Source organism: Achromobacter agilis, from assembly GCF_900496965.1.
GTDB lineage: Bacteria > Pseudomonadota > Gammaproteobacteria > Burkholderiales > Burkholderiaceae_B > Achromobacter > Achromobacter agilis.
Window position 1 is genome coordinate 225615 of the sequence record NZ_UFQB01000001.1, and the last position, 111194, is coordinate 336808.

At 66.7% G+C, this 111194-nt stretch carries 112 protein-coding genes and 1 riboswitch (2 of these 113 cut by a window edge); of the genes, 46 read left to right on the forward strand and 66 right to left on the reverse strand.

Going from position 1 to position 111194, the window contains the following annotated elements; genetic code table 11:
• Positions 1–394, forward strand: partial view of a class I SAM-dependent methyltransferase gene (locus tag AGI3411_RS01095; RefSeq protein WP_129525600.1) — the end only. The gene continues 794 nt to the left of window position 1, outside the view; the window shows 394 of its 1188 coding nt (coding positions 795–1188); the start codon falls outside the window, past its left edge; the stop codon is at positions 392–394.
• Here AGI3411_RS01095 and AGI3411_RS01100 read toward each other — a convergent pair.
• Positions 389–1507 (reverse strand): tRNA nucleotidyltransferase/poly(A) polymerase-related protein, encoded by a 1119-nt coding sequence (locus AGI3411_RS01100; RefSeq protein ID WP_129525601.1) that lies wholly within the window; start codon positions 1505–1507, stop codon positions 389–391. The two genes, AGI3411_RS01095 and AGI3411_RS01100, sit on opposite strands and share 6 nt — an antisense overlap.
• Positions 1504–3564, reverse strand: coding sequence for a lytic transglycosylase domain-containing protein (locus tag AGI3411_RS01105; RefSeq protein WP_425265307.1), 2061 nt, complete (start codon positions 3562–3564; stop codon positions 1504–1506). Before AGI3411_RS01105 ends, AGI3411_RS01100 begins: the two co-directional genes overlap by 4 nt.
• Positions 3565–3740: 176 nt before the next feature.
• Between AGI3411_RS01105 and AGI3411_RS01110 the strand changes: the two genes are divergently transcribed.
• The 11 genes from AGI3411_RS01110 to AGI3411_RS01160 all read left to right on the forward strand — a co-directional run bounded on the left by AGI3411_RS01110 (position 3741) and on the right by AGI3411_RS01160 (position 14762).
• Positions 3741–4415: a 5-formyltetrahydrofolate cyclo-ligase gene (locus AGI3411_RS01110; protein ID WP_129525603.1), complete on the forward strand. Its 675-nt coding sequence runs from the start codon at positions 3741–3743 to the stop codon at positions 4413–4415.
• 440 nt (positions 4416–4855) lie between these two features.
• Entirely contained in the window at positions 4856–6289 is a 1434-nt protein-coding gene (locus tag AGI3411_RS01115) for a circularly permuted type 2 ATP-grasp protein (protein WP_129525604.1), read from the forward strand.
• A gap of 2 nt (positions 6290–6291) precedes the next feature.
• Entirely contained in the window at positions 6292–7263 is a 972-nt protein-coding gene (locus tag AGI3411_RS01120) for an alpha-E domain-containing protein (protein WP_129525605.1), read from the forward strand.
• A 10-nt stretch (positions 7264–7273) separates the two neighbouring features.
• On the forward strand, positions 7274–8077 hold the full coding sequence (locus tag AGI3411_RS01125; protein ID WP_129525606.1) for a transglutaminase family protein: 804 nt from the start codon (positions 7274–7276) through the stop codon (positions 8075–8077).
• A gap of 52 nt (positions 8078–8129) precedes the next feature.
• On the forward strand, positions 8130–8993 hold the full coding sequence (locus AGI3411_RS01130) for a proteasome-type protease (RefSeq protein ID WP_129525607.1): 864 nt from the start codon (positions 8130–8132) through the stop codon (positions 8991–8993).
• Positions 8994–9174: 181 nt separating this feature from the next.
• Entirely contained in the window at positions 9175–10173 is a 999-nt protein-coding gene (locus AGI3411_RS01135) for a tripartite tricarboxylate transporter substrate-binding protein (RefSeq protein ID WP_129525608.1), read from the forward strand.
• A 56-nt stretch (positions 10174–10229) separates the two neighbouring features.
• The gene (locus AGI3411_RS01140) at positions 10230–10997 is read left to right on the forward strand and encodes an IclR family transcriptional regulator (protein WP_165359028.1); all 768 of its coding nucleotides are present in this window, start codon (positions 10230–10232) and stop codon (positions 10995–10997) included.
• A gap of 286 nt (positions 10998–11283) precedes the next feature.
• Positions 11284–11736, forward strand: coding sequence for a MaoC family dehydratase (locus tag AGI3411_RS01145; protein ID WP_129525610.1), 453 nt, complete (start codon positions 11284–11286; stop codon positions 11734–11736).
• A gap of 10 nt (positions 11737–11746) precedes the next feature.
• Positions 11747–12601 carry an HpcH/HpaI aldolase/citrate lyase family protein gene (locus tag AGI3411_RS01150; protein ID WP_129525611.1) on the forward strand — a complete coding sequence of 285 codons (855 nt, stop codon included), beginning with the start codon at positions 11747–11749 and terminating at the stop codon, positions 12599–12601.
• Between the two features lie 2 nt (positions 12602–12603).
• Positions 12604–13761, forward strand: coding sequence for a CaiB/BaiF CoA transferase family protein (locus AGI3411_RS01155; RefSeq protein WP_129525612.1), 1158 nt, complete (start codon positions 12604–12606; stop codon positions 13759–13761).
• A gap of 29 nt (positions 13762–13790) precedes the next feature.
• Positions 13791–14762: a Bug family tripartite tricarboxylate transporter substrate binding protein gene (locus tag AGI3411_RS01160; protein ID WP_129525613.1), complete on the forward strand. Its 972-nt coding sequence runs from the start codon at positions 13791–13793 to the stop codon at positions 14760–14762.
• Between the two features lie 98 nt (positions 14763–14860).
• On the opposite strand, the gene metF is transcribed toward AGI3411_RS01160, so the two are convergent.
• The 9 genes from metF to AGI3411_RS01205 all read right to left on the reverse strand — a co-directional run bounded on the left by metF (position 14861) and on the right by AGI3411_RS01205 (position 23419).
• Positions 14861–15709 (reverse strand): methylenetetrahydrofolate reductase [NAD(P)H], encoded by an 849-nt coding sequence (metF, locus tag AGI3411_RS01165; protein ID WP_129525614.1) that lies wholly within the window; start codon positions 15707–15709, stop codon positions 14861–14863.
• Positions 15709–16044 (reverse strand): phage holin family protein, encoded by a 336-nt coding sequence (locus AGI3411_RS01170; protein ID WP_006389784.1) that lies wholly within the window; start codon positions 16042–16044, stop codon positions 15709–15711. Before AGI3411_RS01170 ends, metF begins: the two co-directional genes overlap by 1 nt.
• A 121-nt stretch (positions 16045–16165) precedes the next feature.
• Entirely contained in the window at positions 16166–17584 is a 1419-nt protein-coding gene (gene ahcY, locus AGI3411_RS01175) for an adenosylhomocysteinase (RefSeq protein WP_129525615.1), read from the reverse strand.
• Positions 17585–17684: 100 nt separating this feature from the next.
• Positions 17685–17820: riboswitch (S-adenosyl-L-homocysteine riboswitch) on the reverse strand.
• A gap of 50 nt (positions 17821–17870) precedes the next feature.
• On the reverse strand, positions 17871–18965 hold the full coding sequence (locus AGI3411_RS01180; protein ID WP_244240220.1) for a glycosyltransferase family 4 protein: 1095 nt from the start codon (positions 18963–18965) through the stop codon (positions 17871–17873).
• Between the two features lie 109 nt (positions 18966–19074).
• Positions 19075–19311 (reverse strand): DUF1289 domain-containing protein, encoded by a 237-nt coding sequence (locus AGI3411_RS01185; RefSeq protein WP_129525616.1) that lies wholly within the window; start codon positions 19309–19311, stop codon positions 19075–19077.
• An 87-nt stretch (positions 19312–19398) separates the two neighbouring features.
• On the reverse strand, positions 19399–20301 hold the full coding sequence (locus tag AGI3411_RS01190; protein ID WP_129525617.1) for an alpha/beta fold hydrolase: 903 nt from the start codon (positions 20299–20301) through the stop codon (positions 19399–19401).
• 47 nt (positions 20302–20348) lie between these two features.
• Positions 20349–20999: a 3-isopropylmalate dehydratase small subunit gene (gene leuD, locus AGI3411_RS01195; protein ID WP_129525618.1), complete on the reverse strand. Its 651-nt coding sequence runs from the start codon at positions 20997–20999 to the stop codon at positions 20349–20351.
• A complete protein-coding gene (gene leuC, locus AGI3411_RS01200; protein ID WP_129525619.1) occupies positions 20996–22417 on the reverse strand; it encodes a 3-isopropylmalate dehydratase large subunit in 1422 nt (473 codons plus the stop codon). Before leuC ends, leuD begins: the two co-directional genes overlap by 4 nt.
• Positions 22418–22435: 18 nt before the next feature.
• Positions 22436–23419, reverse strand: coding sequence for a tripartite tricarboxylate transporter substrate binding protein (locus tag AGI3411_RS01205; RefSeq protein ID WP_129525620.1), 984 nt, complete (start codon positions 23417–23419; stop codon positions 22436–22438).
• Between the two features lie 126 nt (positions 23420–23545).
• On the opposite strand from AGI3411_RS01205, the gene AGI3411_RS01210 reads away from it, so the two are divergent.
• Positions 23546–24469, forward strand: coding sequence for a LysR family transcriptional regulator (locus AGI3411_RS01210; RefSeq protein ID WP_129525621.1), 924 nt, complete (start codon positions 23546–23548; stop codon positions 24467–24469).
• 13 nt (positions 24470–24482) lie between these two features.
• On the opposite strand, the gene AGI3411_RS01215 is transcribed toward AGI3411_RS01210, so the two are convergent.
• Positions 24483–25487: an Lrp/AsnC family transcriptional regulator gene (locus tag AGI3411_RS01215; RefSeq protein ID WP_129525622.1), complete on the reverse strand. Its 1005-nt coding sequence runs from the start codon at positions 25485–25487 to the stop codon at positions 24483–24485.
• An 81-nt stretch (positions 25488–25568) separates the two neighbouring features.
• Here AGI3411_RS01215 and AGI3411_RS01220 point away from each other — a divergent pair, with 81 nt between their 5' ends.
• On the forward strand, positions 25569–26885 hold the full coding sequence (locus AGI3411_RS01220; RefSeq protein WP_129525623.1) for an MFS transporter: 1317 nt from the start codon (positions 25569–25571) through the stop codon (positions 26883–26885).
• Positions 26886–26887: 2 nt separating this feature from the next.
• On the forward strand, positions 26888–28315 hold the full coding sequence (locus tag AGI3411_RS01225) for an amidase (protein WP_129525624.1): 1428 nt from the start codon (positions 26888–26890) through the stop codon (positions 28313–28315).
• Positions 28316–28388: 73 nt separating this feature from the next.
• Here AGI3411_RS01225 and metK read toward each other — a convergent pair whose 3' ends face one another.
• Positions 28389–29552 carry a methionine adenosyltransferase gene (gene metK, locus AGI3411_RS01230; protein ID WP_129525625.1) on the reverse strand — a complete coding sequence of 388 codons (1164 nt, stop codon included), beginning with the start codon at positions 29550–29552 and terminating at the stop codon, positions 28389–28391.
• A 281-nt stretch (positions 29553–29833) separates the two neighbouring features.
• On the opposite strand from metK, the gene AGI3411_RS01235 reads away from it, so the two are divergent.
• Genes AGI3411_RS01235 through xerC form a run of 5 tightly spaced genes read left to right on the forward strand, consistent with a single transcriptional unit; the run spans position 29834 to position 34245 of the window.
• A complete protein-coding gene (locus tag AGI3411_RS01235; protein ID WP_129525626.1) occupies positions 29834–30700 on the forward strand; it encodes a lysophospholipid acyltransferase family protein in 867 nt (288 codons plus the stop codon).
• Between the two features lie 25 nt (positions 30701–30725).
• Positions 30726–31616: a lysophospholipid acyltransferase family protein gene (locus tag AGI3411_RS01240; protein ID WP_129525627.1), complete on the forward strand. Its 891-nt coding sequence runs from the start codon at positions 30726–30728 to the stop codon at positions 31614–31616.
• Positions 31617–31637: 21 nt separating this feature from the next.
• Entirely contained in the window at positions 31638–32549 is a 912-nt protein-coding gene (dapF, locus tag AGI3411_RS01245) for a diaminopimelate epimerase (protein ID WP_129525628.1), read from the forward strand.
• 3 nt (positions 32550–32552) lie between these two features.
• The gene (locus AGI3411_RS01250) at positions 32553–33230 is read left to right on the forward strand and encodes a DUF484 family protein (RefSeq protein WP_129525629.1); all 678 of its coding nucleotides are present in this window, start codon (positions 32553–32555) and stop codon (positions 33228–33230) included.
• A gap of 25 nt (positions 33231–33255) precedes the next feature.
• Positions 33256–34245, forward strand: coding sequence for a tyrosine recombinase XerC (gene xerC, locus AGI3411_RS01255; RefSeq protein WP_129525630.1), 990 nt, complete (start codon positions 33256–33258; stop codon positions 34243–34245).
• Positions 34246–34259: 14 nt separating this feature from the next.
• On the opposite strand, the gene AGI3411_RS01260 is transcribed toward xerC, so the two are convergent.
• From AGI3411_RS01260 to AGI3411_RS01280, 5 genes are read right to left on the reverse strand one after another with little or no spacing between them, the layout of a single operon-like run.
• On the reverse strand, positions 34260–35279 hold the full coding sequence (locus tag AGI3411_RS01260) for a nickel/cobalt transporter (RefSeq protein ID WP_129525631.1): 1020 nt from the start codon (positions 35277–35279) through the stop codon (positions 34260–34262).
• Positions 35270–35953, reverse strand: a complete 684-nt coding sequence (locus AGI3411_RS01265) for a DUF1007 family protein (protein ID WP_129525632.1) — start codon at positions 35951–35953, stop codon at positions 35270–35272. Before AGI3411_RS01265 ends, AGI3411_RS01260 begins: the two co-directional genes overlap by 10 nt.
• Entirely contained in the window at positions 35914–36906 is a 993-nt protein-coding gene (locus AGI3411_RS01270; protein WP_129525633.1) for a metal ABC transporter substrate-binding protein, read from the reverse strand. The genes AGI3411_RS01265 and AGI3411_RS01270 overlap by 40 nt, the downstream gene beginning before the upstream one ends.
• 18 nt (positions 36907–36924) lie before the next feature.
• Positions 36925–37791 carry a metal ABC transporter permease gene (locus AGI3411_RS01275; RefSeq protein WP_129525634.1) on the reverse strand — a complete coding sequence of 289 codons (867 nt, stop codon included), beginning with the start codon at positions 37789–37791 and terminating at the stop codon, positions 36925–36927.
• A complete protein-coding gene (locus tag AGI3411_RS01280; RefSeq protein WP_129525635.1) occupies positions 37788–38507 on the reverse strand; it encodes a metal ABC transporter ATP-binding protein in 720 nt (239 codons plus the stop codon). Before AGI3411_RS01280 ends, AGI3411_RS01275 begins: the two co-directional genes overlap by 4 nt.
• Before the next feature lie 319 nt (positions 38508–38826).
• Between AGI3411_RS01280 and AGI3411_RS01285 the strand changes: the two genes are divergently transcribed.
• The 5 genes from AGI3411_RS01285 to hslU all read left to right on the forward strand — a co-directional run bounded on the left by AGI3411_RS01285 (position 38827) and on the right by hslU (position 43590).
• Positions 38827–39339 carry a Fur family transcriptional regulator gene (locus tag AGI3411_RS01285; RefSeq protein WP_129525636.1) on the forward strand — a complete coding sequence of 171 codons (513 nt, stop codon included), beginning with the start codon at positions 38827–38829 and terminating at the stop codon, positions 39337–39339.
• A 388-nt stretch (positions 39340–39727) separates the two neighbouring features.
• Entirely contained in the window at positions 39728–40846 is a 1119-nt protein-coding gene (locus AGI3411_RS01290; RefSeq protein ID WP_129525637.1) for a CobW family GTP-binding protein, read from the forward strand.
• Between the two features lie 126 nt (positions 40847–40972).
• Complete coding sequence (gene dksA, locus AGI3411_RS01295) at positions 40973–41437, forward strand: RNA polymerase-binding protein DksA (RefSeq protein ID WP_043544572.1); 465 nt, start codon at positions 40973–40975, stop codon at positions 41435–41437.
• Positions 41438–41645: 208 nt separating this feature from the next.
• On the forward strand, positions 41646–42185 hold the full coding sequence (gene hslV / locus AGI3411_RS01300; RefSeq protein WP_129525638.1) for an ATP-dependent protease subunit HslV: 540 nt from the start codon (positions 41646–41648) through the stop codon (positions 42183–42185).
• 70 nt (positions 42186–42255) lie between these two features.
• Positions 42256–43590 (forward strand): ATP-dependent protease ATPase subunit HslU, encoded by a 1335-nt coding sequence (gene hslU / locus AGI3411_RS01305; protein ID WP_129525639.1) that lies wholly within the window; start codon positions 42256–42258, stop codon positions 43588–43590.
• A gap of 99 nt (positions 43591–43689) precedes the next feature.
• On the opposite strand, the gene AGI3411_RS01310 is transcribed toward hslU, so the two are convergent.
• The gene (locus AGI3411_RS01310; protein ID WP_129525640.1) at positions 43690–43995 is read right to left on the reverse strand and encodes a copper-binding protein; all 306 of its coding nucleotides are present in this window, start codon (positions 43993–43995) and stop codon (positions 43690–43692) included.
• A 209-nt stretch (positions 43996–44204) separates the two neighbouring features.
• Between AGI3411_RS01310 and AGI3411_RS01315 the strand changes: the two genes are divergently transcribed.
• From AGI3411_RS01315 to rfbC, 5 genes are read left to right on the forward strand one after another with little or no spacing between them, the layout of a single operon-like run.
• Entirely contained in the window at positions 44205–44759 is a 555-nt protein-coding gene (locus AGI3411_RS01315) for a cob(I)yrinic acid a,c-diamide adenosyltransferase (RefSeq protein WP_129525641.1), read from the forward strand.
• A gap of 49 nt (positions 44760–44808) precedes the next feature.
• Positions 44809–45870: a dTDP-glucose 4,6-dehydratase gene (gene rfbB, locus AGI3411_RS01320; protein ID WP_129525642.1), complete on the forward strand. Its 1062-nt coding sequence runs from the start codon at positions 44809–44811 to the stop codon at positions 45868–45870.
• A gap of 10 nt (positions 45871–45880) precedes the next feature.
• Positions 45881–46792 carry a dTDP-4-dehydrorhamnose reductase gene (gene rfbD, locus AGI3411_RS01325; RefSeq protein ID WP_129525643.1) on the forward strand — a complete coding sequence of 304 codons (912 nt, stop codon included), beginning with the start codon at positions 45881–45883 and terminating at the stop codon, positions 46790–46792.
• On the forward strand, positions 46774–47655 hold the full coding sequence (gene rfbA, locus AGI3411_RS01330; protein WP_129525644.1) for a glucose-1-phosphate thymidylyltransferase RfbA: 882 nt from the start codon (positions 46774–46776) through the stop codon (positions 47653–47655). Before rfbD ends, rfbA begins: the two co-directional genes overlap by 19 nt.
• Positions 47655–48197, forward strand: a complete 543-nt coding sequence (rfbC, locus tag AGI3411_RS01335) for a dTDP-4-dehydrorhamnose 3,5-epimerase (protein ID WP_129525645.1) — start codon at positions 47655–47657, stop codon at positions 48195–48197. The genes rfbA and rfbC overlap by 1 nt, the downstream gene beginning before the upstream one ends.
• 1 nt (position 48198) lies before the next feature.
• On the opposite strand, the gene lipA is transcribed toward rfbC, so the two are convergent.
• Positions 48199–49203: a lipoyl synthase gene (gene lipA, locus AGI3411_RS01340; RefSeq protein ID WP_129525646.1), complete on the reverse strand. Its 1005-nt coding sequence runs from the start codon at positions 49201–49203 to the stop codon at positions 48199–48201.
• 170 nt (positions 49204–49373) lie between these two features.
• Between lipA and AGI3411_RS01345 the strand changes: the two genes are divergently transcribed.
• Positions 49374–50186, forward strand: coding sequence for a LacI family DNA-binding transcriptional regulator (locus tag AGI3411_RS01345; protein ID WP_129525647.1), 813 nt, complete (start codon positions 49374–49376; stop codon positions 50184–50186).
• 19 nt (positions 50187–50205) lie between these two features.
• Here the strand turns inward: AGI3411_RS01345 and AGI3411_RS01350 are convergent, their stop codons facing one another.
• The 10 genes from AGI3411_RS01350 to AGI3411_RS01395 all read right to left on the reverse strand — a co-directional run bounded on the left by AGI3411_RS01350 (position 50206) and on the right by AGI3411_RS01395 (position 58771).
• Positions 50206–50943, reverse strand: a complete 738-nt coding sequence (locus AGI3411_RS01350) for a tetratricopeptide repeat protein (protein ID WP_129525648.1) — start codon at positions 50941–50943, stop codon at positions 50206–50208.
• Positions 50940–51578: a lipoyl(octanoyl) transferase LipB gene (lipB, locus tag AGI3411_RS01355; protein WP_129525649.1), complete on the reverse strand. Its 639-nt coding sequence runs from the start codon at positions 51576–51578 to the stop codon at positions 50940–50942. Before lipB ends, AGI3411_RS01350 begins: the two co-directional genes overlap by 4 nt.
• Before the next feature lie 12 nt (positions 51579–51590).
• Entirely contained in the window at positions 51591–51863 is a 273-nt protein-coding gene (locus AGI3411_RS01360) for a YbeD family protein (protein WP_043544559.1), read from the reverse strand.
• 163 nt (positions 51864–52026) lie between these two features.
• Positions 52027–52893, reverse strand: a complete 867-nt coding sequence (locus AGI3411_RS01365; protein ID WP_129525650.1) for a D-amino acid aminotransferase — start codon at positions 52891–52893, stop codon at positions 52027–52029.
• Between the two features lie 143 nt (positions 52894–53036).
• Complete coding sequence (locus tag AGI3411_RS01370) at positions 53037–54299, reverse strand: D-alanyl-D-alanine carboxypeptidase family protein (protein WP_129525651.1); 1263 nt, start codon at positions 54297–54299, stop codon at positions 53037–53039.
• Between the two features lie 273 nt (positions 54300–54572).
• Positions 54573–55226 (reverse strand): alpha/beta hydrolase, encoded by a 654-nt coding sequence (locus AGI3411_RS01375; RefSeq protein WP_129525652.1) that lies wholly within the window; start codon positions 55224–55226, stop codon positions 54573–54575.
• Between the two features lie 33 nt (positions 55227–55259).
• Positions 55260–55862, reverse strand: a complete 603-nt coding sequence (locus tag AGI3411_RS01380; protein ID WP_129525653.1) for an ABC-type transport auxiliary lipoprotein family protein — start codon at positions 55860–55862, stop codon at positions 55260–55262.
• Between the two features lie 5 nt (positions 55863–55867).
• A complete protein-coding gene (locus AGI3411_RS01385) occupies positions 55868–56815 on the reverse strand; it encodes an MlaD family protein (RefSeq protein ID WP_208747994.1) in 948 nt (315 codons plus the stop codon).
• Complete coding sequence (locus AGI3411_RS01390; protein WP_129525654.1) at positions 56802–57641, reverse strand: ABC transporter ATP-binding protein; 840 nt, start codon at positions 57639–57641, stop codon at positions 56802–56804. Before AGI3411_RS01390 ends, AGI3411_RS01385 begins: the two co-directional genes overlap by 14 nt.
• The gene (locus tag AGI3411_RS01395; protein ID WP_129525655.1) at positions 57641–58771 is read right to left on the reverse strand and encodes an MlaE family ABC transporter permease; all 1131 of its coding nucleotides are present in this window, start codon (positions 58769–58771) and stop codon (positions 57641–57643) included. Before AGI3411_RS01395 ends, AGI3411_RS01390 begins: the two co-directional genes overlap by 1 nt.
• Before the next feature lie 109 nt (positions 58772–58880).
• Here AGI3411_RS01395 and AGI3411_RS01400 point away from each other — a divergent pair, with 109 nt between their 5' ends.
• Genes AGI3411_RS01400 through AGI3411_RS30050 form a run of 3 tightly spaced genes read left to right on the forward strand, consistent with a single transcriptional unit; the run spans position 58881 to position 60709 of the window.
• Entirely contained in the window at positions 58881–59729 is an 849-nt protein-coding gene (locus tag AGI3411_RS01400; protein ID WP_129525656.1) for a biotin--[acetyl-CoA-carboxylase] ligase, read from the forward strand.
• Entirely contained in the window at positions 59726–60532 is an 807-nt protein-coding gene (locus tag AGI3411_RS01405) for a type III pantothenate kinase (protein WP_129525657.1), read from the forward strand. The genes AGI3411_RS01400 and AGI3411_RS01405 overlap by 4 nt, the downstream gene beginning before the upstream one ends.
• Before the next feature lie 12 nt (positions 60533–60544).
• Positions 60545–60709, forward strand: coding sequence for a hypothetical protein (locus AGI3411_RS30050; RefSeq protein ID WP_165359029.1), 165 nt, complete (start codon positions 60545–60547; stop codon positions 60707–60709).
• Here the strand turns inward: AGI3411_RS30050 and AGI3411_RS01410 are convergent.
• The 10 genes from AGI3411_RS01410 to AGI3411_RS01455 all read right to left on the reverse strand — a co-directional run bounded on the left by AGI3411_RS01410 (position 60706) and on the right by AGI3411_RS01455 (position 71924).
• Complete coding sequence (locus AGI3411_RS01410; protein ID WP_129525658.1) at positions 60706–62007, reverse strand: 3-deoxy-D-manno-octulosonic acid transferase; 1302 nt, start codon at positions 62005–62007, stop codon at positions 60706–60708. The two genes, AGI3411_RS30050 and AGI3411_RS01410, sit on opposite strands and share 4 nt — an antisense overlap.
• A 1-nt stretch (position 62008) precedes the next feature.
• Positions 62009–63037: a lipopolysaccharide heptosyltransferase I gene (gene waaC, locus AGI3411_RS01415; RefSeq protein WP_129525659.1), complete on the reverse strand. Its 1029-nt coding sequence runs from the start codon at positions 63035–63037 to the stop codon at positions 62009–62011.
• Between the two features lie 116 nt (positions 63038–63153).
• Entirely contained in the window at positions 63154–64989 is a 1836-nt protein-coding gene (locus tag AGI3411_RS01420) for a polysaccharide biosynthesis protein (protein WP_129525660.1), read from the reverse strand.
• A 15-nt stretch (positions 64990–65004) separates the two neighbouring features.
• Entirely contained in the window at positions 65005–65589 is a 585-nt protein-coding gene (locus tag AGI3411_RS01425) for a NeuD/PglB/VioB family sugar acetyltransferase (protein WP_129525661.1), read from the reverse strand.
• A gap of 63 nt (positions 65590–65652) precedes the next feature.
• Positions 65653–66330, reverse strand: a complete 678-nt coding sequence (locus AGI3411_RS01430; protein WP_244240221.1) for an MraY family glycosyltransferase — start codon at positions 66328–66330, stop codon at positions 65653–65655.
• A 402-nt stretch (positions 66331–66732) separates the two neighbouring features.
• Entirely contained in the window at positions 66733–67578 is an 846-nt protein-coding gene (locus AGI3411_RS01435; RefSeq protein WP_208747995.1) for an NAD-dependent epimerase/dehydratase family protein, read from the reverse strand.
• Between the two features lie 82 nt (positions 67579–67660).
• Positions 67661–68788: a non-hydrolyzing UDP-N-acetylglucosamine 2-epimerase gene (wecB, locus tag AGI3411_RS01440; protein ID WP_129525663.1), complete on the reverse strand. Its 1128-nt coding sequence runs from the start codon at positions 68786–68788 to the stop codon at positions 67661–67663.
• Positions 68781–69791: a polysaccharide biosynthesis protein gene (locus AGI3411_RS01445; RefSeq protein WP_129525664.1), complete on the reverse strand. Its 1011-nt coding sequence runs from the start codon at positions 69789–69791 to the stop codon at positions 68781–68783. The genes wecB and AGI3411_RS01445 overlap by 8 nt, the downstream gene beginning before the upstream one ends.
• A 21-nt stretch (positions 69792–69812) precedes the next feature.
• A complete protein-coding gene (locus tag AGI3411_RS01450) occupies positions 69813–70673 on the reverse strand; it encodes a dTDP-4-dehydrorhamnose reductase family protein (protein ID WP_129525665.1) in 861 nt (286 codons plus the stop codon).
• Between the two features lie 3 nt (positions 70674–70676).
• Positions 70677–71924 carry a glycosyltransferase family 4 protein gene (locus tag AGI3411_RS01455; protein ID WP_129525666.1) on the reverse strand — a complete coding sequence of 416 codons (1248 nt, stop codon included), beginning with the start codon at positions 71922–71924 and terminating at the stop codon, positions 70677–70679.
• A 444-nt stretch (positions 71925–72368) separates the two neighbouring features.
• On the opposite strand from AGI3411_RS01455, the gene AGI3411_RS01460 reads away from it, so the two are divergent.
• The 3 genes from AGI3411_RS01460 to AGI3411_RS01470 are packed head-to-tail and all read left to right on the forward strand — an operon-like array spanning position 72369 to position 75279.
• Positions 72369–72938, forward strand: coding sequence for an SRPBCC family protein (locus AGI3411_RS01460; RefSeq protein ID WP_129525667.1), 570 nt, complete (start codon positions 72369–72371; stop codon positions 72936–72938).
• A gap of 33 nt (positions 72939–72971) precedes the next feature.
• Positions 72972–74390 carry an MFS transporter gene (locus AGI3411_RS01465; protein WP_425265303.1) on the forward strand — a complete coding sequence of 473 codons (1419 nt, stop codon included), beginning with the start codon at positions 72972–72974 and terminating at the stop codon, positions 74388–74390.
• A gap of 19 nt (positions 74391–74409) precedes the next feature.
• A complete protein-coding gene (locus tag AGI3411_RS01470; RefSeq protein ID WP_129525669.1) occupies positions 74410–75279 on the forward strand; it encodes a DMT family transporter in 870 nt (289 codons plus the stop codon).
• Positions 75280–75292: 13 nt separating this feature from the next.
• Here AGI3411_RS01470 and clsB read toward each other — a convergent pair whose 3' ends face one another.
• The 12 genes from clsB to AGI3411_RS01530 form a co-directional block, all read right to left on the reverse strand.
• Positions 75293–76504, reverse strand: a complete 1212-nt coding sequence (gene clsB / locus AGI3411_RS01475) for a cardiolipin synthase ClsB (protein ID WP_129525670.1) — start codon at positions 76502–76504, stop codon at positions 75293–75295.
• Positions 76501–77367, reverse strand: a complete 867-nt coding sequence (locus AGI3411_RS01480; RefSeq protein ID WP_129525671.1) for an endonuclease/exonuclease/phosphatase family protein — start codon at positions 77365–77367, stop codon at positions 76501–76503. The genes clsB and AGI3411_RS01480 overlap by 4 nt, the downstream gene beginning before the upstream one ends.
• 264 nt (positions 77368–77631) lie before the next feature.
• Complete coding sequence (gene aspS / locus AGI3411_RS01485) at positions 77632–79419, reverse strand: aspartate--tRNA ligase (RefSeq protein ID WP_129525672.1); 1788 nt, start codon at positions 79417–79419, stop codon at positions 77632–77634.
• A gap of 41 nt (positions 79420–79460) precedes the next feature.
• Complete coding sequence (locus AGI3411_RS01490; protein WP_165359039.1) at positions 79461–80126, reverse strand: DUF502 domain-containing protein; 666 nt, start codon at positions 80124–80126, stop codon at positions 79461–79463.
• A gap of 16 nt (positions 80127–80142) precedes the next feature.
• Positions 80143–80439: an FmdB family zinc ribbon protein gene (locus AGI3411_RS01495; RefSeq protein ID WP_129525674.1), complete on the reverse strand. Its 297-nt coding sequence runs from the start codon at positions 80437–80439 to the stop codon at positions 80143–80145.
• Positions 80440–80660: 221 nt separating this feature from the next.
• Positions 80661–81944: a putative Na+/H+ antiporter gene (locus AGI3411_RS01500; RefSeq protein ID WP_129525675.1), complete on the reverse strand. Its 1284-nt coding sequence runs from the start codon at positions 81942–81944 to the stop codon at positions 80661–80663.
• Positions 81945–82111: 167 nt separating this feature from the next.
• Positions 82112–83008 carry a DUF6999 family protein gene (locus tag AGI3411_RS01505; protein WP_129525676.1) on the reverse strand — a complete coding sequence of 299 codons (897 nt, stop codon included), beginning with the start codon at positions 83006–83008 and terminating at the stop codon, positions 82112–82114.
• Positions 83005–84930 carry an iron-containing redox enzyme family protein gene (locus AGI3411_RS01510; RefSeq protein WP_129525677.1) on the reverse strand — a complete coding sequence of 642 codons (1926 nt, stop codon included), beginning with the start codon at positions 84928–84930 and terminating at the stop codon, positions 83005–83007. Before AGI3411_RS01510 ends, AGI3411_RS01505 begins: the two co-directional genes overlap by 4 nt.
• 34 nt (positions 84931–84964) lie before the next feature.
• Positions 84965–85897, reverse strand: coding sequence for a fatty acid desaturase (locus AGI3411_RS01515; RefSeq protein ID WP_244240222.1), 933 nt, complete (start codon positions 85895–85897; stop codon positions 84965–84967).
• A complete protein-coding gene (locus AGI3411_RS01520; protein WP_129525679.1) occupies positions 85857–86633 on the reverse strand; it encodes a sterol desaturase family protein in 777 nt (258 codons plus the stop codon). Before AGI3411_RS01520 ends, AGI3411_RS01515 begins: the two co-directional genes overlap by 41 nt.
• Positions 86634–86757: 124 nt before the next feature.
• Entirely contained in the window at positions 86758–87651 is an 894-nt protein-coding gene (dapA, locus tag AGI3411_RS01525) for a 4-hydroxy-tetrahydrodipicolinate synthase (protein WP_129525680.1), read from the reverse strand.
• Between the two features lie 500 nt (positions 87652–88151).
• Positions 88152–88637, reverse strand: a complete 486-nt coding sequence (locus AGI3411_RS01530; RefSeq protein ID WP_129525681.1) for a GAF domain-containing protein — start codon at positions 88635–88637, stop codon at positions 88152–88154.
• A 178-nt stretch (positions 88638–88815) separates the two neighbouring features.
• Between AGI3411_RS01530 and AGI3411_RS01535 the strand changes: the two genes are divergently transcribed.
• From AGI3411_RS01535 to AGI3411_RS01555, 5 genes are all read left to right on the forward strand, one after another.
• Positions 88816–90015 carry an aminotransferase-like domain-containing protein gene (locus AGI3411_RS01535; protein WP_129525682.1) on the forward strand — a complete coding sequence of 400 codons (1200 nt, stop codon included), beginning with the start codon at positions 88816–88818 and terminating at the stop codon, positions 90013–90015.
• Between the two features lie 335 nt (positions 90016–90350).
• Complete coding sequence (ubiA, locus tag AGI3411_RS01540; protein WP_129525683.1) at positions 90351–91277, forward strand: 4-hydroxybenzoate octaprenyltransferase; 927 nt, start codon at positions 90351–90353, stop codon at positions 91275–91277.
• Positions 91278–91379: 102 nt separating this feature from the next.
• A complete protein-coding gene (locus AGI3411_RS01545) occupies positions 91380–91784 on the forward strand; it encodes a DUF1090 domain-containing protein (RefSeq protein WP_129525684.1) in 405 nt (134 codons plus the stop codon).
• Between the two features lie 310 nt (positions 91785–92094).
• Positions 92095–92487 (forward strand): DUF4148 domain-containing protein, encoded by a 393-nt coding sequence (locus tag AGI3411_RS01550; RefSeq protein ID WP_129525685.1) that lies wholly within the window; start codon positions 92095–92097, stop codon positions 92485–92487.
• Between the two features lie 207 nt (positions 92488–92694).
• Complete coding sequence (locus AGI3411_RS01555; RefSeq protein WP_129525686.1) at positions 92695–93816, forward strand: saccharopine dehydrogenase family protein; 1122 nt, start codon at positions 92695–92697, stop codon at positions 93814–93816.
• Positions 93817–93837: 21 nt separating this feature from the next.
• Here AGI3411_RS01555 and glcC read toward each other — a convergent pair whose 3' ends face one another.
• Positions 93838–94602, reverse strand: coding sequence for a transcriptional regulator GlcC (gene glcC, locus AGI3411_RS01560; RefSeq protein WP_129525687.1), 765 nt, complete (start codon positions 94600–94602; stop codon positions 93838–93840).
• A gap of 238 nt (positions 94603–94840) precedes the next feature.
• Between glcC and AGI3411_RS01565 the strand changes: the two genes are divergently transcribed.
• The 3 genes from AGI3411_RS01565 to AGI3411_RS01575 all read left to right on the forward strand — a co-directional run bounded on the left by AGI3411_RS01565 (position 94841) and on the right by AGI3411_RS01575 (position 98859).
• On the forward strand, positions 94841–97015 hold the full coding sequence (locus AGI3411_RS01565) for a malate synthase G (RefSeq protein ID WP_129525688.1): 2175 nt from the start codon (positions 94841–94843) through the stop codon (positions 97013–97015).
• Positions 97016–97122: 107 nt separating this feature from the next.
• Complete coding sequence (locus tag AGI3411_RS01570; RefSeq protein WP_129525689.1) at positions 97123–97740, forward strand: TetR/AcrR family transcriptional regulator; 618 nt, start codon at positions 97123–97125, stop codon at positions 97738–97740.
• Positions 97741–97998: 258 nt separating this feature from the next.
• Positions 97999–98859 carry a cysteine hydrolase family protein gene (locus AGI3411_RS01575; protein ID WP_129525690.1) on the forward strand — a complete coding sequence of 287 codons (861 nt, stop codon included), beginning with the start codon at positions 97999–98001 and terminating at the stop codon, positions 98857–98859.
• A gap of 80 nt (positions 98860–98939) precedes the next feature.
• On the opposite strand, the gene AGI3411_RS01580 is transcribed toward AGI3411_RS01575, so the two are convergent.
• The 13 genes from AGI3411_RS01580 to AGI3411_RS01635 all read right to left on the reverse strand — a co-directional run bounded on the left by AGI3411_RS01580 (position 98940) and on the right by AGI3411_RS01635 (position 110285).
• Positions 98940–99536, reverse strand: a complete 597-nt coding sequence (locus AGI3411_RS01580) for a TetR/AcrR family transcriptional regulator (RefSeq protein WP_129525691.1) — start codon at positions 99534–99536, stop codon at positions 98940–98942.
• Between the two features lie 129 nt (positions 99537–99665).
• The gene (locus AGI3411_RS01585) at positions 99666–99971 is read right to left on the reverse strand and encodes a DUF4148 domain-containing protein (RefSeq protein WP_129525692.1); all 306 of its coding nucleotides are present in this window, start codon (positions 99969–99971) and stop codon (positions 99666–99668) included.
• A gap of 86 nt (positions 99972–100057) precedes the next feature.
• Positions 100058–100363, reverse strand: a complete 306-nt coding sequence (locus AGI3411_RS01590) for a DUF4148 domain-containing protein (protein WP_129525693.1) — start codon at positions 100361–100363, stop codon at positions 100058–100060.
• 232 nt (positions 100364–100595) lie between these two features.
• On the reverse strand, positions 100596–100736 hold the full coding sequence (locus AGI3411_RS30230; protein ID WP_208747996.1) for a hypothetical protein: 141 nt from the start codon (positions 100734–100736) through the stop codon (positions 100596–100598).
• A gap of 12 nt (positions 100737–100748) precedes the next feature.
• Positions 100749–100937 carry a hypothetical protein gene (locus AGI3411_RS30235; RefSeq protein WP_208747997.1) on the reverse strand — a complete coding sequence of 63 codons (189 nt, stop codon included), beginning with the start codon at positions 100935–100937 and terminating at the stop codon, positions 100749–100751.
• A complete protein-coding gene (locus AGI3411_RS30240; protein ID WP_208748000.1) occupies positions 100930–101331 on the reverse strand; it encodes a hypothetical protein in 402 nt (133 codons plus the stop codon). The genes AGI3411_RS30235 and AGI3411_RS30240 overlap by 8 nt, the downstream gene beginning before the upstream one ends.
• A gap of 269 nt (positions 101332–101600) precedes the next feature.
• Positions 101601–102665: a glycosyltransferase gene (locus tag AGI3411_RS01605; RefSeq protein WP_129525694.1), complete on the reverse strand. Its 1065-nt coding sequence runs from the start codon at positions 102663–102665 to the stop codon at positions 101601–101603.
• A 53-nt stretch (positions 102666–102718) separates the two neighbouring features.
• Positions 102719–103930, reverse strand: coding sequence for a glycosyltransferase family 2 protein (locus AGI3411_RS01610; RefSeq protein ID WP_129525695.1), 1212 nt, complete (start codon positions 103928–103930; stop codon positions 102719–102721).
• Between the two features lie 11 nt (positions 103931–103941).
• On the reverse strand, positions 103942–105135 hold the full coding sequence (locus AGI3411_RS01615) for an O-antigen ligase family protein (protein ID WP_165359031.1): 1194 nt from the start codon (positions 105133–105135) through the stop codon (positions 103942–103944).
• Positions 105132–106577, reverse strand: coding sequence for a flippase (locus AGI3411_RS01620; protein WP_129525697.1), 1446 nt, complete (start codon positions 106575–106577; stop codon positions 105132–105134). The genes AGI3411_RS01615 and AGI3411_RS01620 overlap by 4 nt, the downstream gene beginning before the upstream one ends.
• 287 nt (positions 106578–106864) lie before the next feature.
• The gene (locus AGI3411_RS01625) at positions 106865–107776 is read right to left on the reverse strand and encodes a Wzz/FepE/Etk N-terminal domain-containing protein (protein ID WP_129525698.1); all 912 of its coding nucleotides are present in this window, start codon (positions 107774–107776) and stop codon (positions 106865–106867) included.
• A 509-nt stretch (positions 107777–108285) separates the two neighbouring features.
• Positions 108286–108801, reverse strand: a complete 516-nt coding sequence (ssb, locus tag AGI3411_RS01630; protein ID WP_129525699.1) for a single-stranded DNA-binding protein — start codon at positions 108799–108801, stop codon at positions 108286–108288.
• Positions 108802–109100: 299 nt separating this feature from the next.
• Positions 109101–110285, reverse strand: a complete 1185-nt coding sequence (locus AGI3411_RS01635; RefSeq protein ID WP_129525700.1) for an MFS transporter — start codon at positions 110283–110285, stop codon at positions 109101–109103.
• A gap of 179 nt (positions 110286–110464) precedes the next feature.
• Here AGI3411_RS01635 and uvrA point away from each other — a divergent pair, with 179 nt between their 5' ends.
• Positions 110465–111194 carry the beginning of an excinuclease ABC subunit UvrA gene (uvrA, locus tag AGI3411_RS01640; protein WP_129525701.1) on the forward strand. The gene runs 2156 nt beyond the window's last position, so 730 of the gene's 2886 nt are visible here — the first part of the coding sequence; it begins with the start codon at positions 110465–110467; its stop codon lies off the right edge, out of view.

Here is a 111194-nt window from a genome sequence, read left to right on the forward strand (position 1 = left end):
CCGCAGCGAGTACTACCATCCCCAACGCGCGGGCGGCACGCTCATGTGCCACCTTCGCCATCACGCGCACGGTGATCCGTTCACCGCGCCGGGCCTGCAGGACATCACCGCGCACGTCGATTTCACCGCGATGGCGGATGCCGCGCAGGCGGCCGGCCTGCAGGTTCTGGGCTACACCTCGCAGGCCCGCTTCCTGATGAATGCCGGGCTGATGGAGCTGCTGGCGCAGCTGAATCCGGCCGATGTGCAGAACTACGCGAAGACCGTCGCGCCCGTGCAGAAACTGCTGTCCGAGGCGGAAATGGGCGAGCTGTTCAAGGTGCTGGCGATCGGCCGCGGCATTACCGAGCCGCTGGCCGGTTTCTCGCGCGGCGACCGGCTGGGCAAGCTATAGCGGCGCGGCCCCGGCATCCGCCCGCAAGCGCTCCAACCGGGCTTCCCGCAAGCGCTCCTTGATGCGCGCCGGATCCCCGGCGCAAGCTTTCGCGATCGCCCCGGCATCTACCCCGCGCACTGCCGCCACGCGTTCGCACCACCCCAGGCGGTCCACCGGACTCAGCACTGCCGCGGCCTCCAGCAGATCGGCAAAGCGTTCCGGCTTGCGCAAGGCGTCGGCGCGTTCCATCAGGGCCAGCTGCGCGCCGACGGCGTCGGCATCCTGCTGCGAACGGCCCAGGCCGGCCAGCACATCGGGCAGCAGGCGCGCGTAATCGTTGCATTCCGTGGGCACGCGCAACCGGCGGCCCAGCGCCTCGCGTTCGGGCGTCAGGCGGCACAGCAAGGCGTAGCGGCCCGGCAAGGACAAGCCCAGGCTGGCGGCGCGATCCACGTCCGCGCTCACCTCGTCCACACCCTGCAGCTCCGGCATCACCCGGGCCAGCGCGCCGCAAGCCTGCAAGACGCCCAGCATGCGCGACGGCATGGCCGCCATCAGGCCGCGCGACAATTCCTTCCAGACCCGCTCGGCCACCAGCGCGTCGGCCTCGCCGGCCTCGACCATGCGCCGGCACAATTCCAGCGTCGCGGGCGCGATGGTGAAATCGCCGAAGCGCGCCGCAAAACGGCCCAGCCGCAGGATGCGTACGGGATCTTCCTCGAAAGCCTCGCCCACATGGCGCAAGACCCGGGCCCGCACGTCGGCCTCGCCGCCCAGCGGATCGACCAGCCCGCCCTCCGGCGTGCGGGCAATGGCGTTGACCGTCAGGTCGCGGCGGCGCAGGTCTTCCTCGAGCGTGACGTCGGCCCCGGTGTAGAACGTAAAGCCCTTGTAGCCGCGCCCGGACTTGCGCTCGGTGCGCGCCAGCGCGTATTCCTCTTTGCTGCGGGGATGCAGGAAGACGGGGAAATCGCCGCCCACCGGGATGAAACCGCGGCGCGCCATCTCTTCCGGCGTGGCGCCCACCACGACCCAGTCGTGGTCGCCGGGCGGCAGGCCGAGCAGCGCGTCGCGCACTGCTCCGCCCACGATATAGACCTGCAAACCCTCCGTGGCCGGATCCCGGCTCATGGGATCGAGGTGTTTTCGGCGCCCAGCGGCACGACGTTGCCCAGGCGTTCTTTCAGGGACTGGGGCTGGCCGCTGAACATGGCAGCGTAATACACCGAGTTGGACATCACGTTCTTCACGTAGGTACGCGTTTCATTGAACGGGATGGTCTCGGCGAAGATCGCGCCTTCCACCGGATGCGTGAATGTCGAGCGCCAGTTGTGCGGACGGCGTGGACCGGCGTTGTAGCCTGCGCTGGCCAGCATCTGCGAACCGTCCAGGTCGCGCAGCACCATGTTCAGGTAGTTGGTGCCCAGCTCGGTGTTGGTGTCGAAGTCGTTGACGCTGTCGGGCGTGAAGTCGCTCATGCCGATCTTGCCCGCCACCCACTTGGCGGTGGCCGGCATCAGCTGCATCAGGCCCGAGGCGCCCACGTGCGAGCGCGCGTTCATGATGAAGCGGGATTCCTGCCGGATCAGGCCGTAGACCCAGGCCGGATCCAGCGCGATGGCATTGGCCTTGGCGGTGACGCGGCCTTCGAAAGGCGCGATGAAGCGCTGGCTGAAGTCGAATTCCTTTTCGGTGCGGTCGGACGTATTGACCACGCGGTCGTAGATATTCTCGGCGCGGGCCAGTTCGGCGGCGGCCAGAAGCTGGCGGTCGCTCATGCCGCGCAGGCTGAAGTTCCATTCCGGCACGGCTTCGGCGCGCCAGCCCAGGCGAAACAGCTGAACCGCGCGGCGCAGGCCGGGATTGGCCCGGGCTTGCGCGATCTCCTGGTCGCTGATGGGCGCGGGGCGCGGCGGCACGTTGATGCGCCGGCCCAGTTCCTCGGCGGCCAGCTGGCCGTAGAAATCGAAGCGGTCAGCGATGCTGGCGTAGGCCGCGGCGGCCTGCTCCGTATTGCCGCGGGCGGCCTGCCCGCGCGCCTTCCAGTACACCCACGACGGATCCGCCTGCTGCTCGGCCGGCATCTGCTCGATGGAGGCGATAACCCATTTCCAGTCGATCTTGGGCTGGCGCAGGGCGGCGCGCACCTTCCAGGCGGCGTTGTATTCCGTCATGCGGATGTGGCCGGCCTCGTGGTACCAATCGTCCGCCCGGCTGTCCAGCTTCAGCGCGGCCACCAGCGCATACTGCCCGCGCACCCAGGCCAGGTTCGACTTGGCCATGGACTTGGACCAGTCTCCGGACTTGCCCCACATGCGGCGCAGATAGGAATCCGCCACGCTGACGTCGGAACGCGCCAGGCGGGCCAGTGCGATGGTCACCAATTCCTTCTCGTTGCGCCCCACGGGCTGACGGTCCTGGCGCGTCAGCCACTTCATGGGATCCTTCATGAGGAGGTCGTAGGCCTTCAGGTCGCCCGGCTCGAACATGTATTGCGCCAACTTGCGCGCATCGGCCGTCTTGTTGGCTTCGATGGCGTCGCGCAGCTGGGGCTCCAGCTGTTCCCACCCGAGGATGCCGTCGGCCACGAGCTGGTCGTACAGCGCCCAGCAGGCGCCCCCCGGCGCGAACGCCGCCGTGGCCTGCGCGGCGGTGGCGCGCTGCCCGGTCATATGCTTGGCGTCCAGGATGGCGCACTCGATCTGGGCGTTGCTGTTCTTCACGGGCGCCAGCTTGCGCACGGTTTCGAAATCGCCGCTGCGGGCGGCGGCCAGCAGCCAATCCCCGCGCAGGCGATCGGCCAGGTAGGCGTCCGGGTTGGTGCTGATGAACTGCTGCAGCGCGGCGGTGGGCCGGCCGGTGGCGGGCGGGGTCCATAGCTGGTAGCGCAGCAGCCAGTATTCGGGGTACATGCCCAGCGGATCCGGCTTGGCCTGCGGCACCAGCGCGCCCAGGATGGACCATTGCTTGCGGCTCATGGCTACGCGCGCCGCGACCACGGCGGCCAGCGCGGGCGTTTCGGTGGTGGGCGGCAGGCCGGCCAGCACCGCCGGCGGCACCGAGATGACGGGCTGCGCCGCCTGGACGGCGGGCTGCGGCTGGGTATTGATGGCTGCGCTGCGCTGTTGCGCGTCCACCGGCGCACAGGCCGCGGTGAAGAGCGCCACCAGCGGCAGCCAGCGGCGCATGCTGGATCCGGCCTCGGCGACGGCGCGCGCGGTTTTCTGATACCGTCCAGGTTGCAGAGTCTGTGTCATGCCCTACCCCTCATATACGGGCTTTGCCGCAAGCCGGCTTGCCGGCCATCCGCATGCCGGCGATCCGCACATCCGCCATTTTTGTCCATCCCCATCACAGCCACCGCATGACTACGCAAAATACTCCAGAGGATACCGCAGTCCAGCTACGCACGCGATTGCGGAAAATGCGCGCCGAACTGCCTGAAGACCAGCGCAGCCGGGGCGGTCTGCTAATGCGCGCTCGGCTGTTTACCTGGCTGAACGTGGCGCGCGACGAAGCCGTCCGCGCCGGCCGCCCGGCACCGGCCACCGTGGCCGCTTTCTGGCCCATGGCGGACGAGCCCGACCTGCGGCCCCTGCTGCAGCAATGGGTCGACGGCGGCGTGGCGGTGGCGCTGCCGGTGGTGCGGGAACGCAACGCGCCGCTGGCCTTCCTGCCCTGGACGCCCGACGCGGCGCTGCGCGCCGGCCCTTACGGGATCCAGGAACCGGTCCATGGCCCCGAATTGCTCCCCGATGTAGTGCTGGTGCCCACCCTGGGCTATACCGAACAAGGCGACCGCCTGGGTTACGGCGGCGGCTACTATGACCGCAGCCTGGCCGCCCTGCGCGACCGCGGCCATCCGTTCATCGCGATCGGCATCGCCTGGAGCTGCGGCGAGCTGGATGCCGGCTATGAGCCCGCCGCGCACGATTTCCGCCTGGACGCGGTGCTGACCCAGGACGGCTGGGTGCCCCAGGCGCCGCTGGAACAAGGCGGCCCGAGCGGCACCTCCCTGCACAGCTACCGCATGAACTGACGCACCAGCATCGCCCTGGCAGCTTGCACCAAAACGGTGCAAACTGTAACATGCAGGGCTGCTGCCTCGATCCGAGGCCCCCGCAACACCCCCAACCGCAGTTCCCCCTTCCGCGGCATCCGCTCGGCAACGCCCGGCCGGTTCCGCACGATCCTCGCGACCCGCCGCGCCCTGTGCCCGGCCCGCGCCCGGCGCATCGGCGCATGCGCCCGGCTACCCTCTTTCCCACGCCGCCGCCAGGCTTGCCCCCGGCAGCCCGCACATGCGCCTTCCGCCCGTCTCCGCGCGTCAACCGCCACGGGGATGGCGTTCCAACGCCCTTGGGAGGATATTGTCCCCAAGGCGCCCGCCCCGTCTGCCCCGATAAACCTGGCACGCGGGTTGCTTATTTCGCAGGGGCCGTGCGCAAGCCGGCCACAAGCACCAGTACCGGAGGAGCCATGAAGGACAGAACATCCCGTCCCCCCGCCTATGACGAAATGCGCGACAGCGCTGGCGGCTTACGCTCCCACTACCAGGCCTTCGAGCGCTGGCACGGCGAGCAATCCGCGGAAGCCATGGCCGTGCGCCGGCTGGAAGCGGACTTGAGCTTCCGGCGGGTCGGCATCACCTTCTCGGTCGCGGGCGATGCCGCCGGCACCGAGCGCCTGATTCCCTTCGACCTGATCCCGCGGATCATCCCCGCCGACGAATGGCGCCTCCTGGAGGCCGGCCTGAAGCAGCGCGTGCGCGCACTCAACATGTTCATCCACGACATCTACCATGGGCACGACATCGTGCGCGCGGGCGTGGTGCCTGCCGAGCAGGTGTTCCTGAACGCCCAGTACCGGCCCGAGATGCAGGACGTGGACGTGGCCGAGGACATCTACTGCCACATCGCCGGCGTGGATATCGTGCGCGCGGGCGCGGGCGAGTTCTATGTCCTGGAAGACAATCTACGCGTGCCCTCCGGCGTGTCCTACATGCTGGAAAACCGCAAGATGTCGATGCGGCTGATGCCGGACGCCTTCAGCCGCATCAAGGTGGAGCCGGTGGCGCACTATCCCGACCTGCTCCTGGACAACCTGCGCGAGGTGGCCCCGCATGGCGGCGACGACCCCACCGTGGTGGTGCTGACCCCGGGCATGTACAACTCGGCCTATTTCGAGCACGCCTTCCTGGCCCAGCAGATGGGCGTGGAGCTGGTCGAAGGCCAGGACCTGTTCGTCGAGCAGAACACCGTCTACATGCGTACCACGCAGGGGCCGCGCAAGGTGGACGTGATCTACCGCCGACTGGACGACGACTTCCTGGACCCGCTGTCGTTCCGCGCCGACTCCGCGCTGGGCGTGCCCGGCCTGCTGTCGGTGTACCGCGCCGGCCGCGTCACGCTGGCCAACGCCATCGGCACCGGCATCGCCGACGACAAATCCACCTACCTGCACGTGCCGGACATGATCCGCTTCTACCTCGGCGAGGAACCGGTGCTGTCAAACGTGCCGACGTGGCGCTGCAGCCGGGCGGACGAGCTGTCCCACGTGCTGGCCCACATGCACGAACTGGTGGTGAAAGAGGTGCATGGCTCAGGCGGCTACGGCATGCTGGTGGGACCGTCGGCCTCCCGCGCGGAAGTCGACGCGTTCCGCGAGCGCGTGCGCGCCAACCCCGCCAACTACATCGCGCAGCCCACGCTGGCGCTGTCCACCGTGCCGACCTACGTCGACTCGGGTGTGGCGCCGCGCCACGTGGACCTGCGCCCTTATGTACTGTGCGGCAAGGATATCCGGACCGTGCCCGGCGGCCTTTGCCGCGTGGCGCTGACCGAGGGTTCGCTGGTGGTCAACAGCAGCCAGGGCGGCGGCACCAAGGATACGTGGGTACTGGAGGAGAACTGAACATGCTGAGCCGAACCGCCGACAACCTGTTCTGGATGTGCCGCTACACCGAGCGCGCCGAGAACACCGCCCGCATGCTGGACGTGAACCTGCAGATGTCGCTGCTGCCGCAGGACGCGCAGACGCGCGAGGGCTCGTGGCTGGGCGTGCTGCGCATCTCCGAGCTGCAGGGCCTGTACCTGCTGAAGTACGCCTCCATCTCGCCGCACGACGTGCTGGAATACATGGTGCGCGACCCCGAGAACCCCTCGTCCATCTTTTCCTGCATGCGCTCGGCCCGCGAGAACGCGCGCGCCGTGCGCGGCAGCCTCACCACCGAGGTCTGGGAAACGTACAACACCACCTGGCTCGAACTGCTGAAGCACCTGCACACCGGGCTGCTGGAGCGCAACCCGGGCGAATTCTTCGAATGGGTGAAGTTCCGCTCGCACCTGGCGCGCGGCGTCACCATCGGCACCATGCTGCAGGACGAGGCCCTGTACTTCCTGCGCATCGGCATGCACCTGGAACGCGCCGACAACACCGCGCGCATGCTGGACGTGAAGTTCCACGAGCGCGAGGGGAGCGGTCAGGAAAGCCGTGCCGAACCCGCCGGCGCCGCGGCGCTGCAAAGCGAGTTCTACCGCTGGTCGGCGCTGCTCAGCTCGGTATCGGGGCTGGAGATCTACCGCAAGGTGTACCGCGACGTCATCACTCCGGACCGCGTGGCCGAACTGCTGATCCTGCACGGCGACATGCCGCGCTCGCTGCTGGCCTCGATGCGGGCGGTGGCCGACGACCTGGCGCGCGTCGCCAACCAGCGCTCGACCGAGACCGAGCGGCGCGCCGGCATGTTGTGCGCCGAACTGCAGTACGGCCGCGTCGAAGACATCCTGGCCAGCGGACTGCACCAGTACCTGGACCACTTCCTCGACCGCATCAACGACCTGGGCAACCGGATCAGCCAGGATTTCCTGGTGCCGCTATCGGCCTAAGGAGGCAGGAATGAAGCAGATCATCACGCACCTCACGCACTACCGTTACACCGCGCCTGTCACCTACAGCATCCAGACCCTGCGCCTGACGCCGCGCGACGACGAGCACCAGCGTGTCCTGCGCTGGCACATCGAGGCGCCCGGCACGCTGGAAAAGCAGGTGGACGCCTACGGCAACATCACGCACACGCTGACGCTGAACCACCCGCATACCGACATCGAACTGCGCGTGACCGGACAGGTGGTGGTAGCGCCGCTCGAGCGCGGCCTGCTGGGCGGCGAAGACAGCCGGCTGCCGGTGCACGCCTACTGCGTGCAGACCCCCCTGACGCAGGCGGACGACACCATCATGGCGTTCGTGCGCGACGCGCTGCCCGGCGGCCTCGACACGCCGGACGACATCCTCGCCCTGGCCTCCGCCATCTGCGACCGCGTCGCCTACGAGCCCGGCACGACCGACGTCACCACGGCCGCGGCCCAGGTGCTGGCCATGGGCCACGGCGTCTGCCAGGATCACGCCCACCTGTTCCTGGCCTGCGTCCGCGGCCTGGGCGTGCCGGCCCGCTATGTCAGCGGCTACCTCTACACCACGGCCGAACACGCGGCCAGCCACGCCTGGGCCGACGTCTGGCTGCCGGGCGTTGGCTGGACCAGCGTGGACATCACCAACCGCCAGTTCGCCTCGGATTGCCATTGCCGGCTGGCCGTGGCCCGGGACTACGACTCGGCCTCGCCGGTGCGCGGCGTGCGCAGCGGCGGCGGCAAGGAATCCATGGAGGTCAGCGTACAGGTCCAGACGAGCGCCCAGCAGTAACATCCGGCCGGGCCGCAATACAATGCGGCGTGGTTTTCCCTTATTTCCGATCATGACCTACTGCGTAGCAGCCCGCCTCGATTCCGGCCTGGTATTCCTGTCCGATTCCCGCACCAATGCCGGGGTCGACCAGATCAGCGTCTTCCGCAAGATGACCGTCTTCGAGCGCCCCGGCGACCGCGTGATGGTGCTGATGACCTCCGGCAACCTGGCGGTCAGCCAGGCCGTGCTGAACGCATTGACCCGCCAGCACGCCGAAGGCGGCGAAACGATCTGGAGCGCGCCGGACATGTTCGAAGCCGCGCACCGCGTCGGCGCTGCGGTACGCGACGTCTACCACCGCGAGGCCCCGGCGCTGCACGAGCAAGGCGTGGACTTCAACGTCAACCTGATTTTCGGGGGCCAGATCGGCACGGAGCGCTGCCGGCTGTTCCAGGTGTATTCGGCGGGCAACTTCATCGAAGCGGGGCAGGAATGCCCGTACTTCCAGATCGGCGAAGCCAAGTACGGCAAGCCCATCCTGGATCGCGTGCTGCGCCCCGACACGTCGCTGGACGAGGCCGCCAAATGCGCGCTGATCTCCATGGACTCCACGCTGCGCTCGAACATCTCGGTGGGTCTGCCGCTGGACCTGCTGGTCTACGATGCGCATGCGCTGCGCGTCACGCATTTCGCCAGCATCGACGAGCACAACGAATACTTCCGCATGATCCGCGGCACCTGGGGCGAACGCCTGCGGCAGGTCTTCGCCGAGATCCCGGACCCGCTGTGGACCAGCCCGGAAGATCCCGTGTCGCTCGTGCCGTCCAACCGCGTGCACCAGCCGCTGCGTGCCGAACCGGTGGACGGGCCCGCGGCGACGTACCCCGCGCCGCAGGTGCTGGCCGAAGACCCGGGCAAGGACCAGCCGGCCTGAGGCTCGCGGCCCGCCCGGCCGCGCGCACCAGCGTAAACCCTCCTTTCCGCCTGCCGAAACCCGGCTTGCGAAACCGCGAATTCTCATTCCTGCCCTGCCAGCCGACACTAGAGCGTGTCCGCAGGACCATGGCCCGCGATGCCCCGGGCTGCGGACCGCAATGCAACCACAGGAGTGAGACATGCCCCCTATTTTCGCGCGCGCGGCCAAGCGCGCCGCCTGGCCCATCCTGGCCCTGTCGTGCCTTGCCTCGGGCAATGCGACGGCGCAAGGCGCCTATCCCAACCATCCGATTTCGCTGGTCGTGCCCTTCGCGGCGGGCGGCCCGACCGACGTCGTGGCCCGCAGCCTGGGCGCCGCCATGTCGAAGACGCTGGGCCAGAGCATCGTCGTCGAGAACCGCACCGGCGCGGGCGGCACTCTGGCCTCCACGCACGTGGCGCGCGCCGCGCCCGACGGCTACACCTTCCTGATTCACCACAACGGGATGGCCACCGCGCCGGCGCTCTACCGCAAGCTGCCGTTCAATCCGCTGACCGATTTCTCCTACGTCGGCCAGGTGGCGGACGTGCCCATGACGCTGCTGGGCCGCAAGGACCTGCCGCCCGGCGACATGGCGGCCTTCATCAAGTACGCCCGCGCAAACGGCGACAAGGTCAATCTGGCCAACGCGGGCCTGGGCGCGGTATCGCAGCTGTGCGGCATGCTGCTGCAGGAATCGCTGGGCACGCAGTTCACGACGGTGCCCTATGCGGGCACGGCGCCCGCGCTGACCGCGCTGCTGGGCGGCCAGGTGGACGTGCTGTGCGACCAGACCACCCAGACCATTCCCCACATCAAGGCGGACCGCGTGAAGCTCTACGGCGTGACCACGCTGGACCGCATCAAGGCGCTGCCCGACACGCCGACGCTGCAGGAAAGCGGCCTGAAGGGCTTCGAGGTGAAGGTGTGGCACGGCGTCTACGCCCCCAAGGGCACGCCGCCCGAGGCCATCGCCAAGTTCAACGCGGCCCTGCGCGCCGCGCTCAAGGATCCCGCCTTCACCAAGAAGATGTCGGAGCTGGGCGCCGAGATCGTGCCGGAATCCAAGCAGACGCCCGAGGGCCTGCAAACCTGGCTGCAAACCGAAGTCGACAAATGGGGCGGCATCATCCGCAAGGCGGGGGTGTACGCCGACTGACGCGCGGGGGGCGGCGGCGGTTGCCGCTGCCCGTTCATGAATATATATTCCCGTGCATGAGTACGAACGACGTAAAAAGCGCCAGGCGCGTGCTGGACATCCTGCAGTTCTTCGCAACGACGCAGGCTCCAGCCACGCTGTCGCAGATCTCGGCCGGGCTGGGCATCCCCAAGTCCAGCTGCCTGGCCTTGCTGGACACCCTGGAAGGCGACGGTTACGCGCACCAGACGGCGGGCCGTTATTACCTGACGCGGCGCTGGCTGAACGAAGCCCGCATCGTCGCCGAGCACGATCAGCTGACCACGCGCATCCGGCCCACGCTGGAGGCGCTGCGCGATGAACTGGGCGAAACGCTGATCCTCGCGCAACGGTCCGGCGACCACGTGGTCTACCTCGACGTGGCCGAACCCGACCGCATCGTGCGGTTCACGGCCAGGGTGGGCCAGCTCAAGCCGCTGCACGCCTCCGCATCCGGGCGCGCGCTGCTGGGCGCAATGGCGCCCGCCGACCGCGAAGCGCTGGCTGCCCGCCTCAGCCTGGACCGCTACACCAGCCAGACGGTCAAGACCCACAAGCAACTGTTGCGGGTGATCGAGGCCGAAGCCGGGCGCGGCTGGCACGTGAACCTGGCGGAGCACCAGGCCGACACGCTGTCGGTCGCCGCGCCGCTAGTGTTGTACGGCACGGTGCTGGCGCTCGTCGTGGGCGCGCCGCTGGACCGTTCCGCGGCCAAGGCCGACCTCATCGGCCAGACCCTGCTCGCGGCCAGCCGCCAGCTGACCCAGCGCATCGACGGCCCGGCGGCCGCGGCTTTCCCGAAGTAATCCTCGCCCCGCAAGCGCGCCCGTTCCCCGGGCGCCCTCCCCGGCTTGCGGCCGGCCCCCCCTTTCCGTCCCTGAATTTCTGTGCCGCCGCTGCGGCCAGCGCGGCCGCGCGCCCGGCCTTCCCGGCCGCAAGTGCTTGCGGGTTTACGCCAAGCAAAAGCCGTTGCCGGTTTTCGTTCATAACTATAAACTTTTGTTCAAGAGTAAGAACGGCGTCAGGATTTTCCCGAGCGCAGCTGCTCCGGACCCGGGCTGGCGCCCGGCGCTCTCCCTTGAAGGAAGGAACATGGCTGGCCTCTATTACGAACAGTTTTCCACCGGGCAGGCTTTCGAACACGCCTGGACCCGCACCCTGACCGAAATGGACAACGTGCTGTTCAGCTCGTTAACGATGAACGTGCAGCCGCTGCACCTGGACGCGCATTTCGCTGCGCAGACCGAATTCGGCAAACCCCTGGTCAACAGCCTGTTCACGCTGGGCCTGCTGATCGGCATGACGGTTAACGACACGACGCTGGGCACCACGGTGGCCAACCTCGGCATGACCGACGTGGCCTTCCCCAAGCCGGTCTTCGCGGGCGACACCCTGCACGTGCGCACGCGGGTGCTGTCGATGCGCGAAAGCAAGTCCCGGCCCGACGCGGGCATCGTCGAATTCGAGCACACCGCGCTGAACCACCGCGACGAAGTGGTCGCCGTCTGCAAGCGCTCGGCCCTAATGCGCAAGCGGCCCGCCTAGGATTCCCGCCATGACCCGTTCCCTGCTGTTCGTGCCCGGCGATTCCGGACGCAAGTTCGACCACGCGGCCGCCAGCCCCGCCGATGCGCTGATCCTGGACCTGGAAGATTCCGTCGCGCCCGACCAGAAGGCCGCGGCCCGGACGCAGGTCCGCGCCATGCTGGAACGCGGCGCGGCCGGCAAGCCCCTGTGGGTGCGGATCAACGCGCTGGACGGCGGCGAGGCCCTGGCCGACCTGGCGGCCGTCATGCCGGCCGCTCCCTACGGCATCGTGCTGCCCAAGTGCGCGGGCCGCGAGGGCATGCGCCAGCTGTCGCACTACCTCGATGCGTTCGAAGCCGCAGCGGGCGCCGTCCCGGGAGCCACCCGCATCCTGGCCATCGTCACCGAAACGGCGCAGTCGCTCTTCGGGCTGCATGACTACCGCGACGCCACGCCCCGCCTGTGGGGGCTGTCGTGGGGCGCGGAAGACCTGGCCGCGGACGTCGGCGCGCTGCGCAACCGCGACGCGGGCCGCTACACCGAGCCCTTCCGCCTGGCGCGGTCGCTGTGCCTGATGGCTGCGGCGGCCGCCGGCGTCCGCGCCATCGATACGGTCTGCGTCGACCTGGACGCGCCCGAGGTGCTCGCCGATGAATCCCGCGAAGCGTTCCGCGACGGTTTCGTCGGCAAGATGGCGATCCACCCCCGCCACGCCGCCGCCGTCAATGCGGCGCTGACGCCGGACGAAGGCCAGCTGCAATGGGCGCGGGCCGTCATCGCGGCGTTCGCCGAGAACCCCGGCGCGGGCACCCTGCGGCTGGACGGCAAGATGATCGACCGGCCGCACCTGCGCCTGGCGCGCCGGCTGCTGGGGGAGGATTGACCATGCCCGGACCGCTGCACGGCATACGCATCATCGACATGACCAGCGTGGGCATGGGCCCCATGGCTACCCAGATGCTGGGCGACATGGGCGCGGACGTGATCAAGATCGAGTCCGCGGAAGGCGACGTGTTCCGGCACGTCACCCCCCAGCGCCATGCCGCCATGAGCCACACCCATCTCAACCTGAACCGCAACAAGCGCAGCGCGGTAATCGACGCGAAGACCGCCAAAGGCCGGGCGCAACTCGATGCGCTGATCGGCGGCGCCGACGTGTTCATCTCGAACATGCGCGCCCCCGCGATGCGCCGCCTGGGCCTGGACTACGCGACGCTGCAAGCGCGCTTTCCCGATCTGGTCTATTGCGCATGCTATGGCTATTCGGAAGCAGGCCCGTATGCCGGGCGCGCCGCCATCGACGACACCATCCAGGCCGCGTCCGGCATGGCCTGGCTGCAGGGGGGCGCGGGCGCCGGCGCTCCCCGCTACGTCAATTCGGTGGTCGCCGACAAGGTGGTCGCCCTGTACGTGGCCAACGCGGTGACCAGCGCGTTGCTGGCGCGCGAGCGCGGCGCCGGCGGCCAGGCGGTCGAAGTGCCGATGTTCGAATGCATGGTGGCCTTCCTGGCGCCGGAGCACCTGGCCGGCCTGACGTTCGTGCCGCCGGAGGGGCCGGCCGGCTATGCGCGCCTGCTCAACGAGTACCGCCGCCCATTCCGCACCCGCGACGGCTACATGAGCGTGGTGCCCTACACCACGCCGCAATGGCAGCGCTTCTTCGCCCTGGCCGGCCATCCCGACATGGCGCAGGATCCTCGCTACCAGACGCTCAACAGCCGCAGCCGGCATTTCCCGGAGCTGTACCGCTACGTAGAAACGGTGCTGGGCGAGCGCACCACCGCGCAATGGACCGAGCTGCTGGCGACCGCCGACATCCCCTTCGCGCCAGTCAACGGCTTCGAGGAACTGCTGGCCGACCCCCACTTGCGGGCCACCGGCTTCTGGCACGAATCGGAGCACCCCACGGAAGGACGCCTGGTCCAGGCGGGGCTACCCGTCAGGTTCAGCCGCACGCCCGGCGACATCCGTCGGCATCCGCCGGGGCTGGGCGAGCACACCGCCGAGATTCTGGCGGAAGCGGGCGCCGGGCGGACCGGCTGACGCCGCGATACAAGCACGAGGAGACACCCATGAAAACAATGACCCGATCCGCTGTCATCGCGGCCGCGCTCTGCTTGCCCGTGCTGGCCGGCGCCGCGGACTACCCGCAGGCGGACAAGCCCATCCACTTCGTCGTCGGCTTTCCCGCCGGCAGCACCATCGACAACGTGTCGCGTGTGGTCGTGGACGATATCCGCGCCCGCACCGGCGCGCAGATCATCGTCGAGAACAAGCCCGGCGCGCTGGGCGTGCTGGGCGTGGACACCGTGGCCCGGGCCGCGCCCGACGGCTACACCATGATGCCGAGCTCAAGCGCCACCAGCTCGTCGGGCCCCTACCTGTCCAAGGCGTTCCAGCGTTACGACGCCATCAAGGACTTCACCCAGGTGGGCCGCGTAGTCCGGTTCGACGTCGTGATCGTCACGCGCGCGGCCGGCAAGCACGGCGACGCCCGCCAATTGGTGACGGCGGCCAAGGAGAAGCCCAACGCCGTGACGAGCGGCTACGGTTCGGGCACGGGCCAGGTGGTCGCGGCCGCCTTCAGCCGCGCCGCGGGTGCCGAGGTGCTGGGCGTGCCGTACAAGGGCCAGCCGGCCGCGGTGACGGACCTGCTGGGCGGACGCATCGATTTCGTAGCCGCCGATCTAGGAGCGGTGCTGCCGCAGATCCGCGCGCAGAACCTGAATGCCGTCGCCCTGGTATCCAGCAAGCGTTCGACCATCCTGCCGGCCGTACCCACGGCCCAGGAACTGGGCATGGGCAGCCTGGACCTGACCGGCTGGATCGGCGTAGCCGGCCCCGCCGGCCTGGCGCCCGGGGCCGCGAAATGGTGGTCAGACCAGCTGACGGCGACGATGCGCGATTCCGCCGTGCAGGACCGGCTGCGCGCCATGGGCATGGAGCCGGACCTGGCGGTGGGCGAGCCCTTGCAGCAGTTCGTACAGGCCCAGTACGAGGCCTGGGGGCAGCAAATCCGGCAGGCGGGCATCCAGCCGGAATAGGCGTCCTTGCGCCCTCGCGGACAACAAAAAGCCCACCCTCGCGGGTGGGCTTTCTTTCGGCTGCCTGGCGCGCCGGCGCGTAGCGCCTACGCCTACGCCTACGCCTGCAGCGACAGTTCCTTCCACACCGCCATCGGCGCTTCCGCGTGATTCAGGGTGTAGAAATGCAGGCCCGGCGCGCCGTTGTCCAGCAGCGTCTGGCACAGCTCGGTCACCACGTCCACGCCGAAGGCGCGGATGGAAGCCTTGTCGTCGCCGAACTCCGCCAGGCGCAGGCGGATCCAGCGCGGCACTTCCGCGCCGCACATTTCCGAGAAACGCAGGAGCTGCGTGTGGTTCGTGATGGGCATGATGCCCGGCACGATAGGCACCTCGACACCCTTGGCCTGGGCCCGGTCGACAAAGTCGAAATAGGCGTCGGCGTTGAAGAAATACTGCGTGATGGCCGCATCGGCGCCGGCCCTCACCTTGCGCACGAAATGGTCCAGGTCGGCCGAGGGATTGGCGGCCTGGGGATGCATTTCGGGGTAGGCCGCCACTTCGATGTGGAACCAGTCGCCCGTTTCCTCGCGAATGAACGACACCAGCTCGCTGGCGTAGCGCAGTTCGCCAGCGTCGCCGCCCATGCCCGAAGGCAGGTCTCCGCGCAGGGCGACCACGCGCCGCACGCCTTCGTTCTTGTAGGCCTGGAGGATGTCCCGCAGATCCTGGCGGGTAGCGCCGACGCAAGACAGGTGCGGCGCCGCATCGCAGCCCAGGTTGCGCAGCGTGCGCACGGCGTCGGCGGTGCCGGCGCGCGTGGAGCCGCCCGCGCCGAACGTCACGCTGACGTACTTGGGCTGGATGGCCAGCATCTGCTTGGCCGCGCGCACCAGCCGCTCTTGGCCGGCCAGGTCGCGCGGGGGAAAGAATTCCAGACTGAATGCAGGAGTAGTCGAGTCAGACATTAGGGGATCAGCTTCGTGAGCAGGCCCGAGATGATGCTGTAGAGGATCGCACCGCCGACGGCCCACCAGAACCCGTTGACCTGGAAGCCCTTCAGCACGGAGCCGACGAACCAGAACAACAAGGCGTTGATGACGATGAGGAAGAGACCGAGCGTGACGATCGTGATGGGCAGCGTCAGCAGCACCAGCACCGGCTTGACCAGCATATTCACCAGGCCCAGCACCAGCGCGGCGATGAGCGCCGATCCGAAACTGGCCACCGTGATGCCGGGCAGCAGATAGGCAACGGCCAGCAAGGCCACCGCGTTCAGGATCCAGACGAGTATCAATGCCATGTTCGACCTCCTGTTTTGGGTCCGGCGGCCCCGCGCCCGCACTGCGATCGCGAGGAAGCTCCGCGGACCGGAAAGCCCGCGCCGACATGGCGCGGCACTTTCCTATTTTGCTATCAACCGATCAATAGCGGTAGTGATTGGGCTTGTAGGGGCCCTCGACCGGCACGCTGATGTAGTCGGCCTGATCCTGGCGCAGGGTGGTCAACTGCACGCCCAGCTTCTTCAGGTGCAGGCGGGCGACCTTCTCGTCCAGGTGCTTGGGCAGCACGTAGACTTCGCCGGACTGGTAGGCGTCGTTGCGCGTGAACAGTTCGATCTGGGCGATCGTCTGGTTGGCGAACGACGACGACATCACGAACGACGGGTGGCCGGTGGCGCAACCCAGGTTCACCAGGCGGCCCTGGGCCAGCAGGATGATGCGCTTGCCGTCCGGGAAGATGACGTGGTCGACTTGCGGCTTGATCTCTTCCCACTTGCAGTCGGCCAGACTGGCGACGTCGATTTCGTTGTCGAAGTGGCCGATGTTGCACACGATGGCCTGGTCCTTCATGGCGTTCATGTGCTCACGCGTGATGACGTGATAGTTACCGGTGGCGGTGACGAAGATGTCGCCATGCTTGGCGGCCTCTTCCATGGTCACGACCTTAAAGCCTTCCATGGCGGCCTGCAGGGCGCAGATCGGGTCGATTTCGGTAACCCAGACTTGCGCGCGCAGGGCGACCAGCGCCTGGGCGCAGCCCTTGCCCACGTCGCCATAGCCGGCCACGACGGCGATCTTGCCGGCGACCATCACGTCGGTGGCGCGCTTGATGCCGTCCACCAGCGATTCGCGGCAGCCGTACAGGTTGTCGAACTTGGACTTGGTGACCGAGTCGTTGACGTTGATGGCGGCGAAGGCCAGCTCGCCCTTCTGCGACATCTGGTAGAGGCGGTGCACGCCGGTGGTGGTTTCTTCCGTCACGCCCTTGATCAAGGCCAGGCGGGTCGAGTACCACTTGGGATCGCGCTGCAGCGTTTCCTTGATGGCGGCGAACAGGATGCGCTCTTCGTCGCTGCCCGGATTGGCCAGCACCGAGATGTCCTTCTCGGCCTTGGTGCCCAGGTGCAGCATCAAGGTGGCGTCGCCGCCATCATCCAGGATCATGTTGGCATTCTGGCCATTGGGCCATTCGAAGATCTTGTGGGTGTACTGCCAGTACTCTTCCAGCGTCTCGCCCTTGACGGCGAAGACCGGCGTGCCCGAGGCGGCGATGGCCGCGGCGGCGTGGTCCTGCGTGGAGAAGATGTTGCACGACGCCCAGCGCACTTCGGCGCCCAGGGCCACCAGCGTCTCGATCAGCACGCCAGTCTGGATGGTCATGTGCAGGCTGCCGGCGATGCGGGCGCCCTTGAGCGGCTGCCGGGCGGCGAATTCCTCGCGGATGGCCATCAGGCCGGGCATTTCGGTTTCGGCGATGGCGAGTTCGCGGCGGCCCCAGCCGGCCAGCGACATGTCGGCGACGAGGTAGTCGGAAAAGGATTTGTCAGTCACAGCGTTCATGGTGTGTAGGCTCCACGTGAAATACGAACGGCGCGCAGGATGGCCGGACAACGCGAAAACACCACGACGGTCGAGTGCTCGCCTTTCCCGCCATGTGCGACAAAGGTGAGCGCCGTTGCTGTAGCGCCGCGCAAGGCGCGCCGCTTGAACAAGGATTCCTGAGCCTGGCGAGCCGGGTTCCGCAGGCAGGCCAGGCCGCCGGGAACCGCAGGGTCGTCGCAACGCTCCTCAGGATTGCGGGGCATTGTACCCGGTAACCGGCCGGCGGGCAGCAAACCCGGGCCTCCTAGCGGCCATTTCCCCGGCGGGCCGCCTCGAGCGAGTACGCGCCCTCCGGCACGCAGGACACGTCCGCGTCCGACGCGCCGCGGGCCGTCCCGTCCAGCGGCACCAGCGCCGCCAGCAGATCGGAGGCCACCGCGTCCCAGCTGCGGGTCAGCGCATGTTCGCGCACCGCGTGGCGGTCCAGCGGCAGCGCCGCGCGGCAGGCGTGGGCTAGGTCCTCATCCAGGACGCCCGTGACGCCCTGGGTCACCACCGCCAGCGGCGCCTCGCTGCGAAACGCGGCTACCGGCGTGCCGCAGGCCATGGCCTCCAGCATGACCAGGCCGAAGGTGTCCGTCAGGCTGGGGAATACGAACACGTCGGCGCCGCCGTACAGTTCCGGCAGCGCGCCGTCATGCTGCATGCCGGTGAAGACCGCGTCGGGGAAACGCTTTTTCAGGCGCGCCTCGTCCGGCCCGGCGCCGACGACCACCTTGCTGCCGGGCAAGTCGAGCGACAGGAAGGCATCCAGGTTCTTTTCCCGCGCGACCCGCCCGACGCTCAGGAAGACCGGACGGGGCAGGCCGTCGAATACCGCGCTGGGCGGGCCCGGCTGGAACTTGCGGGGATCGACGCCCCGCGACCAGATCTGCAGGTTCGCCAGGCCGCGCCGCACCAGGATGTCGCGCACCGTGGGCGTCGGCACCAGCACGCGCTGCGACGGCCGGTGGAACCAGCGCAGGTAGCGCCAGGGCAAGGCCGCCGGAATGCCCATGCGCGCCTGCAGATAGTCGGGAAACATCGTGTGGAACGAGGTGGTGAAGCGCCAGCCCCGCGCCAGCGCCATGCGGCGCGCGGCCAGGCCCAGCGGGCCTTCGGTAGCGATATGCAACGCATCGGGCACGGTATCGCCCAGGATGCGGCGCAACTGCCGGCCCGGCTGCAGGCAGAGGCGCAGATCCGGCTCGGATGGCGCCGGAACCGTCCGGCTGCCCTGGGGATTCACCACGATCAGCTCGTGCCCCCATTCGCCGAGGATCTGCTGCATGGTCGTCCAGGTGCGGACGACGCCATTGACTTGCGGATGCCAGGCATCCGTGACCAGGACGATGCGCATGATGGAGCCGGAAGTGGGCGATAGCGCGATTTAGCCCGCGCCATGTGACACGCCCAAGACGCTCCGCGCGCCAGGCCCCGTTTACGCCGGAGGCGGCCTCCGGCAGGCGCTAATTGTTGCGGCGGGGATACCCTTGGGCCTTGATGCGCACCCAGACTTCGCGCTTTTCTTCCTCGGTCATGAAGACCCAGTTGGCGACTTCCATGGCCGTGCGGCCGCAGCCGCGGCAGATGTCGTCGAACAGCGTGGAGCAGACCGCTACGCAGGGGGAATCCGTGGCCGTGAAGGCGCGTTGCGCGTCTTCGGCGGCAGGCAATTCGGACAGGTCGGCGATGTAGCGATTCATGGGGCGAAGGTTAACACCCGCGGTGCGTCCCTTTTTGGATGGCCCTACTGCCCGTCCAGGCTTGGTTGACAGCCTCCGCCCCGAAAGCTAGCGCTCCGCCTCCCCGCTCCACCCGAAGAATGCGCGGACCTGCGCCAGCAGTGCGCCGGGGCATTCTTCCGCCAGGTAGTGGGCCCCGTCCAGGGGGCTGCCGGACACGTCGTCCGCCACCGCCCGCCACAGGCCCAGCACATCGAAATTCCTGCCCACGGCGCCCCGCTCGCCCCACAGCACCCGCAGCGGCTGGCGCAGGCGCTCGCCCGCGGCGCGGCCCGCGCGGTCGTGTTCCAGGTCCAGCGTGGCGGAAGCGCGATAGTCCTCGCAGATGCCCGTGGCCCAGCCGGGCAGCCGGGCCGTGCGCTCATATTCAGCCATCGCCGCATCCGAAAAATGCGCCAGCCCGCCGGGCCGCCCGCCCATCACCGAACGCAGGTAGAAAACGGGGTCGCGCTCGATCATGGTTTCCGGCAGGGGAGCCGGCTGGATCAGCCAGAACCAGTGGAAGTAGGCCTGGGCGAAAGCCCGCGTCGTGCCCTCGTACATGTCCAGCGTCGGCGCGATGTCCAGCAGCATCATGCGCGTGACGGCGGCCGCGTGGTCCAGCGCCAGCCGGTGGGCGACGCGCGCTCCGCGGTCATGCGCCAGCACCTCGAAGCGCGAATGGCCCAGGGCCTGCATCAGCTCGACCATGTCGGCCGCCATCTCGCGCTTGGAATGCGCGGCATGGTCGGCCGCCGCCGCCGGCTTGTCGCTATCCCCGTAGCCGCGCAGATCCGCCGCCACGCAGGTCCGGTGCCGGGTCAATTCCGGCCACACGCGATGCCAGATGGCGTGGGTCTGCGGATGGCCATGCAGCAGCAGCAACGGCGGGCCGGCGCCGTCGATGCGCGCGGCGATCTGGATACCGTTGGCGGCGATGCGGCGCACGGGAAGGTCGAAGAAATCGGTCATGGGTCTCCCTTGGAGCCTGTGCGAAGCTCCAATCAGTGTGAACCGGCCTAGTCCGCGCGGCCGGCGTCCAGGCGGTCGCGCACCTGGCGCGCCACATCCTTCATCCAGGGATGGCGCGCCCAGTGCGCGGCCTCGAAACGCGCCACCTCGTCCAGCCGCTGCAGCGAGGCGCCCACCATGTCCAGCCCCTGGGCGTACATCTGGCGATGGCGCTCGGGCAGGGTGAAGCCCGCGCTCCAGCCGTCCGCCGCGCTCACGCGTCCGGCCGCCACGTCGATGGCCACGCGGTTCGTGGCCATATTGGACACCCGGGCGAGCAAGGCGTCGACCTCGGCCGGCGCCAGGCTGATCAGCAGCAGGCCGTTGTTCACGGCATTGAAGTAGAAGATCTCGCCGAAGCTGGGCGCGATCACGGCACGGATGCCGAACTGCTGCAGGCCCCACACGGCATGTTCCCGGCTGGAGCCGCAACCGAAGTTCGGCCCCGCGACGAGCAGGGACGCGCCGGCATAGGCCGGCTGGTTCAGCACGAAACCGGGCCGCGGCGCGCCATCGGCGTCGAAGCGCAGATCATGCAGCAGCCCACGGTCCAGCCCCGATTTGTCGATGATGCGCAAGAACTGCTTGGGCATGATCTGGTCGGTATCCAGATTGGAAAAGGGCAAGGGCGCGGCCACGCCTTCAATGATCGGATTCATGCGCGTTGCTCCCATTCGCGAACGTCGACGATGCGGCCGGCCAGCGCGGCGGCGGCGGCCATCGCCGGGCTCATCAGGTGGGTGCGCCCCGCGCGGCCCTGCCTGCCCTCGAAATTCCGGTTGGCGGTGGAGGCGCAGCGCTCGCCCGGGCTCAGCACGTCATCGTTCATGGCCAGGCACATCGAACAGCCCGGCTGGCGCCATTCGAAACCCGCCTCGATCAATTGCGCGGCCACGCCCTCGGCCTCGGCCTGGGCGCGCACCGCTCCCGATCCGGGCACCACCATGGCCCGCACGCCCGCCGCGACCTTGCGCCCGCGCACGACGCTCGCCGCCGCGCGCAGGTCTTCGATGCGGCCGTTGGTGCAGGACCCGATGAACACCCGGTCTATCGGCAGGCCCGCGATGGGCGTGCCCGGCGCCAGGCCGATATAGTCCATCGCCTTCTCCAGCGCCAGACGGGCGAGCGCGTCGGGTTCGGCCCGCGGATCGGGCACGACGCCGTCGATCGGCATCGCCTGGTCCGGGCTGGTGCCCCAGGTGACGAACGGCGCGATCGACGCGGCGTCCAGCACGTGCTCCACGTCGAAGACAGCGCCGTCGTCCGAGCGCAGCCCGGCCCAGCAGGCCCGCGCCTGCGCCAGGGCATCGCCCTGCAACTGTGGCGCGTGCGCGGTGACGTAGGCGTCGGTGGTCGCGTCCGGCGCGATCAGCGCGGCGCGGGCGCCGGCCTCGACCGTCATGTTGCACAGGGTCATGCGGGCCTCGGCGGACAGCGCGGCGATCGCCTCGCCGCAGAACTCCACGGCATGCCCGCGCGCGCCCTGCGCACCGATGCGATGCACGACGCAGATGACCAGGTCTTTCGCCGTGACGCCCCGGCCCAGCGTGCCGTCGATGCGGATGCGCATGTTGCGCGCCACCCGGTAGGCCAGCGTCTGCGTGGCCAGGATGTGCTCGACTTCGGAGGTGCCGATACCGAAACCCAGGGCGCCCAGCGCGCCGTAGGTCGTGGTGTGGCTGTCGCCGCACAGCACCACCATGCCCGGCAGCACCATGCCGTGCTCGGGCGCGATCACGTGCTCGATGCCCTGCAGCGGATCGGTCGTGTCGAACAGCGCGATATGCTGCGCATCGCAGTTGCGCTTGAGGTTACTCGCCTGCCGCGACGACGCCTCGTCGGCGATGACGCGCAGCGCCGCCGGAACGGGATGGGTGGGGATGATGTGGTCCACCACCGCCATCTGCTGCCCGGGGCGCAGCACCGCGCGTCCGCGCGCGGCCAGGCCGCTGAAAGCCTGCGGACTGGTGTATTCGTTCATGATGTGCAGGTCGACGTAGAGCAGAACGTGCTCGTCGTCGATCCGGGCCACCTCATGGCTGGCCACCAGTTTGTCGTACAGCGTCATGCCGGGCATGTCTTGCGTCCTTGAAGTTCAGTTGGCCTGGATGCCGGCGTCCTTGACGATGCCGGCCCAGCGCGTCATTTCTTCGTCCACCATCGCATCCGTCCTGGCGGGCGTGGAGATCAGGGGATCGAAGCCTTCCCGGCTCATGCGCTGCGCGAGTTCGGGGGAACGAAGGGCCTGCTCCAGCTTGGCGTTCAGCGTGTCGATCACCGGCTGCGGCGTGCCCGCGGGCGCGCTGATCACGAACCAGGTGTTGAACTCGTAGCCGGGCAGCCCCGATTCGGCGATGGTGGGCACGTCCGGCAGCAACGGCGATCGCTTCGAACCGGTCACGCCCAGCGCATGGAGCTTCTTGCCGTCCACTTGCGGCTTGGCCGCGGACAGCACTGGGAAACTCATCTGCACCTGGCCGCTGATGGTGTCGAGCATGGCAGGGCCGCCGCCCTTGTAGGGCACGTGCAGGATCTGCGTGCGCGACACCGACTTGAACAGTTCCGCGGCCATGTGGAAGGTGCTGCCCGTGCCCGCCGAGCCGAAGCTCAGGTCGTTGGCCGGCCGCTCGCGCACATAGGACAGAAGCTCGCTCACGTTGGCCACCGGCAGGCTGTTGGTCACCGTCAGCACGTGCTGCGACGTCCCGACCGTGCCCACCGACCGCAGGTCCTTCTTCGTGTCGAACGGCATGCTCTGGAAGAGCGCCGGATTGATGGCCAGCGACATGGTGTTGATGGCGAGCATGTAGCCGTTGGGCTCGGCGCGCGCCACGGCGGCCATGCCGATGTTGCCGGAGGCGCCGGCGCGGTTCTCCACGATCACGCTCTGCCCCAGCGCCCGCCCCCAGGCATCGGAAATCAGGCGCGCGGCGATGTCCACGCTGCCGCCCGGCGCGAACGGCACGACGAGCGTCACCGCGCGTTCGGGAAATGCGCCGGCGGCGACGGCCGGCTGGGTCCAACAGGATGCGACGGCAAGGGCCGCGCACAGGGCGCCGGCGGCGGTGTTGATCTTCATTCCTGGTCTCCTCGTGTGGCCGCGATCGGCGGCTCTCTATTGGCAAGTTCAGTGTATAGGCCCATTGGATTCTTATAATTAATAATGGAACTAAAGCTTTATTAAATTTCATTTATAAATAGGCCCATGGACGCCCTATCGGATCTCGCCTTCTTCTCGCTGGTGGTCAAGCACGGCAACCTGTCCGCGGCCGCGCGCGAGCTGGGCCTGACGCCGCCCGCGGTCAGCACGCGGCTGGCCAAGCTGGAACAGCGCCTGGGCGTGCGGCTGCTGAACCGCACCACGCGCCGGGTCAGCGTCACGCAGGAAGGCGAGCTCTACCTGGCCGAAGGCGGGCGCATCCTGGCGGACCTCGAAGCCCTGGAACGTTCGGTGTCCAGCGCGCGGGCGCAGCCTCAGGGCCTGCTGCGCCTCAACGCCACCTTCGGCTTCGGGCGCGCCCACATCGTGCCCGCCGTGTCGGACTTCGCGCGCCAGTACCCCGAGGTAGAGGTACAGATGCGGCTGACCGACAGGCCGCTGAACCTGATCGAGGAAGGCTTCGACGTGGCGGTACGGTTCGGCGATCTTCCGGACGCGCGCCTGACCGCGCGCAAGATCGCCTCGAACCGGCGCCTGCTCTGCGCCTCGCCGCGCTACCTCGAGACTTATGGCGAACCGCGGGCGCCGGGCGATCTGCAGCGCCACCGCTGCATCGTGGTGCGCGAAAACGATGTGGCCTATGGCACCTGGCGGCTGGAATCGGGGCTCCGCGCCGAAACCGTCAAAGTGCGCGGCCCAGTCAGTTCCAACGATGGCCAGAGCGCCCTGGAATGGGCGCTGGACGGACACGGCATCGTAATGCGGTCCGAATGGGAGACGGCCGCCCATCTGCGCGCCGGCCGCCTGCGCGTGGTGCTGCCGGACTGGCATACGCCGCCCGCCGACATCCACGCCCTGTATCCGGAGCGGCTTAATCTACCGGCCAAGACGCTGGCCTTCGTGGAATTCCTGTCGCAGCGTTTTGCGCGCCACCTGCGGGCGCCGGGATCGGACGGCCCGGTCTGGTGACGCGCCCGCGCGGCTAGGCCCCCTCGGGCCCCAGGCGCGCGCCGGCGCGCACGATGCCGCAACGCTTGTGCGCCCGCATTACCACGCCGACTTCGCTGTTCAGCACGCCGTCCAGTTCGCCCAGGCGGCGCGTGACCACCTCCCACAAGTGCAGGCTGTCGCGGCACAGCACATGCCAGAACAGCTGCGAGGCCCCGCTGGTGCCGAACAGGCAGCGCGTGTTCGGGTCCAGCGCCAGGTGCGCGGCCAGCGCATCCACGGCTTGCGGCCGCACCTGCACGGAGATCACCGCCTCCACCGGAAATCCGACTAGCGCCGGCTCCACTTCCACGCGAAAGCTCAGCGCGCGGCGTTCCACCATGTTCTGCAGCAGACGCTGCGCGGTAGGTTCGCTGACGCCGGCCTGCTCGGCCAGCTCGGCCAGGCTGGCGCGCCCGTCGCGCATCAGGTGGCCCAGCATGCGCTGTTCCGGCTCGGTCAAAGCCGCCGGCGAGGCCGGCGCCGGCTCGCCGGCGGCATCCGGCGCCTGGGCCTGGATGCGCCACTGGCCGGCGCGCCGGAACGGCCGCAGCACCAGCCTTGCCTCCACGTGATCCACGCCGTCGATGGAAGGCAGGACGCGCGTCACCACGTCCGGCATGTCCGCCGCGTCCGCCAGCGTCAATTCGGCCATCAGGTCGGCCGACCCGGCCAGCGTGACGACCAGCTGGCTGATGTCGAGCCGCGCCAATTGTTCCGCCACCTCCGGCACCCGGCCCGAGCGGCAGCGCACCCAGGCGTGCAGCACGACGCCCCGGCCAGTGGCCAGCGGATCGGGTTCGGCGATGACGCGCAGCGCATCGGCCTCCATCAGCCGCTTGATGCGGCGCGCGACCGTTCGCTCGGCGATCCCGGTCGCCGCCCCCAGTTCGCGCCAGGAGGCGCGCGGCTCGGCCTGCAGCGCGATCAGGCAGGCCAGATCGGTGTCATCCAGCGCCGGGATTAGGGGGTTACCCTTACTTGACGTGACCATATTCATTAATCTAACGTTCGCGCGTTGATAAAAACACAAAATTAAACGGTCTTTCTGACCAAAAATAAATTCTTACTTGAGGATTCCATGAGCAGCCCCTCCGCATCCCTGCGCAAGGCGCAGGGGGCAGCCGCCCCGGCAAGCGCCCCGCCCGTATCCCGCGCACGCACCATCCTGGCCGGTAGTGTAGGCAATGCGGTCGAATGGTTCGACTGGACCATCTACGCCTCCTTCGCCATCTTCTTTTCCAGCCAGTTCTTCCCCGAAGGCAACGAAACCACCGCCCTCCTGGCGACGTTCGGGATTTTCGCCGTGGGCTTCTTCATGCGCCCGGTGGGCGGCTGGGTGCTCGGCATCTTCTCGGACCGCTACGGCCGCAAGGCCGCGCTGGGCCTGACCATCCTGATGATGGCCGGCGGCTCCCTGATCATCGCCGTCACCCCCACGTACGCCGCCATCGGCCTGGCCGCCCCGCTGCTGCTGACCGCCGCGCGCCTGCTGCAAGGCCTATCGCTGGGCGGAGAGTATGCCTCGGCCACGACCTTCCTGGCCGAAATGGCGCCGCCGGACAAGCGCGGTTTCTATTCCAGCTTCGTATTCTTCAGCGCGGCGGTGGGCATCCTGGCCGCCTCCGCGGTGGGCTGGGCGCTGACCTCGACGCTGGGCAAGGCCGAGATGGCTGCCTGGGGCTGGCGCATTCCGTTCCTGCTGGGCGCCCTGGGCGGCCTGGCCGGCCTGTGGATCCGCCGCTCCATCCCGGAGACCGAAGCTTTCTCGCACAGCAAGAAGGCCGGCGTGGAAAAGCAGCCGCTGCGCACGCTGCTGCGCAGCCACCCGCGCGAAGTGCTGCGCATCGTGGGCTTTTCGATCCTGACCACCTTCGCGTTCTACATTTTCGTGGCCTACGTGCCGACCTACGCCATCCGCCAGGTGCACGCGGATCCGAAGACGGCCTTCGCCGCCAATACCATCGCGCTGATCGTGTTCATGCTGGTGCAGCCGCTGTTCGGCATCCTGTCCGACCGCATCGGCCGCAAGCCGCAGCTGATCTTCTTCGCCGCCGGCTACCTGGTGTTCTTCTATCCGCTGATGACCACGCTGGGCCCCTCGTTCGGCTCGATCCTGGCGGTGGAGCTGTTCGGCCTGGTGCTGTACGCCATGTACACTTCGATCGCGCCGGCCATCATGTCCGAGCAATTCCCGACGAGCGTGCGCGCCGTCGGTATTGGCACCCCGTACAACCTGGTCGTTGCGCTGCTCGGCGGCACCACGCCCTACCTGCTGACCTGGCTACAGAGCAAGGGCATGGAGCGCTGGTTCTTTTACTACGTGCTGGCGGGCGCCGTGATCACGCTGATCACGTTCATCCGCATGCCCGAAACCAAGGGCCAGGACCTGAAGTAGCCATGCCAGCACAAAACACCGCTCTGCATTTCCAAGACGCGCACGAGCTCGCCCGCGCCATCCGCCAGCGCGAGTTGAGTTCGCGCCAGATCACTGTCCACTTCCTGGACCGCATCGAACGCGCCGCCGCGCTCGCCGCCTACAGCGAGGTCACGGCCGCGCGTGCGCTGGCCCAGGCCGACGCCGTCGACCGCCTGCTCGATGCGGGCATTCTGCTGGGCCCCCTGCATGGCGTGCCGGTGGCGGTGAAGGACAGCGTGCAATGGGAAGGCGTCACGGCCAGCCTGGGCTCCGGCGCCCTGCAAGGACGGACCAGCGGCCAGACGGCCGCCGCGCTGCGCAAGCTGGCCGCGCAAGGCATGGTCGTCCTGGGCAAGACCCGCATGACCGAATTCGCTTTCGGGCTGTCGGGCCAGAACCCCACCCAAGGCACCGCGCGCAATCCCTGGGACGCGCACGCGGCGCGCGCGCCGGGCGGCTCGTCCAGCGGCTCCGGCGTGGCGGTGGCCGCGGGCCTGGCGCCGCTGGCGCTGGGCGGCGATACCGGCGGCTCGGTGCGCGCGCCCGCGGCGCTTAACGGCCTGGTCGGCTACAAGCCCTCCACCGGCGTCATCAGCCTCGCCGGCTGCCTGCCGCTGTCGGATACGCTGGACGTGCTGGGCTCGATCTCGCGCAACGTGGCGGATGCCCGCCTGCTGACGCAATTGCTCGCAGGTCCCGACATCGACGACGCCGCCACCCTGGCCTTTCCCGCAAACGCCGTCGCCGCCTTGCGCCAGCCCGCAAGGCGCGGCGCCGGCCCCCTGGCCGTGCTGGTCCCCGAGGCCTGGCCCGCGCCGCTGGCCGACGCCGGACGGCAGGTCTGGGAGCTGGCGCAGGAAAACCTCGCGCAGGCGGGCTTCACGCCCACGCCGTGGTGCCCGCCCGCGGCTCTGTCGTTCGCCCGCATGGCCGACGACAACTCGCTGGTGCTGGCCTATGAGGCCTACCGCCATTACGGCGCGCTGGCCGAAGACCCGGCGCAGCCGCTCTGGGAAGTCGTGCGCGCCCGCATCGCTGCGGGCGGCAGAATCGCGCAGGCCGACTATGAAGCCGCCCTGCTGCGCCGCGCCGCCGACATGGCCGCTTTCGCGCAGGCCATGCAGGGCGTGGACGCCCTGCTGATGCCCGCGTGCGACCAGGCCGCGCAGACGCTGGATGCGGGCGACGCCCGCCATGCCGGCCTGGGCAAGCTGCTGCGGCCCGCCAACTTCCTGGGCGCGGCCGCCATCTCCCTGCCGGCCGGTTTCGACGCCGAAGGCATGCCCATCGGCGTCCAGCTGCTGGCGCCCGCCGGCGGCGACGCCGCGCTGCTGGATTGCGCCTCGGCGCTGGAACCCGTGCTGGCTCCAGCGCCGCGGCGGCCCGACCTGTCGGCCTGGGGGCTCTGATTCCCGCGTCCCAATGAAAAACTCCCCCGCATTGCTGCGGGGGAGTTTTTTTTGAAGCGGCGCAGTCTTGCGCTTACAGCGCCTTCTTCAGTTCCTGCACCTTGTCCGTGGCTTCCCACGAGAATTCCGGCTCCGAGCGGCCGAAGTGGCCATAGGCGGCGGTCTTCGCGTAGATCGGGCGCAGCAGGTCCAGCATGTTCACGATGCCCTTCGGACGCAGGTCGAAATGCTCGCGCACCAGCTTGGCGATCTGGTCGTCGGGGATGACGCCGGTGCCTTCGGTGTAGACGGTGATGTTGATGGGCTCGGCCACGCCGATGGCGTAGCTGACCTGCACCTGGCACTGGCGCGCCAGGCCGGCGGCCACGATGTTCTTGGCCACGTAGCGCGCGGCGTAGGCGGCCGAACGGTCAACCTTGGACGGATCCTTGCCCGAGAACGCGCCGCCGCCGTGCGGGCAAGCGCCGCCGTACGTGTCGACGATGATCTTGCGGCCGGTCAGGCCGCAATCGCCTTGCGGGCCGCCGATGACGAAACGGCCGGTCGGGTTGACCAGGAACTTGGTCTGCGGCGTGATCAGGCCGTCGGGGAAGCTCGGCTTGATGATGTCTTCGATCACCGCTTCGTGGATGGTCTCTTGCGAGACTTCGGGCGAATGCTGGGTCGACAGCACCACCGTATCGACTTCGGCCGGGCGGCCGTCGATGTAGCGGAACGTCACTTGCGATTTGGCGTCGGGGCGCAGCCACGGCAGGCGGCCATCCTTGCGCAGTTCGCTCTGGCGCTGCACCAGGCGGTGCGCGTACCAGATCGGGGCGGGCATCAGGTCGGGCGTTTCGTCGCACGCGTAGCCGAACATCAGGCCCTGGTCGCCAGCGCCCTGGTTCAGATAATCTTCCGAGCTGCGGTCCACGCCCTGGGCGATGTCCGGCGACTGCTTGTCGTAGGCGACCAGCACCGCGCAGCCCTTGTAGTCGATGCCGTACTCGGTGTTGTCGTAGCCGATGCGGCGGATCGTGTCGCGCGCGACCTGGATGTAGTCGACGTTGGCGGTCGTGGTGATCTCGCCGGCCAGCACGACCAGGCCCGTGTTGCACAGCGTTTCGGCTGCAACGCGCGCGTTGGGATCTTGCGTGAAGATGGCGTCGAGGATCGAGTCGGAAATCTGATCGGCTACCTTGTCGGGGTGCCCTTCAGAGACGGATTCGGAAGTAAAGAGAAAGTCGTTGTTGGCCACAGATGCGTCCTTACGTGTCCGGCCTGGCCGGCGCATAGGTTCACGAGGCGCGTTGCACCCCGGACCGCATGCCTTGGCGCATACACTGATCTGGGCGCGACGCTTTAGCGGATTTGGCAAGAAACGCGCAACGCGCTACACCCTTGCCGTCGCCCCGCAAGTTGTCGGTTAACTCGGCGACTGCGTTATTTTAAGCGAAAATGCCGTTCTGTTGCTCGCGCCGGGGCGCCCGCCCGTTCCCCGGGCGCGGGCGCGACCCTGCCAGCCCACCCTTTTGCCGCATGCTGCTCTTCCTGTTCAGACTATTCGCCGCCCTCCCGCTACCCGTCGCGCACGCCCTGGGGCGCCTCGCCGGGCGCGCGATCTACGCCTGGCCGGGCAAGTACCGGCGGCGCCTCCAGGCCAACGCCGCCCAGGCGGGCTACCCCGCCCCGGCCTTCGCGCGGCGCGCGGCGGGCGAAATCGGCGCCATGATCCTCGAAAGCCCGCGGGTCTGGTTCCGCAATGAAGACAGCCTGGCCCGGGTCGTGTCGGACGACAACGACGTGGTCAGCGCCGCCCGCGCCGAAAACCGGGGCATCCTCTTCCTGACGCCCCACCTGGGCTGCTTCGAGATCACCGCCCGCTACCTGGCCCGCCAGATGCCCATGACGGTCATGTTCCGCCCGCCGCGCAAGGACATCCTGGCCCCGCTGCTGGAAACCGCGCGCAACAGCTCGGCGGTCAACGCCGTGCCGGCCACCATGCAAGGCGTGCGCGAATTCGTGCGCGCGCTGCGCCGCGGAGAATCCGTGGGCATGCTGCCCGACCAGGCGCCCAGCGTGGGCGACGGCGTCTGGGCCCCGTTTTTCGGACGCATGGCCTACACCATGACGCTGCCGGGCAAACTGGCCACCCAGACCGGCGTTTCCATCATCCTGACCGCCGGCGAACGGCTGCCCAAGGGGCGGGGCTGGCGCATCCACTACGTGCGGGTGCCCGAACCGCTGCCCGCCGATCCCCAGGCACAGGCCGCGCTGCTCAACGCCGCCATGGAAACGCTGATCCGCCGCTGCCCGGAGCAATATCTCTGGAGCTACAACCGCTACAAGACGCCGCGCGGCGCGCCGCCGGCGCCGGCCGCCGATACGGCCTCCACGGCGGGCTGAGTCCCGTCCGCCCCCTGCTGACACTATGACTGATTTCAAAACGCGCGCGCTGGTCTCCCTGTTGAAATGGTTCGGCCGCATCACGCCCTCGACGCGGCTGCGCATCGGCGCCTGCCTGGGCTGGCTCGCGCCGCGCCTGGCCAAATCGCGCGCACGCATCGTCCGGCGCAACCTGGAACTGTGCTTTCCCGACCAGACCGAAGCCGTGCGCGAACGCTGGCTGGCCGAGCACTTCCACGCCCTGGCGCAATCCATCGTGGACCGCGGCGTGCTCTGGTACGGCACGCCGGAAGCCATCAAGGAAATGGTGACGCTGACGGGCGCCGAACGGATCAACGCGATGACGGCCGAGGGCCGCTCGGTGATCCTGCTGGCCCCGCACTTCATTGCGCTGGACGCCGCGGCCACCCGGCTCACCATGGAAGTGCCTAGCGCCGCCACCATGTATACGCCGCAAAGCGACCCCCACATCGACGCGGTCGTGGCCGCCGGCCGCGCCCGCTTCAACGAGGTCTTCCTGGTCAGCCGCAAGGACGGCGTGCGCGAACTGCTCCGCCACCTGCGCGCGCCGCGCCCCGTCTACTACCTGCCCGACATGGACTTCGGCCGCCAGGGCTCGGTCTTCGTGCCGTTCTTCGGCGTGCAGGCCGCGACCTTGCTCGCCACCGCGCAGCTGGCCAAGAAATGGAACGCCGCCGTCATGCCTATCGTGGGGTTCTGGAACCCCGAGACCGGCCGCTATCACGTGGATGTGCTGCCGCCGCTGGCGGACTTCCCGGGCGAGAGCTCGCTGGAAGACGCCACCGCCCGCCTGAACCGCGAACTGGAATCCTGGGTGCGCCGCTGCCCCAGCCAGTACTACTGGGTCCACCGCCGCTTCAAGACGCGGCCGCCAGGCGAACCCAAACTCTACTGAGCTCCGGCCGCGCCTCACAATATGGGCGATAATCCAGTGATGAACTGGAACTTCACCAAAATGCATGGCGCGGGCAATGATTTCGTCGTGCTCGACGGGGTCCGCCAAAGGATCGAAATGACGCCCGAGCGCGCGCGCGCCCTGGGCGATCGCCATTTCGGCATCGGCGCCGACCAGATCCTGCTGGTCGAACGCGCCTCCCGGCCGGATGCCGACTTCCGCTACCGCATTTTCAATTCCGACGGCAGCGAAGTCGAACATTGCGGCAACGGCGCCCGCTGCTTCGTGCGCTTCGTGCACGAACAGGGCCTGTCCGACCGCAACCCGCTGCGCGCCGAAATCGCCACCGGCATTCTCGTCCTGGACGAAGGCGACGACGAACAGGTCACCGTCGACATGGGCAGCACGCGCTTCGACCCTGCCGCCCTGCCGTTCGACACCGACGGCCTGGCTTCGCGGGCCGAGGGCGGCGACACGCTCTGGGAATTGCAGCTCGACGCGCCCGCCGGCCTGCCGAGCGCTGTCTGGGTTTCGGCGGTTGCGATCTCCAACCCGCATGCCGTGCAGGTCGTGGACGACTTGGACACCGCCCCTGTCTCCGTCCTCGGCCCGCTGATCGAGACCCACGCGCGCTTCCCGCGCCGCGTCAACGCCGGCTTCATGCAGATCCAGGACCGGAACAACATCCGTCTGCGCGTCTTCGAACGGGGCGTGGGCGAAACCCTGGCCTGCGGCACCGGCGCCTGCGCCGCCGTCGCGGCGGGCATCCGCCGCGGCCTGCTCGATTCCCCGGTGCGCGTGCAGGCGCGCGGCGGCGTGCTGACCGTCGCATGGAACGGCGAACAACTACGCATGACCGGCCCGGCGGAATCCGTTTTCACGGGGCAGGTCGACATCGACAAGCTCGTCTTCTCCATGGGGCTGAACCGATAAGCCATGACTGATACCGCTTTTACCCCCCACGATATCGCGGGCTTCCTGCAAGAGAATCCCGGCTTTTTCGACGAACACGCCGACGTCTTCGCCACGCTGCAGGTGCCGCATCCGCATGGCTCGCGGGCCATCTCGCTTGGCGAACGCCAGATCATGACGCTGCGCGAACGCAACCGCGAACTGGAATGGCGCCTGAACGAGCTCGTGCGCAACGCCACGGCCAATGAAACCATCGGCACGCATCTGGCCAAATGGTGCAGCCGCCTGCTGTCCGAATGCGACCCGCAGCGCGTGCCCGGCGAGATCGCCCTGGGCCTGGCCGAACAGTTCGACCTGAACCACGCGGCCCTGCGCCTGTGGGACCTGTCCGAACTGCCCGCCACGGGCTATGGCGAACCCGTCAGCCAGGACGTGCGCACGTTCACCGACAGCCTGAAGGCCCCGTATTGCGGCGCCGACAACGGTTTCGAAGCCGCCGGCTGGCTGGACGCCAAGCCCAAGTCGCTGGCGCTGGTGCCCCTGCGCCTGGAAACGGACGGCCCCGCCGTCGGCCTGCTGGTGCTGGGTTCGGACGACGCCGAGCGCTTCACCCCTGAAATGGGCACCACGTTCCTGGAATCCATCGGCCAGCTGGCATCGGCGGCCCTGCACCGCCTGAACCCGGCGACGCCCAAGGTCTAGGGCGCGGGCGCACACGGAGCACGCCATGGGGAACGCCGCGCAGGATGCCGACCCACCCGAAGCGCCCCTGCCCGACGCGATGAGCGCCTGGCTGCGCCATCTGGAAACGAACCGCCGCTACTCGCCCCACACGCTGGACGGCTACCGCCGCGAACTGCGCTTCCTGCGCGCGCTGGCCGACAAGGCCGGGCTGCCGCTGGACAAGATCGGCAACGGCCACATCCGCCAATTCGTGGCGCGCCTGCATGCCGAGGGCCGCGGCCCGCGCAGCCTGGCGCGCACGCTGGCGGCGTGGCGCGGCTTCTATCAATGGTGGGCGCCGGCAATCGAATTGGCTGGCAACCCCGTGGCGGGCGTGCGCGCCCCCAAGGCGCCCCGCGGCCTGCCCAAGGCCCTGTCGGTGGAACAGACCCAGGCCCTGCTGGATCGCGCTCCGGCGCAGGTGGCGACCGAACCCGCCGCGCTGCGCGACCAGGCCATGCTCGAACTGTTGTATTCCAGCGGCCTGCGGCTATCGGAGCTGGTCGGACTGGACCTGCGCTATGAACGCGCCGGCGGCTATGAATCGCGCGGCTGGCTGAGCTTGGACGAAGCCGAAGTCATCGTGCTGGGCAAGGGCGGCAAGCGCCGGTCCGTGCCGGTCGGCCAGGCGGCGATGGACGCCCTGCGCAAATGGATCGCGGTACGCCCGCAGCTCGCGCTTTTCACCGCCTCGCCCGAAGACGCCGCGGCCCTGTTCCTGGGCGCGCGCGGCCGCCGCATCTCGCCGCGCGTGGTGCAGCTGCAGCTCGCACGCATTGCGCAGGCGGCCGGCGTGCCCACCCATGTGCATCCGCACGTGCTGCGGCACAGCTTCGCCAGCCACGTCCTGCAATCCGCGCAAGACCTGCGCGCCGTGCAGGAAATGCTCGGCCACGCCAACATTTCCACCACCCAGGTCTACACCCGGCTGGACTTCCAGCATCTAGCCCGTGCCTACGACCAGGCGCATCCGCGCGCCGGCCGCAAGTCCTGACGGCCAGCGCCGCGCTAGCCGCCGCCCGCCACCGCGCCGCCCAGCAGCATCACCCCCAGCAACAGCACGGCAAACGCCGCCAATGCCTCCACGCAATAGCGCAGGCGCGCCGCGCCCGCGCTCGAGAGCCGGCGCCCCAGGCGATTGGCCGCGCCCCCGGCCGCCACGGCCAGCATGGCCAATGCGGCGACGGTCAGGCCGGTGCCCGCGCCCATCGCCAGGGCCGAGGCCACGCCGGCCAGGAAAAAACCCTGCGACAAGGCGAACACCAGCACGATCAAAGCGCCGCTGCAGGGCCGCAGGCCCACGGCCAGGACCGCCGACACCGCACGCCGCCAGTCCAGCGGACCCGCTACGCTTTCCGGCTCGGGCACATGCGCGTGCCCGCAAGCGCAATCGCGCCCATGGCGATGCGCGTGACTGTGCCCATGGCCGTGCGCATGGGCATGCGGCGGCACGGTGGCGCGCGCCCGCAGCGGACGGATCGCCTTGGTCCAGACCAGCCATGCGCCCAGCGCCGTCACCAGCGCATATGACGCCAGCTCCAGCCAGCGCGTGGCCGCGTTCATCACCGTGGCGGTGGCATTGAACGCCAGCGCCAGCACCACCACCATCGCGATCGCGACCAGCGCCTGGATCAGCGCGGACAGCAACGCCAGCAGCGCGCCATTGCGGGCGGTCTGGCCGTTCGCCAGCACATAGGATGAGATCACCGCCTTGCCATGACCCGGGCCCAGGGCGTGGAACACGCCATAGGCGAACGACAGGCCGACCAGGGCCCAGGCCGCGCCGCCGTCGTCCTGCCAGGCGCGCACCGCGCCCGTCAGCTGGCGGTAGAAGTGGGATTGCCAGACGGCGATCTGGCCGAAGACGCCGGACAGCCAGCCCGGTCCGCCCGCGCCGCCGCTTTCCGGCACGCCGAAGGGATGCGCGCCTTGGGCCGCCGCCGTCGCCAGGCAGCCCGCGCCGGTCCATCCCAACAGCAGCAGCGCAACCCCCGCCGCGGCGGACAGCACCGGCCGAGCTACGGACATCGCACCTCGATACGGTGCGTCAGCCCCTTGGTGATGGCGAAGAGTTCGTCGGGCAACGCGTCCGGGTCGGCCGGAATCGCGGCCAGTTGCTGCAGGGTTTTCCAATCCAGTTCCTTGGGCTTGCGGTACGCCGACGCGCAGGCTGCGCCTTGCGGGCCGTCAAGGGAAACCGCGTCCCTGGCATCGAAGGCGTAGGCAACGAAATAAGTCGGGTCGTAGATGTCCACTTGCGCGCCGGCCGCCCCCGGCGCCGCCGGCTCGGCCAGCGGCAGCGTGAAAGACAGGGTCAGCCTGGATGTCTTCGGGTTCCAGTCGACGCGGGCATCCCGCGGCGCCCCGAAGGCCACGCTCTTGCCATCCACCGTGACGCGGGTGAAGTAGTGCGAGACGGGTTCGCCCAGCGCTTTCATCCAGTCCTGCGCCATGCCCTGCAGGACGTCCGCCGGCAGGGCGCCGTCCTTGCCCTGCTTCAGGCCCTGCGTGGCATAGGCGCCGAACATCTCGTCGAACAGCCAGACTTGGCGCAGCGCCGTGATGCGCCGTTCGGCGTCGATCTCGATGGCGGCGCGGGCATCGATCCACATATGCGGATGCGCGCTGGCGGCGCCCGCGGCCAGCAGGCACGAGGCGGCGGTCAGGGTTGCAAGGCCCCGGCAAGCTGACGTACGTTCCATTCGAACATTTCCAGATAAGTGGCGCCGGGCTGGCCGGCCTTGGACAGCGCATCGGAATAAAGCGTGCCGCCCACCTTGGCGCCGGTTTCCCGCGCGATCTGCTGGACCAGCCTGGGGCTGCTGATGTTCTCCACGAACACCGCCGGCACGCGCTCGCGCTTGACCTGCCCGATGATACGCGCCACCTCGCCCGCCGAGGGTTCGGCATCGGTCGACACCCCCATCGCCGGAATGAAGGTCACGCCGTAGGCATCGCCGAAGTACCCGAAAGCGTCGTGCGAGGTCACGACCTTGCGGCGCTCGGCGGGAATCGCGGCGAACGTCTTGCGGGCCTCGGCATCCAGCGCCTGCAGGCGCGCAATGTAGGCCAGCGCGCGCTGGCGGTACGCATCCGCGTGCGCCGGGTCGGCGGCGGCCAGCCCTTGCGCCACATTGCGGGCGTAGATCACGCCATTGGACAGGTCCTGCCAGGCGTGCGGATCCGCGTCGCCGTGATGATGACCGTCCTTGTGATCGTGGCCGTCGTCGTGATCATGGTCATGGTCATGGTCGTGACCGTGGCCGTGATCGGATGTGCCGCCTGGCGCTGCAAACTTGCGCGGCGCCACGCCCTTGGAGGCCACGACGGTCAGGCCGGAAAATCCCGAGGACTTCGCCAGGCGCGGCATCCAGGTTTCGAAATCCAGTCCGTTCACGAACAGCACTCGGGCGGCGGACAGCGTCTTCGCATCGCCCGGCGTGGGCTCGTACTCGTGCGCATCGCCATCGGGCCCGACCAACATCGCCACGCTGACATCATCGCCGCCCACCTCGCGCACGATGTCGCCCAGGATGGAAAAGCTGGCCACGACCTGCAGAGGCGCGGCGGCGTGCGAGGCCCCGAAAGCGGCCGAAAGGCACAGGCCGGCCACGGCCAGCAGCGCGCGGCGGCGCGCGGGGGAAACGGAACGCATGTCGAATCTCCTTTGAAGTCAGGCCCGCCGCATGCGGCGCGGCGTCCGCAGCAAGCCGCCCAGCGGGCCGCCCACGACGGAAAACAGATAACAGGCGCCGGCCGCCAGGATGATGGCGGGCGACGCCGGTACGTTGAAGTGATACGACACGAGCAGGCCGGCCACGGATGCCGCCACGCCCAGGCCCGCGGCCAGCGCGATCTGGCTGGCCGCGGAACGGACCCAGAACCGCGCCGCGGCGGCGGGCAGCATCATGATCCCAACCACCATGAGCGTGCCCAGCACCTGGAACCCCGCCACCAGGTTCACGACGACCAGCACCAGGAAACCCATGTGGACCCAGCTCCCCGCGCCGCCGCTGGCGCGCAGGAAGCCCGGGTCGAGGCATTCGGCCACGAGGAGCCGGTAGATCGCGGCCAGCGCCAGCAGGGTCGCGCTGGCGACCGCGGTAACCAGCAGCAGCGCCGGATCGTCCAGGCCCAGCACCGTGCCAAACAGCACGTGCAGCAGGTCCATGTTGGAGCCCCGCAGCGACACCAGCAGCACGCCCAGCCCCAGCGATATCAGGTAGAACGCCGCAAAGCTGGCGTCCTCGCGCAACGGCGTAAGCCGGGCCACCAGGCCCGCCAGCAAGGCCACCGCCAGGCCCGTCGCGATGCCGCCCAGCATCATCGCGCCTAGCGACAATCCCGACAGCAGGAAGCCCGCCGCCACGCCGGGCAGGATGGCGTGCGACATGGCATCGCCCATCAGGCTCATCCGCCGCAGCACCAGGAACACCCCGAGGGGCGCCGCGCCCAACGACAGCGCGCAGGCGCCCGCCAGCGCGCGCCGCATGAATCCGTAATCCAGAAAGGGCGACACCGCCCATAGCGCCAGGCTCATGCCGCGAACTCCGCGCGCCAGCGCCGCGCCGCCTTCAAATGCGCGTCGTCCAGGGCGCTGGCCGTCTCGCCCCAGGCCACCACCGAGCCGGATAGCAGGAGGCATTCGGGAAAGTGGTCGCGCACCAGGTCCAGATCGTGCAGCACCGCGATGACGGTCCGGCCCTGGCCGTGCAGGCCGCAAAGCAGGGCCATCAGCTCGTCCGCCGTGTGGCTGTCGACGGCCGCGAACGGTTCGTCCAGCAGCAGCACCGGCGCGTCCTGCACCAGCATCCGCGCAAACAGCGCGCGCTGCATCTGGCCGCCCGACAGCGTGCCCACGGCGCGCCCGGCCACGTCCGCCAGGCCCACCATGTCCAGGGCGTCCATGCAGCGCGCCAGTTCGTCGTCGGCGACCCGGCGCCATCCGCCGACGCGGCGCCAGGCGCCCATGGCCACCAGTTCCAGCACCGAGACGGGAAAGGAGTGGTCCAGTTCGGCGGCCTGCGGCAGCCACGCCAGCCCGGCGCGGCCCGCGCCGGTGACGCGCACGCTGCCGCTCATGGGGCGCAGCACACCCATGATGCCTTTGATCAGGGTGGATTTGCCGGCGCCGTTCGGGCCCACCACGGCAGTCATGCCGCCCGCCGCGAAGCACCCCGATACCGACTTGAGCGCGGCATGGCCATGCCAGCCGAACGAAGCGTCCTCCAGTTCGATGGTGACAGGCGCGCTCATCGCGGCCACCAATCCAGCGCCCAGCCCGTCAGCGCCCACAGGGCCGCGGCCGCAACCAGCGCGACCGCCATGCGGCGCCAGGCCGAAACGAGAAATACAGAACGCGGGGGCGGGCTTTGCCGGGGCGCGGCGCCGGGCCGCCGAGACAAAAGCGTGAAATGCGACATCGGGAATCGAGGCAGGGGAATGACAATTTTATTATGTTATATCATAACTAAATACTTGATTCGGCGCGTTTCGCCCGCATCTGGGTGTTTTCTGCTACCTTCCTGGCATCTCGCGCGCATCGCGCGCGTTTCCTATACACATGAAGCCAGCCATGCCCGCAACGCCCCGCTCACCCCGCAGCGACACCGTGGACGCCCAGCTCGGCGTCGCCGAGACGCTGTGCGAGCAGCGCGGACGCCGCCTCACCCCCATCCGCCGCAAGGTCCTGGAACTGCTGCTGCGCCACGGCCGCAGCCTGAAGGCCTATGAATTGCTGGATGCCATGCGCGCGGTGCACCCGGGCGCCGCGCCCCCCACGGTGTATCGCGCCCTGGATTTCCTGATGGACGAAGGCCTCATCCACCGCCTGGACGCGGTCAACGCCTGGAGCGCCTGCCATGACGCCGGCGGCGCGCCCCACGACTTGCTGGTGGTCTGTACCGGCTGCGGCGCGGTCGCGGAAGTGTCCGACCCCGCCATGAGCCGGCAGCTGGCCGAACGCGTCGCCCAGACCGGGTACGCGCTGGCCACGCACGAAACCGAAATCCGCGCGCTGTGCCCCCAGTGCCAGAAAAAGCAGCCCGCGGACGACGCCGGGCATCACCATCACCATCACCATCACTGAGCCGGGATGCCGCGGACGCGTCCCGTCCATCCGGCGGGCTCCTTTTGGCTGAGGCATCACGGCAGGCCTCAACCCCGCGGATTCATCCGCTCTTGAAATCCCGGAAACCGCCCCAAAATAGTGGTATCGCCCGATACTTGACGGCGTACGGCAGCGATCCGGGCCGCCGAGGCCCCCGGGTTCACCCTGGGTTTGCCCCCTGCCCCTGACTGTGCTGTAATCCTGCGTCCGGCCGCTGTCGGCGGCCTTCGCAGCCTGTGGCAAACATCCTCCGGCAAATGATAGGGACCCCCCCGAAACCCGCCGTTCCAGCATGTAAGGCGGGGTTGCAGGTCCCCATGCCAGGAGCTCCTGTTTAACGCCTTGACTTCACGCTAGCAGCTTCGCCATGAACACCCCGCGCAGTTTGGACAAAATGGTTCCCGTCACCATCCTCACCGGCTTTCTCGGTGCGGGCAAGACCACCCTGCTCAAACGCATCCTGACCGAATACCATGGCCGCCGCGTCGCGGTCATCGAAAACGAATTCGGACCGGAAAGCATCGACAACGACCTGCTGGTCCAGGACAGCAACGAAGAGATCATCGAGCTGTCCAACGGCTGCGTCTGCTGCACGGTGCGCGGCGACCTGATGCGCACGCTGTCCGAGCTGCGCGTCAAGCGCGAAGCCGGCGAACTGAATTTTGAACGCGTCATCCTCGAAACGACCGGCATGGCCAATCCCGGCCCCGTCTGCCAGACGTTCTTCATGGATGACGACATCGCCGAGTACTACCGCCTGGACGCGGTGGTTACCGTGGTCGATGCCAAGCACGGCATGTCCACCCTCGACGAGCAACCCGAAGCCCAGAAGCAGGTCGGTTTCGCCGACCGCATCCTGATCTCGAAGAAAGACCTGGTCAACGAAGTCGACTACGAAGCGCTGCGACACCGCCTGGTTCACATGAACCCGCGCGCGCCGATCACCGCCGTCAACTTCGGCGACGTCGACCTGAAGTCCATCATCGACATCAGCGGCTTCAACCTGAATTCCATTCTGGACATCGACCCGGAGTTCCTGGCCGATGAGCACCCCGACGCCGCCCACTCCCATGGGCACGATCACGACCACGGCCACGATCATGGCCACGATCACGATCATGACCACGAAGGCGACTGCGGGGCGCACTGCAATCATGCCCACCATCATCACCATCACCAGCACGACGACGAAATCGGCGCGTTCGTGTTCCGTTCCAACAAGCCGTTCGATCCCGCTCGGCTCGAGGAATTCCTGGGTGGCGTCGTGCAGGTCTATGGTCCCGACCTGATGCGCTACAAGGGCATCCTGTACATGAAGGGCATCAACCGCCGCATGTTGTTCCAGGGTGTGCACATGATGATGGGCGCCGAACCCGGCAAGCCGTGGACCGCGGCCGAAAAACCGTCCACCAAGATGGTATTCATCGGACGTAAGCTGCCCCAGGAGATTTTTACCCGGGGCTTGGAGCAGTGCCTGGCGGGGTAATCCCCCTTCCTGACGTGACGCGATGCGACGAAGGCAGTACTGTGAGGTACGAATAGCGTAGGCAACAAGTAACACGGACCGGGAATGGACGCCCGCGCCAGGATCGATTCATAGTGGAGTGTTTTCATGGCTACCAAGGCAGCAACCAAGAAACCAAGCAAGTCGACGAGCGATACGGCGATTGATCTGCCCAGCGAAAAAGAATTGCTGGCCATGCCCGAGTCCGACTATATGAACGAACGCCAGCTGGCTTTCTTCAAGGAACGGCTCAAACAACTCGAACAGGACATCCTGGCCAACGCCGGCGAAACCACCGAGCACCTGCGTGAAACGCAATTCGTGCCCGATCCCGCCGACCGCGCCACGATCGAGGAAGAACACGCGCTCGAGCTGCGCACGCGCGACCGCGAACGCAAGCTGCTGAAGAAGGTGCAACAGTCCATCGCCCGCATCGACAGCGGCGAATACGGCTGGTGCGAAGAAACGGGCGAACCCATCGGCATTCCGCGCCTGCTGGCCCGCCCCACGGCCACCCTGTCGCTCGAAGCGCAGGAACGCCGCGAAATGCGCCAGAAGCTCTACGGCGACTAATCCGTCCCGTATTCGCTCCCGGCCCTGAAAGGCTATGCTGGTTACCGGCATGGCCTTTTTTATTGGATGAGCCCAGTGTCTGACACCCGGGAGGCATCCGGGCAGGCCCTAGGACATCCCGTACGGGTGTCAGACACTGAGCCCCTCCCCGCATTCCCTTGATTTCCCCGGAAGCGCCCCCAGCTATTCCCTTCAAAGGAAGGAACGCATGGAACAATTTCACGCCACCACCATCGTGTGCGTGCGCCGCGGTAACCGCGTCGCACTGGGCGGCGATGGCCAGGTCACTCTGGGCAACATCGTCGTCAAGGGTACGGCCCGCAAGATCCGCCGCCTGTACCACGACAAGATCCTGGCCGGTTTCGCCGGCGCCACCGCCGACGCATTCACCCTGCAGGAGCGCTTCGAAGCCAAGCTCGACAAGCACCAGGGCAACCTGATGCGCGCCGCGGTCGAACTGACCCGCGACTGGCGCACCGACCGCGTCCTGCGCCGCCTGGAAGCCATGCTGATCGTGGCCGACACCGAGCATACGCTGGTGCTGACCGGCAACGGCGACGTGCTGGAGCCCGAACACGGCCTGGCCGCCATCGGATCCGGCGGCGCCTACGCCCAATCGGCGGCGCTGGCCCTGCTGCGCAACACCGAGCTGCCGCCCGAGGCCATCGTCAAGCAATCGCTGGAAATCGCTGGCGACCTCTGCATCTACACCAACCAGAACCACGTCGTCGAAACGCTGGGCGAGTGACATCCGCGTTGCGGCGCCCACGGCGCCGCGCCGTCACCCCAGCCCGCCCTAGCTTCAAGGATCCGCCCTCATGTCCGCATCCAACATGACGCCCGGAGAAATCGTCTCCGAACTCGACAAGTACATCGTCGGCCAGAACCGCGCCAAGCGCGCCGTGGCCGTGGCGCTGCGCAACCGCTGGCGCCGCCAGCAGGTCGCCGAACCTCTGCGCCATGAAATTCACCCCAAGAACATCCTGATGATCGGCCCCACCGGCGTGGGCAAGACCGAAATCGCGCGCCGCCTGGCCAAGTTGGCCAACGCGCCCTTCATCAAGATCGAGGCCACCAAGTTCACGGAAGTGGGCTACGTCGGCCGCGATGTCGACACCATCATCCGCGACCTGACCGAATACTCGATCAAGCAGACCCGCGAGCTGGAAATGCGCCGTGTGCGCACCCAGGCGGAAGACGCCGCCGAGGACCGCATCCTGGACGCGCTCGTCCCGCCGGCGCGCGGCGCCTCGGGCGAGCCGGAACGCGGCGAGGACAACAGCGCCCGCCAGACCTTCCGCAAACGCCTGCGCGAAGGCAAGATCGACGATCTCGAAATCGAGATCGAAGTGGCCCAGGCCGTCCCGCAGATGGACGTCATGACGCCCCCGGGCATGGAAGAAATGGCCGAGCAGCTGCGCGGCATGTTCGCCGGCATGGCCCGCGACAAGAAAAAGCCCAAGAAGATGAAGGTGCGCGAAGCCTTCAAGCTGATCGTCGACGAGGAAGCCGCCAAGCGCGTCAACGAAGAAGACCTGCGCACCGTGGCGATCACCAACGTCGAGCAGAACGGCATCGTGTTCCTGGACGAAATCGACAAGATCGCGGCCCGCCAGGAAACCGGCGGCGCCGATGTGTCGCGCCAGGGCGTGCAGCGCGATCTGCTGCCGCTGGTCGAAGGCACCACGGTCAACACGCGCTACGGCATGGTCCGCACCGACCACATCCTGTTCATCGCGTCCGGCGCATTCCATCTGTCGCGCCCGTCCGACCTGATCCCTGAGCTGCAAGGCCGCTTCCCGATCCGCGTCGAACTCGAATCGCTGACCGCCGAGGACTTCGTGCGCATTCTGTCCGATACGGATGCGTCGCTGACCAAGCAGTACAAGGCCCTCATGGCCACCGAAGACCTTGACCTGGAATTCACGGACGAAGGCGTGCGCCGCCTGGCGGAACTGGCTTTCAACGTCAACGAAACCACCGAGAACATCGGCGCGCGCCGCCTGTATACGGTGATGGAAAAGCTGCTGGAGGAATTGTCGTTCGATGCCACGTCCAGCCAGGACAAGCATGTGAAGATCGACGCCGCCTACGTCAACGAGCAGCTGTCGGAGGCCGCCAGCAGCCAGGATCTGGCGCGCTACGTGCTGTAAGCAATACCGGACGGCGTGCCGTCCGGCCAGGCGCCGTTTGCCGCTCCATCGCGGCAAACGGCGTTTTTCGTTGCTGAAGGGCGCTTGCCAGGCCTCGGCCTAGTTCGCGATTGCCGTCACGGTGTACTTGCCGTCCTTGCGCACGGCGGTAAAGCGCACCTTGTCGCCCGCCTTGATCTTGGCCAGCAGGGCCGGATCGGCCTCATAGACCAGCGTCATGGCGGGAAGGTCCAGCTGCTTGATAGCGTCGTGCTTGATGGTGACCTTGCCCGCGGCCGGGTCCACCCGCCGCACTTCGCCGCTGGCCTCGGCCTGCTGCGCGAACGCCAGCGGCGCGGCCACCGCCACGACGGCCGCGGCGGCGGCTACGGCCATGGGGGTTGCGTATTTGCGGTCAAAAACCATGCAGATATCCTCCGATTGCAGCGAAAGCGCGCAGCGGCGTACCGGGCCGCCCCCGCTTTCCATAGTGCTAGGATACCCCCCTTGTGCAACAGTCACCCGCCGGGAACGCAACAATCCTGACCATTGATTGCGGTCCGCGCGACCAAAGCCGGCGCTTTCCATGGCCGGACACAAAACCCACACCATTCGTCACTCTTTCAGGAATTCCCATGGCCAACCGCTTATCTGTCATTGCCACCCGCACGGGAGACGACGGCACCACCGGCCTGGGGGACGGATCCCGCGCACCCAAGGACGCGCCCCGTATCGCCGCGCTGGGCGACGTGGACGAACTGAACAGCGTGATCGGCGTGCTGCTGACCGAAGCCCTGCCCGACGACGTCTCCGCCGACCTGTCCGCCATCCAGCACGACCTGTTCGACATGGGCGCGGAGCTCTGCATTCCCGGCCACGTTGCCCTGACGGACGAACAGGTCGCCCGCCTGGACGCGCGCCTGGCGCACTACAACGCCACGCTGCCCCCCCTGCGCGAATTCATCCTGCCCGGCGGCTCCCGCGGCGCGGCGCAGGCGCACGTGGCCCGCACCGTCTGCCGCCGCGCGGAGCGCGCGGTGGTGGCGCTGGCGCGCGCCGACACGGTGAACCCGCCCATCAGGCAGTACCTGAACCGGCTGTCCGACCTGATGTTCGTGCTGGCACGTTGTATAAACCAGCATGCGGGACAGAAAGACACGTACTGGGCAGGCGCCCAGGCGCGTCGCTAGCCCGCGCCGAGAACACATCTGGGCCCCAGGCCCAGAGGGCTTTACCAACATGAGCATAGTCGTCACCGGCGGAGCCGGCTTCATCGGCTCCAATTTCGTATTGGATTGGCTTGTCCAGAGCGACGAGCCCGTCGTGACGCTGGACAAGCTCACGTACGCCGGCAACCCCGACAATCTGGCGTCCCTGAGGGGCGACGCGCGCCACACCCTGGTCCAGGGCGACATCGGCGATCCAGAAACGGTCTCGCGGCTGCTGGCCGCGCATGCGCCCCGGGCGGTGATCAACTTCGCCGCGGAAACCCACGTGGACCGCTCCATCGCCGATCCGGACGCCTTCGTCCAGGCCAATATCGTCGGGACCTCGCGCCTGCTGACGGCCGTCCGCGACTACTGGGCCCGTCTGGCTCCGGCCGCCAAGGCCGGCTTCCGGTTCGTGCACGTCTCCACCGACGAAGTATATGGCTCGCTGGAAGCGGGAGCCCCGGCCTTCACCGAAACGACGCGCTACGCCCCGAACAGCCCGTATTCCGCGAGCAAGGCGGCAAGCGACCACCTGGTGCGGGCCTTCCACACCACCTACGGCCTGCCGGTGCTGACCTCGAACTGCGCGAACAATTACGGCCCCTACCAGTTCCCGGAGAAACTCATCCCGCTGGTCATCCACAACGCGCTGGCCGGCAAGCCACTGCCGCTCTACGGCGACGGCTTGCAGGTACGCGACTGGCTTTACGTGGCCGACCACTGCGATGCGATCCGCAAGATACTCGAGGCGGGCGAGCCGGGCGACACCTTCAACGTGGGCGGATGGAACGAGAAGACCAATCTCGACGTCGTGCGGCAGCTGTGCGCGCTGCTCGACGAGCTCAGCCCCCGGCCCGACGGCCGCCCCTACGCGGACCAGATCGTCCACGTCCCCGACCGTCCCGGGCACGACCGCCGCTACGCGGTCGATGCCAGCCGCCTGCAGCGCGCGATGGGCTGGATGCCCGCCGAAACCTTCGAGACCGGCCTTCGAAAAACGGTACTCTGGTACCTGGACCACCCGCGCTGGGTGGCGAACGTCACCAGTGGCGCCTATCGCGACTGGGCAAAAGAACAGTACGAGACTTAGCAAGGGCCGCGTGAAAATCCTACTGCTGGGCAAGAACGGCCAGGTGGGCCGCGAGTTGTGCCGCGCACTGGCCCCGCTGGGGGAGCTGGTGGCGCCGGGCCGCGACACGGCCGATCTGCGCGACCAGGAAGGCCTGCGCGCCACCCTGTCTGCCTGCCGGCCCGATGCGATCGTCAACGCCGCGGCCTACACCGCGGTGGACCTGGCCGAATCCGAGCAGTCGGAGGCGTCCGAGGTAAACGCTTTGGCGGTCTCCACCCTCGCCCGCCATGCCCGGGCCACGGATGCCTTGCTCGTCCATTATTCGACCGACTATGTCTTCGACGGCACGGCGCGGCAGCCCTACGCGGAATCCGACGCCCCCAACCCCTGCAACGTCTACGGCGCCACCAAGCTCGCGGGCGAGCAGGCGATCCGGGACGCCGGCTGCGGCGCCCTGGTGTTCCGGACCAGCTGGGTCTATTCGTCGCACGGCAGGAACTTCCTGAAAACCATCCTGCGCCTTGGGCAGGCCCGGGAAAGCCTGGACGTCGTGTCCGACCAGCATGGCGCACCGACGTCGGCGGGCCTCATCGCCGACACGACGGCGCTGGCGATCCAGCGGCGTTTCGAGGGACGGCTGCCCACGGGGACCTATCACCTGGCCGCCGCCGGCTCGACCAGCTGGCACGGATTCGCGCAATATATCGTGGCGGGCGCGGCAGCCCGCGGGATGGCACTGGCGCTCGCCCCGGAGCGCATCCGGGCGATCTTGGCCAGCAGCTATCCGGCAGCCGCGCGGCGGCCCGGCAACTCCAGGCTGGACACGGCCCTGCTATCGCGCGCGCTGGACTTGCAATTCCCCGCCTGGACGGCGCATGTCGACCAGGTCCTGGACCGGCTCATCGAACTCGGAGATTCCGCATGGCGCGCAAAGGCATAGTTCTGGCGGGCGGCTCGGGCGCCCGGCTGCATCCGGCAACGCTGGCCATCAGCAAGCAGCTGCTGCCCGTTTTCGACAAACCGATGATCTACTACCCGCTCACCACGCTCATGCTGGCGGGCATCCGCGACATCCTCATTATCTCGACGCCCCAGGACACGCCCCGGTTCCAGCAATTGCTGGGGGCGGGATCGCAATGGGGCCTGAACATCGAGTACGCCGTCCAGCCATCGCCCGACGGCCTGGCGCAGGCCTTCCTCATCGGCGCGCCGTTCATCGGCCAGGACGCCTCGGCGCTCGTGCTGGGCGACAACATCTTCTACGGCCATGAACTGCCCAGGCTGCTGCAGCGCGCCAACGCGCGCACAGACGGCGCAACCGTCTTCACCTATCACGTGCAGGACCCGGAACGCTACGGCGTGGCGGAATTCGACGCGCGCGGCAAGGTGCTGTCCATCGAGGAAAAGCCTGTGCGGCCGCGATCCGGCTACGCGGTGACGGGCCTGTACTTCTACGACAACGACGTCATCGACATTGCCCGCGGTATCCGCCCTTCCGCGCGCGGCGAACTCGAGATCACCGACGTCAACCAGCGCTATCTGGAGCAAGACCGGCTCGCGGTGGAAATCATGGGCCGCGGCTTCGCCTGGCTGGATACCGGCACCCACGAATCGCTGCTCGAGGCCGGCCAGTTCATCGCCACGCTGGAACACCGCCAGGGCCTGAAGGTGGCCTGCCCCGAGGAAATCGCTTTCCGCCAGGGCTGGATCACCGCCGAGGCGCTTGAAAAGCTGGCGGAGCCGCTGTCCAGGAGCGGCTATGGCAAGTACCTGATGCGCATCCTGGTGGACAAGGTGTTCTGATGAAAGTGATCCCGCAAGCCATTTCCGACGTGCTGGTCCTGGAACCCCGTGTCCTGGCCGACGAGCGCGGCTTCTTTTTCGAGAGTTTCAACCAGAGCGTTTTCGAGGCCTCGACCGGCCTGCGGCGCAGCTTCGTGCAGGACAACCACTCGCGCTCGGCCAGGGGCGTCCTGCGCGGCCTGCACTACCAGGTCGCGCAGGCCCAGGGCAAACTCGTGCGCGTGTGCGCGGGCGAGATCTTCGACGTAGCGGTAGACCTGCGGCGGACGTCGCCGACCTTCGGAAAATGGGTAGGCGCCATACTCAGCGCGGAAAACAAGCGCCAGCTATGGATCCCCGAGGGGTTTGCCCACGGATTCCTGGCGCTGTCCGATGCCGCCGAGGTGCTGTACAAAGCCACGGACTATTACGCCCCGCGGCACGAGCGCTGCATTCGCTGGGACGATCCGGCGCTGGCGATCGCGTGGCCCTGCGAGCAGGCGCCGCTGCTCTCCGCGAAGGACCGCAACGGCGCGCTGCTGGCCGACGCCGAAACCTGCTGATTCAGTTCACGCCGGCCGCGTGCGCCTGCTCGTCCGCATGGTACGAGGAGCGCACCATCGCGCCCACCGCCGCGTGCGAGAAGCCCATGGCATAGGCTTCGCGCTCGAACATGGCGAAGGTGTCCGGATGCACATAACGCAGCACGGGCAGATGGTGCTCCGACGGCTGCAGGTATTGGCCGATGGTCAGCATGTCCACGTTGTGCTCGCGCATGTCGCGCATCACCTGCAGGATTTCCTCGTCGGTCTCGCCCAGGCCCAGCATCAGGCCGGACTTGGTGGGGACCTCGGGGTGCAGCTTCTTGAACTCGGCCAGCAGCTTCAGCGAGTGCAGGTAGTCCGAGCCCGGGCGCGCCTGCTTGTACAGGCGCGGCACGGTTTCCAGGTTGTGGTTCATGACGTCGGGAGGACCGGCGTTCAGGATGGTCAGCGCGCGGTCCAGGCGGCCGCGGAAGTCGGGCACCAGGACCTCGATGCGGGTCGTGGGCGAGAGTTCGCGGATGTGCGTGATGCAATCCACGAAATGGCCCGCGCCGCCGTCGCGCAGGTCGTCGCGGTCCACCGAGGTGATCACGACGTAGGACAGCTTCATCGCGGCGATGGTGCGCGCAAGGTTGACGGGCTCGTTGGTGTCCAGCGGATCGGGACGGCCGTGGCCCACGTCACAGAAGGGGCAGCGGCGCGTGCACTTGTCGCCCATGATCATGAAGGTGGCGGTGCCCTTGCCGAAGCATTCGCCGATGTTCGGGCAGGAGGCTTCCTCGCACACCGTGTGCAGGTTGTGCTCCCGCAGGATGCGCTTGATGTCGTAGAAGCGCGAGCCGGGCGCGGCGGCCTTCACGCGGATCCATTCAGGCTTCTTCAGGCGCTCGGCCGGAACGATCTTGATGGGAATACGCGCCGTCTTGGCCTGTGATTTCTGCTTTTGCGTCGGATCGTAGGCCGCGTCCGCGGGCGCAGCGGTGGATTCGTTCGAGGGAACAGGAGACTCGGCGAGCGTAGACATTGGACACCTTCATGACCGGCGCGCGAACGTGCCGGCTCTGGGACAAAAACGGCATTTTACCCCTCGCCGCCCGGATCCGCCCCGGACGGGGTCGGCCCCTGGCGGGCGGCGCCCTGGACGCCAGCCCGCCTGGGTTATCGTCACGCCTGACGAATCCACGAATTTTCCCCATGGCTTCCCTGCCCCCGCCCCGCCCCATCGCCCTGATCGCCCCCCGGCTGGATGCCGGCCCCACCGGCCGCGCCGTGCAGGCCTGCGCCGAGCTGCTCGCGCCCGCCGGCTACTATCTGGCCGCCGCGCCCTGGCACGGCGCGCCGGGCCTGTCCCTGCTGGGCGAATTGCGCCCTGCGGCGGCGCTCGTCATCGGCCCGCTGGACGATCCCGGCCTGCGATCCGCCGTGGCCGCGCTGGAAATCCCGGTGATCGAAACCTGGAGCGCCTCCGCCCAGCCGCTGGACGGCGCCCTCGTGATCGACAACGCGGAAGCGGGCCGTATGGCGGCGCGGCATTTCGCCGCCAAGCGCCACACGCGCATCGCCTGCCTCAGCGCCGACAACCCCTGGGAGCGGGCACGGCGCGAAGGCTTCATCGCCAGCGCTGCCGCGCTCGGGCTCGAACAGGTGGCGGACATCGTCCAGCCCGAGGTGCAGCAGATGAACGATGGCCGCATGGCCTTCCTGCGCCTGCTGGCCACCAATACGATCTTCGACGCGGTGTTCTGCACTTCCGACCTGCTGGCGACTGCCGCCGTGTCGGAGGCGCATAACCGCGACCTGCACGTGCCCGAGGACCTGGCGGTGCTGGGTTTCACGGACGACGGCAGCGCCGCGCAGTGGGCGCAAGGGCTGACCACGCTGGGCGTGGACGCCGCCGCGCTGGGCCGGCGCGCCGGCCAGTTCCTGCTGGACCGCCTGCAAGGCGAACGCGGCGCCGGCGAGCGCGACACCATCGAGGCCGTCTTCGAGGAACGGCTGAGCACGTAGGACGGGGCCCTCCCGCGCTTCATCCCTCCTGCGGGATGTCCTCGTACAGCGCGGGAAAACCGCTGGCCTGAAGCATCGCGTTGGCTTCGCGCAGGAAGGCGGGCGTGGCCGTCTCGGGTACGCGCACCAGCCACTGAACGGCGTCTTCCTTGCGGCCGCGCAACAGCAGCAGGCGGCCCAGGTGGAACATGCCGCGGAAGTCCCCGCCGTCGGCGCAGCGCTGGTAGCAGTCGAAGGCGCGCTCCATGTCTTGCGCGACCACGTCGCCCGCTTCGTAATAGCGGCCGACTACGCCGATGGATTTCACGTGCCCGGCCTGCGCCGCCTGCTGGTACAGGGCCAGCGCCGCCGCGGCGTTCTGCGCCACGCCGCCCCGGCCGCTGCGCAGCATGTGGGCATAGTTGTACATGCCCCAGTCCAGCCCCCGGTCCGCGGCCAGCCGGAACCAATAGGCCGCGACCGTATCGTCCGGCGCCACGCCCCAGCCGTTTTCGTAGCAGCGGCCCACCATGTTGATGGCCATGGCGTGGTCGGCGTTGGCGGCGCGCTTGAACCACGCCAGCCCTTCCGCCTGGTCGCGTTCGACCCCGGCGCCATCGAGCAGCATCTGCCCATGGATGGCCTGGGCCTCGACCAGCCCCAGTTCGGCGGCCGCCCGGATCCAGGCGGCGTAGTCCTCGAGCGGCCCCCCTTCGCGCAGGCGGGCCAGCTGTTCGGGCGTGGTAGCGGCGATGTCGGCCGCGCTGTAGGTCTTCATGCCTTGTCCCTTGCGCGGCCCCAGGCCTGCGCCAGATTGCGCGCCAGCGCGTCGCCCGCCTCGGTGGGCGCGCACCGCGCGCCGCAGCTGGCCATGTCGACGGTGCGCAGACCCTGGTAGCCGCAAGGATTGATGCCAAGGAAAGGCGCCAGGTCCATCGACACGTTCAGCGACACGCCGTGGTAGGCCCTGCCGTTGCGGATCTTGATGCCCAGCGCAGCGATCTTGGCCAGTTCGCCCCCTTCGGGGTCCGGCACGTATACACCCGGCGCGCCGGGCTTGCGGCAGGCATGCGCCACGCCCAGCTGGGCCAGCGTGTCGATAACCGCGCCCTCCAGCAGGGTCACGTACTCTTTCACGTACATGTCCGCGCGGCGCAGGTCGAACAGCGCGTACGCCATGACCTGGCCGGGGCCATGGTAGGTCACCTGCCCGCCCCGGTCGCAACGGACGACGGGAATATTGCCGGGGTTGAGCACATGCTGCGGCAGGCCGGCCTGGCCCAGCGTGTAGACCGGCGCGTGTTCGCAGAGCCAGATCTCATCGGGCGTGTCCGCGCCGCGCAGGTTGGTGTATGCCTGCATGTCCTGCCAGACCGACAGGTAATCGGCCGGCCGTGCGAGCCACTTGATCACGACAAACCCGCGCTAGAGAACGATGGACACCATCGGGTGGCCGTGCAAGGCCCGGTAGAGCGCGTCCAGCTGTTCGCGCGACGTCGCGCGCACGGTGAAGGTCAGGCCCATGTAGTTGCCGCCCTTGCTGGGCCGCATTTCTACCGTGGCGGCATCGAACCCGGGATCGAACTGCAGGACGACTTCGGTCAGTGTCTGCGCGAATTCGGGATGCTGCTTGCCCATGACCTTGATGGGAAAGTCGCTGGGATATTCGATGAGGGAGTCTTCGGGCGGGATATGCATGATGTGCCTAAAAGTAATGCCCCCTACGGTGCGCTCACGATATGCGCTTCCTGCCATCCCCAAGGGGGTCTTCTGCCTTGGCGCGAACCGCCCCACCGCATGGGGAATGCACTGATATGGGGGCAGGCGGCGCGCTGGCAAGTGGCGGCCGCCCGTGCCAAGCCTACAGTGCGGCGATGCGGGCATCATAACCCGCTCGCAATTGCTCAAAAACGGGGCCAGGCTTGCCCGAACCCACCGGCTTGCCGTCCAGCGAAACGATGGCCAGCACTTCCTTGGTGGCCGAGGACAGCATCAGTTCGTCCGCCTGCTCCACCTCTTGCTGCGAGATGCGGCGCGACTCGAACGGGATGCCCGCCTCCGCGGCCAACTCGCCCATCAGGCCGTAGCGGATGCCTTCCAGGATCAGGTTGTTCTTGGGCGGCGCCAGCAACTTGCCGTCGGAAACCACCCAGATATTGGTGGACGAGCCTTCGGTCAGGTAGCCGTCGCGGAACTGGACGACCTCATCCACCTGCGCGTCGACCGCCTGTTGCTTGGCCAGCACGTTGCCCAGCAAGGATACCGACTTGATCTCGCAGTGCAGCCAGCGCTCGTCGGGGATGCTGATGGCGGCCAGGCCCTTGGCGCGCTGCCCGGCCGTCGGCGGCGACCAGGCCGAGACCATGCCGAAGACGGTCGGCGCAACCGGAACGGACGGGAACTGGTGATCCCGCTTGGCCACGCCGCGCGTCACTTGCAGGTAGACGATGCCGGTTTCCATGTCGGTGCGCGCCAGCAATTGCTGGATCAGGTCGATCCAGCCCGCGCGGTCGAAGGGCTGGGCAATCCGCAAGGCAGCCAGGCTGCGGTCGAGGCGGTTGAGGTGCTCGGCCATGCGGAACGCGTTACCTTGGTATACGGGAACGACTTCGTAGATACCGTCCCCGAAAATAAAGCCACGGTCGAGGACAGAGATCTTGGCCTCGTCCAAACGCAGGAACTCACCGTTGAGATACACCTGGCTTTCGCCCGGCACGCCCGGAATCATGACGCACTCCTGAGAATGAAAGGATAGGGACGCACCGGCAGGTCCGCCCCGGGAATGAAATACGGGCGTTTCATGATGAAACGCCCGTATTGGGCCTATTCCCTTCAGGGGAACAGGCCTTCTAGCTTACACCTGTGGCGCGCTTATTCGAACCAGCGTTTGACGGTATCGACCATGCGGCCGAAGAAGCCGGCGCGCTCGACGGCATCCTGCACCACCAGCGGTTCGGTGCGCAGTACCTTGCCGTCCAGCGTGAACTGCAGCGTGCCGACCTGCTGGCCCTTGGCCAGCGGAGCGATCAGCGGATCCGTGCGCTGCGCCACCGGCTTGAGATCGCCAGCCTTGCCGCGCGGCACCGCGATCGACACGGGGTTGGGCGGGCCCAGCTTGACGTTTTCGGCCGTGCCTTCCCAGACGCGCGCATCGATGCCGGGCTGGCTCTTGTCGAACAGCTTCACGGTATCGAAGTTCTGGAAGCTCCAGTTCAGCAGCTTCAGGCTTTCCTCGGCGCGCGTGGCCTCGCTGTCCGTGCCGACCACGACCACGAGGATGCGGCGGTCGCCGCGCACGGCCGTCGACACCAGGCAGTAGCCCGCCGAATCCGTATGGCCGGTCTTCATGCCGTCCACCGAGGGATCGGCCCACAGCAGGCGGTTGCGGTTGGGCTGGGTAATCTTGTTGTAGGTGAAGCTCTTCTGCTTGTAGTAGTGGAAGAAGTCCGGATGATCGGTGATCAGGCGCGACGACAGGACGGCCAGGTCGCGCGTGGAGGTCATGTGCTGCGGATCGGGCAGGCCGGTGGCGTTCATGAAGTGCGTGTTGCGCATGCCCAGGCGTTCGGCCTCCTGGTTCATGAGCGAGGCGAACGCGCTTTCGCTGCCGCCGACCGCTTCGGCCAGGGCCACGGACGCGTCGTTGCCGGACTGCACGATCATGCCCTGGTTCAGCTCATCCACCGTGACCGGCTTGCGCGGCTCGATGAACATGCGCGAACCGCCCGTGCGCCAGGCGTGTTCGGAGACCGGAACGGTCTGCTCCAGCGTCAGGCGCTTTTCCTCGAGCGCGTTGAACACGACGTACGCCGTCATGATCTTGGTCAGCGAGGCCGGCTCCACCTTCATGTCCGGATTGGAGGCCGCCAGGGTCTGGCCGCTGTTCACGTCCATCACGATCCAGGCCTTGGCCGCGATCGTGGGCGCCGGCACGGCCGACACATCCCCCACCGGAACCACGCCCGAAGCCGACGGCGCAGCGGCGGCCGGGGCGGCCGGCGCGGCGGCTGGGGCCTGCTGTTGCTGCGCCCAGGCCGGCATCGAGGCCGCGAGCATTGCCGACAGCACCGCGCCGGTAAGCAGGCGGCGGGTAAAGACGACGGGGGAGTGAGCGGAGTAAGGCAAATTCTTCATCGGCAACGTGGGTCCAGGAATGACGCCCGCCGGCGCGGGTCAAGTGGCTGACAATTATAGGCAGTCGATAGGACCCCTTCTGCCCGGACAGGGTTCCCGCCGCCGCGAAAACATGCAACGTGATGCAACCTGATGCGCGGCAGGGCCTGTGGAAAGGGTGTCGGACACCCAACGGCCCCATCGCCGGCGCCGACAACGGAAAAGTGTCTGACACCCCTACGAAACGCCCTATGCCCGACGCCAACGCGCCTCGGGTGTCTGACATCCACAGCCTCAATCCAGCGCAACCTTCAGCTGTGCCTGCACCAACTGGCGCAGCACGAGCAGCTTGCCGTGGAAAAAGTGCGACGCGCCGGGCACCACGACCACCGGGATGGAGCGCGGGCGCGCCCAATCCATGGCCTCGGACAGCGGCACGACTTCGTCCTCTTCGCCATGCACCATCAGCGTGTCGCCAGGCACCTGCACCTCGTGCGACTGGAAGCGGTTCACCGCGGGGCCCATCAGCATCAGGGCGGACGGCAGCACGGCATCGCCCTGCTCGGCCAGCGCGGCATAGGTCTGCGCGGCGACTGCGGTACCGAAGGAAAAACCGGCCAGCACCCACGGCGCCTGGGCCAGTTCGGGATGCAGTTCACGCATCTGCGCCACGACGGCCAGCATGTCCTGGGTTTCGCCCACCGATTTATCGAACGCGCCTTCAGACAGGCCGACGCCGCGGAAATTCGGACGCACCGCCACCAGGCCTTGCTGCACGCAGGCCCGCGACAGGGTCGTGACCACCTTGTTCTCGCGCGCGCCGCCCTGCAGCGGATGCGGATGCAACACCAGCGCCCAGCCTCGCGGCGTGCCGGCGGGCCAATCAACGGCGCAATCGATGCGGCCGGCGGCGCCGTTGAAAGCGTGGGTTTCAGTGCGTGCGGACATGGCGGAACTCAGGAAGCGGAAAAAAAGACGATGTTAACCGCCCGTCCTGGGCGAGGGTTTCAAGGTGGCGGCCAGCCACTCGGCCAACTGGTCCGCGGCGGCGTCGCTGGCCTGGCGCAAGGCGGCAACGCCTCCCGCGGCGTCCTGCGTCGGCGCGGGGGCCTGTACGGCGATGCGCTTCTGGCCCAGCACGCTGCGGCCTTCTACCAGCACCGCCTGCATCAGGATCCGCCCTTCGCTGGACTGGCCGTCGGCGGCGAACACCTGCTCGAACTGCGACAGGAATACCTGCAGCTGCGGCGTCTGGAGGCTCACGCGCTCATTCAGCACCGGCCCCTGACGCGACAGGCGGTCGGCGATGCGCTGACGCACGAGCTCCGTCGGTGCAGAGGCCCAGCGGTAGGTCGCGTAAGCCTTGGGCGCGGCGCTATCGCCCACCCGCCAGATCACGCTGGTGTCGGACAGGCTGGGCACGGCCTGAAAGACCATGGCGATAGGCTCGCGCGCCGGCAGCACCGGCACGGGAGCGGCGTCCAGGCCCAGGTCGAACACCATGGGCGGGGCGGGCACGCGGCCGATGCCGCAGCCCGCCAGGGCCAGGGTCAGGAGGAGAACGGCGCTACGCATCTTCGTCATTGGGGCTATCTCCCGAATCCGGCAAAGCCGGCCTCGCCGGGTCCGGGCTCGCGCGGAGCCGGGCCGAACAGGAAGGATTGCGGCGTGTTGTCCACACGGCGCAGAGTAACGGCCGCGCCTCGCGCGGCCTCGCTGACGTTGGAGGCCATGCCGGTGATCGCCGGCAAGGTCTCGCCGTCCAGCCGCGAAGCGGCCAGGGCGATATCGTTGAGGCTGCTGGTCGCGGCGGACAAGGCGCCGCCAGGGGCCGTCAGCCGCGCCAGCGACTGCCGGGCCTGCAGCGCCAGGTCGCCCACTTCGCGCGCGGCACGGTCCGCCTGGCGCGACGTATTGCCCAGCGAATCCATCAGCGGCCCCAGCTTGGCCATCGTCGGCGCAAGATTTCGGCTGGCCTCTTTCAGGGATTGCGTGAGGTCGGTGGCGTTTTGCAGGCTGGCGGTCAGTGCCTGCACGTTCTGCTCGCTCAGGACGCGGCGCAGTTGCTCGGTGACCTCTTCCACGTTCGAGATGAGCTTGCCGCCGCGCTGCTCGATACGGTCGAGAAAGCCGGGGCGCAGCGGAATGGCGGCCGGATGCGCCGCCGACGACGCCAGGCGCGTCATCGAGGTGCCGTCGTCGCGCAGTTCCACGTTGGACATGCCGGTCACGCCCTGCACGCCCAGTTCGGCCCAGGTCGATTCGGTGATCGGCGTGTTCGGCGCAACGCCGATGCGGATGCGCACCTGCCCCGGCTTGTTCGGGTTCAGCGCCAGCGACTGCACCTTGCCGACAGGCACGCCCTGATAGCGTACGGTCGACTGCGGGTTCAGGCCGCTGACGGCGGTGGCGGAGATGATTTCGTATGGCAGCAGCTGGGTCCGGTCCCGGCCGATCCAGACGGCCGCCAAGGCAGCGGCGGCCAGCAAGACCAGCGTGAAGATACCGGCCATGAGCGCATGACTACGGTTTTCCATGATGCACTCCCTTCGGCGCCAGATCCCCCAGGGCGCGCAGGCCGCGCTCGCCCAGGAAGAACGTGTGAATGAACGGGTGATCGACCTTCAGTACTTCCGGCACCGTGTCGCACACGATCACCCGCTTGTCGGCAAGCACGGCGACACGCGTGGCCAGGGCCAGGAGCGTATCCAGATCGTGCGTCACCATGACCACGGTAAAGCCCAACTGCCGGTGCAGGCTGCGCACCAGGTCCACGAACTCGTCGGACCGCAGGGGATCCAGGCCCGCCGTGGGTTCGTCCAGGAACAGCAGCTCCGGATCCAGGGACAGCGCGCGCGCCAGCGCCACGCGCTTGACCATGCCGCCGGACAGGTCCGACGGCCGCTTGTCCGCGTCGCGCTCGGACAGGCCCACCATGGCCAGCCGGCACATGACGACGTCGCGCACCAGGTCTTCCGGCACCGTGCGCAATTCCCGCAACGGCAACGCCACATTGTCGAACACCGACAACGCGGAGAACAGCGCCCCCGCCTGGAACAGCATGCCCCAGCGGTAGGACAGGCGCCGGCGCTCGGCCGGACTCAGTTCGAACAGCGAATGGCCCAGCACCTTCACCGTGCCCGCCGCCGGCTGGTCCAGCCCGATGATCTGCCGCAGCAGCACCGTCTTGCCCGTGCCCGACCCGCCCACCAGCACCAGGATCTCGCCCGGGAAGACCGTCAGGTCGAGGTTGTCGTGCACGACATGGTCGCCGAACGCGGTCCGCAGGCCGCGCACGGTGATGACGGGTTCGACGGTAACGCCGTCTTCCGCGAACAGGCGGTGCTGGGTGGCGCTGTTCATCAGATGCCCACCGAACTGAAGATCACGGCGTACAGCGCGTCCAGCAGGATCACGCCGGTAATGGACGTGACGACCGACGTGGTGGTGCCGCGCCCCAGGCTCTCCGTATTGGGCTGGATGCACAGGCCGAAATGGCAGGCGATCAGCGCGATCAGTATGCCGAACGTCACGCCCTTCAGAATGCCGATCCAGTAGTTGGTGAGCGAGATGGCGTCGGGCAGCGATTGCAGGAACCATTGCGCCGACACGCCCAGCTGGACCTGCGCGGCCAGCATGCCGCCCAAGATCGCCATGGCGTCCGTCCACAGCACCAGCAGCGGCATGGTCACGGCCAGCGCGACCACGCGCGGCAGGATCAGGCGCTGCCCGTGCGAAATGCCCATGACCAGCATCGCGTCGAGTTCCTGCGTCACGCGCATGACGCCGATCTGCGCCGTGATCGCCGAGCCCGAGCGGCCCGCGACCAGAATGGCGGCCAGCACCGGCCCCAGTTCGCGCACGATCGACACGCCCAGCAGGCGCACGATGAAGCGGTCGGCGCCGATCATCTGCAACTGTTGCGCCGACAGGTAGGACAGGACCACGCCGATCAGAAAACCGACCAGCGCGGTAATACCCAGCGCCTGCGCGCCGGTGCGGTACACCTGCGCCGAGATCTCGCGCCACGGCCCCAGCCGCGGACGCAGCAGCATGCCGCCCAGATCCAGGACCAGTTGCCCCAGCATCGTAAGCAGCGCCCGGCCATTGTCGACCGCCTTGAAGATCGCTCCGCCCACCGCGCGCAACCAGGCCCAGGGGTCGCCTTTGGCCGCCGCGGCGGGCGTTCCGCCCTTGTTCATGGCCAGCGCATTGAAGACATCCTGCTGCCCTGGCGACCAGCGCACGCGCTCGGGCAGCTTTTCGCCCCAGGCCTGCCAGATCAGCAAGGCGCCGATCGTATCCAGCCGGCCGATCGCGTGCAGGTCCCAGCGCGCGCCATCGTGGGCGGCACGGGACAGGGCCTGGCGGCGGCGCTCCACCTCACCGGATTCGGCCAGCGCCAGCACGCTCCAGTCGCCGGCCACATGGCAAACGCCCCCTTCATGGCGAAAAGGCGCGGCGGCAGGTGCGGACGAAGCGGAATGCGGCATGCAGAGAGGTTACCAATGCAAAATGTATCGTCAATGATATACGCAGATATGGGGCCGCGCAGGCAGCGTGCCAGCGCGGCCCCGGGCTGCGTGCCCTACAATCGCCGCCATGCCCGATCAAGTCCGCCCAATCGACCTGCCCGCGCCGGAAGCCCTCGCCCGGGAGCTGGCCACGCGCCTGCCCGCCTTCCAAGACATCGCCTGGACAGGCAGCACCGGATCGACCAACGCCGATCTGCTCGCGCGGGCACGCGCGGGCGCGGTGGGCAAACCCTGGCTGCTGGGCACGCATCTGCAGGAGACGGGGCGGGGGCGCGCCGGCCGCCCCTGGCAGAATCGCTCGGGCTCCACCCTGATGTTCTCCTGTGCCTTCGACGTGCGCCTGCCCGCCGCCCAATTGCCCGCGCTGTCGCCGCTGGCCGGCGTCGCCGCCTGCGAGGCCCTGCGCACCGTCGCGGGCCCGAACGCGGCGGGGCTGTGCATGAAATGGCCCAACGACGTGCAATGGCACGACGCCAAGCTCGCGGGCGTGCTGGTGGAAACCACCCGCAACCCCGGCGGCGGCGAAGCCGGCTACACCGTCGTCATCGGAATGGGCGTTAACCTGATCGACGCGGACCGGCTGTCGCTGGCGCTGGACCGCGAGGTCGCCGATTGGAGCCAGGTGCAGGCGCGTGCTTCCCGCGCCGCCACTGCTGCCGATCTGGTCTGCGCCAGCGCCACCGCCTGGCACGAAGCGGTCCAGACCCTGGAGCGCGAAGGCTTTGGCGCGTTCAAGCGGCGTTTCGACCAGGTGGACGCCCTGGCCGGCCGCAAGGTAAACGTTCTGGACAAGGGCGCTATTCTTCTTAGCGGCACCGCTTGCGGCGTGGACGATCACGGCCGCCTGCTGGTGCAAACGCCCGAGGGCGCCAAGCCGATCCTGGTCGGTGAAATCTCGATTCGACGCCAAGCATGATTATTCTCATCGACTCCGGCAACAGCCGTCTCAAGGTAGGCTGGCTCGACGCCGCCAGCCCCGACGCGCCGCGCGAACCGGCGGTGGCCGCCTTCGAGGGCGTGGACCTGGACGCCCTGGACCGCTGGCTGGCCACGCTGCCGCGCCGCCCCGCGCGCGCGCTGGGCGTGAACGTCGCCGGCGAGGCCCGTGGCGCGGCCATCGCCGCCATCCTGAAGAAGCACGGCTGCGCCATAACGTGGTCGCCATCCCAGGCCTCCACGCTGGGGCTGGTCAACAACTACCGCGAACCCACCCAACTGGGCGCCGACCGCTGGGCGTCCCTGCTGGGCGTGCTGTCGCGCCTGCCCGCCACGCACCCGCCCTTCGTGCTCGCCAGCTTCGGCACGGCCACCACGATCGACACCGTGGGCCCCGACAATGTCTTTGCCGGCGGCCTGATCCTGCCCGGCCCGGCCATGATGCGCAACGCCCTGGCGCACGGCACCGCCAACCTGCCGGTCGCCAACGGGCAGGTCGTGGCCTATCCCACGGACACGCACGCGGCCATCGCGTCGGGCATCGCCGCGGCGCAGGCCGGCGCGGTGGTCCGTCAATGGCTGGCGGGACGCCAGCGCTATGGCGAAACGCCGCAGATCTACGCGGCCGGCGGCGGCTGGCCCGAAGTGCACCAGGAAATCGAACGCCTGCTGGCCGACGCGGGGGGCGCGTTCGGCGCCGCGCCCGTGCCGATCTATCTGGATCACCCCGTCCTGGACGGGCTGGCCGCGGTTGCGCGCGCCACCCTGGACGCCAACGCCTGAGCGAGGCCCGGCATGCGCGTGCTCTTCATCCTCATTCTGCTGGCGAACCTGGGCGTTTATGCGCTGGGGCAGGGCTGGCTGGGCATGCGGCCCGAGGACGAAGGACGCGACACCCGCCGCTTCACCCAGGAATTGAATCCCGGCGCGGTCACGCTGACCCCCCGGCCCGCTCCCTAGGGCTGCGGGCCGGCGTCCAGCCAGGGCGCCAGGGTATCCAGCGTTCGCCGGGTCGCGCCCGCATGCGCGCCGAACCAGGCCCGCGCCGCCTCGCCGCCGCGCCGGCGCCGCGCATCGTCCCCCGCCAGCGCCATCGCCGCGTCCACCGCCTGCCCTGCGTCGGCTGCGCGTTGCACCGCGCCCGCCTGGATGGCGTCTTCCGCCGCCTGCTTGAAATTGAAGGTATGGGGTCCGACGATGACCGGCACCCCCGCCGCGCAGGCCTCGATCAGGTTCTGCCCGCCCAGCGGCGCGAAGCTGCCCGCGACGATCGCGACATCCGAGGCGGCGTAATAGAACGCCATTTCGCCCAGCGTATCGCCCAGCAGCACTGTCGTGTCCGGGCCGGGATCGGCCCCTTCGGAGCGCCGCGCGAACGGCAGGCCGGCGTCGCCCAGCAGGCGCGCAGCCTCGTCAAAGCGTTGAGGGTGGCGCGGAATCAGCAGGAACAGCGGTAAATCATGCGTCCCTGAAATTTGAGCGTGACGTTTGATCGCCTCGATGAAGCCGCTGTCCTCGCCCTCGCGCGTGCTGGCCACGGCGATCACGCGCCGGCCCAGCCGTTCGCGCCATGCCTGCCCTGCCCGCACCTGCGCGTCCGGCAGGGCCAGGTCGAACTTCAGGTTGCCCGTCACGACGGGCGGCCGCGCCCCCGCCTGCGCCAACCTTGCGGCGTCCTCGGCGGTCTGCGTCAGCACCGCGTCCAGCCCGGCCAGCGCTTCGCGCATCACGCTGCCCATCCTGCCCGCCTGGCGCAGGGAAGACGCCGAAAACCGGGCGCTGACGAGCGCCATGGGCACGCCCGCTTCCCGGGCGGCGGCCAGCAAATTCGGCCAGATCTCGCGCTCGATCAACAGCCCGCAACGGGGCCGACGGCCGGCCATGAAACGGCGGGTCGCGCCGGGAAAGTCATACGGCAGCCAGGCCTGGTGCAACTGCCCCCGCGCGATGGCATCCTGGAACAGCCGCGCGCCCTCGGCCCGGCCGGTCGCGGTTACGTGCGTCAGCAGCACCGGCAGGCCGCGGTCCAGCAGCGCCTGCAGCAAGGGCTGGGCCGCCCGGGTCTCGCCCAGGCTGACCGCATGCACCCAGACGGGAGCCGGCTGGGGCGCCGGGGAAAGCGCGGCTGGCAGGTGGCCGAACCGTTCCCGGGAAAAAATCTCCCACTGGCCGCCCGCCCGCTTGGCGCGGCGGCCCATCCACAGCCAGACCAGCGGCGACAACGCCCGGAGCGCCAGGGTGTAGACGCCGCGGTTCATATCACTGGGCGGCCAGCGCCTGCTCCACCGACGCCATCACGGCCTCGCGCGACGGCGAAGCGCCGCGGTCACCGAGGCTGGCGGTGTAGTTCGAGCCGACCAGCGGGGTGCGCACGGGCGTCGATGCCCGGTAGATACCGATAGTGGGACGGCCCAGGGCCGCCGACAGGTGCGTCAGGCCGCTGTCCAGGCCCACCATCATGCGCGAACCGGCCAGCAGGCGCGCCACCGACGTCAGGTCCATGCGAGGCATCACCTCGGCGCCGTCCATGCCGGCCACGAGCAGCTTGGCGCGCTGCGCTTCCTGTTCGTTGCCGCACAGCAGGCGCAGCGTGCAGCCCGCGTCGCGCAGGCGGCGGAACACCGCGCGCCAATCGTCTTCGGGCCAGAGTTTGTCGTCGCGGCTGGCCGAGGGCATGATGACCGCGTAGCCGTGGTCCGTGTCCACGTGATGCAGGCGCGGCGGATCGGCCTGCACGTTCTCCGCCCCGGCATCGCTCTCGCGCGACTGCGCGGCCTGCCTGGAAAACCCCTGCAGGCCGAAATCGGGCTGGCCGGCGTATTGGTAGCCGAACGTCAGCGCCGCCAGCTTGCGCTGGCGGATGACCGCGGGCTGCCAGAACTCGACCCGGTGGCGCACGTTGTAAAACAGCGATGCCAGCGGCTCGCGCGCGGAACGCCAATCCAGCCCGTGCCGCACCCCCCGCGTCTGGCGGACCAGCCACGCGGATTTCAACAGGGCCTGCATGTCCAGCACCACGTCGTACTGCTTGGCGCGCAAGCGCTCCTTCAGCGCGTGCCGTTCGGCCCGGACCTGGCTCGACCACCACGCTTTGCGCCAGCGCCGGTGCGCCACCTTGATCACTTCATTGACCGCGGGATGCCAGCTGGGAATTTCAGCGAATGCTTCTTCCGCCACCCAGTCGATCTCGGCGTCCGACACATATCGGGCGATATCGGAGATAGCGGGCAACATGTGCACCAGGTCGCCCAGGGACGATGTACGAACGATGAGAATTCGAGTTGGCATCAAATCGAAAGGGGTATATTGAAGAAGGGAATGTACAACACAACCCCAGCGGCTATCGATACGCCGCTGCGCCCGGCCTCAGGCGCGGGAAATCGCGGGCTGAAAACAGTTCCAGATCACAGCCGGGACGGAACGTACTCCGGCATCCACTGTTTCAATTGCGCCCGCACCTCGTCGTCGGAAACTGGCCCCTTTTTCGTCATCCACGCGACGCTCTCCTCGTAGAACCCTTCCGGAACGGAGCGGGAGCGCGCGATTCTCAGCTTCTCATGGGGCGTCTGGCGCGTTTCCTCGGAGTCGGCCAGCAGTTCCTCATACAGTTTTTCGCCGGGCCGCAGACCCGAATATTCGATGCGGATCTCGTCCTCGGTATACCCGGACAAGCGAATCATGTTGCGCGCCAGATCGGCGATCCGTACCGGCTCGCCCATGTCCAGGACGAAGACCTCGCCCCCCTGGCCCATCGACGCCGCCTGCAGCACCAGCTGTGCGGCCTCGGGAATCGACATGAAATAGCGCGTGATGTCCGGGTGGGTCACGGTGATCGGGCCGCCCTTGGCGATTTGTGCCTGGAACTTCGGAATGACGCTGCCCGTGCTGCCCAGCACGTTTCCGAACCGCACCATCTGGAAGCACGTATTCCCGCCGCGGCAATGCAGCACCTCGCAGATCATTTCCGCCATGCGCTTGGTCGCGCCCATCACGTTCGTGGGGTTGACGGCCTTGTCGGTCGAAATCAGCACGAAGCGCTTGGAGCCGAAACGCCTTGCGCAGTCCGCGACGTTCAGCGTGCCCAGCACATTGTTGCGCACGGCCTGCCAGGCATTCCCGACTTCCATCAGGGGAACGTGCTTGTACGCGGCCGCGTGGAACACGACTTCCGGCTTCCAGGCTTCGAAGATTTCTTCCATCCGCACGGCATCCTTCACATCCCCCGCCAGGGGCACGATGCGGATATTGGGCTGATGCTCGGAAAACCACTGCTCGATGGTATAGAGCGCAAATTCGCTCGCGTCGACCAGGATCAGGCTGCTGGGCGTGAAACGCGCCAATTGCCGGCACAATTCGCTGCCGATGGAGCCGCCGGCGCCGGTCACGAGGATGGGCTTGCCGGCGATCATCGCCTGGATGTTCTCGTTGTTGATCCGGACGGTTTCGCGGCCGAGCAGGTCTTCGATGTTCACAGGGCGCATCATGTTGATCGCGACGCGGCCGCTCATCAGTTCGCTCAGGCCCGGCACGGTGAACAGCGCGGCGCCCGCGCCCGTGGCGATATCCATGATTCGCTGCACGTCGGACGCCTTGGCCGACGGAATGGCCAGGATGACTCGGGACGCCTCGAATTCCTCCAGGACCTCCACCAGCCTGTCCGTTCCCCCAGCCACCCGGCAGCCCGACAGTTCCAGGCCCCATTTGGCGGGATTGTCGTCGACCAGCGCGACCACATGCCATTCCGTGCTCCTGCTCAGCTCGCGCACCAGCATTGCGCCGGCCGTGCCGGCGCCCACGACCACCACCGGCGCCCCGCGGCCGCTGACGCGGCCATATAGGCGGTACTCCTTCCACATGCGCCATGCGGCGCGGCCGCCCCCCATCAACAACAGCAGCAACAGGGGATAGAGCAGGAGGATCGAGCGCGGCAGCGCGGCTTCATTGCGCACCAGAAACGCAAAGACCAGCAGAGCGACCGCGGAGGCGATGACGACCTTCAGCACCCGCTTGAGGTCCGAGATGCTGGCGAAAATCCACATTCCGCGGTACAGGCCCGCGGTGCGACAGGCCACCGCCTGCACCGGCAGCAGGACCAGCAGCGCCATCCAGATCGTGCGCTCCCAACCTGCGGGCCATTCAAAATTGAACCGGAGCAGGAACGCGCCGAGCCAGGCAACAATGATCGCGCTCAGATCGAACAGAAAAACCAGTACGGTGCGGAATCGAGTTGGAATGATCATGGATCGAGATCTGAATTAGTCCGCGGCCAGGCTCGTCCCTGGCTCAACAATCGTGTCCGAAGGCACGCGCACGCGATATCCGGCGCACGTGCCCGCCTGCAGCCATACGCGGTCTTCGATGACGACGCCGCCGGCAAGCTGCACGCCCACGCCCAGATGGGAGAAATCGCCGACCACCGCATCGTGGTCGACCGTGGCGTTGGCATTGACGATGACCCCGCGCCCCAGGCGCGCGGCAGTGCCGACCACGGCGCCCGCCATGATCGCGCAGCCTTCGCCGACCGCCGCGTACGGACTCACGTAGGCCCGAGGATGGATGACGGTGGCCAAGGGAATGCCGAACCGTTGCAGGTCGAGGATCAGGCGCTCGCGCGCCGCTTGGTTGCCGATTGCCACGATAAAGGCGTCGCCGGGGCGCGCCAGCGTCCCCAGCTGGCTGGGGTGCCCGGCAAATTTCCAGGCGCCGGACGCCGTCTGCCCGGGGTGGTTGTCATCGACGAAGACGATTTCGGACCACGACCCGTCCAGCTCTGCCGCTTCCGCGACGGCGCGTCCATGGCCACCGGCCCCCACAATGATTAGCTTGCGTTTAGTTTCCATAACATCCAGAAGCGTCTTGGGCTCACTCCGACGACTTGCCTGATCGTTTCCCCTGGAGCGCCATCAGGCGCTCGCGGGTTCCCGTTGGCCCGCATTCAGCCGCAGCGCCGCGATGACCAACGGCGCATACGCCACGGCCGTACCCAGCGCACCGTCCATCATGCCCACTGCGACCAGAAACGCCATGGGGAAAAGCCACAATACGTTTATCGCCAGCACGACCAGGGTCACGCTCCGGTGGCTGCCCCATTTCCGCGATGCGTACTGGTAGGCGTGCGTGCGATGCGCTTCGTAGACTTTCTCGCCGCGCATCAGCCGGCGCAGCAGGGTCACCGTCGCATCCACGATGAACACGCCCAGGAGAATAGCCCAGGCCCAGAACAGCGCGGGCGCCTGCCATCCGGCCGTCAGCGACAAGAGGCCCAGCACTAGGCCGAGGAATCCGCTGCCCCCATCGCCCATGAAAATCTTCGCGGGGGGAAAGTTCCAAAGCAGGAAGCCGAAAACGGCCACCGCCAGCAATATCGTCGGCAGGCCGGCGTCGCCCGCTCCCGTACAAGCATAGAGAATGCCGCCGCCCAGCGTCACGCAGATCGCCTCGACGCTGGCCAGCCCGTCGATGCCGTCCATGAAGTTGTACAGGTTCAGCAGCCACACCAGATAGAACGCGGCGGCGATGTTCAGCACCCACCCTTGCGGCAGCGGCAGGCCGCCAATCGACAGCGCGGGCGCCCCGCCCATCCAATAGAGCCCCCCAGGCGGCGCCGATGAAATGCGCCAGCAGCCGCCAGCGGGCCTGGATGTGGCCGTGATCGTCGAGAAACCCGATCAGGGCGATCCACGCGCCGGCGACGGCCAGTCCGTACACCAGAGACCAGGTGATGACGCCGGCCGCTCCCATGATCAACATGCCCACGACGAAGGCGACCACGAAGGAGATCCCGCCACCGCGCGGCGTGGGCGTCTTGTGGGAGCTCCGCTCATTGGGCACGTCGATCACATTGCGGGCCAGCGCATAACGGCGCAAGGCGCCGGTCAGGAGCCAGGCAAGCGCGAAGACCAGGCCAAGCAGCCACCACGGAGCAGTCATTGGGTCCATCAGAAGAACATTAATCCGGAACAGGGTAGAACAGCGCAGGCGCTTCAGGCGCCGACATCGACATCGCGGAGGATGAAGCGCTGCGGGTCATAGCCGAAATCTCGGCGGGCGGCGTCATGATCGAACACCATGTCGCGATTCATGCGCTGGACCATGTCCGCATTCCATTTACGGTAGCGGGGCACCAGGCGCAGAAAGAACAAGGCAAGATTGAAAAACCAGATCGGCACGCCCAGGAATTTCGGCTTGCGCCCCATCGCCTTGAAAATCCGCGCCACCATTTCCCGGTAGCTCAGGACTTCGGCGCCCGAGATGTTGTAGCTGTTGCCTCCGGTGTTGGCCGAAAATACTGCCAGAACCGCCGCCTTCGCGACATCATCCACATAGACGGGTTGGCGTAAGCCCTCGGCGCGGCCGAACAGGGGAAAGAAGCCGAGCTTCCTGATCAATTTGACGATTTCGGCCAGGTTGCGGTCCGTGCCGCGCCCATAGATCAAGGTCGGCCGCAGGACCGTCCATTCGACGCCGTTGGCCTGGGCCCACTCGGCCAATTGGCGCTCGCCCTCGGTCAGCCGGCGCACGATCACCTCCTCCTGCGGATTCGAGGAAGTCGTTTTCGTGAACCGGCTCGTCGACGACAGGCACACGATCCTGCGCACGCCATGCCTCAGCATCATGTCGAAATGCGCCGGCAGGTTCCAGATGCCGCAGAGCGCAATCCAGTCGCGTATCGGCTCGTCGGCCGCCACCCCGGCGCCGCCCGGCAAGCGAGCCCAGCGCACGTGCGCGCCGTCTTGCTGCGGTTGACGCGAAAATGCCACCACGGAATGCCCGGCGTCCGCCAGCTGAGCCAGCACCTGGCGCCCCACCGGCGACGTCGCGCCGAGCACTCCTGCCGATAATTTGTCGTTATTACTCATAGCATGCGTTTCCTGCCTGGGCCCAAGCCCGGCGCGTGTCGGCCTCTGCGCGTCAGGGAGTGGCAGACCACACGGTGCGGTTCACATACGGCACATAGCTCAGCACGATCCGGACGATCTTGACCGACACTGCGCCGCCCCGGTAATCATCCACCGTCTTCACTCCTGCGCCCGCTTCGTTCTGTCGCGTCACGACGCCGATGGCCTCGAGCACGCCGCGCGCCTTCAGCCCGCTCATGATCAGGGTGCCCTCGTCCATGCCCTCCGGACGCTCGTGCGCCGTGCGCACGGTGACGGCCGAGAGATTCAGCAACGAGGCTTCCTCGGTGATCGTGCCGCTGTCGGACAGAACGCATTTGGCGCCCATCTGGAGCTTCATGTAGTCCAGGAAACCGAACGGCTTCACAAAGCGGACGAGCGGGTGCTCGATGGAGCGGCCCAAGGCCTCCAGCCTGGCGCGGGTGCGGGGGTGCGTGGAGACGATGATCGGCATGGAATACGTTTCCGCCACGGCGAAAAGCGTATCCAGCAGATCGTGCAGGTTCTGGACCGAATCCACGTTCTCTTCGCGGTGGATACTCACCAGGAAGTATTCGCGCGGGGTCAGGCCTTCGCGTTCCAGCACGGTGGAGGCATCGATCTGCGGCCGGTAGTGCGTGATGACTTCCTCCATGTGGGAGCCGGTCTTGATGATGGTCTCGGGCCGCACGCCTTCGGCGATCAGGTAGCGGCGCGCATGCTCGGTCAGCACCAGGTTGATGTCGCTCAGATGGTCGAGCACCTTGCGGTTCAGCTCTTCCGGCACCCGCTGGTCGAAGCAGCGGTTGCCCGCCTCCATGTGAAACACCGGGATCTTCCTGCGCTTGGCGGAAATCACCGCCAGGCAGGTGTTCGTGTCGCCGTACAGCAGCAGCGCGTCCGGCTTCTCCTGCGCAAGGATCTCGTCCGATTTCGCGATCACCTCGGCAATCGTCTTGGCGGGCGTATCCGCCGCCACGCCCAGGAAATGATCGGGCTTGCGGATGCCGAGCTCGTCGAAGAAAACCTGATTCAGCTCGTAATCGTAATTCTGGCCGGAATGCACCAGGACGTGATCCACTTGCTTGTCCAGCTCCGCAATCACCCGGCTCATTTTGATGAGCTCGGGGCGAGTGCCGACCAGGGTCATGACTTTAGTCATTCAATTGCTCCTGCAGGTACGCGAGGCCGAGCAGGATCTTCTCGACGCCGGGTACATCGAGCCGAGTCGTATTGTGGGAGGTGTAATCGTCGAGCTCGGAAACCTCCTGCTCGCCCTCCACGAAATACTTCTTGTAGTTCAGGTCACGGTTATCCATGGGGATCCGGTAATACCGCCCCATGTCCACGGCCTTCGCCATTTCTTCACGGGAAATCAGGGATTCGTAGAGCTTTTCGCCATGGCGAGTGCCGATCACCTTGACCGGCGCGGCGCTCTTGAAAAGATTCTTCAACGCCGTGGCCAGGTCGCCGACGGTGGAGGCCGGTGCCTTCTGCACGAAGATATCGCCCTGCTCGGCATGCTCGAACGCGTGCAGCACCAGGTCGACGGAATCCTCGAGCGACATCAGGAAGCGCGTCATGCTCGGGTCGGTGATGGTGAGCGACTCGCCCGCCTTGATCTGCTGGACGAACAGGGGGATGACCGAACCGCGCGACGCCATCACGTTGCCGTAGCGGGTCGAGCACACCACCGGCCCGCCCTCCGGGATCGCGCGCGATTTCGCGACGACCAGCTTTTCGGCCATGGCCTTCGAAATGCCCATGGCATTGATCGGGTACACCGCCTTGTCCGTGCTCAGCACGATCACCCGTTTCACATTATTCGCGATGGCGGCATTGAGGACATTTTCCGTCCCAAGCACGTTGGTCTTTACGGCTTCCATCGGATAAAACTCGCAGGAAGGCACCTGCTTCAGCGCGGCCGCATGGAAAACATAATCGACGCCGATCATCGCCTGGGACACACTGCTGTAATCCCGGACGTCGCCAATATAGAACTTGACCTTGTCGTTGGCCAGTTCGATCCGCATGTCTTCCTGCTTCTTCTCATCGCGGCTGAAAACCCGGATTTCGCGGACGTCGGTATCCAGGAAGCGTTTCAGGACCGTATGGCCGAAAGAACCTGTACCGCCGGTAATCATCAGAACTTTATCTTCAAACATAATTCACCACAGTAGTCAGGGTTACACGCGGGTTTCGTGCATTTTGGCAATCAAACTATCCCAGGACGGCGGTTGATAGTTGAAGGCCGCGCGGAAACGGGAAGAATCGAGCGAGCGATCGATATGCAGCTTGTCGTCCGGTTCGATATTGATCTGCTTGCCATAGACTTTGGCCACGAGGGACAGCAGGGTGAACTTGTCTATGGGGTCCACGGAGACGTGGTACAGCCCGCTGGGCTCCCGCTTGGGCAGCACCAGATCCTTGATCACCCGGGCCAGCTCGACCGTGGGCAGCCCCGAGAAAATGGCCTTGGTGAATCCCTTGACCGTTCCGGTCTGCGACAGGAACCAGTCCACCAGCGCCAGGTTCGTGCCGAGCTCGTGGCCGATGATGGACGTGCGCAAGGTAATCGCATGGGGGAAATCGTGCAGCTCGCCCATGTACTTGGACTTTCCGTACAGGTCTTCCGCGTCCGACATGTCGGACTCGACGTACATGCCTTTCTTGCCGGAAAACACGCAATCGGTGCTGATATGCACCAGGCGCGCGCCAACCAGGCCGCACAGGTTCGCCAGGCGATGCGGAAGCATGGAATTGATCGGCAAGGTCACGAGCGGATCCTTCGCCGTGGATGCCTGCTTGATCACGCCCACGCAATTGATGACGGCGTCGGGACGGACACGCGCCAACAAGGCCACCAATGTGTCCTGGTCGGTCGCGTCCACGCCCGTGATCAGGCGCGCACGGGACTCAGGGGAGAACCGCTCGCGCAACGCGCCGCTGCGCAAGGTTCCCCATGTCTCGTAGCGGTCGTCGGAGGAAAACTCGCGGAATGTCGCGCTGCCCAGCATGCCGCTGGCGCCCAGAATCAGAACTTTCATTGATCAATGCCTCGCATCATAAGTTTCAGCCGCGGCCGCCAAAAGGCGCGACAGTTCCGCCGCCTGCTTCCGCATTTCGAAATGCTCCAGGAAGTAGCGGCGCCCGGCATCGGCCAGCTCCTGCCGCTGTGCAGGATCCATGTGGTACAGCTGTTCGATGCAACCGCAAAGGCCGGGCGCGTCTTCCGCGCCGCACACCACCCCTGCGCCCGCTTCGCGGACCACCTGCGCCCCTTCCCCGTCCAGCGCCGCAATGACCGGACGGCCGGCGGCGAAATAGGCCTGAATTTTACTCGGAACCGTATAGGCGAAGATCTCTTCCCGCTTGAGCGAGACCAGCAACGCCTGGGCCCTGCGAAAGAAATGCGGCATCTCGCTGGACGGGTATCTCCCCGCGAGAACGAGGTTGTCGAGCTTGTACTGCCGCTTCTGCTTCTCGACCCACGCCAGCATGCTGCCGCTGCCGACCAGGACCAGCTTGCAGTCGGGCAGGTGGATCAGCTTGCGGGCGGCCTCCACGATCGTCTCGACGGCCTGCGCGGTGCCGATGTTTCCGGCAAACAGCACGCAGAAGTTGGTTTCCATCATGCGCAGGATATCCGGCGGAACGCGCGATTCGGCGTCGGGCGCGGATTCCGGCTCCAGATAGGAATTCGGAAAATACTCAAGCTTGGCCGGATCGGCGAATCGCGATACCGGTGCGAAAAACCCCCTCGACTGCACCAGGATGCGATCGCACGCGGAATAAATCCAGCGGACCAGTGCGCCGACGACGCCGAGCACATGCCTGTTCTTGATGAATCCGGTCGCGCTCAGGCTTTCCGGCCACAGGTCCTGCACCCAGACCACCAGCGGCGTTTTCAGGCGCTTCTTCAGGAATATCGCGGGGATTACCGCCGTGATCGGCGACAGCGCTATCGCGAAGATAACGTCGAATTCTTCGCCCTTGGCGGCCTTGCGGGAATGCCGGATGCCATTGAAAACGAACGACATATAGTTCAAGACCATATTCTTGCCGCCGCCGCTGCCGCGCGCCCGCAAAGGCACTCGGCTTACCGTCACGTTGTCGCCGTAGGTTTCCCGCTGGAATCCGCCGGAGGAATATCCAGGGAATATTTTTCCATCGGGATAATTCGGCTTGCCCGTCAAAACATGAATATCGTGGCCTTGCCTTGCAAGCTCATGAATCAGGTCATTAACAACTACAAAAGATTCGGGCCAAAAATATTGCGTGACCACGAGGATTTTCATCAATAACTCTATCTTTTATGCACGAGGGAACGGCGACGCCTACCTCAACCGCCCGAACATGCCCGGAACCATCTTCCGGAACGGGACATCGGCTTATGGCCGCAACGTGCTGACTGTATTTTCTATTTTCGTCAGCACATGTGCGAACGCGTTGAAAAAAAAAGACAAGGTTTGATTTTGAAAAAATGAATAATCAAACCTTACGCGCGCCCTTCTTCAATCGACGCACATTATCCTCCAGTCCCCGCCTCCGCGCCAGAAGAATTCGTGAAAGTAAATGCGATTCAATATATTGGCGCCACTATGCAACAGGCGCCGGCGCTGTTCCAAATAGATAACTCCGGCCACTGGCCGTCACAGGGGGTCCGTCCCTTGCAACCGCGCCGGGCTTCCCCAAGCCGCCACTTAGGTCCACAATAGATAAAACGACGTAAGGAGACAGCCATGCGCATTGCCGATGCCCAGTGGATTCCTTCTACCCAGCACCAGACTTGGGATGCGTTGACAGATCCGACCGTGCTGCAGCACTGCATCCCCGGTTGTGTGGAGGTCGTCCGGCTCAGCCCGACCGAGTACGCCGTGAAGCTCCGGGCCAAGGTCGCCGGCATCGACACCGACTATGACGGCGAGATCCTGATGTCCGACGTGGATCCGCACAACAGCTGTACCCTGGCCTTCGAAGGCAAAGGCCTGGCCGCCTGCCTGGCCATCGGGACCGCGCAGATCAACCTCAGCGCGAAGGACGAAGGCACCCGGGTGGCCTATACCGTCGCCTGCATGGCGGGCGGCAAGCTGGCCGAATGCGGGGAAAGCGTGCTGCTGAAGACGGGCGACAAGATCATCCAGAAGTTTTTCGCCGCCTTCATCGACCACATGGCGGGCCAGCCACGGCTGGCGCCGCCGCCCGCGCCGCCCGAACCCGAACCGCGCGGGCTGTCCAATTCGCGCTGGTCCTGGATCATGGTGATCCTGGTCATCGCGGTGTTCTGGGGCTATCACACCTTCTACAAGTGAAAACCCTGACGCGCCGGTGATATGCTCTGCGGCATGACGATGCCGCCGGACCCCCCCCCTCCCCCTACTCCCCCCGCCCACTCGCGACGCGACCTCCTGATGGGTATGGCGGGGGTGTCCGCCACCGTCGTCCTGGCCGCCCTGGATTCCACCATCATCAGCACCACCCTGCCGCGGGTGGCCGAGGCCCTCGACGGCATGGCGCTGTATGCCTGGGTCGGCACGGGCTACCTTCTGGCCACGGCAGCCTCCATCCTGGTCTTCGGGCGGCTGGGGGACATGTTCGGGCGCAAGCCGCTGATGCTGCTGTCGGTGCTGATCATCGCGCTGGGCTCCATCGCCTGCGGCCTGTCGCAAACCATGACCCAGCTGATCGTCTTCCGGTCGCTGCAGGGCATCGGCGGCGGCATGATGATCGCCACGGCGTTCGCCGCGCCCGCCGACCTGTTCCCCGACGCGAAGCAGCGGGTGCGCTGGATGGCGCTGGTTTCGGCCGCCTTCGCCATGGCCAGCGGCATCGGCCCGGTTTTGGGCGGGGCCGCCACGCAGGCGCTGGGGTGGCGCGCGGCGTTCTTTATTGCGCCGATCGCCGCCGCGGGCGCCTTCTTCCTGCTGGCCCGCTACTTCCCTCGCATACGACCCGTGCACAACGGCAGCCGCAAAATCGACTGGCTGGGCGCGATTCTGCTCGTCGTCGCCGTGGGCGCGCCGCTGGCCGCGCTGGAACTGGCATTTGCCAGCGGCGACCACGCCCACCCGTTGCTGGGCGCGGCGCTGGCCTTGACGGGCGTGGCGGCCATCGCCGCCTTGATACCCATAGAACGCCGCGTGCGCTCCCCCATCTTTCCGCTGCGCGTGCTGGCCGCGCCCGAATCGCGCCTGCTGAACGTGGCGGCGATGATGGTGGGCGCGGTGATGTTCGTGCAGATCTTCTACAGCCCCCTGCTGCTGCAGCAGGCCTTGAACTACACACCCAGCGAGGCCGGCTTGCTGCTGACGCCGCTGGTCGCGGCGATATCCGTCGGCAGCATTATCAACGGCCGCCTCTTCCCCAAACAGTCCGAGCCGCAGCGCCTGATGGTCTTCGGCGGCGGCCTGCTGGCGGCCGGGTCGCTGATGGTGCTGCTGATCTCCCCCGGCACCTCCGCCTGGTGGATCCTGTCGGCGTTCTTTGTCAACGGCTGTGCGCTGGGCTTCCTGCTGCCCAACCTGACCCTTTTCATGCAGATGCTCAGCGAGCGGCGCGACGTGGGCGTGGCTTCGGCGCTGGTCCAGACCACGCGCGCCATCGGCAGCGCGCTGGGCACGGCGGTGGTCGGCATCATCATTTCGCACAGCACGGTACTAAACGGAGTGCGCGCCGGGCTGATCCTGTGTATTGTCCTGTCGCTGGCCGGCGCCCTGCTGGCGCACCGGGTCAAGATGAAGAACCTGGTCACAAACCGGAAATAAGGCACACCCGGGACTCAACATGCGTCAACGCAACCTGCTGGATCTGCTGCTCCTGGCCGCCGTCTGGGGCGGCTCTTTTCTCTTCATGCGCGTCGCCGTCGCGGACTTCGGCCCGGTGGCGCTGATCGAGCTGCGCGTGGGCCTGGCCGCGCTGTTCCTGCTGCCCGCCGCCTTGTGGCGCGGCAAGCTGCCGCTGATCGCGAAACACTGGAAGGCGCTGCTGATGGTAGGCACGCTGAACGCCGCCGTGCCGTTCCTGCTGTATGCCTACGCCGCGCAATCGCTGGGCGCCGGGTTCCTGTCGGTCGCCAATGCCATCACCCCGGTATGGGGCGCCGTCATCGGCTGGCTATGGCTCAAGGACAGGCTGGCCTGGACACGCTCGCTCGGCCTGATGATCGGCGTGGTCGGAATCGTCGTACTCGTATGGGACAAGCTGAACTTCAGCGACGGCGGCACGGGGCCCGCCGTCCTGGCCGCCATATCGGCGCCGGTGTTCTACGGTATCGCCGCCAACTGGACCAAGCGCTTCCTGACCGGCGTGGATGCGCTGGCCAATGCAACCGGCAGCATGATCGGCGCCTCGCTCGTGCTGCTGCCGCTGGCGATCGCCTTCTGGCCCGAAACGCCGGCTTCCGCGCAAGCCTGGATTTCCACCATCCTGCTGGCCGTAGTCTGCACGGGCGCGGCCTACATCATCTTCTTCCGCCTGATCGCGAATGTCGGCCCCACCGGAGCCGTCAGCGTGACGTTCCTGGTGCCGATTTTCGGCGTGGTGTGGGGCGCGTGGTTCCTGGACGAAAGCATCACGCCGTCGATCGCGGCGGGCGCCGCGATCATCCTGGTCGGCACGGCGCTGGCGCTGGGCCTGCTCAAGCGGCGCGCCTGAACCGCCCTCGTCCTCAGTACTTGTCCGACGTGCCGGTCAGCGCCACGCCGATGCGCAGCAACGTGTAGGACACGGCATCGACCCAGCGCCGCAGCCATCCGCGGCGCTGGTACTCCAGCGGCCGGATGAAGCGTCCGCCTTCGCGGATGGCCGCCTCCAGCCGCTCCTGCAGATCCCAGGAAAACGGCTGATCGTCCACGACGACGTTGGCCTCGCGCGCCAGCAGCAGGCTGAACGGATCCAGATTGGACGACCCCACTGTCGCAACGTTATCGATGACCGCCACCTTCGCGTGCAGGTAGCTGGGCATGTATTCGTAGATCTCGATGCCGTCGCGCAACAGCTGGTCGTACAGCGAGCGCGTGGCATGGTATTGCATGCGGTATTCCACCTTGCCCTGCAACAGCAGGCGCACGCGCACGCCGCGCGCGGCGGCCTTCGCCAAGGCCCGGCGGAACTGGCGGCCCGGGAAGAAATACGCATTGGCGATCAGGATGTCGCGGCGCGCCTGCGAAATGCCGTACAGATAGGCGCGTTCGAATGTCTGGCGGAACCGCAGGTTATCGCGCAACACCAGCGCGGCGCGCAACTGGCCGCAGGGCGCGACGGACGCATGACGCGGTTTGAGCAGCCGCATGCGGTTCCAGTCCCGGGGGTGGCGCCGCAGCCGCGCCCAGTTCAGGCGGACCCACAGCAGCTCCTGGGCATAGGCGGCCGCGGTGACGAGCGGCCCTTGCACCTGCACGGCGAAATCGTAGCGGGGCCCTGTGATGCCGTCCGTCGGGTCCTGGTCATCGTAATCGTCGATGACATTGATGCCGCCGATGAAGGCAGTCTGCCCGTCGACGACGGTGACCTTGCGGTGCAGCCGCCGCAGGCGGCTGCGCGACGGAATGTAGCGGGCGAACCAGCGCGGCTCCGGGCGGAAGATCCGGCACTGCGCGCCGGCGTTGGTCAGCCGCGTGCGCAGCAGATCGACGGTCTCGGCGCTGCCGAAGCCGTCCAGCACGACGCGGACTTTGACCCCGCGCCGGGCAGCCGCCTCCAGGCAGTCCAGCACCCGTGAGCCGGTGCGGTCCGGCATGAAGATGTAGGTCTCCAGGTGCACGCTGACCTGGGCCGATTCGATTGCGGCGCACAACGCAGGAAAGAAGTCGGAACCGTTCTGCAGCAACCGGATGTCGTTGCCCTGCGTCCAGTCCAGCTTGACCTGCTCGGCCCTCACGGCAGTTCCAGCTCGGCCAGCAAAGGAGAGTGATCGGACAGCCGCGCCCATTCCCGGCCGCGCAGCACACGTGCGCTGCGCACGGCGAAGCCGCGCTGGTAGATGCGGTCCAGGCGGAACCACGGGAACACGGCGGGAAAGGTGCGCGGCGGCGGCAGTAGCAGGCGCGAGCTGCCGTCCATGCCCAGCTGGTTGGTGCGCTCCATGACCGAAATACCGCCGTTGGGCAGCCCGCGCAGCGCGTTGCTCAGCCGCCTGACGGAATCGCGCAGGCGCGGCAGTTCGCCGCCATGGCTGCGCGGCGCATGGGAGAACACTTCATACAGGCCCAGTTGTTGCACGAACAGGGGCGCCAGGCGGTCGCCCCAGTCATTGAAATCGCCCGCGATCAGTATGGGCTCGCCGTCCGGCACCATACGGCGGATGCGTTCGGTCAGCGCCAGGATCTGGCGGCCGCGGCTGCCGGCGAACAGGCCCAGGTGGACGACGAAGCAATGCACCGCGCGTCCGTCGAGTTCGATCCGCGCATGCAGCAGACCGCGCTGCTCGAGCCGGTGATCGGAAATATCCTGGTTTTCGTGATCGAGAATGGGAAAGCGCGACAACAGCGCATTCCCGTGGTCCGTTTCGTTGCGGATGGCGTTGCGGCCATAGGCCACATCCAGCCGCAAGGCGGCCGCCAGGGATTCGTGCTGGGCGTCGAGCAGGGATTTCTGCTCGTTGCGGCCCTGGACTTCCTGCAGGAAGACCAGGTCGGGGCGCAGGCCGTACAGGCCCAGGCGCAATTCATTCAGCGAGTCGCGCCGCCCCAATGCCGAGCGGCCCTTGTGAATGTTATAGCTGACGACACGGATGAGCGACATGGAAGAGATGGCGCCTTTCAAAACTGGGGAACCGCCGGCCGCAGCAAAAAGAAACCCGGCCAGCGCCGCCAAGAAGCAGACGGCGTTTGCCAGATTACTCCAATTCAGAAGACCGTTCCGAAGAGCAACGGACCCCATCGTCCATTCGAGCACCCCACGCCGCAAGCAAGCAACGCCCCAAGCCAGGCCGCACGGATCCGGGCTCCGCCGGTCCGTAGCGGCGCCCCCCTGGGGGGGAAGCGCCTCAGGCGCTTCGGGGGGGGTCTACTTCGCTTCGACGTTGCGCAACCGGATGTGCAGTTCGCGCAACTGCTTCTCGTCGACTTCCGAGGGCGCTTGCGTCAGCAGGCACTGGGCGCGCTGGGTCTTCGGGAAGGCGATCACGTCGCGGATCGATTCGGCGCCGGTCATCATCGTCACGATGCGGTCCAGGCCGAAGGCAATGCCGCCATGCGGAGGCGCGCCGTACTGCAGGGCGTCCAGCAGGAAGCCGAACTTCTCGCGGGCTTCCTCGGCGCCGATCTTCAGCGCGCGGAACACCTTGCTCTGCACTTCCTCGCGGTGGATACGGACCGAGCCGCCGCCGATTTCCCAACCGTTGAGCACCATATCGTAGGCCTTCGCGAAGGCCTTGCTGGGATCGGATTCCAGGAAGTCCTCGTGGCCGTCCTTCGGGCTGGTGAACGGGTGGTGGGCAGCGGTGTAGCGGCCATCTTCCTCGTCGTATTCGAACATCGGGAAGTCGACCACCCACAGCGGCTTCCAGCCGGCCGTCGATAGGCCGGTCTTCTTGCCGAATTCGCTGTGGCCGATCTTCACGCGCAGCGCGCCGATGGCGTCGTTGACGATCTTCTCGCGGTCGGCGCCGAAGAAGATGATGTCGCCGTCCTGCGCGCCGGTGCGCTTGACCAGCTCGGCCAGGGCAGCGTCGTGCAGGTTCTTGACGATGGGCGATTGCATACCGTCGCGGCCCTTGGCCACGTCGTTGACCTTGATGTAGGCCAGGCCCTTGGCGCCGTAGATGCCGACGAACTGGGTGTAGCCGTCGATCTCGCTGCGCGACATCTCGGCGCCACCCGGCACGCGCAGGGCGACCACGCGGCTGCCCGGCGCCGTGGCGGCGGCAGCGAACACCTTGAAGTCCACGTCGCGCATGACGTCGGTCATGTCGGTGAATTCCAGGTTCACGCGCAGGTCCGGCTTGTCGGAGCCATAGCGGCGCATGGCTTCGGTCCAGGGCATGATCGGGAACGGCGAAGGCAGCTCGACGTCCTGGACCACCTTGAACACGTGGCGGATCATGCTTTCGAAGATTTCACGGATCTCGACTTCGTTCAGGAACGAGGTTTCGCAGTCGATCTGGGTAAATTCGGGCTGGCGATCGGCACGCAGGTCTTCGTCGCGGAAGCACTTGGTGATCTGGTAGTAGCGGTCGAAGCCCGACACCATCAGCATCTGCTTGAACAGCTGCGGCGATTGCGGCAGCGCGAAGAAGTGGCCCGCGTTCACGCGCGAGGGCACCAGGTAGTCGCGCGCGCCTTCCGGCGTGCTCTTGGTCAGCATCGGCGTTTCGATGTCGATGAAGCCCAGCTGGTCCAGGAACTTGCGCACCTCGATGGACACGCGATAGCGCAGCATCAGGTTGCGCTGCATCTGCGGGCGGCGCAGGTCCAGCACGCGGTGCGTCAGGCGGGTGGTTTCCGACAGGTTGTCGTCGTCCAGCTGGAACGGCGGCGTGACCGACGCGTTCAGGATTTCGACTTCCTTGCAGAGCACTTCGATCTCGCCCGAGGCCAGCTCGGCGTTGGCGGTGCCCGCCGGGCGCTCGCGCACCAGGCCGGTGACGCGGATGCAGAATTCGTTGCGCAGACGCTCGGCGGTGGCGAAGGCGGCGTTGTCCGGATCGAACACGATCTGGGCCAGGCCCGCGCGGTCGCGCAAGTCGATGAAGATGACCCCGCCGTGGTCGCGGCGGCGGTTCACCCAGCCGTACAGGGTGACAGTCTGGCCGAGATGGTCACGGCAAACCTGGCCGGTGTAGCAGGTACGCATGCGGGATGACTCCGTTTATGTGCTTGGTTGTAGCGTAAGGGTTACGAATCGGCGCGAGGCGAGTCTTGCTCGCCGGGCGCCGGGACGGGCGGAACCGGCCGGCCCGCAGGCACCGAAGCCTGGGCCGGGGCGACGACACCCATGGAAACGATGTACTTCAAGGCCGCGTCCACGCTCATCTGCAGGTCGATGGCGTCGGCGCGCGGCAGCATCAGGAAAAATCCCGACGTGGGGTTCGGCGTCGTCGGCACGTACACGCTGATGTGGTCGCCGGCCAGCCGGTCGGCCACTTCGCCGCTGGGCGTGCCGGTGACGAACGCGATGGTCCAGCTGCCGGCGCGCGGATACTGCACCAGCACCGCGCGGCGGAAAGCCTGCCCGTTCGGGGCGAGCACGGTATCGCTGACCTGCTTGACCGAGTTGTAGATGGACCGCACCAGGGGAATGCGTCCCAGCAGGCTTTCCCACTGGTCCACCATGGTGCGGCCGATCAGGTTGGCGGCGAATATGCCCGTCAGAAGCACGACCACCACGACCAGGACGAAGCGGAAACCGGGGATGTCGATGCCGAACAGCGATTCGGACGACAGAAAGCCGGGCACGAACCCTTCCAGGGTGGCGACCAGCAGGCCCAGTACCCACACCGTGATGACCAGGGGAACCCAGATCAGCAGGCCGGTGATGAAGTACTTCTTGATGACGCGCATACGCATCGGACGCGCTCTAGGAAGCGGCGCTGCCGGCGGCGGGCGCCGCAGGAGCGGCCGGGGCGGCGGCAGGCGCGGCGCTTTCGGCCGACGCCGACGTGCTGGCTGGCGCCGACGTGCTGGCGCCGCCGTTGCCACGGAAGTCCGTGACATACCAGCCGGAGCCCTTGAGCTGGAATCCAGCCGCGGTCACCTGCTTGGAAAACGTGCTCTGGCCGCATTCGGGGCAAACCGAAAGCGGCGCATCGGAAATCTTCTGCAAGACGTCTTTGGCATGGCCGCAGGCGCTGCATTTGTAAGCGTAGATGGGCATCGAGGGCTCCCAGGCGCGGGCCCGGCATATCAAAAGCCGCAGGCGCCGGACGAAATATCCGGGGTCGGATCGGGTCGGGAACCAGATCCGGGCCGAAGCCGGCGGGCGGGCGAGGCCGGAAAAAATACGGGGAAAGTCTTGAATTTTAGCGGTTTTTCATGAACCCTCGGTGTCCGCCCCCGGCAGCCCGCCTGGCGGGCCTCCCCAGGGGCGTCGCCGTCCTATACGGGGAGCAGGAACATGACGGCCGCCACCAGGGTCGGCGCCAGGGCCGACACGAACAGCCGCCCGGACGAAATGCTGCCGTCCGGGAAGTGATTCTTGAGGATCGCGAAGCCCGCCGGATTGGGCGCGTTGGCGATGACGGTCAGCCCGCCTCCCGTCACTGCCCCGGCCACCAGCATGTAGCGCCAGGCCTCGTTGGTGCCTTCCACCAGCGATCCCAGATAGGTCAGCGCGGCGTTGTCGGTAATGGCCGTGAGCGCGGTGGCGCCCCAGAACAGGACGAAAGGCTCGAGTCCGCCCAGCAGGTCCTGCAGCCACCATTTCTGCAGGCCGCCCAGCACCACCAGCCCGGCCAGGAAAAAGCCCACCATCAACCCCTCTTTGATCATCAGGCGGCTCTGGTGGCGCTTATAGGCCTCCGAAAAACCGATGAACATCATCAGCAGGCCCAGGAAGATGGCCGGATGGTGCGCGCTGAGCACCACGGCGACCAGGAAGCCCAGGTGCACAAGCATGACCACCGCAGGCACCGGGGGACGCGAATCCGCGCCTTCCGGCGCGTCCACGCCGCCGCCCGTGCCCACCGAACGCTCCATCAGCGCCTTGCGGCAGGCAAGCGTCAACAGGCCGGCGTTCAGGCAGACCGCCACGGCCGCGCGCCAGCCAAAATGCTGCGCCATGAAGGCGGAATCCCAACCGAAGGTGGACGCCACCATCAGCACGGGCGGCGCCGCATAGGAAGTCAGCACGCCGCCGATGGAAACGTTGACGAACAGCACGCCCAGCGTCAGGTATTTGAAGCCCGCGCGTCCGCTCGTGCGGAAATACGCGTCGCGCAGAAGAATGGCGGCCAGGGTCATGGCGGCCGGCTCGGTAATGAACGAACCGCCCAGCGGAACCAGCGACATCACGACGAAGAACGTGGCCAGTTCGCGCGGCAGCGGCAGCGCGCGGGCCACCAGGCGCACCAGCAGCCCCACCAGTTCCAGGATAGGCCGGCTGGCCGCCACCACCATGATGACAAAGACGAAGAGCGGCTCGGTGAAGTTGCGCGTGTCCATGTACTCGATGGCGTGCGACGGCCCCGTCAGCGCCGCCATGGCCACGATCAGCACGAACGCCCAGACGCCGAAGACGGCCTCGACCTCGGAGAACAGATGCCAGAAACCCGCATGCGGCCCGCCACGATGCGCCAGGCGCGCGAAGACGGGGACCGAGAAGGTATGAAGAACCGCCACGGCGAACAGGAGGGTGGCGATGATCTCGATGGACGAAGGCATGGGCAGAACTTCCAGGAGGGGATTCAGGCACGGCCGCTGATCGGAATCGAGCCGCACGAGCGCTGCAATATACCGCAGCGTTCGTGCGCGCGACCGGGCTCCGCGCGCATCGCCTGCCTACCGCCGCGGCCAATCCGCGCGGCAAAGCCCGCGAATGCGCCGCGCCGCTACGCAATCGGCGCCGGCGGCTCCCCGCCTTGCTGCGCCGCCTTCATCTCCATCAGCAGGCTATGCAGCATCTCGGTCGACAGCCCGTGCAGCACCAGGCGATAGCCCGCGCGCAACGTGGACATGGGCACAAGCGGATGGTTGTTGTTCACCAGGATCAGGTGCTGCGGCGCGCCGAGCAGCTTGGCCGCATAGATGCCGATGGTCTCGTCGAGCTGCAGGGAATTGGCCGCGCGCCAGAAGTCGTTGTCGGTCAACATCAGCTGATACAGCGGCGTGAACAGCTCGATCGCGCTTTGCAGGTCCAGGAAGTTCAGCTTGCCCCGGGGCATGTCTTCCAGCAGCAGGTCCGGGTCGCGGATCATCGAGAAATCGACGCGCTCGGGCGCGTGCATGTCGATGCCGGCGTCGCGCAGCGCCTGGTTCAGGCGGATGACGAAGTTGAACAGGTTCAGGTCGTGCTTGACGAAGAGCTCGTCCTTCAGGTCGTCGATGTTGCGCGGCTCGAGCGGCGTGGTCGTGATGGCAACGGGCGAATTGGCCGCGATGAACGACAGAATCTGCGCGCCCAGATGGAAGTGCCGCAGGATCAGCCAGTTGGCCTCCGGCGAAACGAAACGCTTGAGCCCCCAGGCAAGGATGCGGTGCAGCAGCCTGGAATGCGACCAGCGGCGCGGCAGGAACGTTTTGACGATCTGGATCAGGATGATGAACGCGCGCGCCAGCGGCCGCAGGAACGGCAGCAGGTATTGGCGCGAGGCGCAGCTGGAATCGGTCAGCCATGCTTTCTTCACCTTGTCCGGCAAGGGCGTGCTGCGGTCCAGGTATAGCGCCAGCCAGGGGCTGGGATCGGCGGGATCGTGCCCCTTGGCAAGGAATTCCGGTTCCTGGTTCATGCCCGGTCATCCTCCATGACGTGATGAAACTGCATCAGGTACAGCGCGGCGGTGCGGCGCGCGGTATCGACGATGCGCTGCTCGGCCCGGCCGTCCTCGTCGCAGTCCAGCGCCAGCTCCACCGCCGACAGCCAGCGCGCCAGGTGGTGTTCGTCGTTGTGGCCGTGGTATTCGAGGAAGCGGAAGGCATCGGGCGGCAACGCCAGGCTGGCCTTGAGCAGCGGCAGCAGCGCCGGCACGATGCGCTGGCCGGTGCCTTCGATGATGTAGATGGCGCCCAGCAGCCCGATCGGATCGCGCGTGGCGGCCAGGCCGTGCAGATAGGCGTTGAGCGCCTCGCCGCCCGGGTTGCGGCGCAAGGCGTTGATGTCGTCCACCGCGCCGCCCGCCTTGCGGTAGTCGCGGAACAGGATCTCGAAATCATTCTGCTCTTCGCCCGCATGCGTGTCGATCAGCGCGGCCAGCGGCGCGTATTGCCCGGACAGCGACGCCGCCCCTTCGCGCATCCACTTGCTGCCCTCGCGCACCTGCGGAATCCAGTTCTCCATCCAATTGAGATAGTCGGCCGTCTGGAACTGGCGGTTGCGCAGGCGCCGCACCACGGGCGTGCGCCAGACCCGCGAGCGGTAGTCGTGCCAGATCGCCGCCAGTTCGGTCAACAGTTGGCCCAGGCCCTGCGGCGCCATCTCCGGATCGTGCGGCGGCGCGATCGCGTCGGCGTCGCCGCTACGCGCATCCTCGCGAGGCGCCGTTGCCGCGGGCGCCGCGGCCGCCGCCGGCCGATCGTGCACGGCCTCGGCCTCCAGCAGCATATAGGCCGCCATGAAGCGCCCGGACTCGGGGATGTAGCAGAAAATCTGCTCGCCGGGCTTCACCTCGCGCGTTTCCAGGAACTCGGCCAGCATGATCAGGATGGAGGCTGCCCCCGTGTTGCCGCGCCACGCCAGGTTGCTGAACCAGCGCTCCCGGGGGATCACCAGGCCCGCTTTCTCCATCAGGTCCTCGACCACGGGAATGAATTTCTCGGACGAGTAATGGCACAGGAAGTGGTCCACCTGGTCCGGGTCCAGCCAGCCGTCGCGCACCAGCTTGGCGTATTCATGGATGCCGATATCGAACAGGTGCGGCAGCAGGCGGATGTCCTGACGCAAGGAGAGCGCACCGTCGGCCTCAGCCTCGTTCCACGAGGGGTAGTCCAGGTGCCCCCTCTTGCGGTCGGCCGACAGCCCCAGCTGCATGCACACGGGATAGTCGCCGGAGAAGGAGCGCTGATGCACCCATTTCAGCCGCAGGCGCACGCCTTGCGACGCGCCGGGCAACGGCCGCCCGGTATTGCCGAGCAAGACCGCCCCCGCGCCGTCCGACAGCATCCAGCGCAGGAAGTGCGCGTCGAAATCGGCGTCGTAGCCGCGCGCGGCGAAGCGCGAGCGCTTGAACAGCCGCGACGGCAGTTCGCTGGCCACCGCCAGCGCACTGGCGTGCCCGCCCATTTCCACGCCCTGCGCGGCCACCTGGATGGCCGACACGCCGGCCGCGCAGATGCCGTGCACCGACAAGGTCTCCATGGGCTGCGCCGCCAGCTCGCCCTGGATCATGTTCGAGAAGCCCGGCATCAGCGCATCCCCGCCCGAGGAGCCGCTGGCCAGCAGCGACACGGCCGACAGATCGCCATCGTTGCGCCGCAGGCAATCGCGGATGGCATTGGCCGCCAGCTGTGCGTTGGAGAAGGCCGTGGCGCCCTCGGCGTCGATCGCGTAGTAACGCTGCTTGATGCCGTTCTCGGCCAGGATGCGGCTCTTGATCCGGCCGGACATGCGGTTCAGCGGCGCGATGTAGCTGTCCATGGCCTCGTTGGATACGGGTTCGCCCGGCATGAAATAGCCGGCGCTCTCCAGGTAGACACGATGAAACGCAATAGGCATGGCGGGTCTCTAGTGGAAAAATGGGATGGCGGCGCTAGCGGACATGCTCGGGCGCCATGCACGAACGGCTGCGGAAACGCGGCACGAACGTGCCCAGCACGAAAACGCGGAACATATAGGGTGTCAGCCCGCGTTCGTTCAAAGTCGGGTTCACGCGGTCGCGGTAGCGCTCGCGATGCAGGCGGGCCAGCTCGGCCCAGTGCGCGCGCGAATGCTCGTGATGCGCGGTGTGCAGGCCAATATTGAACAGCAGCGGATTGACCAGGCCTTCGAAGTTGCGCGCGTAGTTCAGGCCGGCCGCCGGCCGCGGGCCGCCGTCGGCGTGCGCATGCTGCAGGTAATTCGTGGCCAGCAGCCAATGCAGGCCGTGTAGCTGCGGGATGATGACGAACACCAGCGCCTTGGCGGGATTCACGGCCAGCAGGCCGCCCCACAGGCCCAGCCACGCGCCATACTGCGCCATGCAATAGCGCCACGCGCCCGGCCAGTGGCGGCGCAGGCGGCCCAGCCACGCGAAAAACAGGGGATACAGCACCCAGACGGCCTGCAGCGGGTGGATGAGATAGCCCCACAGATGATTCGTGTCGCCCCCGAAACGGTACGTGCGCGCCGCGTCGCGCTCGCCGTGGCGGTAACGGTGGTGATTCGCCACGTGGGCCGGATAGAAAACGAACGTGGGATGCCCCTGCAGCAGAGTGATCCAGAAGTCGGTGGCGCGATTGGCCCAGCGGCCCCGCCACATCCGGATGTGCGTGTGGTTGTGGTGGATGACGCCGATGCCCAGGGTCAGGAACAGCATCAGCCCGTAAAGCGGCCACCAGAATCCATGCACCCACTGCCAGGCCGCCAGCGCAGGCAGGGCAGCCAGATAGGCAAGGCTCTGCCAGTCGCGCCGGTTGCGCAGCGACGGCAGCCGGCGCGGCGCCTCAGGCCCGCCCGCCAAGCGACTCTCGCTGCCGGAAGGCATCCAGCTGGACCGCAGCCGCCTCGGCCTTGAGGCGGGTGCGGAACAGGCGGTCCATGAAGGTGAACTGGAAGCCATAGTTGCCGTTGTAGCAGGCATGGTGCAGGTGATGGCGGCGGCTGGCGGCGAACCAGTGCGCGTAGGAAACGCGGGGGAAAAAGTCGTAGTTGGCGTGTCCGATGCAATTGAAGAACAGGCTGAACAGCGGCACCGAGGCCAGCGACCAGAAGCTGAAGTCATGCAGCACCATGGGCAGCAGGATCACATTGCCCAGCATGATGGCTTCGATGGGATGGAAGCTGTACGTGGAAAACGGCGTGGTCACGACCGAGCGGTGGTGCGGCAGATGGAAACGGCGCAGCGGCTTGGTGTGCAGCAAGCGGTGGTTGATCCAGAAATGCACATCGTTCCAGGCCACCAGCACCAGGATCTCGAGCAGGATCTGCTGCCAGCCGGCATCCGGGTCCAGCCGCGCCCACCCCAGCTGCAGCAGGCCCCACGGGAAGATCATGCCCGTGCCGAACAGCAGGATGGACAGGCCGGACTGGACGAACTCGCGCCGCAGCTGGCCGGGCGCGAGCGGACGGGGATCCAGCTTGCGGCCGATGCCCATCGCGGGCAGGAGCGTGTGCGTCAGCAGCCAGGTGGCCGCGCCGAAGACCAGGTAAATGCCACCGAAAAACAACAGGCCCGCCAGCATGACCTGCCAAGCGGACAAGGCTTCAAAAGCTTGGGCCATGAACGTTTTGTTTCACCCGAAGAATGGCCGCATCATAAGCAATCCGTCAGCTTCCGGGTGAGTCATTCATTACAAAATGAATCAGAACACCACAAAGCTGGCGGGCTGCTCACGAGCGCCCCGGCTACCGGCAGGGATAGAGACGGTTCAGGCCGCTCACCGCCGCGTCCATGCGGGCGGCCAGCGCCTCGCTGGCGCGTGGCATCGGTTGCCGCAGCTCCGCGCTCAGCAGGCCCTGGCGCCCAAGCTGCGCCTTCACGGGGCCGGGATTGGGTTCGGCGAACGTCAGCTGGATCACCGGAACCAGCGCATGGAAGAGCTGCCTGGCCCGGTCCAGCTGCTGCGCCCGCAACGCCCGGTACATGGCCACGAACAGGTCGGGGCGGATATGCGCCGCCGCCGCGATCATGCCGGCGCCGCCCATGCAGATCACGGACAGGGATTGCAGGTCCTCGCCCGCCAGCACATTCATATTGCCGTCGGCGATCAGCGCGATGGTCTTCTCCAGCGCGCCGCCGCAGTCCTTGATCGCGGCGATGTTCGGATGCGCCGCCAGCACGAGCAGGGTCGCGGTATCCAGCGTGGCGCCGGTCCGGTAGGGAATGTCGTAAAGAACCAGGGGGGAGCGCGAAGCATCGGCCAGGCAGCGGAAATAGGCGGCTGCGCCTTCCTGCCCGGGGCGCACGTAGTACGGCGCGGGAGCCAGGATTCCCGCCAGCGGGCGCGTGCCGAATGCCGCCAGGCGCTGCAGCACGTGTCCCTGATGGTTGCCGGCCAGGCCCATGATGACGGGCAGCGAGCCCGCCTCCGTCAGCACGGCGTCAAGCACGGCCAGTTGTTCGGCATCGTCCAGGGACGCGGCCTCGCCGGTGCTGCCGCACACGACCAGCCCGTCCACACCCGCGGTGGCATAGTGGCGCACCAGGCGGCGCAAGGCCCCGCCATCCACGGCGCCGCCGGAAAACGGCGTGACGAGAGGCACCCAGACGCCCTGGATCGGAGATTGATGAGATTGCATGTGAACACTCCTTCGGTGTAAGCGGACCGTGGTTGGACCGTACAGAAGTGCTCGGGATATCAGAGGGATGCGCGGACGGCGCCAAGCGCCGCCAGGAGGCCGCTGTTCCGTCGCCCATCTGACGGAACAGCATGCTCCGGTCAGATGAGCGGCTGTTTTTTGGATTTCAGGCCAGCGCAAGCCAGCACCACGCCCAGGGCGCGGAACAGGAAAGCGGATTGGTTGGCCTGACGAATCATGGAATTGGAAATTGCGGGTGGCGCAAGAAGCGGAAATCTACCGGGAGCGTGGAGCGGTGTCAACGTTGGCTTGCGCAAGATAGGCGTCCGAAAGCAGGTGTCTGACACCCGTACGAGATACCGCCACGGCTTGCGGCAGGTCTTGCCGGGTGTCTGACACCAGTTGCGTGAGTGTCAGACACCCGGGAGACGCCGGGACAAGATGAAGGGCATCTCGTACGGGTGTCAGACACGGAAGCGTCCGCTCCCTTCAAAACGCCATCATTCCAGGCTGGCCAAAAACACCGCGCACAGGGCTTCCATGCCCTTGCGGTCGTCTTCGTCGAAGCGGTCCGGCACCGGGCTGTCCACGTCCCAGACGCCGATCAGCTTGCCTTCCAGCACCAGGGGCACCACGATCTCGGAACGCGAAGCCGCGTCGCAAGCGATATGGCCCGGGAAGGCATGCACATCGGGCACCAGCTGCGTCTGGCGCTGGCTGGCGGCGGCGCCGCACACGCCGCGGTTCAGCGCAATGCGCACGCAGGCCGGCTTACCCTGGAAAGGCCCCAGGACCAGTTCGGTGCCGTCGAAGAAATAGAAACCCGCCCAGTTCAAGCCAGGCAGGGCCTGGTAGGCCAGCGCGCTCAGGTTGGCGGCGTTGGCGATGCGGTCGCGCTCGCCTTCCAGCAAAGCGCGGGCCTGGACGGCCAGCTCGGCATACAGGGCGGTCTTGGAATCGGCGGAGATCGGGGCGGCTTCGAACATGGCGGAAATGTAACTGTACAGGCGATTATCGGTGCAGGTGATTTTAGAGGTTCCGCCCATTATGGGGGCCGGGCCGCCGCCGTGTGGGACAATACTTTTCGCCAATTTTTTCAACCGGGCCTCCCGAAGGGAAAAAAACGCCCGTCTCTTCCTACCCTTCTTGATCAAGAAGCACTCCATGGACAAGCCTCTCGAACCTGCGTTTTCCTTCTCGGAACGCGCCCAGCAACTCACCAGCTCCGCCATCCGCGAGATCCTCAAGGTAACCGAGCGTCCCGAAGTCATTTCGTTCGCAGGCGGCCTGCCGGCGCCCGGCGGCTTCCCGGTAGAAGTGGTGCGAGAGGCATTCGACAAGGTATTGGCCACCAACGGCCGCGCCGCGCTGCAATACGGCCCGACCGAAGGCTACGCGCCGTTGCGCCAATGGGTTGCCGACGATCTGAACAGCGCCGGCGCGAACGTCACCGCCGACCAGATCCTGATCGTGTCGGGCTCGCAGCAGGCGCTCGACCTGCTGGGCAAGGTGCTGATCGACAAGGACAGCAAGGTGCTCGTCGAGGACCCCAGCTACCTGGGCGCCCTGCAATCGTTCAGCCTGTACCAGCCGAAGTTCACGCCGGTGCCCACCGACGAAGGCGGCCTGATCCCGGAAGCCATCACCCCTGAACTGGCCGACGGCGCGCGCTTCCTGTATGCGCTGCCCAACTTCCAGAACCCCACCGGGCGCACGCTCAACCTGGAGCGCCGCATCGCGCTGGTCAAGCGCGCCGCGGAACTGAACCTGACCATCGTCGAAGACGATCCCTACGGCGAACTGCGCTACGCGGGCGAACCGCAGCCGGGCCTGATCGCGCTGGCCACCGAGCACGGCGCCAACGTCGTCCGCCTGGGCACGTTCTCGAAGGTGCTGGCCCCGGGCCTGCGCCTGGGCTACATCGCCGCCGCGCGCCCGCTGATCAACAAGCTGGTGCAAGCCAAGCAGGCCACCGACCTGCACACGCCCACGCTGACGCAGATGGCCGTGTACGAGATCGTCAAGGGCGGCTTCCTGAAGGAACACCTGCCGAACGTACGCGAAATCTACCGTGCGCAAGGCAGTTGCATGCTGGAAGCCATCACCCGCGAATTCCCGTCCACCGTCACCTGGACCAAGCCGGAAGGCGGCATGTTCATCTGGCTGACGCTGCCCGAGCACATCGACAGCACCAAGCTCCTGGAAAAGGCCATCGCGCAGAACGTGGCATTCGTGCCGGGCGCCCCGTTCTACTGCGGCGCCGGCAAGTCCAACACGCTGCGCCTGAGCTTCGCCACCGTGCCGGAAGACAAGATCCGCACCGGCATCGCCATCCTCGGCAAACTGCTAAAAGAGGAAGGTTAAGCCCCCCGAAGCGCCTGCGGCGCCTCCCTCCAGGGGCGCTGGCTGCGGACCTGCGGAGCCGGATCCGTGCAGCCCCGCTTGGCGGCATTTGCCGCAAATGACGCGGGGGCCTCATGCAGCAAGTGTCTGACACCCGTATGGGAGATGCTACGGCTTGCGCCAGTGCTCCTCGAGTGTCAGACACCCGGAAGCATCGCGGCAAACCGTAGATCATCGCGTACGGGTGTCAGACACGGGCAAAGCACGGGCACCGCGGCATACGGAGCGGCTGGGCGCAATGCCCGGCCGTTGTTGTTTTATGCTGTCGGTTTTCCCACCTCCGTTTCGCCGTGACTGTGAGCGCCCCCCAACAATCTCCCGTGGACCTCAGTGACATCGTCTTCACCGACTGGGTCGAACGCTGGCTGCCGAAATCGTGGCGGCCCTATGCCCGGCTTTGCCGCCTGGACCGTCCCATCGGCACCTGGCTGACCTTGCTGCCGGCGATCGCCGCGCTGGTCCAGGCCGCCGGCGGCCTGCCGGACCTGCAGCGGCTGATCGTGTTTTCGCTGGGCGCGCTGCTCATGCGCGGCATCGGTTGCACCGTGAACGACATGTGCGACCGCAAATTCGACAAGCACGTCGAGCGCACGCGGTTCCGCCCCTTGACCAGCGGCCAGCTCACGATGAAGCACGCCGTGTGGTTCCTGCTCGGGCAATTGCTGGTCTGCGGCTCGCTGCTGTTCTTCCTGAACGAGATGAGCCGCTGGCTGGCGGTGGCGGTGCTGCCGTTCGTCTTCATCTATCCGTTGTGCAAGCGCGTCACGTACTGGCCGCAGGTCGTGCTGGGCATCTGCTTCAACTGGGGCATGCTGATGGCCTGGTCGGACACCCAGAACCATGTGCCGCTGGCCGCCATCGCGATGTGGGCGGGCGCCGTGCTGTGGCAGGTCGGCTACGACAGCATCTATGCCTACGTGGACGTACGGGACGATCGCAGCCTGGGGCTGCACTCCACCGCCATGCGCTTCGGCGACCAGGGCAAGCTCTGGATCGGCGGCTTCTACCTGGGCACCGTCGTACTGTGGGCCTGGGGCGGCTACGCCATCGGCTTGTCGTGGGCCTACCTGGTCGGCATTGCCGCGGTGGCGGTGCATCTGGCATGGCAGCTGAAGGTTTTCGACATCCAGCGCCCGGACCGCAACTTCATGCTGTTCCGCGCCAACCTCTGGCTGGGCGCCCTGCTGGTCGCCGCCGCGCTGGCCGGCACGCTGATCCGCTGACGCCGCACGAGGGCGGCGCCAACGCCCGTTGACGCCGCGCATTGCCTGCGGCGCCGCCAGGGGCCATGATGGAGCCTCCGCAACGCATTACGGAGACCACGCATGCCCTCATTGCTCAAGTCCCTGGTCCTCGCGGCCGCCGCCAGCGCCGCGTTCGGCGCGATCCCGGCCCAGGCCGCCAGCGACTGCTCGGCCCAGCGCGGCTGCGCCGCCAAGTTCTGCCACATCGAAAACGACATCGCCGCCGCCCAGGCGCAGAACAACACGCGCCGCGAGGCCGGCTTGCGCAAGGCTCTGGCCGAAGCCAAGGCCAATTGCACCGACAGCCGTCTGCAGTCCCAGCGCGAGGCCGACGTGCGCGAAAAGCAGAGCAAAGTGGCCGAACGGGAAAGCGAACTCAAGCAGGCGCGCGCCAAGGGCAAGCAAGACAAGATCGACAAGGCCCAGCGCAAGCTGGATGAAGCCAAGGCGGAATACGACGCCGCGCTGGCTGAACTGAACCGCTGACCTCTCCCCCTCTTGCCAGCCCCGGCCCCGGGGCTGCGCGCAGCCTTCCCTCCCGCCTCCATCGTCTGACGCCCGCCCCCAGGGGGGCCGTCGCCTATGGCGTCATCAAATGGAAATATCGCCACCCATGGAACCATTTGGTGAAACCGAAACAGATTAGGCTATATTTTGGAAAGATGTTTTCAGGGAATAAGGGTTTATCCCAGGGCTATTTGGGCACAGAATGCATCTCATCGGGACACAGCAAGCGAACCCCCAGGCAATCAGGCCCGCGGTTCGGATCCCAAGCCCAAGACATCGGAGGTCTGCCATGAAAACCCTTGCTACCGCTTTGATGCTGTCTATGTCCGTTCTGGCCGCCGGCGCCCAAGCCGCCGAAGCCGACCAAGGCCCCACGCGCGCTCAGGTCCAGGCCGAACTGCAACAAGCCAAGGTATCCGGCCAATACACGTTCGGCGAAGAAGGCTACCCCGCCCCCATCGCCCAAACGTCGAGCCTGACCTCGCAGCAAGTGCAGTCCGAACTGGCCCAAGCCAAGAACGCCGGTGAAGTGACTTTCGGCAACCTGGACTATCCGCCCGTCGCCTCGGCTGAACGCGCCACCTCGCTGACGCGCGCCCAGGTCCGGACCGAACTGGCGCAAGCCAAGTCGGAAGGCCTGGTCACCTTCGGCAACCTGGACTACCCGCCCCTGGGCAGCTGATCCCCCCGTGGCCTTCCCCCCCGGCCACGACCAGCGCCCCAGCCCTCCGGCATTCGCCGGAGGGCTTTATTTTTTGACGATTCGACATTGAATTAAGTCGAATCAACGTTACCTACGGCCGATACGACGATTTAGTATCTACACATCGACAGCGCCCGGGCATAGGATGAGGCCACATCCTCCCCCTTCCCCGCAGGAGCCCGCGCCATGTCCAACGCCTCCCCCCGCCCCATTCTTCTTCTGGGCGCCGGAAAAATCGGTTTCGCCATTGCCTTGATGCTGGAGCGCAGCGGCGCCTACTCAGTGCTGGTTGCCGACCAAGACCCCGCCCGACTCCACGCCGCGGCCGAACTCGGCTGCGAAACCCGCCAGATTTCGGACGACGAATCTCTGGCGCGCTGCATCGAGGGCCGCTACGCGGTCGTCAACGCGCTGCCCTTCCATCGCGCCATCGCGGTTGCCGGGCTTTGCGCCAAGGCCGGCGTGCACTATTTCGACCTGACCGAAGACGTGCCCAGCACGCACGCCATCCAAGCCCTGGCGCAAGCGTCCCGCAGCGTCCTGATGCCGCAATGCGGCCTGGCGCCCGGCTTCATCGGCATCGTCGGCAATGCGCTGGCGCGCCGCTTCGATACGCTGCTGGACCTGCGCATGCGCGTCGGCGCCCTGCCACGCTATCCCTCCAACAGCCTGCGCTACAACCTGACGTGGAGCACGGAAGGGCTCATCAACGAATACTGCAACCCCTGCGAGGCCATCGTCGATGGGCAGCTTACGAGCGTTCCCGCCCTGGAAGGCTACGAAACCTTCGCGCTGGACGGCGTGGAATACGAGGCCTTCAATACATCGGGCGGATTGGGCACGCTGCCCGCCACCCTGCTCGGCCGCGCGCGCAACGTGGATTACAAGTCCGTGCGCTACCCCGGCCACTGCGACATCATGAAGCTGCTGCTCAATGACCTGCGCCTGCGCGACCGCCGCGACCTGCTCAAGGAAATCTTCGAAGCGGCCATCCCCACCACCGAACAGGATGTGATCGTGATCCAGGCGTCAGCGTCGGGCCGCCGCAATGGCCGGCTGGAGGAAGAGTCCTACCCGGTCCGCATCTTCGGCGCAGATGTCGACGGCCATCGCCTCAGCGCGATCCAGCTATCCACGGCGGCGGGCATCTGCGCCGCGCTCGACCTGGTGGCGCAGGGCATCCTGCCGCAACGCGGGTTCGTGGGCCAGGAAGCGATCGACCTGGAGACCTTCGTGCACAACCGCTACGGCCGGGTCTACGCAGGCCAGCCGCTGGCCTTGGCGGCCAAGGCCACGGCCGACCGCTGAACCGCCAGATCCGGCGCGCGCCTACGTCCAGCCTTCCAGGCGCAGCGTGGCGCGCACCAGCCGCTGCTCTTCCTGTTCGATGTCCGACAGGCTCTGGCGCACGCTGTCCACGTGATCCGCCGCCGCCTTGCGCGCCAGCTCCGCCTGGCGCCCCGTGACGGCATTGAACAACCGCGTGTGCTGCCGGTCGATCTGCCGTTTTTCGGGTTCGCGGTGGTACAGGTTGTTCACGCAGGCGAACACGGACCCCAGCAGCAGGTCCGTCAACGATTGCAGCGTATGCACCAGCACCGGATTGTGCGAGGCCTCGCAGATGGCCAGGTGGAAGGCATGGTCCAGGTGCGCATGCGTCGTCGTGTCGGTGGCCGAGCCTTGCGCCGCCACCATTTCGTCATAGCGGCGGCGGATCATAATGAAGTCTGCCTCGGTGCCGCGGATGGCAGCCAGCCGCGCCGACTCGGCCTCCAGCAGGGAACGCACTTCCAGCAGGTCGTAAAGGGTGCGCGGCTGCGAATTGAACAAATGCATCAGCGGCCCGGCGTCCACCTTGGAGATCTGGGCCACGAACGAGCCCTTGCCCTGCGAGGTATGGATAATCTCCCGCGCGCGTAGGAGCTTCAGCCCTTCACGCAGCGCCGTGCGCGACACACCCAGTTTTTCGGTCAGGCGCCGCTCGGACGGCAACGCCTGGCCGGCCTTGAGCACGCCGTCCAGGATCAGGCGCTCGATGCGCTCGGCGACCTCATCCGCCACCTGGCGGGGTTTTTCTTCTGTTTCCGCGTACATGCGCCCTCCGGACCAGTGGTATGACCAAGCTCAGCCCTGACAGGAGCCAGCAGATCAAGCCTCGGTAAGTAGCTGATATAAAAACATAAAAATCCACGCTTTGCCCGGTACGGTAAAAATAAACTGGTATGACCACCCGGTTTTGATATGGACATTAGGGCAGGCGCGAACGATGATGTCACGACAGACCCGCCCGGCGCGCGGCGCCGGCCAGCCTCATTTACCGCTAGAGAACCGCATGACTCAACGCATCCAGCACCACGGCCTGCAAGTGGCGGCCAATCTCAACCAATTCATCGAACAGGAAGCGCTGCCCGGCACCGGCCTGGATGCCGACGGTTTCTGGCAAGGATTCGCGGCCCTGGTGGAAGACCTGGCCCCCAAGAACCGTGCGTTGCTGGCCGAACGCGACCGCCTGCAGGCCGAGCTCGACGCCTGGCACCGCGCCAACCCCGGCCCCATCGCGGAGCCGGCCGCCTACCGCCGGTTCCTCGAAGGCATCGGCTACCTGCTGCCTCAGCCCGCCACCGTGCGCGCCACCACCAACGACGTCGACACCGAGATCTCCCAACAGGCCGGCCCGCAACTGGTCGTGCCCATGTCCAACCCGCGCTACGCGCTGAACGCCGCCAACGCGCGCTGGGGCAGCCTGTACGACGCCCTCTACGGCACCGACGCCATCCCCGCCACGCCGGGCGACACGGGCGCGGGCTATAACCCGCAGCGAGGCGCCGCCGTCATCGCGCGCGCTCGCGCCTTCCTGGACGCCGCCGCGCCGCTGGCCCAGGGCTCGCACGCCGATGCCCGCGGCTACACCATCGAGAACGGCGAGCTGCGCGTCGCGCTGGCCAACGGCGCCACGGGCCTGAAGCTCGGTTCGCAGTTCGCCGGCTACCAGGGCCCCGCTTCTGCGCCCTCGGCCATCCTGCTCAAGAACAACGGCCTGCATTTCGAGATCCAGGTCGATCGCGCCCACGCCATCGGCAGCACCGATGCGGCCGGCGTGAAGGACGTGGTGGTCGAAGCCGCACTGACCACCATCATGGACTGCGAAGACTCCGTCGCCGCCGTGGACGCGGCCGACAAGGTCCAGATCTACCGCAACTGGCTCGGCCTGATGAAGGGCGACCTCACTGAAGCGGTCACCAAGGGCGGCAAGACCTTCACCCGCAAACTGAACGCGGACCGCCAATACGCGCGCCCGGACGGCTCGGCGCTGACCCTGCACGGCCGTTCGCTCATGTTCGTGCGCAACGTGGGCCATTTGATGACCAACCCGGCCATCCTGGACCGCGACGGCGGCGAAATCCCCGAGGGCATCCTGGACGCCGTGGTCACCAGCCTGGCCGCGCTGCAGGACCGCGAGCGCAAGCTGAATTCGCGCACCGGCTCCGTCTACATCGTGAAGCCCAAGATGCACGGCCCGGCCGAGGCCGCGTTCGCAAGCGAACTCTTCGACCGTGTCGAAGACCTGCTGAAGCTGCCGCGCAACACCCTGAAGATGGGCATCATGGACGAGGAGCGCCGCACCAGCATCAACCTCAAAGCCTGCATCGAAGCCGCCGCCGCCCGCGTGGCCTTCATCAACACGGGCTTCCTCGACCGCACGGGCGACGAAATGCACTCCAGCATGGAAGCCGGCCCCATGCTGCGCAAGGGCGACATGAAATCCACCGCCTGGATCGCCGCCTACGAACGCAACAACGTGCTCGTCGGCCTGGACACGGGCCTGCGCGGCCGCGCCCAGATCGGCAAGGGCATGTGGGCCATGCCGGACCTGATGGCCGCCATGCTGGAACAGAAGATCGCGCACCCCAAGGCCGGTGCCAACACCGCCTGGGTGCCCTCGCCCACGGCCGCCACGTTGCACGCGCTGCACTACCACCAGGTCGACGTGCAGGCCGTCCAGCAAGAACTGGAACGCACCAGGCTGGACAGCGTGCGCGACGATCTGCTGAACGGCCTGCTGACCGTGCCGGTCGGCGATCCGTCCAAATGGTCCGCCACGGACATCCAGCAGGAACTCGACAACAATGTCCAGGGCATCCTGGGCTACGTGGTCCGCTGGATCGACCAGGGCGTGGGCTGCTCGAAGGTGCCGGACATCCATAACGTCGGCCTGATGGAAGACCGCGCCACGCTGCGCATCTCCAGCCAGCACATCGCCAACTGGCTGCGCCACGGCGTGACCAACCGCGAGCAGGTCATGGAAACATTCAAGCGCATGGCCAAGGTCGTCGACGGCCAGAACGCCGGCGACGCGCTCTACCGCCCGATGGCCGGCCACTTCGACACTTCGCTGGCGTTCAAGGCGGCGTGCGCGCTGGTCTTCGAAGGCCTGACGCAGCCCAACGGCTACACGGAACCGCTGCTGCACAAGTACCGCCTGGAATTCAAGGCCGCTCAGGCCTGATCTCCCAGCGCTACCGCAATACGGCCGGGCAGCTTTGCTGCCCGGCTTTTTTTTTGCGCGGGAATGGAAAAATCCTATTTTTCGCACGATCGTGCTAAATTTGGCACATGACTGCCAAAACCGAAAAAAGCGAGCTGACCTTCGCGGCCATCGTGGACGCCGCGCTGGACATAGCCGCCGCGCAAGGGATGGAAAGCCTGTCGCTCGGCCAGGTCGCCAAGCGCCTGGGCATCAGCAAAAGCGGCGTATTCTCGCGCGTCGGCTCGCTGGAAGCCTTGCAACAGGCCGTGCTGGACGAATACGACCGGCGCTTCGTGGCAGCCGTCTTCACGCCCGCCATGGCCTTTCCACGCGGCCTGCCTCGCCTGAATGCGCTGGTTTCGTTGTGGATCGAACGCGCCAGCAACGTCGAAATGCTGACAGGCTGCATCTACGTGGCCGGCGCCTTCGAGTACGACGACGTGGATTCTCCGCTGCGCTCGGTGCTGGAAGGCAACCTCAGGCGGTGGCGCGCCGCCATGGTGCGCACCGTGAACCAGGCGCTGGAGGCCGGCCACCTGCGGCCGGACACCGATCCCGAGCAACTCGTGTTCGAGGTCTACAGCCTGATGATCGGCCTGATGCACGACGCCCGCTTTCTGCGGGACCCAAAGGCCCACGAGCGCGTGCGGGCCGCCTATGAACGCCTGATTTCCACCTACCGCAGCTTCAAGTACATCGAGTAGCGCCCGCCACGCCCGCCTCGCGGGCACGGCACGGGCGCATTGTTTTCCCCTAATTTCGCACGACTGTGCGAAATATTCAGGAGCCAGACCATGTGGATCGTTATCGCAATCGTTGCCATTTCGGCCGGGGCAAGGCTCTGGCTGCATTGGCGCGCCCTCCTGCGCCAACTGCCGGACCGCGCCGAGCATCTGGTACTTTTCTAGGCTGCCATGGCCATCCCGTTCTATATTTCCAGTTCGCCTTCCCCGAACGTTGTCATGCCGCGCTCCAGCCATCTATTGATCATCGACCCGCAGAATGACTTCTGCGACCTGCCAGAGACCTACCTGCCGACCGACCCGCTCACGGGCAAGCCCTACGCGCCCGCCCTGCCGGTCGCGGGCGCGCACGACGATATGCAACGGCTGGCGCGCTTCATCGACGCCACGGAATCCGCACTGACCTCGATCACGGTCACGCTGGATTCGCACCATCGGCTGGATATCGCGCACCCGACGTTCTGGAGTACCGGCGACGGCGGACCCGTCGCGCCGTTCACCCCGATCACCGCGGCCCAGGTTCGAGCGGGCGCGTTCCGGCCCCGCCATGCCGACGACCTGCCGCGCACCTTGTCCTATCTCGACGAGCTGGAAGCGCGCGGCCGCTACACCCTGATGGTCTGGCCCGTGCATTGCGAGATCGGCACCTGGGGCCACAACGTGCATGCGGACGTGCGCGCCGCCTACAGCCGCTGGGAGGACGAACGCCAGTTCATCGTGCGCAAGGTGCCCAAGGGCACGAACCCCTGGACGGAACACTACAGCGCGCTGATGGCCGAAGTACCCGATGCCGACGATCCCCGCAGCCAGCTCAACCGCGGCCTGCTGGATTCACTGGACCGCGCCGAACTCATCCTCATCGCGGGCGAAGCCGGCAGCCATTGCGTCAAGGCGACTGTCGAGCATCTGGCCGAGTACCTGCCGGGCCGCGACCTGTCGCGGCTGGTACTGTTGACGGACTGCATGAGCCCCGTCGCCGGCTTCGCGGACGCCCAGACGGCGTTCCAGCAGCGCATGCGGGATCTTGGCGTGCAGCAGCGGACCAGCATCGACATGGCGCGCGCCCTGCTGGCGGCCTGAGCGCCGATCGGCAGGCACAAACGCAACGGCCGCCTGCGATACGCACGGCGGCCGTCGGTCCGGGAAAGGATCGGACGCCGTCAGCCGGCCTTGTCAGCCTTCCCTTCGCATTGCACGTACAAAGCGCCGATGGCCTCGCACAAGGCCGCCGGTTGCTGGAACAGGCGCGACACCAGGATGCAACCCTGCACCGTGGCGAACACCGCGCGGCCAGCCGTCTCGGGCGTGCCGGAAAATTTCATCGTGCCTTGCGCCGCGCCTTCGGCCAGCACGCGGGCCAGCCAGGCTTCATGCGCCCGGAAAAAGCCCTGCAGGGCGCCACGCACCCGTTCCGGCAAGGAGTTGACCTCGGCGGCCAACATGCCGCCCAGGCAGAGTTCACCCGAACCGCAAGCGCGCGACTCCATCAGCGACAGGTATTCATCGAGCTGCGCCTGCGCGGGCTGCGTGGTGTCGATGCCGCGAACGGCGCCCAGGGCGCGCGCGCTGTAAGCCTCGACAGCCTCATAGAGCAAGTCGTCCTTGCCCGGAAAGTAATAGTGGATGCTGGACGTCTTCACGCCCACGTGCTCGGCCAGGTCGCGGTAGCTGAAGCCGTTGCATCCGCGGGTGCGGATCAGCTTCTCGGCGTGGGCCAGAAGCAGTTCGCGGGTAGTGTTGGGAGTGGGAGTGTCCATGGCTGAATATTACCTACTAATAGGTCGGTCCGTCATCGGTTTCGGCGGTCTAGCGGCCGCGATAACGCCCGCACGGGCTCCGGCCGGGAAAATCCCGCCCCCCGGAGCCCGCATGCGTCGGCATCATCCTTAGCCTTGCACAGGCGGATAGTCCAGTTCGCCGCTATCGGTCAGACCGTTCGCTTGGGCAGCGGCCAATTCTTGCTGCACCTGGCTGCGGGTCTTGTCGCTGGCATGGGTAAACGACGTCGCGGCATAGCCTTCTTCACCGAATGCCAGTTCGCCATTGGCGCGGGCGGCGGCCAGTTCCTGCTGCACCTGAGCGCGGGTCACCGTGCTTTCGGTGTTCAGGGGAGGCGGATAGTCCAGTTCGCCAGCTTGGGCGGCGCCGATGAAGGAAGCGGACAGGATCAGGGCGGATACGAAGGTCTTCATGGTCAATCTCCAGATAAGGATTTGGTACGGGTCAGTTGGATGCCGTATTGCTATCTATGTGTAGATAGATTGTTTGGGAAAAAAACTCAGCCTTGCACGGGCGGGTAAGCCAACTCGGCGCTTTCGGTCAGGCCTTGGGCGCGGGCGGCTGCCAGCTCTTGCTGCACCTGGGCACGGGTCTTGTCGCCAGAGGCGGCAAAGATCGTCGCGGCGTAGCCTTCTTCGCCGGACACCAGCTCGCCATTCGCACGGGCGGCAGCCAGTTCTTGCTGCACCTGGGCGCGGGTGACCGTGCTTTCGGTGTTCAGGGCAGGCGGATAGTCCAGTTCGCCAGCTTGGGCGGCACCGATGAAGGAAGCGGACAGGATCAGGGCGGATACGAGGGTCTTCATGGTCAATCTCCAGATAAGGGTTCGTGTTGCTATTCAGATTAAACTATCTACTTATAGGTAGATAACTAAGGAAATAAAAAAGCGGAACTACTGTATTTCTGGTTTCGGCGGCGGCGGTGTTTTGGGTTCGCTGCGTCGGTGGATGAATCTTACCTACTACTAGATAGATGAACCAAGCGGTATTGTGAAACAAAATATTGCTGCCGCGTAGGCTGCCCGGTCCCGCCGATCTTCAAAAGCTGCCCAGCACCGGCGCATTGGCCCTCGCATCGACGCTTTCGCGCAGTTTTCCCAGGCGCGAACGGTTCATGGCGACGAGCGCCACGATGGCCAGCGCCACCGACACGCCCCACACCCCGTTCGCTGCCGACAAGGTCGTGCCGCCCTACCGCGCTTGCGCGAGGTACAAGGCGTCGATCCGCCGGAACACCACCATGTTCATCAGATAGTTCACGCGCACCACGATGACGAGCGGCGCCATGGCGATGCCAATCGACGGCAGGCGGCGGCTGGCCGCGCCGCGCGCGATTTCGGCGAGGTCGAACGATTGCGACACGATGGCGCGCTCACGCACGAGCTCGTCGTCCGTTGCGCCGGCGCGCGTTTCGGGCCCATCGCCGTATCCCTCGCCCGCGCAGCGCGCCACGGCCTCCTGGCGCGTCTGCCACCAGAGGCCGAGCCACCATCACGGCGCTCGCAATGATGCCCAGCCCCGGCGCGGCAGATGGCGTCGCGCCAAAAAACGGCTTGGGTATCGCGTTATGTATCGCGGGCGTACCCGGCAGCGCCGACATCGTGAACGTCGACGTGCCCAGCGCGATCGCCACGGGCATCAAGCGGCGCGGGATGTCCGCCGCGCGGAACAGCGTCTGGCCCATCGGCGCGAGCACGAAAAAGGCCACGGAAAGGCTCACGCCGCCATACGTCACGATCGCGCCGCCCAGCCCCAGACCCAGGCCGCCGCTCATTGCAGCATCCCATCGAGCAACGCGTCGAGATCGAGCGAGGAACTCTCCCCCAGCGCACTGCCGCGCTCGTCCAGGAACACCTGCGCCGCGCGGCGCCCTTCGTCGCGCAGCATCTCCAGGAAATGCTACTCGGCGTTGAGCTTGGACGAATATCCCACGAGGTCATCATCGGACTCGCGATGCGATGCAGGCGCATCGTGGCCCGGTGCGCGTCGCTGTCATCTCCCGGCGAGACAAAGCCCCGGAGCTCGGGGCTTTGTTCCAGGCGCCTATTCAGGCCGCTCGTTTCTTTCGTCAGGCAGCAACTGGCTCCAGAAGGCGCCGGGCGTCCGTATCTCCAGCGGGCGTTCCGGCGCGCCCAGGAAGCGCTTGACCGCGCGTGCAATCGATACCGGCGACGCAGCGTCGAACGTCTGAGCTGGCGTGCAAACGTCGCGTACGTAATCGAGCTCGGGCGCCAGTATCGGCAACCCGGCATGCGTGGCCTCGATCAGTGGCAGGCCGAACGATTCGGCGGACGACGGGAAGACTATCGCCTTCGATTTGCCGTAAAGCGCCAGCACGTCTTCGTGCGACATCTGGCCCAGGTCCGTGATGCGCAGGTCCAGCTGCGCGGCCGACTGCGCGATTTCCGTGCGCAGCTCGCCGTCCCGGGCGCTCAAGGTCAAGGCCAGCGACGGACGCAGGCCTTCTTCCGCCAACAGCCGCCAGGCTTCGACCAGCGTCCGATGATTCTTGTGCGGCACGCCGTCGGCAACGTACACGAAGTCCCATTCGGCGGATTCCGGCACGGACACCGGCCCCGTCGCCAGGCCGGCGAGGAATGGCAGCACGCGGACCGCCGGCGCGCCGTCCGGCCGCCCGCCCAGCCAGCGGATGAGGTCCCGCGCCATCGACGGCGTCTGAACGATGTACTCCGAGACGCGCTGCCGGCACAGCCTGCCGATGTGGCGTTCGATTTCCTGCCGCACGGCTGTCGGGCGCAACGACAGCAGCGAGGCCGGGCCTTCACTGAGGTACAAGCGGTTCTGCAGGAACACCACGATGCGGCCCCGGTTGCGCAGCAGCGGAGGCAGGCCATGGAAGCAGAAAATGGTATTGCCCGGCTTACCCGACCGGCTGAGCTCCCACCCGGCCTTCATCCGGGACCGGATGGAAGGTTCGACCCAACGCACCCTTGCCCCGGCGGGAACCGACAACAGCGACTTCGCCCGGATATCGAGATAGGCGAGCAGCGGTTTGTCATCGGGCCACTCGGCCAACAACGCGCGCAATAGGACCACGCCTCCGCCCGTATGCACGTTAGGCGCGTAAAGAATCATGCTGGCGGTCACTACTCAATTCTCCAATTGCGGCATTTCGCTCGCCGCCCGCGCGCATCCTCGTGTCACTTCGACCGGCCATTCACCGCATCTGCCCAGTTCCAATGCCGGCTTTGCATGTGCGCCTCGAGTACGGGCGGCGCCAGGTCCACCCTGTCGATTCCGCCCTTGAACTCCCTTCCGCCGGCTACCGTCGGCTTCATGGCGCGACGCAGGAGTTTAACCAAACGCTGCCTGCGATACTGGCCCCTCTCCGCCGCGACCTTCTTCAGGAAAGCCCCTTCGTCCATGCCGACGATACCGGCGGCCCTGGGCACGGCTTCCGCGATCTCGTTTGCATAATCCTTGTGCAGCACTTCGCACACGGCGATCAATCGGGCAAAGTTGAAGCGCTGGAGATTCTCGGGCGCAATCTTGACGATGGTTTCGAGGGCCGCATGCGCCCACACCGTCTCCACGGAAAAGAACCGGGGCACACCATCGCTCCAGCCGGCGGTTTCGAACGCCTTGGTCTGGTCTTCCTGGCCCAGCTTTCCCTTATGCTGGTTCATCGCGCTACGGCCGGTATTGCTGCCTCCGGACGCGCCAGGAATCGTCAGCGGGTAATCGATCTCCACGAAGCGCTCGGTGCAGAGCGCCAGGCCTATCGCTCCCGAAACGTCCGGGCTCGACCCATGGAAATAGGCGCCGGTCAGCTGCTTCGCTTTCTCCAGCACGCTCCGCCGCACCACGCCGTGATAGATCTTCGGCAAGCCGTCGGTTCCCTGGGCCGCGTTCGACAACGCCTGGGTCAGGCTGTCCGGCGACTGGCGGTAGTTCACTGGGCCGATCCGGCTCGGCAAATACAGGCGGCCGGCATGCCCCGCGCCAAAATGCCGTGACCGGAAATCCGGCCACACATAATTGGACATCACCGTCGGCGCAATCACATCGATCTGGTTCGCCTGGGCCCATTCCGCCGCCAGGATCAGGTCCGCCGTGATGGTGTCGTCGTCGCCGATCAAACAGACGAAGGCGCCGGTCGCGGCCCCGATGGCGTTATTGTGATTGCCCGTCATGTCCAGGCGCTCGGTGGGACGCAGGTATTTGAGGCGCGGGTCCGCGCAAGGCGCGCTCTCTCCCTGCCTGACCAGCGCTTCGAGTTCCCCGTCAGTGCTGGTATCGCTGACCACCAACTCCAATTTCTGGCTGTTTATTGCAAGGATAGATTTGATCGCATGAATCGCGTACTTTGCGCGGTTATGCGTAGGAATTGCGATCGAGAGCAGAGTTTCCATTTTTTGGATAATTATTTCGCCATTATTGAAGTATCAGCCGAAACCGGCAGAGAAGTCTGCTTCAAGGCCAGAATCAACATATACGCAAGCAACACTTCGAACGCCGCCGAACCCACCAGGGGTTCGAACAATCCGAACACCTGCAATACGACGAACGCCACGCGCAAGTACCGGAACCACGGGGCAGTCTGCTCCGCCCGGCGCAGGCGAACGTAGATTTCCCTCAAGTACAGCACATACAGGAACGTGCCGAACAAACCGTAGTTCAGCAGCATCTGGATAATGGAATTGTGCGCACCCCATACATTCTCGATGCCCGGATTGAGTTCCACGAACGTCCGGAAGGTGTTCGGGCCGATGCCAAACAGGGGATGCTGAATCCATAGATCGAAACCGAACGACCAGAGCAGCAGTCGGTTGATGATCGAAAGCACCTCGCCCTGATAGGGCCCCGCCAACGCAACGATCGAATGCTGGTGGTCGCTGGAAACCAGAAACGTTGCCGCAAAGAACAGGAGCAGGGGCCCCAGCCAGACCAGCCACAGCAACCGCCACTTCTCCATCTGCAATGCAGCGATGAACAGCAGGAACATGAGCGCGCCGCCGCGCGACATGGTGCAAAAAATGGCGACGGCAAACAAGCAGGCCAACGCCCGTTGTTTTGCCAGCGCCAGGGCAAACAGGAAGATCAGGAAGGCCGCCAGATAATTCGAACGCCCCAGGGGGGTCTCGATGAGCAGCTTCTGCTCATAGTAGCCCCCCGGGCTCATCACGGCAACGACGAACAGGATGATCGCCGCCACCGCCAGCACAATGCCTCCGGCCAGCATCATCCCGGCGGCGCGTTCCACGGTAATGTAGCGGTAGAACTGCGCGTAGACCATCAATATGCAGATCGCATACAGCAGCGGCAGCGTGCCTGCCGCCGCGCGCAGGAAACCCCCTTCGGGCGTCAGCAGCAGGCCCAGCAAACCGAAGAACAGGGTGCCGACCAGCAGCAGGACCGAAGACGGTATGACTATCCGCTCGAGCGCCATGCACAGCACCAGCATGGGAAAGACGATGAACATCCCCATCGGGACCGTCATGGTGCTTTCGCCGATCGGCACCTGCAGATCGCCGACGAACAGAAGGAAGAACGGCAGCAGGATCAGGAAGACCCCGGCCTGCGCGTCGTATCGGGATGACAGTGCGTCTTGGTTCACGTACGCACCTCCGGGCGCCCCCGAAAACCCGTCAGGTAGGCCATCAGAAGAACTAGGGCCACGACGCACAGCAGCCATAGCGCGCGCGTCGCCAGGCCGGGAACGGCCACCCCCGCGAACCCCAGCGCGGCGAACAGGGTGATCAAGAGCAGATTCCAGCCAGATCCGGAGAACATCGATCGGTTCAGGGCAATCTTCGCTCCCCAGAACATAAGGACCGCATCGATCGCCACGCGCAGGAACCATGCGATCGCGGCGCCCGTCAAGCCATAGTGGCGCGACAGGACAACCAGCGCGATCACGAACAACGGCGCCTCGAGCACATGAATGACGGCGGTCAGGTGCGAGCGCCCCGCCCCCTGGATTACCGTAAAGGGAATCTGGGCAATGCAGGTAATGAACATACCCGCCGAGAATATCTGCAGCAGCACATAGCTTTGCGAGGCAAACGCCTCGCCCACCCACAATACGAGGAGTTCTTTCGAAAACAGCGCAATCGCGGCCGTGACGGGCAACAATGCGAGAAATATCCAGACGACCGCTTTCCTGATCAGCACAATCGCGGCCTCATCCCGCCGCGCTATCTGCTCGGCCAAGGTCGGAAACAGCACGGCCGTCAGCGCGTTCGGCAGGATCGACAGCTTCGTGATCAGTTCCTGGGGCGTGACGTAATAGGCGACGGCCGCGGACGAAAGCACCGATCCGACGATGAAACGGTCCGCATAGCTCATCAGCGGGCTCACGACATTGCTGACTGTCATCCAGCCACCCGAACTGCAGAGCGGCGCGATCAGCGTCTTGTCGAAATGGAGCCTGCCTGCGTCGTCAGGCAATATCCGTTTGGCATACCACGCATGGAGGACGCAGGTCACCACGCGTCCGCCCGCAAGCACGGCGGTAATCACATCCAGCCGTGCCACCCCGTAAAGCACGACGGCCAGCGGTCCGAGGAACGTCAGGAGTCCCATGGGCACGCGGATGATATTGACGATCGCAAACGCGTGCCGGGCTTCGAGCACGCCGCGGAAGCCGGACGTGAGCACGACGGCGGGCATGGCAAGGGCCATGATCCAGATCGCGTTGAGTGCCTCCTGGCGATCCGGAATGGACTGGATGAACCCGAGGCCCCAGGGGCCCAGCGCGGCCATGAGCACGCCCGCGACGATCCCGAATATCGCGATCACCACCGTGGCGGTCGTAACCAATGCGCCGATCCGATGGCGCTCCTTGCCCGCGAGCATGACCGCCAGCTGCTGGGTCAGCGCGCGCCCCAACCCGAGGTCAAACAGGCTCAGATAACTGACGACGGCCCAGATCAGCGTCAAAAGACCGAATCGAGCATCACCCAACTCTTTGATCAGCACGGGAATGCTGAATACCGCCACGAACAGCGGAAGCCCGAGGCCGATCAAGTTGTAGAGGGAATGTCTGATTAATTTCACGAGCCAACCAGGGCAGATTTAATTACACGCAATATGTCAAGAAAATACGTGCCACTTCTTTTTCATCGACATCGACAAACAAAACGAACTGCTGCCCGGCAATGGCTCGGCAGTTGCCTGCTTACGCTCATTGCAGCGGCTGGAAATCAGAAGGGGAGGCCTATGCCTTCCCCTGTACAGCCAAAACACGTTAATGACGCCAGCCGTCCATTCGCGGATTCCCTGCATTTTTGGCCTGAACCGCAATGGCCAGCCGCCTTTCCCGAACCGAGTTGCCGCGGCCGGAATCAACGCATTCGGTCCAGCCGGGTAGTCCTGCGAAAAACCGAAAAAATGAATCCACAGATAAAACCGATAACCAAACCTCCGGCCAGGAAAAATTTGAGTTTCGGCGATACCGGCCGATCGGTTATGTCCACCGCGGAAACAACCGTGGGATACAGGTTTGTGGGAAACAAACGACGATCAAGGTCGCGCTGCACCTTGCGCAGCGACTCGATCAATGCGGCGTTATTCTGGACCTGGGCGGTAAGCACCGACGCCGACAGCAGTTGCGCGTCTTGCGGCTGTTGCAGCACCTTGGCGTACTCTTTGGTCAAGCGCTCGTAGCTCGATTCCGCCACCGCAAGTTCGCTCTTGTTTTTCTCGAGTGCGGCGGTCAGATCCGCCTTCAGCGCTCCGGGAACATTATTGTGCGCGGCCAGCAGTTCCTGCGTGAAGGCAGCAGCATACTTCTTCAACTGCTCCGGCGAATATCCGAGAAAATCGATTTTGAGAAAATCGGTGCCGGGCACGTCGGCCGGCTTCAAGGAACTGCGGAATAACCTGACCTCCGGCGGTTCGGCCTCGCCGGCGCCTACCTCCGTGTATCCCGTCGACCGGATCACCGAATCGACAAATTCCTTGCTACGCACCCGATAACCCGTCTGTCCGACCCCTTCGATGAGCGTGCTGTCGCGTTCCGTGCCTGCCGAAACCTTGCCCACCTGCACCAGCAGGCTGGCCTGCCATTTCGGCGTGGCGAAAAAATAGGCTCCTACGCCACAGGCGCCGCCCAGCACTGCCGCCACAGCCAGTATTTTCCAATTACGAAACAGGTTCCCGATAAATTCCATCGGGAATATTTCTTCCGACTTCCCTGCCGACGCGGCAGCACCATTGCCCGTCGTGACATTTCGGGAGTAATTCTCATCCTGCATAGATATCCTTTGCTTGGCGACGTTCCTGCGCCTATCGGCGGCAGGCTGGTGCTGTCACTTTCCCGCAACACTCTCATTTGGCCGATGAAAAGCGTAGCAGTGGGGTAACCAGCCGGCAAGTAACGTTTAGATTGTTTGGTTAAACAGAAAGCATGCAAGGAAACCACCTCGGCGTTACAGCGGCACTGTAAAAATGTGCGCCAACATAAGAAGGCTCGCCGATCTCCCGCTTTCAGGGCCGTTCCAGCGTGTCAGAAATAAATGCACACAGCAGGGAAACATTTGTAATTTTAATATATTACACGGCCCGCAACCGTGTCTCCACGAGGAAACGCCGGGATCTGGAATTCATTGCCGATGGGTAGCCGGCCCTCAGAGCCGGGGCAGTGCCGCGGGACTTCCCGCACGCCGACGGGTCAGCGGGGAATCGGGCTTTGCGTTGGATGGATGGAGAGGGGATGCGGGCGGCCGCCATGCCGTGAACGGCCGCCTTGCACTGAACGCCTGCCTTAGAACGGAATATCGTCGTCCATATCGGCCAGGTTGGCGCCGCTGCTGGCCGGGGCCGCCGCGGGAGCCGGACGCTGCTGCGGAGCCGGGCGCTGCGCCGGGGCGCGTTGCTGGCGCGCGGGCGCGTCGTCGTAGCCGCCACCGCCACCGTAGCTGGCGCCACCACCGCCGCCGTCTTCGCGGCCGCCCAGCATCTGCATCTGGTCGGCGACGATTTCGGTGCTGTAGCGGTCAGCGCCGGTGTCCTTGTCTTGCCACTTGCGCGTCTTGAGGCGGCCTTCGATGTAGACCGAACGGCCCTTCTTCAGGTATTCGCCGGCGATTTCAGCCAGGCGGTTGTACATGACGACGCGGTGCCATTCCGTTTCTTCGCGGCGTTCGCCGGAAGCCTTGTCTTTCCAGGTGGAGGTGGTGGCAATGGACATATTGCAGATTGCCGCCCCGTCGGGGCTGTAGCGGACTTCCGGGTCGCGCCCCAGATTGCCCACGAGTATGACTTTGTTAACCGATGCCATGCCGTTGTCCCTCTGTTGTTGACAGCCTGCGCCTGTGCGTTGCCGCGGACGCGCCGGCAACAACATAAAAGCGATGTTGAAGACCGGCTTCATGAAACACGCCGGTCACCATCACGGTGACCGGCGACGCCGGGTGAAGCCCTAGATTTGGTAGGTATTATCGACGAAAAGGGCCTGCCGCGCCAAACGGAAATAGTGACAAAACCGCCCGCCCTGCTCCCGGATTTGGCGGCTGTTGCGCGCCGTTCAAGGGATGATCCGTGACTTTTCCGCCAGGCGGCAGCCCGCTGCCGCGCGGATCACGCCAGCGGCCGCAGGGCCCAGGTAACGGCCAGCCAGACCGCCGACAAGACCGCCGCGGCAACGAACACCGCGCTCGATCCCGAATGCGCGGCAAGCCAGCCGCCCAGCGCGCCCCCGGCGAACAGGCCCGCGGCCTGGGCGGTGTTGTAGAAACCCAGTGCCAGCCCCTTGTAGGCCTGCGGCGCCACCCTGGACACCAGGGACGGCTGCAGAGCCTCCAGCACGTTGAACGCGACGAAAAAGCCCGTCAACGCGATGGCCAGCGTGTAGAAGCCGTGGCTGGCGGCGGGCAGCAGGCCGCACACCACGATCAACCCCGCGACGGCGGCGCGCAGGGCGCCGCGGTGGGCACGGCGCTTTTCCGCGACGAACACCACCGGCACCATCAGCACGAAAGACACCAGGATGACCGGTAGATAAACCTTCCAGAGCTCGCGCGCGTCCAGCCCGCCCACCTTCGCCAACAGCGCGGGCACAACCACGAACAGCGACACCTGGATCAGGTGCAGCACGAAAACGCCAAAGTTCAGACGCAGCAGGTCGCGGTGGGTCAGGACTTCGCGCGGCTTGGCCGCCTGCATGGTGCGGGCTTGGGTCCGCGGCACCACCGGTACGACCCAGCGCGCCACGCCCAGGCAGATGACGCCCAGGCAGGCGATGGTCCAGAACAGGCCCGACAGGCCCCACCAGCCAACCAGTACGGGCGACAGGACGAGCGAGACGGCGAAAGACAGGCCGATCGATCCGCCCACCATGGCCATGGCGCGCGTGCGCACTTCGTCGCGGGTGGCGTCCGCCAGCCAGGCGGTGACCGCCGCGGAAATGGCGCCCGCGCCCTGAATGGCGCGGCCGATGGTGATCCAGTACACGTCCGAGGCCTGTGCGCAGACGATGCTGCCCGCCACGAACAGCAGCAGCCCGCACAGCACCACGGGACGGCGCCCCCAGCGATCGGAGGCCAGGCCGAAAGGAATCTGCATGAAAGCCTGGGTCAGGCCGTACATGCCCAGCGCCAGCCCGACCCGGGCCGGATCGTCCCCCCCCGGCATGCCGCTGGCGGCCACGGCAAAGACGGGCAGCAACAGGAACAGTCCCAGCATCCTCGCGGCGAACAAGCCGGCCAGAGCCACACTGGCGCGGCGCTCGGAAGGGGTCAATTTCAGTTTTTTATCTGCCGGCATGCGGAAATTTCAACAATGACAAGGGCAATTCGCGCGCGTGGATGTCATACGCTCACGGTCTGATTTGGCGGTGCGGCGCCGGCCCTGGGCCAATCCGGGCGGAAGGACTGCCCCGAACGCAGGGGGATTCGGCGCGCTATAGTACCAAGTTGGCCTTTGAAACCGCTTAAAAGAGCCCGATGGACGCGATACGCATTCGGGGTGCCCGCACCCACAACCTCAAGAACGTCTCGCTGGACCTGCCGCGCCACAAACTGGTGGTCGTCACCGGCTTGTCCGGTTCGGGCAAGTCTTCCCTGGCATTCGACACCCTGTACGCGGAAGGCCAGCGGCGCTACGTGGAAAGCCTTTCCGCCTACGCCCGGCAGTTCCTGCAACTGATGGACAAGCCGGACGTGGACCTGATCGAAGGCCTGTCGCCGGCCATCTCGATCGAGCAGAAGGCGGCCGGGCACAACCCGCGTTCCACCGTCGGCACCATTACCGAGATCCACGACTACCTGCGCCTCCTGTATGCGCGGGTCGGCACCCCCTATTGTCCGGACCACGGCCTGCCACTGCAGGCGCAAAGCGTCAGCCAAATGGTGGACGCGGTGCTGGCCTGGGCGCCGGAAACCCGCCTGGCCGTGCTGGCGCCGATCGCCCGAGGCAAGAAGGGCAGCTTCGAGGACGAATGCGCCAGCCTGCAAGCGCAGGGCTACGTGCGTCTGCGCGTCGATGGCCAGATGATGGAAATCGACGGCATGGCGCCGCTGAAGAAAACCGAAAAGCACGACATCGACGTCGTGATCGACCGGCTGCGCATCAAGGCCGAGAGCAAGCAGCGTCTGGCCGAGAGCTTCGAGACCGCGCTGCAGCTGGCCGACGGCCGGGCGCTGGCGCTGGACATGGACGACGGGCGCGAACAGG

What these genes read in the sequence shown, in the direction of transcription:
- AGI3411_RS01100 (WP_129525601.1), bottom strand. Translation starts at nt 1,507, where the DNA reads ATGAGCCGGGATCCGGCCACGGAGGGTTTGCAGGTCTATATCGTGGGC.
- AGI3411_RS01105 (WP_425265307.1), bottom strand. Translation starts at nt 3,564, where the DNA reads ATGCGCCGCTGGCTGCCGCTGGTGGCGCTCTTCACCGCGGCCTGTGCG.
- AGI3411_RS01110 (WP_129525603.1), top strand. Translation starts at nt 3,741, where the DNA reads ATGACTACGCAAAATACTCCAGAGGATACCGCAGTCCAGCTACGCACG.
- AGI3411_RS01115 (WP_129525604.1), top strand. Translation starts at nt 4,856, where the DNA reads ATGAAGGACAGAACATCCCGTCCCCCCGCCTATGACGAAATGCGCGAC.
- AGI3411_RS01120 (WP_129525605.1), top strand. Translation starts at nt 6,292, where the DNA reads ATGCTGAGCCGAACCGCCGACAACCTGTTCTGGATGTGCCGCTACACC.
- AGI3411_RS01125 (WP_129525606.1), top strand. Translation starts at nt 7,274, where the DNA reads ATGAAGCAGATCATCACGCACCTCACGCACTACCGTTACACCGCGCCT.
- AGI3411_RS01130 (WP_129525607.1), top strand. Translation starts at nt 8,130, where the DNA reads ATGACCTACTGCGTAGCAGCCCGCCTCGATTCCGGCCTGGTATTCCTG.
- AGI3411_RS01135 (WP_129525608.1), top strand. Translation starts at nt 9,175, where the DNA reads ATGCCCCCTATTTTCGCGCGCGCGGCCAAGCGCGCCGCCTGGCCCATC.
- AGI3411_RS01140 (WP_165359028.1), top strand. Translation starts at nt 10,230, where the DNA reads ATGAGTACGAACGACGTAAAAAGCGCCAGGCGCGTGCTGGACATCCTG.
- AGI3411_RS01145 (WP_129525610.1), top strand. Translation starts at nt 11,284, where the DNA reads ATGGCTGGCCTCTATTACGAACAGTTTTCCACCGGGCAGGCTTTCGAA.
- AGI3411_RS01150 (WP_129525611.1), top strand. Translation starts at nt 11,747, where the DNA reads ATGACCCGTTCCCTGCTGTTCGTGCCCGGCGATTCCGGACGCAAGTTC.
- AGI3411_RS01155 (WP_129525612.1), top strand. Translation starts at nt 12,604, where the DNA reads ATGCCCGGACCGCTGCACGGCATACGCATCATCGACATGACCAGCGTG.
- AGI3411_RS01160 (WP_129525613.1), top strand. Translation starts at nt 13,791, where the DNA reads ATGAAAACAATGACCCGATCCGCTGTCATCGCGGCCGCGCTCTGCTTG.
- metF (WP_129525614.1), bottom strand. Translation starts at nt 15,709, where the DNA reads ATGTCTGACTCGACTACTCCTGCATTCAGTCTGGAATTCTTTCCCCCG.
- AGI3411_RS01170 (WP_006389784.1), bottom strand. Translation starts at nt 16,044, where the DNA reads ATGGCATTGATACTCGTCTGGATCCTGAACGCGGTGGCCTTGCTGGCC.
- ahcY (WP_129525615.1), bottom strand. Translation starts at nt 17,584, where the DNA reads ATGAACGCTGTGACTGACAAATCCTTTTCCGACTACCTCGTCGCCGAC.
- AGI3411_RS01180 (WP_244240220.1), bottom strand. Translation starts at nt 18,965, where the DNA reads ATGCGCATCGTCCTGGTCACGGATGCCTGGCATCCGCAAGTCAATGGC.
- AGI3411_RS01185 (WP_129525616.1), bottom strand. Translation starts at nt 19,311, where the DNA reads ATGAATCGCTACATCGCCGACCTGTCCGAATTGCCTGCCGCCGAAGAC.
- AGI3411_RS01190 (WP_129525617.1), bottom strand. Translation starts at nt 20,301, where the DNA reads ATGACCGATTTCTTCGACCTTCCCGTGCGCCGCATCGCCGCCAACGGT.
- leuD (WP_129525618.1), bottom strand. Translation starts at nt 20,999, where the DNA reads ATGAATCCGATCATTGAAGGCGTGGCCGCGCCCTTGCCCTTTTCCAAT.
- leuC (WP_129525619.1), bottom strand. Translation starts at nt 22,417, where the DNA reads ATGCCCGGCATGACGCTGTACGACAAACTGGTGGCCAGCCATGAGGTG.
- AGI3411_RS01205 (WP_129525620.1), bottom strand. Translation starts at nt 23,419, where the DNA reads ATGAAGATCAACACCGCCGCCGGCGCCCTGTGCGCGGCCCTTGCCGTC.
- AGI3411_RS01210 (WP_129525621.1), top strand. Translation starts at nt 23,546, where the DNA reads ATGGACGCCCTATCGGATCTCGCCTTCTTCTCGCTGGTGGTCAAGCAC.
- AGI3411_RS01215 (WP_129525622.1), bottom strand. Translation starts at nt 25,487, where the DNA reads ATGAATATGGTCACGTCAAGTAAGGGTAACCCCCTAATCCCGGCGCTG.
- AGI3411_RS01220 (WP_129525623.1), top strand. Translation starts at nt 25,569, where the DNA reads ATGAGCAGCCCCTCCGCATCCCTGCGCAAGGCGCAGGGGGCAGCCGCC.
- AGI3411_RS01225 (WP_129525624.1), top strand. Translation starts at nt 26,888, where the DNA reads ATGCCAGCACAAAACACCGCTCTGCATTTCCAAGACGCGCACGAGCTC.
- AGI3411_RS01235 (WP_129525626.1), top strand. Translation starts at nt 29,834, where the DNA reads ATGCTGCTCTTCCTGTTCAGACTATTCGCCGCCCTCCCGCTACCCGTC.
- AGI3411_RS01240 (WP_129525627.1), top strand. Translation starts at nt 30,726, where the DNA reads ATGACTGATTTCAAAACGCGCGCGCTGGTCTCCCTGTTGAAATGGTTC.
- dapF (WP_129525628.1), top strand. Translation starts at nt 31,638, where the DNA reads ATGGGCGATAATCCAGTGATGAACTGGAACTTCACCAAAATGCATGGC.
- AGI3411_RS01250 (WP_129525629.1), top strand. Translation starts at nt 32,553, where the DNA reads ATGACTGATACCGCTTTTACCCCCCACGATATCGCGGGCTTCCTGCAA.
- xerC (WP_129525630.1), top strand. Translation starts at nt 33,256, where the DNA reads ATGGGGAACGCCGCGCAGGATGCCGACCCACCCGAAGCGCCCCTGCCC.
- AGI3411_RS01260 (WP_129525631.1), bottom strand. Translation starts at nt 35,279, where the DNA reads ATGTCCGTAGCTCGGCCGGTGCTGTCCGCCGCGGCGGGGGTTGCGCTG.
- AGI3411_RS01265 (WP_129525632.1), bottom strand. Translation starts at nt 35,953, where the DNA reads ATGGAACGTACGTCAGCTTGCCGGGGCCTTGCAACCCTGACCGCCGCC.
- AGI3411_RS01270 (WP_129525633.1), bottom strand. Translation starts at nt 36,906, where the DNA reads ATGCGTTCCGTTTCCCCCGCGCGCCGCCGCGCGCTGCTGGCCGTGGCC.
- AGI3411_RS01275 (WP_129525634.1), bottom strand. Translation starts at nt 37,791, where the DNA reads ATGAGCCTGGCGCTATGGGCGGTGTCGCCCTTTCTGGATTACGGATTC.
- AGI3411_RS01280 (WP_129525635.1), bottom strand. Translation starts at nt 38,507, where the DNA reads ATGAGCGCGCCTGTCACCATCGAACTGGAGGACGCTTCGTTCGGCTGG.
- AGI3411_RS01285 (WP_129525636.1), top strand. Translation starts at nt 38,827, where the DNA reads ATGCCCGCAACGCCCCGCTCACCCCGCAGCGACACCGTGGACGCCCAG.
- AGI3411_RS01290 (WP_129525637.1), top strand. Translation starts at nt 39,728, where the DNA reads ATGAACACCCCGCGCAGTTTGGACAAAATGGTTCCCGTCACCATCCTC.
- dksA (WP_043544572.1), top strand. Translation starts at nt 40,973, where the DNA reads ATGGCTACCAAGGCAGCAACCAAGAAACCAAGCAAGTCGACGAGCGAT.
- hslV (WP_129525638.1), top strand. Translation starts at nt 41,646, where the DNA reads ATGGAACAATTTCACGCCACCACCATCGTGTGCGTGCGCCGCGGTAAC.
- hslU (WP_129525639.1), top strand. Translation starts at nt 42,256, where the DNA reads ATGTCCGCATCCAACATGACGCCCGGAGAAATCGTCTCCGAACTCGAC.
- AGI3411_RS01310 (WP_129525640.1), bottom strand. Translation starts at nt 43,995, where the DNA reads ATGGTTTTTGACCGCAAATACGCAACCCCCATGGCCGTAGCCGCCGCC.
- AGI3411_RS01315 (WP_129525641.1), top strand. Translation starts at nt 44,205, where the DNA reads ATGGCCAACCGCTTATCTGTCATTGCCACCCGCACGGGAGACGACGGC.
- rfbB (WP_129525642.1), top strand. Translation starts at nt 44,809, where the DNA reads ATGAGCATAGTCGTCACCGGCGGAGCCGGCTTCATCGGCTCCAATTTC.
- rfbA (WP_129525644.1), top strand. Translation starts at nt 46,774, where the DNA reads ATGGCGCGCAAAGGCATAGTTCTGGCGGGCGGCTCGGGCGCCCGGCTG.
- rfbC (WP_129525645.1), top strand. Translation starts at nt 47,655, where the DNA reads ATGAAAGTGATCCCGCAAGCCATTTCCGACGTGCTGGTCCTGGAACCC.
- lipA (WP_129525646.1), bottom strand. Translation starts at nt 49,203, where the DNA reads ATGTCTACGCTCGCCGAGTCTCCTGTTCCCTCGAACGAATCCACCGCT.
- AGI3411_RS01345 (WP_129525647.1), top strand. Translation starts at nt 49,374, where the DNA reads ATGGCTTCCCTGCCCCCGCCCCGCCCCATCGCCCTGATCGCCCCCCGG.
- AGI3411_RS01350 (WP_129525648.1), bottom strand. Translation starts at nt 50,943, where the DNA reads ATGAAGACCTACAGCGCGGCCGACATCGCCGCTACCACGCCCGAACAG.
- AGI3411_RS01360 (WP_043544559.1), bottom strand. Translation starts at nt 51,863, where the DNA reads ATGCATATCCCGCCCGAAGACTCCCTCATCGAATATCCCAGCGACTTT.
- AGI3411_RS01365 (WP_129525650.1), bottom strand. Translation starts at nt 52,893, where the DNA reads ATGATTCCGGGCGTGCCGGGCGAAAGCCAGGTGTATCTCAACGGTGAG.
- AGI3411_RS01370 (WP_129525651.1), bottom strand. Translation starts at nt 54,299, where the DNA reads ATGAAGAATTTGCCTTACTCCGCTCACTCCCCCGTCGTCTTTACCCGC.
- AGI3411_RS01375 (WP_129525652.1), bottom strand. Translation starts at nt 55,226, where the DNA reads ATGTCCGCACGCACTGAAACCCACGCTTTCAACGGCGCCGCCGGCCGC.
- AGI3411_RS01380 (WP_129525653.1), bottom strand. Translation starts at nt 55,862, where the DNA reads ATGACGAAGATGCGTAGCGCCGTTCTCCTCCTGACCCTGGCCCTGGCG.
- AGI3411_RS01385 (WP_208747994.1), bottom strand. Translation starts at nt 56,815, where the DNA reads ATGGAAAACCGTAGTCATGCGCTCATGGCCGGTATCTTCACGCTGGTC.
- AGI3411_RS01390 (WP_129525654.1), bottom strand. Translation starts at nt 57,641, where the DNA reads ATGAACAGCGCCACCCAGCACCGCCTGTTCGCGGAAGACGGCGTTACC.
- AGI3411_RS01395 (WP_129525655.1), bottom strand. Translation starts at nt 58,771, where the DNA reads ATGCCGCATTCCGCTTCGTCCGCACCTGCCGCCGCGCCTTTTCGCCAT.
- AGI3411_RS01400 (WP_129525656.1), top strand. Translation starts at nt 58,881, where the DNA reads ATGCCCGATCAAGTCCGCCCAATCGACCTGCCCGCGCCGGAAGCCCTC.
- AGI3411_RS01405 (WP_129525657.1), top strand. Translation starts at nt 59,726, where the DNA reads ATGATTATTCTCATCGACTCCGGCAACAGCCGTCTCAAGGTAGGCTGG.
- AGI3411_RS30050 (WP_165359029.1), top strand. Translation starts at nt 60,545, where the DNA reads ATGCGCGTGCTCTTCATCCTCATTCTGCTGGCGAACCTGGGCGTTTAT.
- AGI3411_RS01410 (WP_129525658.1), bottom strand. Translation starts at nt 62,007, where the DNA reads ATGAACCGCGGCGTCTACACCCTGGCGCTCCGGGCGTTGTCGCCGCTG.
- waaC (WP_129525659.1), bottom strand. Translation starts at nt 63,037, where the DNA reads ATGCCAACTCGAATTCTCATCGTTCGTACATCGTCCCTGGGCGACCTG.
- AGI3411_RS01420 (WP_129525660.1), bottom strand. Translation starts at nt 64,989, where the DNA reads ATGATCATTCCAACTCGATTCCGCACCGTACTGGTTTTTCTGTTCGAT.
- AGI3411_RS01425 (WP_129525661.1), bottom strand. Translation starts at nt 65,589, where the DNA reads ATGGAAACTAAACGCAAGCTAATCATTGTGGGGGCCGGTGGCCATGGA.
- AGI3411_RS01430 (WP_244240221.1), bottom strand. Translation starts at nt 66,330, where the DNA reads ATGGGCGGGGCGCCCGCGCTGTCGATTGGCGGCCTGCCGCTGCCGCAA.
- wecB (WP_129525663.1), bottom strand. Translation starts at nt 68,788, where the DNA reads ATGACTAAAGTCATGACCCTGGTCGGCACTCGCCCCGAGCTCATCAAA.
- AGI3411_RS01445 (WP_129525664.1), bottom strand. Translation starts at nt 69,791, where the DNA reads ATGTTTGAAGATAAAGTTCTGATGATTACCGGCGGTACAGGTTCTTTC.
- AGI3411_RS01450 (WP_129525665.1), bottom strand. Translation starts at nt 70,673, where the DNA reads ATGAAAGTTCTGATTCTGGGCGCCAGCGGCATGCTGGGCAGCGCGACA.
- AGI3411_RS01455 (WP_129525666.1), bottom strand. Translation starts at nt 71,924, where the DNA reads ATGAAAATCCTCGTGGTCACGCAATATTTTTGGCCCGAATCTTTTGTA.
- AGI3411_RS01460 (WP_129525667.1), top strand. Translation starts at nt 72,369, where the DNA reads ATGCGCATTGCCGATGCCCAGTGGATTCCTTCTACCCAGCACCAGACT.
- AGI3411_RS01465 (WP_425265303.1), top strand. Translation starts at nt 72,972, where the DNA reads ATGACGATGCCGCCGGACCCCCCCCCTCCCCCTACTCCCCCCGCCCAC.
- AGI3411_RS01470 (WP_129525669.1), top strand. Translation starts at nt 74,410, where the DNA reads ATGCGTCAACGCAACCTGCTGGATCTGCTGCTCCTGGCCGCCGTCTGG.
- AGI3411_RS01480 (WP_129525671.1), bottom strand. Translation starts at nt 77,367, where the DNA reads ATGTCGCTCATCCGTGTCGTCAGCTATAACATTCACAAGGGCCGCTCG.
- aspS (WP_129525672.1), bottom strand. Translation starts at nt 79,419, where the DNA reads ATGCGTACCTGCTACACCGGCCAGGTTTGCCGTGACCATCTCGGCCAG.
- AGI3411_RS01490 (WP_165359039.1), bottom strand. Translation starts at nt 80,126, where the DNA reads ATGCGCGTCATCAAGAAGTACTTCATCACCGGCCTGCTGATCTGGGTT.
- AGI3411_RS01495 (WP_129525674.1), bottom strand. Translation starts at nt 80,439, where the DNA reads ATGCCCATCTACGCTTACAAATGCAGCGCCTGCGGCCATGCCAAAGAC.
- AGI3411_RS01500 (WP_129525675.1), bottom strand. Translation starts at nt 81,944, where the DNA reads ATGCCTTCGTCCATCGAGATCATCGCCACCCTCCTGTTCGCCGTGGCG.
- AGI3411_RS01505 (WP_129525676.1), bottom strand. Translation starts at nt 83,008, where the DNA reads ATGAACCAGGAACCGGAATTCCTTGCCAAGGGGCACGATCCCGCCGAT.
- AGI3411_RS01510 (WP_129525677.1), bottom strand. Translation starts at nt 84,930, where the DNA reads ATGCCTATTGCGTTTCATCGTGTCTACCTGGAGAGCGCCGGCTATTTC.
- AGI3411_RS01515 (WP_244240222.1), bottom strand. Translation starts at nt 85,897, where the DNA reads ATGCCTTCCGGCAGCGAGAGTCGCTTGGCGGGCGGGCCTGAGGCGCCG.
- AGI3411_RS01520 (WP_129525679.1), bottom strand. Translation starts at nt 86,633, where the DNA reads ATGGCCCAAGCTTTTGAAGCCTTGTCCGCTTGGCAGGTCATGCTGGCG.
- dapA (WP_129525680.1), bottom strand. Translation starts at nt 87,651, where the DNA reads ATGCAATCTCATCAATCTCCGATCCAGGGCGTCTGGGTGCCTCTCGTC.
- AGI3411_RS01530 (WP_129525681.1), bottom strand. Translation starts at nt 88,637, where the DNA reads ATGTTCGAAGCCGCCCCGATCTCCGCCGATTCCAAGACCGCCCTGTAT.
- AGI3411_RS01535 (WP_129525682.1), top strand. Translation starts at nt 88,816, where the DNA reads ATGGACAAGCCTCTCGAACCTGCGTTTTCCTTCTCGGAACGCGCCCAG.
- AGI3411_RS01545 (WP_129525684.1), top strand. Translation starts at nt 91,380, where the DNA reads ATGCCCTCATTGCTCAAGTCCCTGGTCCTCGCGGCCGCCGCCAGCGCC.
- AGI3411_RS01550 (WP_129525685.1), top strand. Translation starts at nt 92,095, where the DNA reads ATGAAAACCCTTGCTACCGCTTTGATGCTGTCTATGTCCGTTCTGGCC.
- AGI3411_RS01555 (WP_129525686.1), top strand. Translation starts at nt 92,695, where the DNA reads ATGTCCAACGCCTCCCCCCGCCCCATTCTTCTTCTGGGCGCCGGAAAA.
- glcC (WP_129525687.1), bottom strand. Translation starts at nt 94,602, where the DNA reads ATGTACGCGGAAACAGAAGAAAAACCCCGCCAGGTGGCGGATGAGGTC.
- AGI3411_RS01565 (WP_129525688.1), top strand. Translation starts at nt 94,841, where the DNA reads ATGACTCAACGCATCCAGCACCACGGCCTGCAAGTGGCGGCCAATCTC.
- AGI3411_RS01570 (WP_129525689.1), top strand. Translation starts at nt 97,123, where the DNA reads ATGACTGCCAAAACCGAAAAAAGCGAGCTGACCTTCGCGGCCATCGTG.
- AGI3411_RS01575 (WP_129525690.1), top strand. Translation starts at nt 97,999, where the DNA reads ATGCCGCGCTCCAGCCATCTATTGATCATCGACCCGCAGAATGACTTC.
- AGI3411_RS01580 (WP_129525691.1), bottom strand. Translation starts at nt 99,536, where the DNA reads ATGGACACTCCCACTCCCAACACTACCCGCGAACTGCTTCTGGCCCAC.
- AGI3411_RS01585 (WP_129525692.1), bottom strand. Translation starts at nt 99,971, where the DNA reads ATGAAGACCTTCGTATCCGCCCTGATCCTGTCCGCTTCCTTCATCGGC.
- AGI3411_RS01590 (WP_129525693.1), bottom strand. Translation starts at nt 100,363, where the DNA reads ATGAAGACCCTCGTATCCGCCCTGATCCTGTCCGCTTCCTTCATCGGT.
- AGI3411_RS30240 (WP_208748000.1), bottom strand. Translation starts at nt 101,331, where the DNA reads ATGAGCGGCGGCCTGGGTCTGGGGCTGGGCGGCGCGATCGTGACGTAT.
- AGI3411_RS01610 (WP_129525695.1), bottom strand. Translation starts at nt 103,930, where the DNA reads ATGGAAACTCTGCTCTCGATCGCAATTCCTACGCATAACCGCGCAAAG.
- AGI3411_RS01625 (WP_129525698.1), bottom strand. Translation starts at nt 107,776, where the DNA reads ATGCAGGATGAGAATTACTCCCGAAATGTCACGACGGGCAATGGTGCT.
- ssb (WP_129525699.1), bottom strand. Translation starts at nt 108,801, where the DNA reads ATGGCATCGGTTAACAAAGTCATACTCGTGGGCAATCTGGGGCGCGAC.
- AGI3411_RS01635 (WP_129525700.1), bottom strand. Translation starts at nt 110,285, where the DNA reads ATGCCGGCAGATAAAAAACTGAAATTGACCCCTTCCGAGCGCCGCGCC.